Below are 115,343 nucleotides of genomic sequence, written 5' to 3' on the forward strand. Positions count from 1 at the left end.
CTTCAGGTCTTTATTATGGAAATTATAAAGCAAAGCGAAAAATAAGTACCATAGACGAATCCTGGGTGTTGCCTTATTATTTTAATTTTATGAATTTTGAAGGTATAGGCACCCATGAGTATACACTTCCGGGGTATCCCGCCAGTCATGGATGTGTAAGAATGTACCGGGAGGATGCGCAAGCTATCTACCAATGGGCCAATATGTGGAAATTGGAAAGTGATGTGATTGTTCAAAACGGAACTCCCTTTATGGTAATAGGGGAATATAATTTTAAGGGGGAACTGCCCTGGTTAAAACTTGTAGAAGATAATACAGATAACGATTTAAATCTTCAGGAAATAGACACGATTAAAGTCTATGCTCAGCGTTATAAAAACGATCCTTTAAATTTGAAACTGGAAGATATGGGTGAAAAGGAAATAGTGCTTTAAGTTATTTTTCATTTTGTATTTTAGAGAAAAATAAATTTATGAAACTTAGATTAAGCTTTATTGGTTTGTTAAGTGCTTTTTTATGTAGTTTCGGAAGCCTGGTGGCACAAGAAGAAACCACAATTATGGTAAGAGCTTTGGCAAAAGATGCAAAATTTATAGGAAGCTCTATTGGCGGTGCTAAAATTATTGTGAGCAATGCTGAAACGGGCGAAATCCTGGATCAGGGTTTTACCACGGGAAGTACTGGAAATACAGAACTTATTCTTAAAACTCCCCATAAGCGTTACGATAATATTACCGATGAAAAGACCGCAGGCTTTAAAGCGGTGCTTTCTATCGAGGAACCTACATTTATAAACGTAGAAGCCCATGCTCCTTATAATAAAAAGCAGTCCAGGGTAGTTTCCAGTACACAACTTTGGGCAATACCAGGTAAAAATATAACAGGCGATGGGGTAGTACTGGATGTTCCGGGTTTTGTGGTAGATATTCTTGCCCCCCAAACCCACGAGCGAATTAAATCTTCAAGCAAAATAAACCTTAAAGCAAATATTGTAATGATGTGTGGCTGTCCCGTAACCGAAGGTGGTATATGGGATGCCAATCAATATGAAGTGAAAGCTATAATAAAAGGAGAAGGTCAGAAAGCCCAGGAAATCACATTGAAACCAACAGACAAGCCCAGTACTTTTGAAGCAGCAATAAACTTAGACAAAGCTTATTATACCATTACTGTTTATGCATTTGATCCGTTAACAGGCAACAGCGGAGTAGACAAAACCAATATTATTGTGAATTAACTCACTAAGTGAGATTTGATAATGGAGGTTGGGACTTACCGTCATTTAGTGAATAAAATGAGCGCAGCAATCTTTTGTAGTGAAAAGTGGGTATTGATGAGTTAATTGTTAAAAGTGAAGAGTTAATACCTTCCGTCACTTCAATTTCTATGACAAAACAACCCATAACCGATAACTCATAACCGAGAACCGCTAATCGCCACTTCGCAATGACGTCACTAATTACTACACTCAAAACATTTCATTAATCCTGGACTTATTTCAATGTCTTCAGAGCCTTTAAGAGGTTTGTTTAGTAATTCTCTTTCGGTTATAATTCGTTGAAACTCTTTTGCATATTCCACTAAATTATCTCTACGGGATTTTATTTTTTCAGTGATCTCTTTGCTGCTTTGTTTAGCAATATTTTTTGGCCAAACTTTAAATGAATTGGCAATGGCTTCATCGGTTAATAGGTTCTGCAGATTTTTTGCTTCCGTAATAAAGATTTTAACCGGGGTATTGGTAAGGAAATAAATATCATTAGGATAAACCAACCCGGGCATATGCTCGATCTCTTTTTCAAAAGGTCTTACTTTTGGCTCAATATTTTTATTGGAAATGATCCCGGGAATTACACCGCCTAAATTAAAGAAAGCATTATCGCGATCTCCAGCCAAAGGTATAGCTTTAAAGTTTTTGCCTTCCTTTTGAACTACCCAGCCCCATTGCTTGGTATGGCGATCCCAATCGCCAATGAGCATATCGAATAAACGCGCTCTTACAAAGGCATTTTTATCTATGGAAACCTTTTTCGGATTTTCCTCTTTTAATTCTTGCAGGTTTTTGGTGTCTAAGATTTGATATACATTTTTATAGTCTGTCCAGTTCTCTTTGCCTTCGGTTTCATATTCCAGCAGAAATAAACGATTTCCATATTTTTCATTGTATTGTTTTCCTAAAAACTCCTGTTTCGGCACAAAAACTACTTTGGGATGGGTGTGCAAAATTCCTGCTTTTTCAGAAAGAGATGCTGCCAGAATTGCGCCATAGGGATGCGAAGCCGAAATGGCGTCTATTACAATATTTTTAAGACCCAGGTTGCGAGCCCACTCTGGAACGTGGGTAGAGGGATCTTTGTTAACACTGCGTAGGGAATATAAAAATCCGTTTTTATCCTTTAAGCGAAGCGAGTGGGTTTGTGTGCCGCCACCTTCTTTTACGATCTTCATTCCCCCATACAGGCTGTCCAGAAAAAGTACCGGAACTTTTATCGGGCTGATCCAGGCTTCACGGTAATTCGCTCCCTGCATGATATTCTTAAGTTCATTTGCTTTGTATAAGCTACTGGCAGCAACTTCTACCGAATCATATCTTCGAAAATCTATGTTTTCCAGATCATCAAAATCTTGTATAGTGACCGTTTCAAATTCTTTATCTGTGCTGGAAACCGAAAAATATACCAGTGTTATAAACCCAATAATAAGTATAAAAACTAACCAAAGTAGTTTTTTCATTTTCTTTTATTTTAAATAGGTTTAAAAATACAGATTTATGAATTATTCTAATGAAAAAAAGGATTATACCTGTTGAGGTTTTACTCCATAACTGGGATTATATAATCCTGGGCTTGCTTTAAAATTAAAAATTTGATTCCAAAGAGTGCCTTGATGGCCGGTCCCGACGTAGTTTACTATCTCAGGAAATTTCGCCTTTTAAAATTGAAATTTTCCAGTGAATAGCAAAGCCTTACTTTACCGGCAAACAAGCCAGCAAAGAAATTTAGATATACAGATTTGGAATTACATTTACGGAAAAATGTTCCTGTAAACAGAAAAGCGCTTTACTAAGATTTTGTAAAAAGAAACGATAAGCCTAGCCTAAAACAATAGTTTTTAAGGCAAAATCCAGGAAGATAACAAGCATAAGGGCGGTAAAAATAATTCCAACTAATTTTAAGATATTAATACGATCTTTCATATTTTAAATATTGGTTATACATAGGTTTAAATAGAACATTCTGTAACCAAAGTAGGTTCTTTACAGAAATATAAACCTCTTTAAAATTGTTTTTTAATAGAATATTCTATTAAAATTAACTATAAATATAACTAAAATTAATTATTTTATCCAAATTAGATGTGAATCTTGTGGTTTTTCACACTGGGTTGATGTGGTGTTTTTAGATGTTTTTTTCTTGTTCGAGTTTTAGTTCAATTTCTTCTAAAACCTTATTTAGCTTATAAAAAGACTCCTCTTCAATTATATCTTTGTTGATTTTTATCTTCTTGCTTTTTGTTGCCAGGATATAACTTTTATCAAGCTTTACAATAGTCTCAATTTCATTAAGTTTTACACTTTTTGGAAAGATAGAGTTTTTGGTTAGGTTATTCTTGTCTATGCTAAGGTATTGATGCTTCTTTTCATAATACCAAACGGCTAATTGTAGTAGGCCAAAAATAATCCAGCTAAAATAAATTAGCGAAAAATTGTTTAGGGGAACTAGAATAATTCCAATTGCTAAAAAGCTTATTCCAAAATAAAGTTGATAATTAAGCCTTTTCTTTTTATAATATATAATCACGGTTTAGGATATTTTTAAAGGTGAATTATTAAAATTTCTGTGGATAATTTAAACCTTCTCAACCACTAAAGTTTTGGATAGTTTATCATAAAGATTCTGTTTTTTATCATCCCAAAGCAACCAAATAACAGGAATTAACAGGTAGCCCAATACATATTTAAGCATTTCTCTAATGGCACCTTCCTGCCCTTTATTTATATCTTTACCGGTTTCAGCAGAAATAACTTTTAGATCAAAAATACGATGGCCTAGATTTCCTGAGAAAATGGGATAGAAAATGGCACCTACAATTAATCCCGTGACTGCTGAAATCGGGATGTCTATAAGCTCTAAATCCTGCTCCCAGTAATAGCTAAAAGATTTTCCAAATAGTAGGTAAATGCCAATTATGACAATTGTATATAATATCCCTTCTGTAATTGTGGCTGCCAGTCTTTTGCCTCTTGAGGCCAGTTTATAGCCGTGAACTTCTTCTTGTTTCATATATTATTATATAAATTACAAAGTAATTGTTACAGTTTTAAAAAAAACAGCAAGCCAGACTTTGGAATAAAAATAAATTTAGTCCCAGGACGGTAGCTGCCAACTGTATTTTTTCTCAATAATAGAGATTTATACCTATAGCTGTCGCGATTGAGAGGCTTTCACCGCAATCGAAAACAGCTATCGACTTGATATGTTGTTGGCTTGCCACCAGGTCATTTACCTTTTATAGTAAGACTTTAAAAGGAATCGAGTAGGTAAATTATAATCATTATAATTTCGATGCCCCGGTAATTTTAGAAAAATAAATACTTTTTTGCAAGCTATGCCAAAGTTTCCCCAGTTTAAAAGTAAGCTACACTCAAATATTATTTTTTAGAATAAATGCTTTAGAGCAATTTATTGTCTTCATAATTGTTTTTGTAATAAGTGATCAAAAATAATAAAATGTTATACAAATAACTAAAATATAGAAATGGATCAATTAAAATAAATATCGATACAATTTTCCCAAACTTTGCCATTATGTTTTAAAAGGCTAAAGTTTTTAACCGAAAAGGAATCAGTGAATTTACGTGTTTTAAAATCTGCCCAGGCTTTAGGAAATTCTTTATAATGAAGATCGCGAGATGCTAGGCTTATATGGGGGTGGATCTTAGAAAAAGTTTCGTGCTTTTTAAAGCTGAAATTTTTATGAAGAATTGCTTGTAAATCCTTGTGCAGGTTAATAAGTTCTTTATGGTCTTCAATATTTATAAAAATTACTTTTTGACCAAATCTTCCAAAATCTTTTAATTCCACCTGAAAATTGTTTTAGGTTTCAGCAAAACCCTGTAAAGCTTCTATGAGTTTTTCTTCTTCGGTTTCCGGAATCTTAAATGGAATTTGCAGCGTAATATGCGCCGGGAGTTTTAGTGCATGTTTTGCCTCGTATTTTTCGGCAATCTCCAGCTTCAGCGATTTTATTCGCATACTTATTTCTTCCGGGAGCATTATGGCTATAAAATACAGTGGCATTTCAGTTGAAATTGCGATTAAACCTGCTTTAATTTCCGAAGAAAATTTTAGAAAACACTTTAATTACCTGCAAAAACTCACACAGCTTTAAAACCGATTTTTTTCAGTAATAAAAACGCTTGTCTTATTACAATAATAGATAATCAAACCAAAGGTAAACAGCAGTAAATTTTGTACCAGGCTGTTTACCATTATGTTTAAATCGTCTCCAGTGACTACTTTTATAAGTTTTCCAATTATGGAAAGTCCGGGGGGCAGTCATAAATGTGGTGACTTCAAAAGCTTATTGTCAATTAGGATGTAGGAAATCCGGGATTGCTAATAGAAAAATATAAATAGTAAGAGGTTAAAGACCACTTGTTTTAAAATCGATTTATATAGGTTTATTCGGTTATTTTTTCAACTGTTTCCCCCAGGTCTATCACTTTTTGATGTCTTAATAAATCTTCAAAGCTTTCGCGTTCTCTAATTAAATGTGCTTTGCCGTTATACCATAATACTTCGGCAGGACGGTAGCGGGAATTAAAATTACTGGCCATAGAAAAAGAATAGGCGCCGGCATTGCTAAACGCCAAAATATCGCCTTCAGTAATTTCGGCAATCCTACGATTGTTTGCAAAAGTATCGGTTTCACAAATATAACCTACCACCGAGTAAAACCTGAATTTCCCATCGGGATTGGAAATATTGTGAATGTCGTGATGTGAGCCATAAAACATTGGGCGGATTAGATGATTAAAACCTGTGTCTACCCCGGCAAAAACGGTAGAAGTGGTTTGTTTTATCACGTTTACCTTAGTTAAAAACTTTCCTGCTTCACTAACCAAAAATTTTCCGGGTTCAAAAACAAGGGTTAACTCTCGGCCATATTCTTTACAGAAATTCTTAAAACGTTCGCTTAGTTTTTCTCCCAGTTCTTCTATATCGGTCTCAATGTCATTTTCGCGGTAAGGCACTTTAAATCCGCTTCCAAAGTCAAGAAATTCAAGATTTTTAAAGTTTTTAGCCGAATCAAAAAGAATTTCAGAAGCACGCAGAAAAACTTCAATATCAAGAATATCACTTCCCGTGTGCATATGAATCCCATTTATGGTCATTCCTGTATTTTCAACTATGCGCAACAAAAGTGGCATTTGGTGAATAGAAATTCCAAACTTAGAATCTACGTGGCCTACCGAAATTTTAGAATTACCACCCGCTAAAATATGCGGATTTATACGTATACATACGGGAACCTCGGGGTGTTTGGCTCCAAATTGCTCTAAAATAGAAAGGTTGTCTATGTTGATTTGTACACCCAGTCGTACCACCTGTTCAATCTCTTCCAGGGAAACCCCGTTTGGAGTGTAAATAATATCTTTTGGCGTAACCCCCGCTTCCAATGCAAGTCTAACCTCTTGTATAGAAACGGTATCCATACCGCTCCCCAGGGAGTTTAGATATTTTAAGATAGAAATATTAGAAAGAGCCTTCACTGCATAGTGAATACGTAAATCTTTAATTTCTGAAAATGCACTTTTTAGTCGGTTGTACTGAAAAGCAATCTTTTCGGCATCATACACATATACGGGGCTTCCAAATTCCCGGGCAACAGCTAGTAAATCTTGATTAGTCATAACAGCTAAAAAATTAGTTGGCAAAAAAGAGGAGAAATTTCAACTTCCACAAACACAAGCTCCAAAAATAACGAATTCTTTGAAATTGTTAAGATTATAGAAAAACATCTTTTACGGCTCTTAGCTCACTGCAGCTAGTTCAATTTTTCTTTTTCTTCTAATAAGAATAATAACTATAGCAATAAAAACTCCCATTCCTGCCATCACAGCTCCTACTAAAGAAGCAGCGGTGAAACTATATCCAAAAGCAATGGGGAGACCGGCAAAATAAGCTCCCGAAGCGTTTCCCATATTAAAAGCGCTTTGGTTCATAGAAGATCCAAGGCTTTCTGAACCTTTAGCCGAGTTGATCATAACCATTTGTATAGGCGTAGAAAGGCAAAAAGCGATCGTAGCAATAAGGAATGTCATTACTAAAATTGCGATTTGATTTTCGGCTACGTAGGCATTGGTAATTAATGCTAAAGCCATTAGAACCATGCTCATCAATACTGCGTAAATAGGAGAAAATCTTTCGGCGAGTTTGGCGCCAATAAGGTTACCTATTACCATGCCTAATCCTGCTAAAATCATAACATAGCTTACAATTCCTTCTGGATGGCCGGCCACTTTGGTAAGTAATGGCGCAATATAACTATACCAGGCAAAAAAGCCCCCGGTGCCAATAGTAGTAAGTAAAATAACCATCCATAGTTCACCGCGTTTTAGTACTTTAAGGTCTTTTTTTATTCCTTCAGAAGAAGATTTTGGTAATTCGGGCATCCATAATTTTATACTGGTAATAGCCATTAAGCCTACTACACCAACCAACATAAAGGAAAGGTTCCAACTAAAGTTTTGTCCCAAATAAGTGCCCAGGGGGACCCCAATAACATTCGCCATGGTTAAGCCCGTAAACATGGTAGCAATTGCCCTGGCAGCTTTGCCCGGTCTGGCCAGTTGCCCGGCAACTACAGCGCCAATTCCAAAGAATGCACCGTGGGGTAAACCAGATAAAAACCGGGAAACCAATAAAAGCTCATAAGAATTTGCAAAAGCCGAAAGCGAGTTAAATAGGGTAAACCACAGCATAAGAAGAAGTAGGGTTTTATGTGCCGGCCATTTACTTCCAAAAGCGGTTAATAAAGGGGCGCCAATTACGACACCCAAAGCATAGGCTGAAATAAAATGCCCTGCCTGCGGAATACTAATATCTAATGCCGAAGCTACTTCCGGGAGGATTCCCATTATTACAAATTCTGTCATTCCAATACCAAAACCTCCAATGGCCAGGGCAAAAAGTGCTTTATTCATTTCTAGTTTCAGATTTTAACAAGCGGCAAAAGTAATGGGAGTAGTGCTAATAAAATATAAAATCACGCAAAATCTACGATAAGCTTATAGTGCTTACATACCAGTAATAGCTTGCTTTTTTAAAATGACTTCCTTAATAAAAAGCTAAATTTTACAGGATAAATGAAATTCTGTAGCTCGGGTTACCAACTTGAAATTCAAAACTTTCTTCAATTAGATAGCTTGTGAGCTCGTTGCGAGCGAGTTTAGCCGAAAAATAGATTATAGAAGAGTATGGGATATCCTAAAAAAGATTGGTACAATAGCTATACATTTGTTACTTTTGCTAACCATAAAAAATACTGAAGAAATAGCTGATTATGAACATACACGAATATCAAGGAAAGGAAATTTTAAGCAGTTTTGGCGTACGTATTCAACGTGGCCTGGTTGCGCATAATGCAAAAGAGGCTGTAGACGCTGCTAAGGAGTTAACCGAACAAACCGGTACCGGGTGGCACGTTATTAAGGCTCAGGTACACGCAGGTGGCCGTGGAAAAGGTGGAGGTGTAAAACTAGCCAAGAACCTAAAGGAAGTTGAAGAAGTTGCAGGAGACATTATTGGGATGAACCTGGTAACGCCGCAAACTTCTGCCGAGGGTAAAAAAGTACATCAGGTTTTAATTGCCGAAGATGTGTATTATCCAGGAGATAGCGAACCCGAAGAATATTATATGTCTGTATTGCTTAACCGTGCCACGGGACGTAACATGATTATGTATTCTACCGAAGGAGGAGTGGATATTGAAACTGTAGCCGAAGAAACTCCGCATTTGATTTTTACCGAAGAGATAGATCCTGCTACCGGATTAATGCCTTTTCAGGCTAGAAGAATAGCTTTTAACCTTAAGTTAAGCGGTGCTGCTTTTAAAGAAATGACCAAGTTTGTGATGTCGCTTTACAAAGCATTTGAAAAATCTGATTCTTCACTTTTTGAAATCAACCCGGTTTTAAAAACAAGTGATGATAAAATTCTTGCAGTAGATGCAAAAGTAACCCTTGATGATAACGCGCTTTTCCGTCATAAAGACTATGCTGAAATGCGTGACATTCGTGAGGAAAATCAAACTGAAGTTGAAGCCAAAGAAGTTGGACTTAACTATGTGGACCTTGATGGTAATGTGGGCTGTATGGTAAATGGCGCCGGACTTGCCATGGCTACTATGGACCTTATTAAACAAGCGGGAGGAGAGCCGGCAAACTTCCTTGACGTTGGTGGTACAGCTGATGCGAAAAGAGTAGAAGAAGCTTTTCGTTTAATCTTAAAAGATGAGAAAGTAGAAGCTATCCTGGTAAATATATTTGGAGGTATAGTTCGTTGTGACCGTGTGGCACAGGGAATTGTAGATGCCTATAAGAATATGGGAGACGCGGTTAACGTGCCAATTATTGTACGTTTACAGGGTACCAATGCTGATATTGCCAAGAAATTAATTGACGATAGCGGTTTTAAGATCCACTCGGCAGTGCAATTCCAGGAAGCAGCAGATAAAGTACAGGAAGTACTTAAATAATATATTTTTCAGGATTAGTTATCCTGATTAAATAAGGACTGTCTAAAGTTTGATTTTGACTGTCTGAGAAGTTTTACAATTCGTCATTCTGTCCCGAAAGCTTTCGGGACTATTTCAGCATCTAAGTTTATAAGAATTTTAGAGGCTGAAATAAGTTTAGCTTGATGTATAAGAAAGACTTTCCGGATAGTTATAACATATCAAACCTTAGACAGTTTTTTTTATGCCTAATTTTTATTTGTTAAAGTGTGTTAAAAATAATATAAGCCTGTAACATATAGAGTTTTAAGTTGGTCTTTAATATGTATAACCTTAAAATTTTATATTATGAAAACTTTAAAATTCGTATTATGTGCTTTAGCCATTAGCGCCGGAACTTTACTTCACGCTGCTCCTGAAAAATCAACTGAAACTTCTGTAGCTTTTAATAAGGAGATTCAGCAATTATTAAAAAATATTGATCTTGAAGTAAGTGAAGATGTGGAGGCTTATTTAATAGTTAGATTTAACTGTAAAAATGAAATGGAGGTGCTTTATGTAGGATCAAAAAACGCTGAGGCCCGTAAGAAAATCAAAAAATGTTTAAATAATAAAGAGATAAAAACTGTTTTAGATCCATCTGTAGAAAATTATAAGCTTCCTATAAGGCTAAAAGCTTAAAAGTTGCTTCAATCAAAAAATGAAAAAGAATAAAAAAACCCGGCTCATCACCGGGTTTTCGTTTTTTAGAATTTCTATTTTTCTTTGTCTGGATACCAATCCAACATTTCTACTTAAATTTCCGGATTTCCTTTGTTCACCAGGGTTTTAAACTTTTCTATATCAGCAAAACCATCTTTACCTCTAAAATGATAAGGAATTACCTTTTTTGGGGCAAAAGCCAGCACTCCATCGGCGGCAGCTTCTACCGTCATGGTATAAGGTAAATTCATAGGAATTAAAGCCAAATCTATATTTTCCAGGTTTCGCATTTCAGGAATATCTTCGGTATCTCCGGCTATATAAAGCCGCTTACCATTCTTTTCCAGCACATATCCATTACCGCGCCCTTTGGTATGAAAAGCCTCAGGGTCTTCCGGTAAGTTATACATGGGAATGGCTTCAATATTAAAGTCCATCACTTTTGTGTTAGCTCCATTTTCTAAAGTCTCCAAAATTGTATCTAATTCCTTAGGTAGGTTTTCTTTTACAGCCTGTGGTACAATAACGGGAATCTCTTTAAGATTCAGAGCTTGCAAGGTCTCAGCACTCATATGGTCTCCGTGAATATCGGTTATAAGAATGAAATCTGGCTTTTCCATTCCTTTAAATGCCTCAGCACCTCCTAAAGGGTCTATGTAAAAAGTCGCGTCGCCCCAATTTATTACGGCAGTAGCGTGAGAGATGGGGGTAATGCTTATAGATGCTGTTTCCTCTTCATCTTGCTGCTGACTTATTTTAGAGGAATTTTCTGTTTCTGCTAAGGGGTTTTCGTCTTTTTTACCTTCATTTTTACAGCCGGAAAATAAAATTCCAAGGCTAATTAGTGTTAGTAAGTATTTCATATTTAGTTGTTTTCTATTAAAAATAAGGAACGACGACCAAAATAGCTTAAGATTTGTAAAACTTTAAGAAAGGTTCAGGCGCATTTTAATGTCTCCACGAGAATAGGGGTTGTTTTCTCCCATGGGAATTTCTTTAAATCCATATTTCTCATAAATATAGATTGCGTTTTCAAGCTTTCGGTTTGAAAATATAATAAGCTGATCCCAATTTTGTTTGGCTGCAAACTCTAAGGTATGCTCCATTAATTTCTGCCCTATTTTCTTTCCCTGGTGTTCAGGGCTAATTGCCATTTTAGTAAGCTCAAAAATTCCTTCCTCAATTTTCATAAGGGCCACACAGCCAATTGTTTTTTCTTCTTCTTTTACTAAAAAAATTGTACCCCCTGGGTCTATAATGTGTTTTTGTGGATTTCCTAATACTTCTTCATCGTGAGGCTCTACCCAAAAATATTCTTCTAACCAGGCAATATTTAGAGCTTTAAAATCAGTAGCGTAAACTGGACTGTATGTGATTATTTTCATTTTTAAATTAAATTTTTTATTTGGGCAGGGGTTAATTGTTTGTTTTCTCTATAAAGTCGGTAACAAAATATGATAGGGCTTTTCCTACTTGTGCCGGATTATGGGATCCAGGAGCAGCTTCACAAATGTGTAAATACTTGCAATTTTTTTCTTCAGAACTAAGTTGAAGAAAACTTCTAAGCGTATTTAGATCGAAGCCTGAAGGCGATTGCGCACTGCTTGGGAAGTTTATAATTGCATCACAATCTACTTCTATACCAAAGTCTTCTTTACTTATAAACTCCAGCTGAGAACTAAAGGCTCTTAATTTTTCCTGGTGGGATTGCGAAATAAGATCGTCAAAAAGGCAAAATTTAATATGGGAGCTTGCTTTTAACTCGTCAAAAATATATTGAGGTGTATAGTTTTTATGTAAACCAAAAATTGCATATTTCTGCAGGAATCCATCGTGTTTGGCAAAGCTAAAACCGTTGCCACTATGCCTATGCTCTAATTTTCTAAGATCAGTATGGGCGTCTATGTTTAAAACATTAATCGGGTTTTTTAGGGCCCTGGAAGTACCTTTTATATTTCCAAAAGCGTTGTTGTGGCCACCCCCTATAATTATGGGAGTTTTACCTGCAGCAACTATTTTTTCTACAAGCAAGCTTACTTTTTCATCTATTTCTGCTACCAGGTCACCAAGTTTCACAAAATAATTAGGATCACTAGCATCTATATTGGCTGCTTTTTGCATTTCGGGTTTACACTCAATTTCACCAAGGAGTAAAATATTCTTAGCATTGGTGAAAACATTCTCCTGTATATTCAAAAAAGAACTTAAAAAAACTTCCCAGGCTTTGGAAGCACCGGGTTTTCCGTAATTAGCCCTAATTCCAATATCTTCCGGAATCCCAACAAGCACAAACTTAGCCTTGCTGTTTGTAATTTCTTCCAGGTTTTCAATAAAAGCGATTTTTTCACCTAAGCGCGTTTCGCCTTCTCTTCTGGAAATTAACTTTTCTATGGTTTTGTAAGCGTATAATTTTAAAACTTCCATTAGCCTACAATTTTCCCGTTAATAAAAACCGATTCTATAGCATTGGTGCCGAAGGCATAGGGTAAAAAGGTATAAGACGGAATTTCTTTAGTAAGTATAAAATTGGCTTTTTTGCCCCTGGTGATGCTTCCGTGGGTTTTGCTGAGGTCCATTGCGTAAGCCCCGTTTATAGTAGCTGCATTTATGGCCTCTTCGGGGGTCATTTTCATTTTTATGCAGGCCAGGGAAACTACCAGGTTCATATTTCCGCTGGGGGTGCTTCCCGGATTAAAATCGCTTGCAAGTGCTAATGGCAATCCTGCATCCAGCATTTTACGTGCCGGGGTGTAGGGAATACTAAGAAATAATGAGCAGGAGGGAAGCGCAACCGGCATAGTATCAGTTCCTTTTAAACTTTCAATATCTTCTGGTCGCATTACCTCTAAATGGTCTACACTTAAAGCTTCATGCTCAATACCTGCCTGAATACCGCCAATAGCATGAAATTGATTGACATGTATTTTGGGTTTTAAGCTAAATTTTTTCGCTGCTGAAAGTAGTTTATGTGTATCATCAACGCTGAAATATCCTTTTTCACAAAAAATATCTATGTATTCTGCCAGGTTTTCTTTGGCAACTTTTGGTAAGATTTTTTCAATTACCAGGTCCATATAAGCATCTGGGCTTTCTTTGTATTCCCTTGGGATAGCGTGTGCACCCAAAAAAGTTGCTTTAATTGGAAGGTCGTAATTTTCCTGAAGCTTTTTTATTACCCGAAGCATTTTTAGTTCACCTTCTTCGGTCAATCCGTAACCCGATTTAATTTCAACCGCAGCGGTACCCAGTTTTATTACTTCTTCCAGCCTTTTAGCAGATTGCCGGTAGACTTCTTCTTCTGAAGTTTCCTGTAAGGTTTTGGCAGAGTTTAAAATTCCGCCACCGCGATTAGCTATTTCTTCGTATGAAAGTCCGTTAATACGGTCTGCGAATTCCTGCTCCCTGTTGCCGGCATACACGATATGCGTGTGGGAATCGCACCATCCGGGCAGGATTATCTTTCCTTTGGCATCAATAGTTGTATCTACTTCAAGTTTAGGTAGTGAAGACATTTCACCATAATTGGCAATCGTATCATTTTCAATAAGCAACCAGGCATTTTTAATAGTTGGCAACTCTTTCATTTCGGCACCAGATAATTTGGTAATGTTGTTTTCCCTTATTTGAAGAAGTTCTTTAATATTGATAAATAATTGTTTCATTGTGGTTTGTTTTTGTGTAGGTTTTCTGCTGATTTTCGGCCTTGAACAAATATAAAAACTAAGCCGGGAAAACCGACTTTTAACTACAAACAAAAAAGCTTACAGAAAAGTCTTTTCTAATTATAAAAGCGTTTTTAATTTCTTAGTTAACACAAGTAGAAATATTTGTCGAAAAAAAATCGTCACCTTCAATTAATTTCAGGGTGACGAATTATAAAAGTATACTAACTCGGGTTAAGCCCAAGAGGCATTGCTTGGAAACAAATTTTAATTTCGAGCTAAACCTCTGGGTATTATACCCTTTGGCGGTGCCAATAAAGTGATTTTTTAATTCACATCTAATATAGAATTTGTTTTATAGCTTGCCCCGATTTCTATAAGAGATCTAAATATCATATTAGAAGTAGAAACCTGCCGTAGGTTTAGCCGGGCAGGTTTCAGCTTGATGCTACTAAACCTTTTAGGAATTCTAATTTTTTAGGGATTTCATATCTATTACGAAGCGATATTTAACATCAGATTTTACAACCCTGTTAAAAGCTTCATTTATATTTTGCATATCAATCATTTCAATATCTGAAACAATATTATGTTTCCCACAAAAATCCAGCATTTCCTGTGTTTCTTTAATTCCGCCAATTACCGAACCGGCAATACGTTTTCGCCCGGTAATTAATCCGCCTCCATGCACCGGGTCTAGCGGTTCAATGGCTCCTACCAGTACCATGGTGGCATCTCGTTTTAACAAAGCTACATAAGGATTCATATCATGACCAACCGGAACGGTATTCAACAGAAAATCGAAAGTACCGGCCTGTTTTTTCATGTCTTCTTCGTTTTTAGAGATCAGTACTTCGTCGGCACCCAATTTTTTGGCGTCTTCAGATTTTGAAGGAGAAGTAGTAATCATAACTACGTGTGCTCCCATGGCATGGGCAAATTTTACTCCCATATGCCCAAGTCCGCCTAATCCTATTACACCAACTTTATCTCCTTTTTTTACATTCCAATGCCGTAATGGAGAATAAGTAGTAATACCTGCACAAAGTAATGGGGCAGCAGCTTTAGCGTCTATATTTTCCGGTACTTTAAGTACAAATTCTTTATCCACTACAATTTGTTCGGCGTAACCTCCAAAGGTATGTCCTCCCAAATGTTTGTCTTTGCTATTGTAAGTTAAAGTAGCCCCGTTTTCACAAAATTGCTCCAGGTCTTCCTTACAGGAATCGCATTCCTGGCAGGAATCTACCATACAACCAACCCCTACAAGGTCTCCCTCTTTAAAGTTGTTTACGTTTTCTCCAACCTGGGTAACACGGCCTATAATTTCGTGCCCGGGTACTACCGGGTATACAGAATTTTTCCAGTCGTTTCTAACCTGGTGTATATCACTATGGCAAACTCCACAGTAGTCTATTTCAATCTTTACATCGTTGGGGGTTATTTCTCTGCGTTCAATATCTAAGGCTTCTAAATTGGCATCGCTGGCTTGCGCACCAAATGCTTTTACTTTACTCATAATCATTCAATTTTTCTTAAAGATAAAGAATTGATGGCGCAATTATTAATAGGATAATTGCTTTAACTTTATTTAACTTTTGTTTTAAAAAATAATTCTTTCAATACAGGAAACAGCTTTAAAACCCGAAGTATTTAGATTATTTATTTTTACATTAGGGCGAATTTTGAATGTATTATAAATGACAAAGAAAAATCCGGGATTAAATACCATTTGTACCCATATTGGAGAATTGGAAGACAAGCAGTTTAAGGGTGCAGTTTCGCCCTTATATATGGCTACTTCTTATGCTTTTGAAGATGTAGAGGTAAAACGTTACCCGCGTTATTTTAACACGCCAAATCAGGTAGCTTTAGCTCAAAAAATGGCAGCTTTAGAGCACGCTGAAGCCGCTTTGATCTTTGGTAGCGGTATGGCTGCAGTAAGTACCGCTCTTTTGGCTTTTGCACAAAAGGGAGACCACGTGGTGTTTCAAAATACGCTTTACGGGGGAACCAGTAATTTAGTGACAGAAGAGTTTGAGAAATTCGGGATGGAATATTCTTTTACAAAAGACGCTACACCTGAATCTTTTGAAGCTGAAATAAAAGAGAATACCAGGGTGATTTATATTGAGACACCTTCAAATCCCTTACTTACCGTAACCGATATAAAAGCAATTGCCGAAATTGCTAAAAAACATAATCTGGTAAGTATGATAGATAATACTTTTGCTTCGCCGGTAAACCAGAACCCTATAGATTTTGGGATAGATATTGTTTTGCATTCGGCTACAAAATATATGGGTGGCCATAGCGATATTCTTGCGGGAACTGCCATAGGTTCAGAAAAGCATATAGACAGGGTTTTTCAATTAGCTAAGAATTTTGGCGGAAGTTTAAGTGATTTTACGGTTTGGATGTTAGAAAGAAGCTTAAAAACCATGGGCTTGCGCGTGCGTGCGCAAAATGAAAATGCGCTTGAATTAGCTAAGTTTCTTGAAGAGCATAAGGATATTTCCAGGGTTTATTATCCGGGATTAGCATCGCATCCAGATCATAACCTTGCTAAAGCCCAAATGAAAGGTTTTGGAGGGATGATGTCTTTTGAATTACGCGAAGGTTTGGATTATGATCTTTTTCAGAAAAAATTAAAACTTATAAAATCTTCTATGAGCCTTGCGGGTGTAGAATCAACTATACTTTTACCAGCAAAAACATCACACGGGTTGCTTTCTCCTGAAGAACGGGAAGCCCAGGGAATCAAAGACGGCTTAATGCGATTTTCTGTGGGAATAGAGGAGAAGGAAGATTTAATAGAAGACCTGGAACAGGCTTTAAAGGAAATACAAGCTTAGAAATACTAGATGTGAAGTTTGAAAGATTAACTTAAAATTAGATTTCCGCGGCAGCGGAAATGACAAAGTAAATATTATGAAATTAGATATATTGGCTATAGGTGCGCATCCAGATGATGTAGAGCTAAGTTGCGCCGGTACTATAGCAAAAGAAGTAGATAGAGGAAAGAAAGTAGGAATTTTAGATCTTACCCGTGGCGAGTTGGGCACCCGTGGCACAGCTGAGACCAGAGACCAGGAAGCTAAAAATGCGGCTAAAATTTTAGGCGTTTCTGTTCGGGAAAACCTTGAATTTAGTGATGCTTTTTTTATGAATAACGCTGCGCATCAGCTGGAAATAATAAAAATATTAAGAAAATATCGTCCGGAAATTGTGTTGTGTAATGCGATAGATGATAGGCATATAGATCATGGAAAAGGAGCAAAACTAACCAGTGATGCGTGTTTTTTAAGCGGACTTCGTAAAATTGAAACCATATATGAGGGAGAAAGCCAGCAAGAATGGCGGCCAAAGCATGTATATCATTATATTCAATGGAAAAATCTAAAGCCCGATGTAGTAGTTGATATTTCGGGATATATCGATAAAAAGATGGCGTCGGTAAAAGCCTACAGAACCCAGTTTTACGATGAGGATTCCAAGGAGCCGGAAACGCCAATTTCCAGTAGTAACTTTTTAGAAAGTATTACTTACAGGGCAAGAGACCTGGGAAGGCTTATTAATACCGAACACGCCGAAGGCTATACGGTAGAACGCTACCCTGCTGTAGATTCTATTTTCGATTTAATTTAAAAAATACTTTTTAGCTAAATTGTTCGTTTAAAGCTTTTTATAATTGTTGCTCAAAAATAAACTTGAATTTCAATTTAATATTGATTTTTTTTCTTTGGGAAATTGCTAAAATAGCTTACATTTGCAACCGCAATTAAAATGGTGGTTGTAGCTCAGCTGGTTAGAGCGCCGGATTGTGGTTCCGGAGGTCGCCGGTTCGAAACCGGTCTTCCACCCTTTATTCAGCCCTTCGGAAACGAAGGGCTTTTTTATTTTTTAGAGTTGAGGTTTTGAATATTACGTTTGAGAAGCCTGTCCCGATTGGAGTTCCTGGAACGGAATATCGTGAAAACAGGTTTTCCTCCCTTTATTCAAGCTTTCAGGTTGCTGACCAGAAGCTTCGGGATTGTTTCAGCATCTTTTAAGCCTTGAATTCGATGAGCTTATATTCTGAAATTAATCCAGAATGCCAATTTCAAGTATTTATTTCCCGCCTAAGATTCTAAAATCCTATTAGCAATCCTTATTTTTGCCAAAATCAAAATTCTTATTTCATGAACTCCAGAGAAGCACAGCTAAAAGCATTTGATCGTTTATTAACTATTATGGACGAGCTTAGGGAGCAATGCCCCTGGGACAGGAAGCAAACCATGGAGTCGCTAAGGCACCTTACTATTGAGGAGACTTACGAGCTTGGAGATGCGATTTTGGATAAAGATCTGGAAGAAGTTAGAAAAGAATTGGGCGACCTGTTGCTTCACCTGGTTTTTTATGCGAAAATAGGTAGCGAAAGCGAGGACTTTGATATTGCCGATGTAGCTAATGGTATTTGTGACAAACTAATAGACCGTCATCCGCATATTTATGGAGATGTTAAAGTAACCGATGAAGCCGAAGTTAAAAAGAACTGGGAAAACCTAAAGTTAAAGGAAGGTAAAAAAAGTGTATTGGAAGGCGTACCACGTTCCCTGCCGGCTGTAGTAAAAGCCAGTAGAATTCAGGAGAAAGTTGCCGGGGTAGGATTTGATTGGGAAAAGCCCGAGCAGGTTTTTGAAAAACTTCAGGAAGAATTAGGGGAATTACAGCACGAGATAAATACAGCCAATAAGGATAAAATGGAAGCCGAATTTGGCGATGTGATGTTCTCTATGATAAATTATGCCAGGTTTCTTGGAATAAACCCTGAAAATGCCCTGGAACGAACCAATAAAAAGTTTATAAACCGATTTCAATATCTGGAAGAGAAAGCCAAAGAACAAAATAAAGCTTTAAAAGATATGAGCCTGGCTGAAATGGATGTCTTTTGGAACGAGGCCAAGTTGAAGTAATTCTTCTTCAGTTTTATTCTTACTTTGCTCTAAATTTTGAGAAATAACTATCAAGGGCTTTCTTGGTTTATTTACTAAAAACAATAGAATCAGCCCTAATTTCCAGGCCTGAAAAACCTAAATTCTCTTTTATCCACTTCAAACTTTTTTCAGTATAGAAAAAGACGTGCGTGGCGTCGTTTTTATAATACCAGTTATTAAAATCAATTTTATCTGAATAGAGAGCGGTTTTACAGTAGAGTTTTCCTCCCGGTTTTAAAAGAGATGCCAGTGTTTTAAATTCTCCTTTCGGTTTATAGAAATGCTCCATCACTTCACAGCATATTATAAAGTGATATTGTGACTTTAGAGCCTCTTTGTTGGGGTGAAAATACGGGTCGTATAAAGTAGTTTTATAGCCTGCTTTTTCTAATTGAATACTAATTACGGGGCCTGTTCCACAACCATAATCAAGGCCGTTATCCTCTGGAGAAAAATCCTGAAGAATACGGGAAGTTATAGGCTTAACAAAATCCTGGTAACCGGTGTTTTCTACATCATTGTTATGGGTAAGGTAGCGTGCCTCTTCTGCTTTTTTGGAAATATAATATTCAGGTAATAGTTGAATGCTCCCACAATGGGTGCATTCAACAAATTCCCTGTTTTTATCTGACCAAGATTTTTTAGTTGCTCCCTTACAAAGAAGGCAATTCATAGCTGCCGTGCTTAGTAGAGCGATTTGATTTTACGCAGCTTTTCTTTCCAAATCTCAAGCTGTTCTTTTTGGGCGGCTATATTTTTATGAACATCCTGTACCAGCGGGTTATCTTCATCTACATTAGAGAAAAACTGTAAGTTATTCTCCAACTGTCTAATTTCAGCCTTTGTTTCTTCTATTTTCTTAGTTAGGAAATAATGTTCGTTACGAAGTTTTTTATCGTCATCGGCATCGTTTAAAGCCTGTACCTTATTTTCATATTTAAGCATTTCGGCCTTGGTATGATCTACATCAAGCTTATTGAAAAGTTGATCTAAAGCCTTATTGAATTTTCCTTCAATAAAACGCTTGTTATAAGGTACTGATCCTAAATTTTTCCAGTCTTCAATAAACTGTTTTATTTTAGGCAGGTCTTCTTTTTTATCGCCACTAAGTTCAAAAGATTTAACCTGTTCCAGGAGGTCTTTTTTCTTGTCGAAAGCTTCAAATTCTTCTTTGTTCTCTTCTTTGCGCGTTTCGTGCAGGCGTTCAAAATAGTGATTACAGGCTGCTTTAAACTGTTTCCAAACCTTATCGCTATCTTTTCTTGGAACATGGCCTATTTTCTTCCAATCTGCCTGTATTTTTTTCATTAAAGGCGTCACGGTTTTAAAATCCTCACTATCCTTGTTGTCTTCCGCAATTTGAATAAGCTCTTTTTTCTTCTCGAGATTATCGTATTGTTGCTTTTTAAGGTTCTTATAGAAAGCATTTTTATTACGGTTAAATCGGCGAACACTTTGTTTAAAATCAGTCCAGGTTTCTTCATTCTTATTGCGTGGTACCTTACCTGCATTAAAGAATGCTTCCCTTAGTGCTTCAATCTCTTTAATCTTCTGTTGCCATTTGTTATGGCCTTTATATTCTTCAGCTGCAATTGCTTTTATCTTTTCGATAATAGCCTGCTTGGCTTTCCAGTTTTCTTCGTAACGCTCATCTAAGGTATTAAAATACTCCTGGCGTTTATCGTGAATTTGCTTGGTAGCATTGCTAAATCGGTTCCAAATATCTTCCCGAAATTCTTTGGCAACAGGCCCAAGTTCTTCTTTCCACATTTTATGAAGCATTTGCAGCTCCCTAAACGCACGGTTTATGTCATTTTCCTGTGCTAATTCCTCAGCGCGGTCAATAACCTTTAATTTTTGATCTAGATTGTGTTTAAAATCCAGGTCCCTAAACTCACGGTTTAAATGAAGAAAATCATAAAAATTCTCTACATGATGGTGATAAGTGTTCCAAACATCGTTGTATTTTTCTCTTGGAATTGGTCCCGCAACGCGCCAGCTATCCTGAAGATCTTTAAAATGCTTGTAGGTGGTATTTATATTTTCTTCCACATCTATAAGCCCCTTTAACTCTTCAATAATTTCCAGGCGTTTGGAAAGATTTTTATTAAGGTCTTGTTTAAGTTGCTTATAATAATTATTGCGTTTCTCCCTATAATCAAAATAAAGGGAATTGAAACGCTTTTTAAGAGGGGTAGAGTAGTGGAAGTCTATAATATTACCGCCATCGGCAAGAAATTCTTCTTTCTTCTCCTCTTCCTCTTCATTAAACTTGGCATTAAATTCGGCACGAATTTCAATAACGTGATCTTTAATGGCCTGTACCTTTTCGTTTTTAAGCAAAGTTTCAAATTCATCTACCAATTGCTCTTTGCTCATCGCATGGTAATCTTTCTTCGGAATATTGTGCCGTTCTGCCTTAGATTCATCTTCACTATCTTCGGCAACCGAGTTGTCTATATGTTCCTGATGGTGTTTAGAGTCCCTTTCTTCCTCTTCAGAAGTTTTTTCATGATCATCATTATCATCTTCAAGAGTCTTATTTTCTACTTCAGATTCAGACTGATTTTCTTCTTGAGGCCGGGTTTGTTTTCGGCTTTCCTCCAAAAGAGCATCATTATCATCGTCTTCTTCGCTATTGGCTTTATTTTCTTCTGAAGTGTTCTTTTTATCACTGGCTTCTGCAATCATGGCATCTTCCAGCTTATCGTCTTCAGTTTTGATTTCAGAAGCAGTTTCTGCAGGTTCAACCACCGTATTATCTGTGGGCTTGGTTGTTTCGTTTTCAGACTTTTCAGAAAATGATTGTTCTGCTACATTTTCATCCCGGTTTTCTACCTGTTGCTTTTCGTTATTCCGAGTTTTTTCAGAATTTTTGGCAGCTTCATTAGAAAACTCCTCTTTATTTTTATCATCTTCTTGCTGAGACATATCTTTCAATGTTAAGGTTCTTGTAAATTAATTAGGCTGAAAGATAGTAACTCCAACAAAATTGGGCAAACAATTCGCTTTTTTTGTAAGATTTAAAATAAAAAAAAGGGCTTTATTTATTCCAAATACGCCAGGCACTTTCAGCTTGTAATTCAAGCATTTCCAATCCGTTTTTAATTTTGGCTCCCTGTTCTTTTGCCAGGGCCAGGAGTTGGGTGGTTTCGGGGTTGTAAATAAGGTCGTAAACCAGGTGTTTGTTGGTTAAATGCTCAATGGGGAATTTGGGATATTTTTCTACGTTGGGGAAGGTACCTACAGGGGTAGTGTTAATAATAATGTTGTGGTCATTAACTATTTCCTGTGAAAGATCCTGATAGCTTAATTTTAGCTCTCCCGAAGTTCTTGAGACAAATTTATAGGCAATTCCCATTTTTTTAAAGGCATATGCTATGGCTTTTGAAGCTCCACCGGTTCCCAGGATAAGGGCTTTTTTATGATGAGGTTTTAGCAAGGGTTTTATAGATTCAGAAAAGCCTATGTAGTCTGTATTGTAGCCAATAAGTTTATTGCCATTTATTTTTATGGTATTTACTGCGCCAATTTCTTCAGCCTCAGGAGCCAGATCGTCCAAAAAATTAATGATTTCTTCTTTGTAAGGAATGGTGACATTCAGGCCTTGTAGGTTTGGTGTCTCTTTTATAACATCCCGAAATTGGTTTATATTTTGTAAATCGAAATTAAGATACTCGGCATCAATATTTTCTTTTTTAAATTTTTTGCTGAAATAAGTTCGGGAAAATGAGTAACTAATATTTTTACCTAATAAGCCAAAAGTTTTCATTTGATTGCGGGTTTTTGGTTTTTCTTTTCGTACCAGGCGAGTCCTAATACAATGAGTATTCCTATTAAGATAAAGAAAATTGCCAACCAGGTTTCAGCTGAAGAAAAAGTTGGAAAATAGCGGTCGTAATAATCTATTACCCCATTCCCCTGGCTATCCAGAATTATTTCCCCTTCTTTATCTAACTTAAAAATTTTTTCTTTCCATGGCCAAACCACTCCAAGTGATCCTGTAATAAAGCCAATTATGGCGGCAAAAGTATCTTTTTTATAATGTTTTAAAACAAAGCCAAGAACATGCGAAAGTGTTACCAAGCCGGCCAGAGAGCCTGCGCCAAATACCAGGAGTACTTCTAAAAGCCTTATTCTTTCCGGATCTTGTGTAAAGCTAAAATCAAGTAAAATTAGTTCAGACAGGGTGTCGTAAAGGGCATTTACCGAGTCTACCAGTAGTAATACATAATTTCCAAATAGAATAAGAATAAAAGATCCCGAAAGTCCCGGCAGCGTCATTCCCGATACGCCCACCATACCGCAAAAAAATACAAACCAAAGATTGTCGTTTTCTTTTGCAGGTTCAAGGAAACTAATGGCTACCCCGGCCAGTATTCCCAGGAAAACAAATATTAGGGAGCGTTTGCTCCATTCGTCAAAATCTTTACTTATGTAATATATAGAGCCTATAATCATGCCGAAGAATGAAGCCCAAACATATAATTCGTAATGAAGAATTAGGTAATCCAGTAATTTTGAAACACTAAAATAGCTAATAAGCATTCCTAAAATAAGTAAGCTTAGGAATCTCCCGTTAGTATAATGAAACAGACTTCTAAATCGCCCATTTATAAGCAATATAAAAGCCTTATAATTTATTTTTTGAAGTGAATAAATAAATTCTTCGTAAAACCCGGCTACAAAAGCCACAACACCTCCAGAAACACCGGGAACTTTATTAGCAGCTCCCATGGCCAGACCTTTAAGGACTAAAAGTACTTTATCTGTAAAGGTTCTAGTTTGTTGCATGGGTGTTTTCTGAGCTTTTTGCGGCAAAAGTTTCTAAGCCTAGAATTAAGAAAAATCCTGCGAGCATCAAAATAATAGCAACTAATGTTTGTGGTTCTCCATTAAAATTCCATGGTAAAACTGATGCTTCTTTAAGAACAACTTCTTTGTCTCCATACATTTCGGTTTGCAACACATGCTTCCAGGGCCATATTTTATTGAGAGAACCGGCAATAAACCCGGTTAATACGGCAAGTGTAAAACTACTATAATGTACAAAAAGCCATTTAAGGATCTTAGAGAAACTAAGTAACCCAACTACGGCTCCTATAGCAAAAATGCCCAGGGTTTGAAAATCGAAATCGTGTACAGCATCGGTAAGCTTTTTATAGGCCCCCAGTAAAACCAGGATAAATGCACCCGAAATACCGGGAAGTATCATAGCACATATTGCGATAGCTCCAGAGAAAAAGATGTATATGTTACTATCTTTTGCGGCCATAGGGGGCAGGGATACAATATAGAATGCAATGGCTGCACCAATAACCAGGGCCAGTACTATTTTAAAATTCCATTTGGGAATTTGCTTACCTACATACCAAATACTGGCAAATACAAGTCCGAAGAAAAAAGACCATATCATTATGGGATGATTTTCCAGCATATATTTCGCAGCCCTCATAAGAGAGAAAAAACTGATAAGGATTCCAGTAAAAAGTGCTAAAATAAAAGGGCCGTTAAGCTGTTGCCACATGGCTTTAAAACCTTTTTCTTTCCAGGTAGTGACCAATGAAAAGTTTACACCGCTTATGGTAGAAATTAATTCTTCATAAATTCCGGTAATAAAAGCAATAGTTCCTCCAGAGACCCCGGGAACAACGTCTGCCGCACCCATTGCCATACCTTTTAAAGTTACAGGTAGATAATCTTTAAACCTTTTTCGCATGTGAACAAATTAAAATTCCGGCTCAAAGTTAGCAAAATAACTAAGAGAGATTTATAAAGGAATTTATAATTTGCTTTACACTTTTTCGGTTAAAAACATTTGGAAATAATTCTTCGATAACAATATAATACTCGGCATCTAATTTTAATCCTCTATTCAAATGAAAATAAGCTTTTTCGCCTTCATTTTCACTAAAATATAATCCTGCCAAACGAAATTCAATCTCTGCGGTATTCGGATAAAATTCCACTGCCTGGTTTAGGTTTTTAATAGCGGTATCAAATTCTCCAAGATCTATTAAAATATCACAACGTCTAATCCAGGTCTCCAATTCATAGTTCCCCAGGTCTAAACTTTTTTTATAACCTTTTTCTGCTTCTTCAAAAAACTTTAGACGATTATTGATTTTGGCGTAGCGTTTCCAATATAGCACATTGTCTTCGTCAATATTTATGGCTTTGTTGATGTAGTACAGGGCTTTCTGGAAATTTTTCTTTTTTATGTAAAAATCGGTGATGGCAATCCAACCTTTATCCAAAAGCGGATCTTCATGTACGCAATCTTTGTAATGTTTAAGCGCAAGCTCATTTAAGCCCAGTTTTTCGAAGCATTTTCCAATTCGTAAATAAGTAAAAGACGTAGGGTCGTCTAATTCTAAGGTTAATCGGTAATTTTCTATAGCTTCGTGATAGCGGCCTAGCTTCTCCAGTACTTTTCCTTTTTCCAGGTAAGCGCCAATAAAATACTCATCGCTTATTATCGCAAAGTCGAAAGCCGATAATGCTTTTTCATAATTTTTTAAATCAAAATATTGTTTGCCTACCTGGTGCCAGGCTACTTCACAATACGGATTTTTGTCTAAATACATGTTTAGATATGCGATGGCTTCTTTTTTTTGATCCAGAAAATCAAAACAATACATTACATTGTATAAAGCCGAATAATCTTCTTCATCGGCTTCTAAACATTTCATAAAGCTAAACTTGGCATTTTCAAAGTCTTCAAGGAAGAGATATTCCATTCCAATTAAAGAGTAGATCTCTGCCGGGTCCAGGGTTATATCAAGTGCCATCTTTAACACCTGTATAGCTTTAGCGTGAAGGTCGCGTTTAGAGAGAATTTGTGCTTTTTGAATATAAACTTCTTCGTTAGAAGATTCTAGTTGCTGTAATTCGCTTAGCATAGACTCGGCTATATCCAGCTTATCTTCAAAAACAAGAATTTCAATCTTAAAGAGTTTTAAATTGGTAGAAGTTGGATGTTGCGCCAGGCCTAATTTAACAGCTTTTTTGGCCAGGGCAAATTTCCCGTTCTCTAAATAGTAATTAATAATATCTTCAAATTCGGCCGAATCAAAGAATAAAACATCATTTGTTTTAAGCATAGATTCAAAGCGTGAAAGTGAGAATTTGTTTTCGTCGTTATGGCTTAACTGCATACGTGGGTAATTACGGGATTTCTACTTGCTCACTAAGTGAGACTTAAAATATTTCAACACTTAAATTGAAATTGCCTGATCTTTTAAACTTAATATCTTGAGACGAGCCCAAAGACATTTCTTAAAAATAAAAATGATTATGTTTTAAAAAATCAAAAATCAATATTCTTGTTAACAAATTAATGAACAGTTTGTTGCTGTCTCATTATTTCATCCAATACGTCAATAATGATGCCACAGCCTTCTTTTATCTCCTCTTCCGATATGGTAAGCGGCGGTGTTATTCTTACTGCCTTTTTCTCGAATAACAACCAGAAAAGTATAAGTTCTTTTTCCTTGCACTTTAAGATTAAATGATTTGTTATTTCTTCAGAATTAGTAATAATAGCAAGCATTAAGCCTATTCCCCTAACTTCTGAAATAAGTGGATGCACCAGTAATTTTCTAAAAAGTTTTTCTTTTTTTAGACTCTCTGCCATTAAGTCTGAACTGGTAATTTCCTTTAAAGTAGCTAAAGCTGAAGCAGCAATTACAGGATTTCCCCCAAAGGTTGTAATATGTCCCATTTTAGGATTGTCTGAAAGGCTATCCATAATTGGGGCAGATGCGGCAAATGCACCAATGGGCATTCCGCCACCCATTCCTTTTCCTAAAGCAACAATGTCGGGAACCATATCAAAATTTTCAAATCCAAAAAGTTTTCCGGTTCGTCCAAATCCAGGTTGAATTTCATCTAAAATCAATAAAGCACCTACTTGTTCACAGCGTTGTTTTATCTTTTTTAAATAATCGTTCTTTGGAAGAATAAATCCGGCACCTCCCTGTATACTTTCCAGAATTACGGCTGCGGTTTTCCTGGTTATTTTTTTCAGATCTTTTTCCTCATTAAACCGAATAAAAGAAATATCTCCCAAAAGCGGCCTAAATGGCTTTTGGCGTTCTTCGTAATCCATTAAGCTAAGCGATCCCATGGTGTTGCCGTGATAGGCCTGGTGGGCAGCTATAATTTCGGATCTTCCTGTATAACGGCGTGCTAGTTTTAAAGCGCCTTCTATAGCTTCTGTTCCAGAATTTGTGAGATAGGTTTTTTCAAGTGGTTTAGGGTAGTATTTGGCCAGTAAGCTTGCTAATTCTACGGCAGGTTGCTGGGCGTATTCCCCGTAAACCATTACATGTAGGTATTTTTCAGCCTGTGTTTTAATGGCATGAACCACTTTGGGATGGCAGTGGCCTAAACTACAAGCCGAAACACCGGCTACAAAATCCAGGTGTTTTTTTCCGTCAGTAGTAAAAATATAGGAGCCTTTTGCCGATGCTACCTCTAAACCTAAGGGATGTGGAGTAGTTTGCGCCTGGTACTTTAAAAAGTCTTTATTAATTGCCTTCGTCATCTTCAGCTTCGTTCTTGTTGTCTTTTTGTGAGTTTTCTGGCTTTATTAAAGGTGTTGGTACTTTCTTTGAAATGCTATCTTTAACTGTCTTTTTTGCTTCTTCTGCCTTTTCCTTAATTATTTGCGGGCTTTCTTTTAACTGCGGAATACTGTCTTTTACCTTGTTTTGTAAATCTTCCGGCTTTAGCCTGGACTTGTCATTTAGTAGCATCTCATCTCCTTCTTCGCGTTCATCGAAGAACTCCCCTTCTTCTTCAGGTAAAGCTATTCCTTCAATTTTAACCAATTCGGGTTCTGGCTTTCCTTTAAATAAGTCTTCCTTAGAAAGTAACCTTTCGTCACCACGCCAATTAAAACCAATTAGTTCACGAACATTAAGGGGGAAGTCTTCTTCCGGAGTTAAATTTCCGTCTACGTTCTGGTAATAATAGATATCCTGGATTTCCCGATTTTCAAATAGAATTTTAATAGAACTGGACAGGGTTTTATTTATTCCTATAAGTTCCTGGTCGTTATTACGGCTGTAGTATAGGGTTTCGGTATTTTTGTTGATATCTACCTGGTACAATTCATTATCCTCAAATAAACCAACCAAATCCATTCCTTTTACCTGGTTATAGCCTTCTATAGTGTCTTTCTGAATCAAAAATGCATTATTAAATACCCGCATCGAATCCAGTTGTTCTGTTTTGGTATTGCTTTGCAAATGAATAGTGTCCCCCGTCATTTGGCTAAGTCCGCTCCATAGCACCGGACTTCTTTTTTTATCTACAGAAGAAACCGGGCCGCTGTTTAAGTTAATCATTTTGGTAAGGCCGGTTTCCTGGTTAATATGAACCGAATCGCTTTTGCCACTCATATCGCTCTTAAATAGGCGCACGTCATAAAATCCCCGAATAATACGTTTCTCGGGTTTCCCGGTAATCATTATGGTATCACCATGAATAAAAAGCGAATCATTATCCTGAACGCTGGCTGCTACCGCCCTTTTTGTAATAAAAACAGAATCTTTATCTCGAAATACTTCGGCGTAGTGCCCGGTTACAACACTTTTGTTAATGGTATCAATAACCCGAATGTTGTTGGTGGCCGAAGCAAAATTTGTATTCCTATTAAAATATAGGCTATCGCCTTTTACCGTTCTGTTATTGTAATCTATCCTGGAGTTTTTTACAAAATAGCCTGTATCGCCACGGGTATCATAAAAACCGCGTTCACAATATACCGTACTGGTTTCACTCTTAATTGTAGATGGACCATACAGGTATGCGTGCCCGGTTTTTCCATAAAAATCAAGTTGTTCTGAATTTATAACATACTCGGGATTGGTAAGCACTACATCTGAAACAAAAGAATATTTATCCTGCTCCATATAATACCTTCCAATATTACTGGTAATAACCCCACCGGTATCTATTACTTTACCACCACTTCGGTAGTAAGCCTGTTGTTTTAGTCTATCAAAAAAAAGACTGTCAGATTCCAGGGTGGTTTGGGGGCGTTTCATCACTACGTCGCCACTGGCAAATGCAAATTGGGAGTTTCCATTATACTCAGCATAGCTACTGTTTAGTTTTACAGTATCGCCTTGCTGCATTCTTACATTTCCGAAGGCTCTAAAAAAATTCTCTTCTTTATAATGAATGGCAAGATCGCACCACACTTCTATACCTTCGTGTTTAAAATACACCTGGTTTTCTACTTTGCTTAAAACAAAAGCTCCTGGATATTTTTCATCCTGGATATTTCTATCGGCACTATAATCAATCTCTTTGGCTTCCTGGGCCTTAACTAAAGAAGGAATGCACAAAGTTGCCAATACTAAGAAAAGAATGATTTTTTTCAAGTCTATAATTTTTTCAAAAGTAATTAAAATTTGGGGGAATAATCTTTTTAAGATAAGGAGGTGTACAATAAGATGAACCTTGATTTTTTAATGAGTAACATTTTTTTTAGAAAACTTTAACTCTCTTATAAAAACCATCATTGCTAAGCATACGTAAATATGGTAAATGATCTCTTGAACAATTCAATGAGGCATTGGATAGAATTTTTTTGGTTTCGAGATAAATCCCGGAGCACAATAGATTATCGAGTAAACAACTAAAAACTTAAATTATGGAAAAACCACGTATTAAGGTAGAAGCAGTAACTGCAAAACCTTCAAAAAACAGGAGTTCAAGACGAAAGTTTCTTAAAATGGGCGGACTCGCCATGGCAGGTTCAGGCTTACTGCTCTATGGATGTAGTGATGATGATATGACCCCAGATCCAACTCCCCCGGGAGAAGTTTTTGATCTTGGGAGTGGCGATGTAGGGATACTAAATTATGCATATGCGTTAGAGCAACTGGAAGCTGCATTTTATACAAAAGTCTTAGATGGCTCTTATTGGGCAGGAGCTACTGCTGAAGAAAAATTGATTTTAGAAGATTTATATGATCATGAGGTTATACATAGAGAGTTTTTTAAAGCTGCAATTAGTGCTAACGCTGAAGCCAGCCAGGTGCTGCCAGAGTTAGAATTTGATTTTAGCGGTGTAAATTTTGCAGATAGAGATTCTGTATTATCAACAGCCAGGGTATTGGAAGATACCGGTGTTGCCGCGTATAATGGAGCAGGTAAATTATTGCAAACTCCAGATTTTTTAGTGATTGCAGGTAAAATTGTTTCGGTAGAGGCAAGGCATGCTGCTGCTATTCGTTCTATTTATTTAGAAGATAATACGGCTTTTGCCGGAGACGATGTTATTGATGCTAATGGGCTGGATCTGGCTAAAGATCCGGAAACAATTCTTGGGGAAGTTGGCGCAACCGGCTTCGTAGTTACACCATTTACAGCCAATAATTTACCTAAGTAATCATTTTTAACTTTAAAAAACAATATTATGGATATTATAAAATTTTTAGACGAATTTACTTCAGAAAGTCTTACTAAGAAAGCTTCTTCCAGGCGGGAAATGCTGGGTAACCTTGGAAATTTAGGTAAGAAGGCGGCTATGGTAGCTGTTCCTTTTGGACTTGCTTCTACCTCTGGAAAAGCTTTTGCACAAAGTAACGGGAACGATGCCATAGGTGCGTTACAGCTTGCCCTTACCCTGGAATATCTTGAAGCCGAATTTTATATAAAGGCCCTGGATTCTGGAGTATTACCAAGCGGTGGCAGGGCTGAAGCAGTTTATAACCAAATTTCTAAGCACGAAAGTGCCCACGTAGAATTTCTAAAAGCAGGCTTGGGAGATAACGCCGTAGATTCGCCTGAATTCGATTTTACCGCAGGAGGGGCTTTTGATCCTTTTAATAAGAATAATGATATGGCTTACGCCCAGTTATTGGCGTTGGCCCAGGCCTTTGAAGACACCGGTGTAAGAGCTTATAAAGGTCAGGCAGGAAATCTTATGGGAACCGATTTTCTTACTCCGGCATTGCAAATACATTCAGTTGAAGCAAGGCACGCCTCAGAGATTAGAAGGTTGAGAGCCGATGTTTTAAATGAAAACACCAATGAAAATGCACTAGGCTGGATAAACTTAAACAATAGGGGGCCGGGAATGCCGGAAGCTACCCAGGCTGTTTATGACGGGGAAGAAAATATTATGCAGGGAGGCGTAAACCTGGTAGATGCTACCGGCTTTAGTGCCGAAGCAGTATCACAATCTTACGATGAGCCTATGAGTGGACAGGTAGCTCAACAAATAGCCAGCTTATTCATCGTTTCCTAAGGATGAATAAATAACTTAATTCTAAGTTTTTGTTATAGAGGATTTTGTTATGAAAAAAGCCGTTTCAATTTGAAACGGCTTTTTGTTTTTTTATCAAATAAGATTTTTGATTAACGTGTGATAGTTTGGGTTCTGTCTGGCCCAACTGAAACCACTTTAATCGGAATTTCCAGTTCTTTCTCTAAAAATGCAACATAATCATTAAACTCTTTAGGAAGTTCCTCTACTTTTGTCATCCCGGTAAGATCGGCTTCCCAACCTTTAATTTCGGTATAAATGGGAGTGATATTTTCTGCTTCAATATTATAAGGCAAGTGGTCAATTTCCTCGCCTTTGTAATTATAAGCGGTACATACTTTTAAGGTTTTAAAACCACTAAGTACATCGCCTTTCATCATAATTAACTGGGTGATTCCATTTACCTGTACGGCATATTTTAGAGCTACAAGGTCTAACCAACCACATCTACGCGCACGACCGGTTGTAGCACCAAATTCGTTTCCAACACGTCCCATGGTTTCACCGTCCTCATCAAAAAGTTCGGTAGGGAAGGGGCCACTTCCAACTCTTGTGGTATATGCCTTGAAAATCCCATAGGCCTCACCAATTTTATTTGGTGCAACTCCAAGACCTGTACAAGCTCCAGCCGCAGTAGTGGTAGAAGAAGTTACAAACGGATAGGTTCCAAAATCTATGTCTAATAAAGATCCCTGAGCACCTTCGGCTAAAATAGTTTTACCTTCTTTTTGTGCCTGGTGCAAATAAGCTTCACTATCTATAAAAGTTAGTGATTTAAGAGTTTCTACCGCATTAAAAAATTCCTTCTCCAATTCAGCAAGATCGTATTGCACGTCTACATCGTAGAATTTGATCATTTTCTCATGCTTGTCGGCCAGGGTTCTGTATTTTTCTTTCCAGTTTTCCAGTTCCAGGTCACCTACACGAATTCCGTTTCTCCCGGTTTTGTCCATATAAGTTGGTCCAATTCCTTTAAGGGTAGAGCCAATTTTAGCCTTTCCTTTTGAAGCTTCAGAAGCTGCATCCAGAAGTCTGTGAGTAGGTAGGATTAAATGTGCTTTTCTGGAAATAAATAATTTAGACTTATAATCTATATTATTTTTACTAAGATTATCCAGTTCTTTTTTAAAAATTACGGGATCTATCACCACACCATTACCTACAAGGTTAATGGTTTGATCATGAAAAATTCCTGAAGGAATTGTATGTAAAACGTGTTTTTGCCCATCGAATTCGAGGGTGTGTCCTGCGTTTGGTCCTCCCTGAAATCTTGCAATGATATCGTATTTAGAGGTGAGTACATCAACAATTTTTCCTTTGCCTTCGTCACCCCACTGGAGACCGAGTAGTAAATCTACCGCCATTGAAATCTTAAGTTAATTGGTTGTTTTTTTGTTGCCGTAAAAATATAAAGAATGTTTGGTAATTTCTATATCAAACACCTCTTCAATTGTTTTTTTTATGGACTGAATGCGTGGATCGCAAAATTCTATAACCTCACCGGTATCGGTTAAAATAACGTGATCGTGTTGCCGGTCAAAATATGACTTTTCATATTGCGCCTGGTTTTGCCCAAACTGGTGCTTTCTAACCAAGCCGCATTCCAGCAATAATTCTATAGTATTATAGAGGGTTGCACGACTTACCCGGTATTTTTTGTTTTTCATTTTAATGTAGAGTGATTCTATATCAAAATGATCGTCGTTATTATATATTTCCTGAAGTATGGCAAAACGTTCGGGGGTTTTTCTATGCCCTTTTTCCTCCAAATACTTGGTGAACACGTTTTTAACTACTGCCTGATCGTTCTTATTTACAACTTTTTTGCTCATAATTCTTTGTAGCTTACAAAGGTATAGGATTATTCACGGCTAACCTTATCGATGCCGTTAATTTTTTTAAGGCGGTTAATAATAGTGGTGAGTATGGCATTGTTCTTTACTTTGAGCGTTATTTCACCGCTAAAGACGCCATCTACACTTTCAAAACCTACCTTTTGCATATTCACATTGAGGTTGCTCGAAATTTCTTTCGTTACCTCGCTCACCAAACCTAAGTTATCAATTCCGGTTAATTTTATAACAGCTTTAAAGTCTTGCTGAGAAGAATCTATCCATTTTGCCGGAATAATCCTGTAGGCATAATTACTTTGAAGCTGAAGTGCATTGGGACAATTTTTCTTATGTACTTTTATACCATCATTTACGGTTACAAAACCAAAGACCTGGTCTCCGGGTATTGGATTGCAACAATTGGCCAGTTTGTATTCTAAAGTTTCATCTTCGTCCCTTCCAAAAACAAGCTGGTCGAATTTAGAGGTAATTTCATCTTTATTGAGATCTTCAGCAATAACCGGTTTGGTGATTTTACGTTTAATATAACTCACCAATGCGTTGCTCCTGGATGAAGCAAACTCTTTAAGTTTTTGATTGTCTATCTTACCAATTCCAACCCGATAAAATAAATCCAAACTGGTTTTTAAATTAAAATGAACAACCAACTCATTAATTACCTTTTCATTAAAAGGAATTTTTTGCGCGCGCAGTTTTCTGGTGAGAATAGCTTTGCCTTCTTCGGCTATTTCACGTTTTTCATCTTTTAAAGAAGATTTTATTTTAGCCCGTGCTCTGGCTGTGGTTGCATAATCTAACCAGTTTACGTTTGGTTTTGCGTTTTCTGATGTTATTATTTCAACCTGGTCGCCGCTTTTTAACTGATGGCTTAAGGGTACCAACTTATTATTAACCCTTGCACCACGGGTTTTTAAACCAATTTCGGTATGAATGCTAAATGCAAAATCTAAGGGGGTAGCCCCTTTAGGCAGAGATTTTAGATCTCCTTGTGGTGTAAAGATAAATATCTCTTTAGAGTAGAGATTCAGCTTAAATTGCTCTACAAAATCTACTGCATTAACATCTGGGTTTTCAAGAGCCTCCTGAAGCCTGTTTAACCATTCTTCAATTCCGCGGTCTTCTTTCGTGTCTCCTTGCTTATATTTATAATGTGCAGCATAACCTTTTTCGGCAATTTCATTCATTCTATGACTCCTAATTTGCACTTCTACCCAACGGCCTTTTGGTCCCATTACTGTAATATGCAGGGCTTCGTAACCGGTAGATTTTGGAGAAGAGATCCAGTCTCGAAGACGGGTAGGATTAGGCCTAAAATGGTCGGTAACTATAGAGTAAATTTTCCAGGCAAGAAATTTTTCGTTGGCCTGGTCGCTTTTATAAATAATTCGGATGGCAAATTTATCGTAGACCTCATCATAACTCACATTTTGAGCCTTCATTTTACGATGTATAGAATAAATAGATTTAGGCCTTCCTTTTATATCGTAATCCAGCTCTTCCTGATTAAGGGAGTCTTCAATAATTTGTGAGAACTCTTTTATATAGGCATCCTGTTCCTCTTTGCTTTCTTTTATTTTTTTTAGGATGTCCTGGTAAACTTCGGGTTCGGTATATTTTAAGGAGAGGTCTTCCAGTTCGGTTTTAATATTGTAAAGACCAATTCTATGTGCCAACGGAGCATAAATATATAGCGTTTCGGAGGCAATCTTTTCCTGTTTGTCACGTCTCATTGCATCCATGGTTTGCATATTATGCAACCTGTCGGCAATTTTGATAATGATTACCCGAATATCGTCGTTGAGCGTGAGTAGCATTTTCCGAAAATTCTCGGCTTGTAACGAAACATCTTTATCTTTCTTTAAGCTGGATATTTTTGTGAGTCCGTTAACGATGGTCGCCACCGTTTTTCCAAACATTTCTTCTATATCCTCAAGCGTATAAATTGTATCCTCAACAACATCGTGCAGGAGCGCTGCAACAATAGAAGTGGCGTCCAGGCCAATTTCGGAGGCTACAATTTTAGCCACAGTTATGGGATGGAAGATATAGGCTTCGCCAGATTTTCTTCGTTGATCTTTGTGTGCCTCAACAGCGGTATCAAAAGCTTTTCTAATTTGCTTTTTATCCTCGTCGTTTAGACTGCGATAGCTTATACGCAGTAGCTCTTTATACTGTCGGGCAATTTCTTTATTTTCTTTTTCTATAGCAGCTTCTGTCATAATTTAAAAGTACGATTAAGATTATAAAGAAACAACTACAAACTGCGCTTTAGATTTTTAAATCTTTGTAGCAGGGTAGGGTGTGAATAGTGCATAAAAACATAGGCCTTATGTGGCGTAAGATTACTTAAGCTGTTTCGACTAAGTTTTTTTAAACTTGAAATTAAGGGCTGGGCAGCATAGGTTTCTTTTGCAAAATTATCGGCCTGGTATTCAAATTTTCGTGATAAATAATTCATCAATAGACCGGTAATTTCTGAAATAGGACTATACAGTATTCCAAAGGCAATTAACCCAATATGAAAACTTGGTTCTTCTACGCCCAGGGCCTGGGATAGTACAGGGCTTCCTACAAATAAAGAAAGAAGCCATAAGGTAAAACCTGTGGTTACAATAGAAGCAACTAAGTTTACCAGGATATGGTTTTTTTTATAATGTCCAACTTCGTGAGCCAGTACTGATACAATTTCTTCTTCTTCCAGGTCTTTTACCAAAGTATCAAAAAGTGTAATACGCTTTTCGCTGCCAAATCCTGAAAAATAAGCATTGGCTTTGGTACTTCTTTTAGAACCATCTATTATAAAAATATTATCTAATTTAAAACCTACACTTGCTGCATAGGTTTCGATTTTAGTTCGTAAAGATCCTTCCTCCAGGGGGCTTTGCTTATTGAATAAAGGCACAATGAGTTTTGCATAAAACATATTAAGAAATACAGAAAAAACAGCCACAAGTATCCAGGCATACCACCAGAAATCATTTCCGGCAAATTGATAAAACCAAACGATAAGTGCCAGAATTCCACCGCCAAGTACCGCCATCATTAGCCAGCCTTTTATCTTATCTAAAAAGAAGGTGTTTTTAGTTGTTTTATTAAAACCATATTTTTCTTCAATTACAAAAGTGCTGTACCAGGAAAAAGGCGTGGTAAGAATATCACTGCCTATCATTATAATTCCGAAGAAAATCAGGGCTGCCAGGATATCATTATCGGTAAAATTCCGGGCAATCCCATCTACCCAGGCAAATCCATCAAAAACAATAAACCCCAAAGTGAGCAATACCGAAAAACTACCTGTTAAAATACCAAATCGGTAACGTTCTTTCTTATAAGCTTGCGATTTTTCGTACTCTTCCGGATCATAAACATCATCAAGTTCCTTTGGGATGGGATCATCAAAATGTTTTGCGTTAAGTGCATCCAAAATTTTATCGATGATAAAATCGATAATAATAATGCCAATAATAATATAAAATAGGGTTTGCGGATTCAAATGATTTTAGTTTTAATGCTGAATTATACAATACAACCCCGGTTTCTCTTTAAAAACCGCGTTGTCTTTTGGCTTCAAAAATAAGTATTCCTGCAGCAACAGAAACATTCATAGAGTCAATTTCACCACTCATTGGAATAATTATGTTTTGCGTTGAATTTTTACGCCATTCTTCGCTTAAGCCTGTAGCTTCTGTACCAACTACAATGGCTGAAGCCCTGGTAAAGTCTATCGTATGATATGGCTTTGAGGCTTGCAATGCCGCAGCATATATAGAAATGTTATGTTGCTTTAAAAAAGCAATGATCTCTGAAGTGCTTCCGGTAGCAATTTTATTGGTGAATACACAGCCAACACTAGAGCGAATTATATTGGGATTGTATAAATCGGTTTTTGGGTTTGCAATAAAAACAGCATCTACTTTTGCAGCATCGGCAGTTCTTAAAATTGCGCCAATGTTTCCGGGCTTTTCTGGTGCTTCTGCGATAAGGATTAAAGGATTTTTTGTTTTGAATGTAATATCCTGAAGCCTGTTTTCCTTTGTTTTGAAAATAGCTAAAATACCTTCAGTACTACCTCTATATGCTATTTTTTCATAAACTTCAGCAGAAATTTCAGTAATAGGAACCTGGGATGAGTTTAGTTTTTCAACTTCCTTCAATTCAATTAAGCCGGGGCAAAAGTAAATAGCTTTTAAAGATAAGTTTCCTTTTATAGCCAGTGCTATCTCCCGTTGGCCTTCTACTAAAAAAACACCTTCTTTTCGGCGTAGCCTGGATTTTTCCTGCAATTGGAGTAGGTGCTTAACTTCCTTGTTCTGTGTGCTGCTTATTTGCTTAATCATAGGCGTAAAAATAGGGAGTTTAAACCTATTGCAAAGAAAAGAGGTTAACAAAAATACCTTTACTGGTAAAACTGTTAACCTCTTAATAAATTTCGGGAAATGCAGATTACTTACTTGCGCTCTCGTACTTCTTTTTATAACGCTCGTAAAGTTCGGTTTGGTGCGTATCTAAACTTACCTGGCGGCCCTGTATAAAAGCGTGGGTAAGAATATTTCCGCGCATATCTAAAGCGTCTCCTTCACTAATAAATAGGGTTGCTGTTTTTCCTTTTTCTAAAGTCCCAACCATATTATCTATTCCAAGAATTTTGGCGGTATTTGAAGTGATTAATTTAAGGGCTTCTTCTTTTCCCAAACCATAAGCACCGGTGGTTCCGGCATAAAATGGAAGGTTTCGAGTGTTCATTCGTTCCATGCTACCGCTACTTTCGAGGGCAACCAAAACCCCCTGGTTATGCAAAATACCCGCTAATTTATAAGGGAAATCATAATCATGGTCGTCACTGTTTGGAGTATCATGAGGCCGTTGTACCAAAACAGGAATATTATTTTCTTTTAGATCTTCAATAGCCTTATGGGCTTCATAACCCCCAACAATAACTAAATGCTCCAGTTTCTGGTCTTTTTTAAAGTCTATAACATCCAGAATTTCCTTTTTTGCGTTTACGTGAACATATACTCTTTTATCTCCGGTAAAAACATTTTTCATCGCTTCATACGCCAGATTGGTTTTTTGGTTGTTCCCGGCTAAATATGCTTTAGCTGAAGCAAAAAACTCTTCCAGTTTTAAGATTTTTTCCTGGTAGTCTTCGCTTACTTTTATTCCGGAATCTTCACCCGCCCACCAGCGGCCTCTGGTAAAGCTATCTGGCCAGTTAATATGCAAACCATCATCTTCTTTAATAACGGCGTCTTCCCAATTCCAGGCATCAAACTGTACAATAGAAGAAGTTCCCGAGATGCTCCCACCACGCGGAACAATTTGCCCCATTAGCACTCCATTTGGTCGCATGCTTTCCACAATTTTACTTTCGGCATTATAGGCAATTATACTTCTAATGTGCGGAAGCATAGAGCCTATTTCGTCCTCATCGTCTGTAGCGCGTACTGCATCAATTTCTACCAAACCTAAAGTAGCGTTGGGTGCAATAAAACCGGGGTAAACGTGCTTGCCTTCGGCTTCAATAATTCTCCCACGGTATTGCATTTTTGTTTCAGTGGCATCCATTACCTGGGTGATTTTCCCATCTTCAAAAATTATTAAACTATTTTCAATTATTTCTCCATTTCCAAGATGGGCGGTAGCCCCCACAATAGTTACTGCTTCGGTTTGTTTTGAAGCAGGGGTTTGCTGGGCAAAAGAATTTCCTATGCAGGCAAATAATGCTAGTAATATTAAATATTTCATCTTCATTCGTTCTTTTATTAATGTACTTCTTCTAATAAGTTACAGTGGATGTGTTGTTCTTCTTTTTTAGTCACCGGTTGCGTTTTTAAACCTTTGTTTTTGGCCTGCAGCATTTGGGTGATAATTTTGCTTCGTTGTTCCTGAATTTCTTCTCGTAATTCTTTGTCTTTCTCTATATCAAAGAAAACCTTTCCCTGAATAAGGGTTTTTTCAGCTTTAGCATATATAGATAATGGGTTGTCTGACCATAACACAAGATCGGCGTCTTTTCCTGTTTTTACACTTCCAACCCTATCGTCTATATGCAATAATTTTGCCGGGTTTAGGGTAACAAACTTCCAGGCATCTTCTTCAGAAACTCCGCCGTATTTTACAGATTTTGCGGCTTCCTGGTTGAGCCTTCTACTCATTTCGGCATCATCACTATTAATTGCTGTAACAATTCCCTGGCTGTGCATAATTGGTGCATTATACGGTATTGCATCATTCACTTCATATTTATAAGCCCACCAATCTGAAAAAGTAGAACCTCCCGCACCGTGTGCCTTCATTTTATCGGCTACTTTATAACCTTCCAGAATATGGGTGAAAGTATTGATTCTAAAATCAAAATTTTCGGCAACTTTCATCAACATATTAATCTCGCTTTGCACATAAGAGTGGGCTGATACAAAACGTTCGCTATTTAGAATTTCAACCAGCGTTTCCATTTCTAGATCTTTTCTAAAATCTTCGTCGTTATTTCTGGCTTCTTCATATTCTCTTGCCCTGGTAAAATAATCGGTAAAAACCTGTTCTACCCCCATACGGGTTTGCGGAAATCTGGAGCGGCTTCCCCAATTAGATTGCTTTACATTTTCCCCTAATGCGAATTTTATAAATTTAGGAGAATCTTCAAAAATTAAGTCTTCAGCGTTTTCCCCCCATTTTAACCTTAAAATAGCAGAACGCCCCCCAATAGGGTTTGCCGAACCGTGTAAAAGCTGAACGGTAGTTACCCCACCGGCAAGATTTCGGTAAATATTGATATCTGTAGGGTCTACAACGTCTTCCATACTAACTTCGGCAGTAGAATTATGCCCGGCTTCGTTAATGGCAGATGCTGCAATATGGGAATGCTCGTCTATAATTCCGGAGGTTAGGTGTTTTCCCGTGGCATCAATTACACGGGCGTTACCCGCGCGAAGATTTTGACCTATTTTCGAAATTTTCCCGTTTTTTACCAATACATCGGTATTTTCTATAATCCCTTCTTTTTCATTGGTCCAAACCGTGGCATTTTGAAAAAGAATAATTTCTTCTTTTGGCATTTCTGAAAAACCGTATGCTTTATTAGGAAAACTTACCGGCATAATTTCACGAAGTTCTTCTTCTTTAGCTTCTTCGTCGTCATTTTCTTCTACCTCTTCTGCTTCAGCGGTTTTAGTTGAAACTTCCTTAGTTGCGGTAAACCTGGTTTCAGAGCCATCACTTAGGTAAGCGGTTCCGGAAATTTCATTAGCATTTTCTCCAATTTTAGCTACCAAACGGGTAAATGCTGTTTTTGTAGTATCGGGCGAAGAAAGTAATAAATTCATCCAGTTATTGGAAAAACTAAGCTTTGCGCCCAATTTAGTGTCGTTAGACTTTATACTGGCTTTTGGCGCTTCCGGTTTGCCGGTTATGTTAAGTTTATAGTCTTTTCCTTCTAATTTAAGCTGGTAATTACCGGTAATATCGTTGGTTTTTATTTTGTTGATCACTGTTCTTTTTCCCTGGGTCCAGTTTTCGTAGATACTTGTTTCTTTATCAAAATAATCGCCCGAGGTAATGATAAAGTTTGCCCAGGCACCTTCTTTTAGAGTTCCCAAACGATTTTCTTCTCCAAGTATTTTTGCCGGGGTTGTGGTTAAAGCGGCAAGTGCATCTTCCTTATTTAAGCCATATTTAACCGCTTTTAATAAGTTGCTTCTAAAATCTTTTTCAACATTCAGGTCGTGTGTGGTTATAGTAAACGGAATGTCATTTTCGGCAAGCATTTTAAGGTTTGCCGGGGCCTGGTTCCAGGTTTTCATTTCCTCTAAGCTGAGATGTTCTGCCAGGAAAGGATCTTCTATATCGTAGGCATTCGGGAAATTTAAGGGAACAATAAATGTGCTTCCGGTTTCTTTAATTTCCTGCATGCGCTGGTATTCTTTACCATCGCCTAAAATCACATAATTTATGTTAAATTCTTTCCCTATTTTCCCTGCTCTTAAAGCATCAAGAAGATTATCGGTGGCAAAAATTTGGGTAAGATTTTTATTTCTGTTTAAAGCTTCCAAAGCCAAGTCTTTGTTCTCAGACTTTCCCTTTTCGTACCAATTGGCATCCAAATATGCCTGCCTAATTAAAGCCATTGCCCCCATAGTAGAGGTAGGATAAGATTGGTGGGACAATTTACTTTTATCGAAAGAAAGGTATTGCGCCGAACGATCTTTTAAAATTCGTTCTCCTTCGCTGCCGGCAGGGTTTAGGGCTACCAACATTCCTGTTCCCCGAATAATACCATCTGGTACGTGGGTGTTTACTACTCCAAACCCGGCTTTATGCAGGGAAGTAGCAGCTTTATCATCATAACTAAAAACTTCTACGGCCTTAGTTTCTGGTCTAATATGATCGTTCCAATAGTAGCCTTCACGACTAGCTTGGTATTGAGGCTGGCCATTACTTCTTTGAGCTGTTTTAAGCTCTTTTACGCCAAAACTGCTGTAAAGGTCAATAAAGGAAGGATATACTTCGTTTCCTTCCAGGTCTATCACAATACTGTTTGTAGGTTCTTTAACCGATTTACCTATGGCGGTGATTTTGCCATCTTTTACAACAAAACTTCCGTTTTCAATAATTTCCTGCGGACTTACGTGAATCTTTGCATTTTTAAATACGGTGTAATTGGTTTGAGGATTTTTCACCCCATCGTTTTTGGGGAAGTATTCCTGGGCTTTACTTTGCAAACTTGCCAGAAACACCAGACATAGTAAAAGTCTTAATTTCATAAATTTTAGTTGAATTAAATGTGGTTTTGCACTTAAGAGGGGGAAATTAAGAAAATTATAACTAAGCTGAAATTTGTTTTGAAAATTAGTTGAGATTTCATTGGCACCGCCAAAGGGTGTAATATCCCGAGGCTTGCCTCAAAATTAAAAATCTGTTTCCAACGAATGCCCCGTGGCCTTACCCCGAGGTAGTTTATTGATGCCTTTTTTTTCTCAGTAAATCAAAATCATGAATAATTGGTCATGATAAACTTGTTTCAGCATCTAACACGAACAGTCTATGCTTTTAAGCCCACCGAATAAATTTCGGGGTTGAGGTTTAAATTTTAGAATATGACTGTTCGAGGATATTAAATTTATTTTCTCAATCCTAAATAATGAATAGGTTAAAGACTATTTTTTTCTTCTGAAAAATAATTAACCAGCAAGGCGACTACATAACTATAGCTTTTCATCCCGTCTGCCTGGTTATTTACTATTAAAAAACGATTGTAAAAAGCCTGAAACAAAGGTTCAAACGGATTTTGATGGGCAAGCCAAAAATCTTCTACTTCCCGGTAATTTTTTAAAATCCCCACATTCATTTTTGCTTTTAAGATTTCAAATTTATCGGGATCCCTACGGTAAAGTTCACTTAAACAGTAGCGTAAGGCAAAGGTGTAGCCCGAATACCTAAAATAAGCATCGGGGTGATTCATAGTGCTTAAACAGGCTATAAAATTGGCCTCGTTTTCTTTCGCAAAACCTAATTGATGACCAATTTCGTGACTTGCGGTGGTAGGAATTTTATAGGGTACAATTTGCGTGTTTACCTGGGCTTCCCCGGTTAATGGATTCAGATAGCCATTAAAACCCATATACGAAAGCGGAATACTGTATAAGGAGCGTTTTAGGGATTCTCCTTTGTAGGTGAGTTCAGGATAAGTCTTGCTAATATTAGTAAAACCTGTTATTGTTTTTGCAAAGATTTCATCTTTAGAATAGGGAATCACTACACTTACAGAATCATTATCTGCAAGTTGTTGGTGAAGTTTGTTAGATTCGGTAATTAAAATTTCAGAAAGTGAATAAAGCTCTTCGGTAGTATAGTTATTTTCAATTTTTAAAGTTTTGTGAAGGGGTAATCGGTAGTAATTAAATCCCCAAAAAATATGAAAGCAGGCATACACTAAAGATAAAACTGCCATGGTATCTATTACCCAAAATCTAGGGTTTCTAAATTTTTGTTGAAAACGCCTAGTAAGCCAGCGAATTATTAAAATTCCGAAGAAGGTATACAGAAGGTCACCAAGCGAAAAGGGTAAAAAGCCGTGCCCATATCGCATTAATTTAGAGATTTTAGGATAAATAAGGTTGCTGTACCAGTTTTCAACCAACTCGGGATAGCCACCCAGGAAAAAGATAAAAATTACCTGTAGCGGAAGCAAAAATGCTAAAATATAAAGTCCTTTTTTCTTCACGATTTAAAAATACAATAATTACTCAGCCTGGTTTAAAAATCTTAATCAACTCAGCCTGTATTGGTTAAATTAGTTTTAAAAAGCCGGGAAATTTTCCTTCTTTGTTAATAACCAATACCTTTGTGAAAGACCAAAATATAAAACAATGAGCGAAGAAATAAGGGAATTAGAACCAAAAATCTTATGGAATAAATTTGCCGATCTAAACGAAGTGCCACGACCTTCAAAGAAAGAAGAGCGGGTTATTGAGTTTATGAAAAAATTTGGGAACAATCTTAGCCTGGAGACCCTGGTAGATGAAACCGGAAATGTAGTGATTAAAAAACCGGCCACTGCAGGGATGGAAGATAGAAAACCAATTGTTTTGCAGGCGCACTTAGATATGGTGCACCAAAAAAATAACGATACCGACTTTGATTTTGAAAACAACGGTATTAACATGTATGTAGATGGCGATTGGGTGAAAGCAAAGGGCACAACCCTGGGGGCCGATAATGGCCTGGGAGTTGCCAGTATGATGGCTATTTTAGAAAGTAAGGAGATTGAGCACCCGGCCATTGAAGCCTTGTTTACCATAGACGAGGAAACAGGGATGACGGGAGCTAAAGGTTTAGACCCTAATTTACTTGAAGGGGAAATCCTTTTAAACCTGGACACCGAAGAAGATGATGAAATAGGTATTGGATGTGCCGGGGGAGTAGATATTACCGCAGTTAGAGATTATGAAGAAGAGCATACCCCAGACAATTCGGTGGGATACCTTATTAAAGTAAAAGGTTTACAAGGTGGGCACTCCGGAATGGATATTATAAAAGGCCTGGCCAATGCCAATAAAATTATGGCTCGTGTACTTTTTGATTCGAACCGCGATTTTGGTTTACGTGTGGCCGGTATTAGTGGCGGGGGATTAAGAAATGCTATTCCGCGTGAAAGCGAGGCGGTTGTAGTGGTAGATAAATCGAATACCGAAACTTTTCTAACAGAAATTATACAACAGGTGCGGGAGATTAAAGCTGAATTTGCTTCTCTGGAACCTAATATGGATATTGAAATTTCTGAAACTGAAGTTCCTAACAAGGTTATGAAGGTAGAAGACCAGCAAGAAGTGGTTAAGGCGATTTCAGCGGCACATAATGGTGTTTATAGAATGAGCCCCGATATTGAAGGTTTGGTAGAAGCTTCTAATAACATTGCCAGCGTTAAGGTAGAAGACGGAAAGGTGAAAATTAATTGCTTAACAAGATCATCGGTAGAATCTTCTAAAAACGATTTGGCCAATAGTTTGGAGGCTACGTTCGAGTTGGCGAAGTTTAAAGTAAAACTTTCAGGAGAATATCCCGGGTGGGCACCAAACCCTAATTCTGCTATTTTAAAAGTAGTAGACGAGTTATACCAAAAACTGCATAACGAAAAAGCAGATGTGGCAGCCTGTCACGCCGGACTTGAATGCGGAATAATTGGAAACCATTACCCCGGGATGGATATGATTTCCTTTGGGCCTACCATTAGAGGAGCACATTCACCCGATGAAAGGGCAAGTATTTCTTCAGCCCAGAAATATTGGAAATTTTTACTTGAAGTGTTAAAAAATATCCCGAATAAATAATTCGGGATTACAGTAAATTACCTCCGGGGAGGTTTAAGAGATATTAAATCTCGATTACTGAGTAAATAAAAAGGCTGTTTGATTATTAATCTTTCGTCATCCTGAACTGGTTTCAGGATCTAGTTTCAATGAAAATTAGAAGCTGAAATAAATTCAGCTTGACGTTAAGAAATAATATCAAACAGCCTTTTTTATATTCAATAAGGAAATTATTCCTTAATGCTTTCCAGCTTTACCCTAAATACAAGGTTGGTGTTAGGAGGAATTACTCCGCCGGCACCACGCTCACCGTAACCTAAATGGCTGGGGATATAAAGCAAGGCCTGGTCTCCTACACTCATTTGTTGTACTCCTTCTTTAAATCCGGGGATCATAGGTGCATCGGGGCCATAAACGATAGCCATAGGTCCATAACCGCCCTGGGCCTCACGATTAGGATTGAAAAGCCCCATTTCTTTGGCCAATTCTTTTTTACTGGTGTCAAAAATATCACCATCTTCAAAATAGCCCTCGTATGAAACCATTACCATTTGGCCGGTTTCAGGTTTTTCGCCCTCTCCTTTTTCTTCAAAATAAATTTGAAGTCCGCTGTCTAAAGCTTTAGCTTCATCTTTATGGCTTTCAAAGGTTTTGGCCATTTCTTCTTTTGCTTCCTGGCGCTTTTTAGCTTCAGCGTCTTCTTTCTCTTTTATGGCTTGCAACTCATCTTCAAAGACTTTAGGTGCTTCAAAATTTTTGGCATCTTTACCTTTTCTAATGATATTAACCTCTTCCATAGTTACCGTTTTAATAGGTTTGTCCTGTGGGCCGGTTTCAACTTTACCAATAGAATCTACAACATCCTGGCCTTTTACAATTTTACCAAAAACGGTATGTCTTCCATCTAAGTTTTGGGTAGGGGCAAGAGTTACAAAAAACTGACTCCCATTGGTGCCGGGGCCTGCGTTGGCCATAGAAAGTATACCTTTAGAGTCGTGGCTTAAACTGTCTACAATTTCATCTGGAAATTTATAACCTGGGCCTCCGCTACCGGTTCCGGTTGGATCCCCACCCTGAATAACAAAGCCGTCTATAATTCTGTGAAATGTAAGTCCGTTGTAATAGTTTTTTCCTTTGTAGGTACTGTCTACCATTTTGTTGGTACCCTCGGCAAGGGAAACAAAACTCGAAACGGTAATAGGGGTTTCCTCGTAAAAGAGCTCGGCTACAAAGGTTCCGTAATTTGTTTTAAATTCGGCATACATCCCATCTTCTAGTTCGGGATATTCGTCGTTACAGGCAAACATGGTAAATACCATGGCAAAAAGTAGTAAAAATTTACTGGTTCTCATTTAGTGTAAAAATTAAAAAGGCCTCCTATGGCCCTGGGTTTAACTTATCGTTGATTTTGGTTTTCTTCTTTTTCTATAATTTTATTCAAGGTTACTTTAGTTTGTAAGGGCCAATTAGTACCTATCTTGTTTTTATCTCCATAATAACCATATGCTTTATAGGAAGGGAAAAGAAACGTAATTGTTTCTCCTTCCTGCATCAGTTTAAGCCCCTGTCTTAAACCGCTAAATAGTTTTTCCTGATCTATGGCATAGGTTCTGGTAGCTTTTTCCCCTTCGGCATAAATTACCTGTCCGTCTAATGTTTTGATGCTATAATCGAAGCTTACAACATCCCCAAATTCAGGTTTTAGCGTATTGGCAGTATCTTTATTTTTTTTATTGTAGGTATACCAAAAACCATCGGGCGAAGATTGGTATTCCCGGGTAGAATCGGCAGCAATTACAGCCTCAATTTGTGCTACTTCCTTTTCCAGAAGTTCCTGGTTTTTAGCGATAGATTCACTAATGTGCGAGCCAGATTTTTGTATGACCGGATATCTTGCTTCCGGAGACTTACAGGCTGCCAGAGCTATAATAGTTATAAGAATTAAAGTTTTTTTCATCCTTGTAATTCTTTATAATCGGGCAGGATATTATTTAATTTGGTAATGGTGTCTTCCATAGAAAGTTCACTTTTACCACCTGCGGCATTGTTGTGCCCTCCGCCTTCAAAATGTGCGCGGGCAAATTCATTTACATTAAAATCGCCCTTAGACCTAAAGGAAATTTTAATGATGCCCTCTTGTTTATTTTCAATAAAAATAAGGGCAAAAATAACATCTTCTATCGCCAACCCATAATTTACAAAACCTTCTGTATCTCCCTTCTGAAAATTATGTTTATCCAGTTCTTCCTGAGATAAAGTGATATAAGCCGTTTTATAGTTGTGCTTTACACGAAGGTTCTGCAAAGCGGTTCCTAAAAGCTGAAGCCTACTTTCATTAAAAGTATCAAAAATATTATTGTGTATTTCGTGGTTAACGGCCCCTTTGTCTATAAGTTTAGCTATTACACGATGTGTCTCTGAACTGGTGGCACTAAACCTAAACGAACCGGTATCGGTCATAATCCCTGCATAGAGACAGGTGGCAATTTCAGGGGTGATTTTTTCTACAGCGCGTAGTTTATTTATAAAATGGTACACCATTTCGCAGGTAGAACTCATTTCGGCATCGCTGTAGGTATAGTTGGCAAAATCTGATGGTTCCCTATGATGGTCTATCATTATAAAAACCGCTTGTGAAGCAGTTAAAATATCCTGCATATCACCAGAGCGGTTTAAGTGATTAAAATCTAGCGCAAAAACAATATCTGCATCACTTATAAGCTTGTCTGCATTTTCTTTATCTTTTTCATAAATCATTACCTCTTCATTTCCCGGCAACCATTTTAAAAACTTCGGATATTCATTGGGCGCAATCACATCTACCTGGTGCCCTTTGTTTTTTAAAAAATGCATAAGCCCTAAAGACGAGCCTATGGCATCACCATCGGGGCCTTTATGGGGTACAATAACTATATTTCGCGCCTCTGAAAGTTCGGCGGTGATTTCTAAAATTGCTTGTTCTATCATAATTGTAAAATAAAATACCCTGAAACAATTCTACAAGGTATTAAGGAAAAAAAATAATCTTTCTTCAATAATGAAGGTTTAAATACTTTGTGGCTTACCAGGAAATCTAATTTTTTAGTACCTAATACGATTGCCACGAGGTGATTTTTTGTAATAGCCAATAAATATACAATTTATTAATACCGGCTTACTAAAGCAATCTTTATTTTTGCAATTCACAAATCAACAAAAATGAAAGGAATAATCTCAATCTTAATTAGCTTTTTTCTATTGGTTTCTTGCGGAAGCAATTCCAAATCTTCCCAAAATGGAAAGGAAAGCGCCACTGAAAGCTGCGATTATATAATTGCTTTTGGAAGTTGCAACCGGCAGGATAAACCACAGCCACTTTGGAACGCGATACTGCAGGAAAGTCCGGACCTGTTTCTTTGGGGCGGAGATAATATTTATGCTGATACCGAAGACATGACTAAAATGGAAGCCGATTATGAAAAGCAGAAAAATAATGAAGGCTACCAAAACTTAATTGAAACCACGCCGGTTTTAGGCACCTGGGACGATCACGACTATGGTAAAAACGATGGTGGCCGTGAATGGGAATATAAAAAGGAAAGTCAGCAGTTGTTTCTCGATTTCTTTGATGTATCAAAGAGTGATCCTCGTCGTGAAAGAGAAGGGGTGTATCACGCTAAAGATTTTAAGGAAGACGGCAAAACTATAAAAGTAATTGTTTTGGATACCCGGTATTTTAGGTCGCCCTTAGAAGCTAGTGAGAAACCGGGCCAACGCTATAAAATTAACTATGAAGGAACTATTTTGGGTGAAAAGCAATGGAATTGGTTGCAACAGGAATTGAATAACAGTACTGCCAATTATAATTTAATATTAGGATCTATTCAGGTGCTTTCTGGAGAACATGGCTTTGAGACCTGGGCTAATTTCCCGGCAGAAGTAGAAAAATTGGAAAAGCTTATAGAAACTTCTAAAGCTAAAAATGTAATTCTGCTTAGTGGCGACAGGCATATTTCAGAGTTTTCAGAAAAGAAAATAAACGGATTGGATTATCCGCTGGTAGATTTTACCTCTAGCGGGTTAACGCATTCTTATACTGATTTTAGTGGAGAGCCCAACCAATACAGAGTAGGAGAGGTGGTAAGCGATTTAAGTTATGGTTTGCTGAAGTTTAATTTTGCTTCAGGTGAAGTTAAGATGGAAATGCGCGGCGTTGGAAATAAACTTCAGCAAGAATATTTAGTAAAGTATAAAGATTAACAAACAATAACTTTAATGATGCAGCTGCCTGAAAGCTAAAAGCATATAAAATAGAAAGGAACTTGTAAATGCAGCTTATTTATTTATTTTTGCCAAAATTTTAAAAAACCAAACAATGGCAGGAAAAAGAACATTCACCATGATAAAGCCCGATGCAGTTGAAGCCGGGAATGTAGGTGCAATATTAGAACAAATAACCAGTTCAGGCTTTAGAATTGTAGCTTTGAAAATGACTCAAATGACTACCGCTGATGCTCAGGAGTTTTATGCAGTACATAACGAGCGTCCTTTCTTTGGGGAGTTGGTAGAGTTTATGACTCGCGGGCCAATCGTATCGGCTGTGTTAGAAAAAGAAAATGCCGTAGAAGATTTTAGAGCTTTAATAGGAGCGACAAATCCGGAAGATGCTGCTGAGGGAACTATAAGAAAAAAATACGCGAAATCTGTTGGTGAAAACGCTGTTCACGGAAGTGATAGCGACGAAAACGCACAGATTGAAGCTGCTTTCCACTTCTCTGGTAGAGAGATGTTCTAAGCAGAACTTTTTAAGTAACATAAAAAGCCATCAGTTATTCGCTGATGGCTTTTTTGTTAAATCTAAGTGAAAAAGATTTTATTGGCATCACCAATATGGTATAATACTCCGAGGTAGTTTACCAGTAATGCATTAAGTGGTTAAAAAATTATCTCGGTTGGGCATAAATTTGGTTATCTATTACAAAATTATTGCCAGTTTCTACCTCGTCTTTAAATAGCACAATTTTATTTTTTGCTGTCAGCCAAATATGTTGCGGTTTTTTATCTTCTAAAGGAACTGTAAAGTGTTTTTTGTAAATTTGTTTTAAATCTTGTGTCTCAGAATAAGAATATTGAGGGCTGGCGTATAGCTCTACCATGTACTTATATAAGTAGGTCTCCTTTTCGTTTTCTATAAGTTTTTTATTTACAAGATCATAATAATCTATATTTTCCCAGTAGTTATTTAAAACTACAAGCGGGAGAGAATCTTCAAGTTTTTGAAAAATACCTAGAGTGTTGTTGCTTAGTAAATTAATGTAACCCGTATTTGAAACCTGAGAAAAAGAATTCCAATTTACGTTTAAAAAATCCTTCTCATTTTTAACTTCTATAGGTATTGCTTTTTCAGTTATAATGCTTCCTTGCTTGTATCCAATTAGTGTTGCATCATATTGCTTAGGTAAATAGAAGCTATGAGACCACTTATAGGAGAGGCTATTTTTTTCAAAAACTGTAAAGCTGCCATATAATCCTTCAACTTTAAAAATTATGGAGTCATATTTTCTGGAGAAATCCAGTTTAGTAACTTCTTTGCTACTAACAGGAATTATTTCGAATGTAAATAGATCTAAAATATTACCCTTAGTCATATTGGCAGTAAACTTAAAGTCAAATTTATTATTTAAATCATCAGTCTCTTCTTCTTTGGTACACGAAATCACTAAGAGTATTAGGAGTGAAAATGTAATTCTTTTTAATATCATATAAGTTTTTATGAGGATAGACTAAAATTTTCTGTGGTTACTTACTACATTTTTTTAGCCTATTTTATTTAAGCTATTGAAAGCTTATATTAAATATTACGGTATAACAATAGAACATAATACTCCGGGTAACCCGAAGTATTATGTGGGAATATATAAGTTTAATTAGGAACCGGGAAACCACGATCACGCATTAATGCATCAATCTTTGCATCTCTACCTCTAAACTTTCGGTAAGCTTCAGCGGGGTCCATGGCATTTCTTGGGGCAAAAAGATATTTTACCAATTTTTCGGCAAGGGTTGCATCATAAAATCCGCCGGGAGCTTCTGCAAAAGCTTCAGAAGCATCAGAGGTTAATACGTCTGCCCATAAATAGCCGTAATACCCGGTAGCATAACCTTCCCCTGAAAAAACGTGTCCAAAATGTGGAGAACGGTGTCTCATTACTATCTCATCTGGCATTCCCAATGCGTCAAGGGTTTCTTTTTCAAATTGTTTAGGTTCGATTTTTTCGGGATCTGTAGTATGATATTTCATATCCATTAAAGCCGAAGCTAAAAACTCGGTGGTCGCAAAGCCCTGGTTAAAAGTGGCTGCTTTTTTAATTTTAGCTACCAGTTCGTCTGGAATTACCTCTCCGGTTTCGTGATGTTTTAAATAACGATTTATCACTTTATCTGTAGATAACCAACGTTCTAACAACTGCGATTGAAATTCTGTATAATCACGAACGCCGCTGTTTAAGGTTGGATATTTAATATCTGCTGCTAAGAAGTGCAAGGCGTGTCCAAATTCGTGGAAAAACGTTTCGGCATCGTCCCAGGAAACCAAAACGGGTTCACCGGGAGCCGGTTTTATAAAGTTAGAATTGTTAGATGCCAATACGGGTTTTGCACCTTCTAATTCAGAATAGCTTCTATAAGTAGTTGCCCAGGCACCTGAACGTTTTCCCTGGCGGGCAAAAGGATCTAAATACCAAAGTCCAATAAGTTCCCCCGAATCTTTATCGGTCACTTCCCAAACTTTTACATCTTCGTGGAACACAGGAACACTTCCTTCTTCCACAGGTTTAAAATCAAAATTAAAAAGTTCTCCTGCGGTAAAGAATAAAGCCTGGGTAAGGTTACCTAATTCAAGGTATTGTTTTACTTCTTCACTGTCCAGGTCGTATTTCTCTTTCCTTACTTTTTCGGCATAATAGCGATAATCCCAGGGCTTAATGGTAATATTAGCGCCTTCACGATCGGCAACCGCTTGCATATCTTTTACTTCCTCTTCAACACGGGCAAGAGCGGCCGGCCAAACTGCTTCCATAAGCTCCATCGCATTTTCAGGGTTTTTTGCCATGCGGTTTTGTAATCGCCATTGGGCAAAATTATCGTAGCCTAACAACTCTACACGTTCGTCACGAAGTTTCAGGATCTTTTTTATAACTTCATTATTATCAAATTCATCATTATTGTCTCCACGCGAATAATAATTACGCCATACTTGTTCCCTTAATTCACGTTCATCTGAATAGGTTAAAAAAGGATCCATGGAAGAGCGCGTGTTGGTTACGGCATATTTTCCGCTTTCACCATTGGCTTCAGCCGTGCTGGCCGCAGCTTTAATATAAGATTCCGGAAGTCCGCTAAGTTGATCTTCGGTTAAATAAACAATGTAATTTTCCTCTTCGGCAAGAACATTATTAGAGAACTTGGTATAAAGTTCAGACAGCTCTTTGTTTATTTCAGCATAACGCGCTTTGTCTTCTTTATTTAAATTGGCACCTTCCATAGCAAACTCTTCGTAAATAAGGTCAATTACACGTTGCTCGGGAGCCGGTAGCGGATTTTCCTGTGAATTTTCATAAACTGTTTTAATCCTTTCAAATAGGGCGGTGTTTTGAGAAATCTTAGAACTGTATTCAGAAATTTCGGGAGAGAGTTCCCGTTGTACTTCCCTGAATTCGGGACTGGAAATATTGCTGCTAAAAATCCCATAGTAGGTGAATACCCGGCTTAAAAGATCGCCAGAATCTTCAAACGGCACAATGGTATTTGCAAAAGTTGCCGGTTCGGGATTTTGGGTAATTTTATCAATTTCGGCAAGATGTGCGTCCATGGCTTTAAGCATTGCCGGTTTTACCAGCTCTACTTTCATTTTATCGAAAGCCGGAACCCCTGCATAGGGGCCGCTCCACTCAGCAAGTAAAATATTATCCATAGTGTTTGTTGCTTGATTTTGTTCCTGAGAATTAGCCTGAAGTCCTGCAACCAAAGCAAATACTCCCAGGCTTTTTATAATTCTTTTTTTCATGGATTGTGGTTTTAATTTTAATGTATGAAGATAAGTGATTTTGATAAAATAATGACTCCTGTAATCCCGGTATTTCTTATTGATTTCATAAAAAACCTGAATGTTTATATTAGCTACTAAAATTAAATTATCTTTGAAGTAGAACATAAAAACGAAATACAAATATTAAAAAATTAGGAATGAGATTTTTAAGCAAAACTGTTTTGATTTTAGGAGCCGTGGCAATGATTGCATGTGGTGATAAGAAAGAAGAAAAAGAAGATAAAATAACTATTGGAGACGGTGCCAGCCCAAAATCTGAAACTACTACTAAAGAAGCTTCATCAAGCAGTGATGCTGCCGATGCAGATGTAGTAGAGGTAAGTATTGAGGGGAATGACCAAATGCGTTTTAATAAAGACGAAATTAAGGTAAAAGCCGGGCAAACCGTTAGGCTTACTTTAAAGCATGTGGGAGAGATGGAAAAAAGCGTTATGGGGCACAATTGGGTATTGTTAACTCAGGGAACGGTAATTAACGAATTTGGACAGAAAGCGGTTCAGGCCAAGGATAACGATTATATTCCTGAAGGAACAGATGCTGTTATTGCACATACCAAAATGATTGGTGGCGGGGAAGAAGTAACCATTGAGTTTGAAGCTCCCGCTGCCGGAGAATACGACTTTATTTGTAGTTTTCCTGGTCACTATTCTGTGATGAAAGGTAAATTTATTGTAGAGTAACAATACTTCTATAAAGTTCTTGCAATGCCTTTACTATGGAAGAAATTCCTGGGTAAAGGCATTTTTTTGTGTCCTGATTTTTAATTTTTCAGTTTTGTATTAAATCTTTTTGTTTTAAAAATCAATAAAACTTCAATTTTATAAGCTAAAATTCTCTGGATTTTAACAGCTTTTTATTTTATTCTGATGCATATTATGAAATATTAAAATCTATAGATCACCAGGTTTTTCCCTTCGTATTTTTCCTGAAATAAGTATAATAAGATTACTAAAAATAGTAGTTTTAGGGTTCATTTTACAGCACCTTTAATATGAGTGAAAATAAGCACTTTGTAATAGATTTTGATAGTACCTTTACCCAGGTTGAAGCCCTTGATGTTTTAGGCGAGATTTCCCTGGCAAACGATCCCGATAAAAATAAAAACCTTGCCGAGGTTGAAGCCTTAACAGATAAGGGAATGAAAGGCGAGATGTCTTTTAGAGAATCTCTTGTGGAACGCCTGCGTTTACTAAAAGCCAATAAGAGTCATTTACCAGATTTGGTAGAAAATCTAAAAGAAAGGGTATCTTCTTCTTTTGTTAGAAACCGGGAGTTTTTTAATGATTATCACGAAAACATTTATATTCTCTCAAATGGTTTTAAAGAATTTATCGTGCCTATTGTAGCACCTTACGGTGTTAAACCCGAAAATGTATTTGCCAATACTTTTGAATATGATGAACAGGGCAATATTATAAGTTTTGATCACAATAATGTTCTATCTTCTAATAACGGGAAAGTAGAACAACTTAAAAAATTAAACCTAAAAGGTGATGTTTATGTAATTGGAGATGGTTATACCGATTACGAAATTAAAGCTGCAGGTCTTGCTAATAAGTTTTATGCTTTTACCGAAAATGTGGAAAGAGCAAATATTCTTGAAAAAGCAGACCATATCACACCAAGTTTAGACGAATTTTTATTTGTACATAATATGAACAAAGCAATCTCTTATCCTAAAAACAGAATTAATGTCTTACTTCTTGAAAACGTACATCAAGACGCGGTAGATATTATGAAAAAAGAGGGTTACAATGTAACGGTACATCCCGGTGCCATGGATGAAGATGAACTTTGTGAGAAGATAAAAGATGTTTCAATTATAGGAATTAGATCTAAAACCCATTTAACCGAAAAAGTTCTGGCCCATGCAAACCGTTTAATTGCGGTAGGAGCATTTTGTATAGGAACTAACCAAATAGATCTTCAGGCTTGTTTAAAGAAAGGAGTTGCGGTATTTAATGCACCTTACAGTAATACAAGATCGGTTGTAGAGCTGGCTATAGGAGAGATTATTTTGCTAATGCGTAACCTTCCAGATAAGATGAGGTTAATGCATGAAGGTAAATGGGATAAATCGGCTAATAATAGTTTTGAAACCCGCGGAAAGAAACTTGGAATTATAGGTTATGGTAATATTGGGGCACAACTTTCTGTAATGGCAGAATCTGTTGGTTTCGACGTATATTACTATGATGTTGAAGAAAAGTTGCCAATGGGTAATGTTACCAAGTGCAATTCCTTAAAAGAACTTTTAGAGACCGTAGATGTTGTATCGCTTCACGTAGACGGAAGAAAAGAAAATAAAAACTTAATTGGGGAAAAGGAATTTGGTTACATGAAGGATAATGTGACCTTCATAAACCTAAGCCGTGGGCATGTGGTAGATATTAAGGCGCTTAAAAAGAATATAGAGTCCGGTAAAATTATGGGAGCCGGTATCGATGTTTATCCGCAGGAGCCCAAAACCAATAATGAAGAATTTGTTTCAGAATTAAGGAATTTACCTAATGTAATTTTAACGCCACACATTGGAGGTAGTACATTGGAAGCCCAGGAAAATATTGGAAATTTTGTTCCGGGAAAAATTATTGAATATATCAATACCGGAAGTACTACTAACTCTGTGAACTTCCCTAATTTACAGTTGCCTGTACTGCAGAATGCACATAGGCTTATACATATTCACGAAAACAGGCCTGGTATTTTAGCGGAAATCAATAGAATTCTTGCCGGGCATGATATTAATATTGAAGGTCAATATTTAAAAACCAATGAGACCATTGGTTATGTAATTACAGATATTGACAAACGTTACGATAAAGCGGTTATAAAAGACTTAAAAGGTCTTAAAGGAACCATACGTTTTAGAGTTCTATATTAAAAGTCTTTTAAATAGGTTAGATCCCGTGAATTATTTCTCAAACTAAAAGAAATAACTCACGGGATTTCTTTTTGGTCTTCACTCGATGATCCAGATATAAAGTTCCCAGACCTGCCTCGAAATTAAAAATTTATTTCCAACGAATGCCTCTTAGGCTTGCCTTTAGGTAGTTTACTTTGCGCGGTACAATTGCTCTACTTTTTTAAGATTAGTATTGCTGTATATTTCATAGAAATAATCTAATTGCCATTTTTGGGTTTTTTCGGCTTGTTTACTCCTTACAAGATCCCATTTAGGATACACTCTAAAAGCTCTCTTTCCTTCTTTTGTTTTGGTTGAGATGATACCCTTTTTTATCAAAATAGACCTAGGGAATATAAACTGTCCAAACCTTTCACCGGTTCGACTGTTCACTACAAAAAAGTCAATATTGTCATCATGGTTAAATGGCTCAATTGGTCCCTTACCAATTCTTTTCCAAAATGTCACAAATTGCCCCGCTTTTTTAGGGGTAACTTTCGCGTTTCTGCTTAGTATATGTAGATCGTTTAATTTAAATTGACAGGCATCGTATTCTTTGCTTTCTAATTCAGTTTTAAACTCAGAAATTTTAAGATTGCACCTGTCATAAATTTCTTTCTTTATTTGAGTGAGATTTTGGTCCATTTGATTTAAATAGGGGTGTTCACTGTATATTTAAAATAATCAGTTTTATAGAAGAACCAAAAGTAAGTCTATTTTAAAAAAGAAAATATACCCTTATTAGGGTATTGTGTCCAGGCTCTTTTCTGGATAAATTTGGTATAATATTTTGTTTGGGATAAAAAGGTCGTGATCTGGTTTAGGTAGGGATAAATCAGGTTGTTTTTTTTTATTGGCAGCACCAAAAGTATATTACCTCGAGGTCCCCTCTAAATTAAATATTTGTTTCCAACAAATACCTCGTGGGCCTGGTCCGAGGTAGTTTACCCGATGGCTTCAGGTTTAAAAATATTTAATCTTTTAAAATAAATTCGGTAGCCATTTTTGCGTGAAGCCTGGTAGTATCTAAAAGCGGAATTTCAGTATCATTTTCTTTAATAAGCATGGGGAGCTCGGTACAGCCTAAAATTATTGCTTCAGCGCCTCGTTCTTTTAGTAATTGCATTTGCTTTAAATAGAAAATTTTAGCCTTATCGGTAAATTTTCCCTGGGTAAGTTCTTCTGAAATAAACCTGTGGGTTTTATCAATATAACTATCGCCAGGGATTAAAGTTTCTATTTGGTGCTCTTCTCTTAATCTACCCGATAAAAAATTACCAAGCATTGTTGGTTTTGTGCCTAAAATCCCTAGTTTTTTAAACCCTTTTTGTTTAGCCTCTTTGGCTATAGCATCAGCAATATGAAGTATTGGAATATTGAGTTTAGGTTGTACAAAATCAAAAACCATATGGGGGGTATTAGCACAAATAATTACAGCTTTAACCCCTGCCGTTTCAAGTTTTCTAGCAATACCTAAATAAGCGTTTTTAATTTTTTCAGCATCATTTTCACGCATTAATTGAACATTGAGACTGTATAGAAGTAAAGGCGGGTTTTGTTGTGTGCCAATCTTTGCACCAACAAGTTCATTTAAAAGCCTGTAATATTCTATAGTAGAGTGCCAGGAGGTACCCCCAATCATTCCCAATAAATTCATAATGCATGGTTTTTGCTGAATTTAAGCAATTTTTAGGTCTTTGTCACATTGATCTTCATTTTCTGACTTTCGAAAAGAATTTAAAATACCTACAGCCTCCAATGCGGCAAATTCAGTTTTATAAATAAAGGAAACCCTGGCTTCTTTCTCGTTAGCCGAGATATCATAAATATCTTTAATTTTAGACAATCTTTGGGTAATGTATGTTATACAGTTTCTGCAATTGAGTTCTTTTAGTGAGATTGTAGCTTTCATAATAATTCATTTTTTTGCTTTTCCATACTATGGTAAACTTACTGTGTATATAGTAGGTTTTGTATGAGCAATGTCAGTTTACCACATATTTGGAGTATAAAAAGTTTTTTGTTGGGTGTTTTTAAAATGCTCGTGCTAAGCTTACGGGATTTTCTTAAAAAATGAAGGTAGAAAACGGCTACAAAATCATTAATTCTCTTGTATCGAGTAAAATACTTTTAAGAAATGGTTAAAAGCAAATTGAAGTATTAAGTTGGGAGATATTTTTCTTTACTTGCAAGGCTTAAATTTTCAGAAAATTGCGAAAGAAAAAACGACCCATAAAATATACCGAAGGTAAGATTTTTAGCTCTTTGGCTAATTTGGCCTGGCCTATTATATTGGCAAATATATTACAAACCGCATACCAGTTAATAGATACATTTTGGTTGGGGAGATTAGGAGCCGATGCCGTTGCAGCGGTAAGTATAAGTTTTCCTATCCTTTTTTTAATCCTTTCGTTGGGTGCCGGTTTAACATTGGCAGGAACCGTAATTGTTTCGCAACATAAAGGAGCCGAAAACCAGGCTGAGGTAAATTACAGTTCTTCGCAAACTGTTTTTGTAATCTTTTTTATATCGGTTTTGTTGGCTATTGTGGGCTATTTTTCTTCAACACCACTAATGAAACTTATAGGTGCCGGCCCCGAAATACTTAGTGATTCGGTAAGCTACTTTCAGGTTTCTTCTTTGGGTTTCATCTTTCTGTTTATGTTTTATGTGTTCCAATCTTTAATGCGGGGAATTGGAAATGTGCTCTTACCCATGTATGTGGTTTTGGCTACGGTATTTTTAAATTTAGTATTAGATCCGCTATTTATTTTTGGATTCGGCCCTATTCCTGGGTTTGGGGTGGCCGGGGCTGCGGTAGCCAGTGTTGTAACCCAGGGTTTATCGGCATTAGCCGGTTTACTTATTCTTTTTAGGGGTAAAAGAGGGATTAAGATTAATTTTAGCGAGATGAAATTCGATTTCCCCTGGACACGAAGAATGTTCAATATAGGTATTCCTTCCAGTATGGAGATGTCTACCAGGGCAGCTGGAATGACGGTTATGGTGATGTTGGTAACCAGTTTTGGGAGCGAAGTTGTGGCAGCTTACGGTATTGGAAGTAGAATATTAAGTCTTATTGTAGTACCGGCACTTGGTTTTGCCATGGCCACTACCACCTTAGTAGGCCAGAATATAGGAGCTGGAAAAATAAAGCGTGCCGAAAGAATAGGGAACTTAAGTACTAAAATTGCTTTTTTTGGCTTAACCGCCGTTGGCTTGATTCTTTTCTTTTTAGCTGAACCTATTACCGCATTTTTTGTTCCCAATGACCCCGGTGTAATTAGAGACGGATCTTTATTTATTAAAATTATGGCACCCAGTTTTGGTGTGCTTGGCGTTCAGCAGGTGTTAAATGGGGTGTTTAATGGTGCCGGCTTTACAAAAGCCTCTTTGTTAATTTCGGTTTTTGCCCTCTGGATTATTCGTTTCCCTATGGCTTTTGTTTTATCCAATAATACCAGTCTTTCTTTTGAAGGTATTTGGTGGGCATTTCCTATCTCTAATCTTATTGCGGCCATTGCGGCTTTTCTATACTATAAAATGGGGCATTGGAAATTAAGGACTATTCGTTACCGCCACAGGCAACTTTAATTTATTGTGAGCTAAAACAAGTTTTATTTCTTTTGCTGAAATATAATAAACGGCAATTTTTATATCTGAAAATTTTAAAAATGAAAGTCGAAATTCAACAACGAATTGCTTTAAGTACCTATTTTTTCTTATCTGGGTTCTGTTTTTCTACCTGGGCCTCCCGAATTCCTACTATTAAAATGGCATTCGAACTTAATGAAGCAGAATTAGGAAACTTACTAATGGTGATGCCTATAAGTTCTCTTATTGGGCTTCCGGTTTCAGGATGGCTAGTGTCGCGTTTTGAAAGTAGATATCCCTTAATGGTATCCTATATCTTTTTGGCCATTTCGCTTGTTCTTATTGGGTTGGCCCATAAACTTGTTCTGCTTATCGCGGGGATCTTTTTCTTCGCTTTTTCAATGAGGATTTTTAATATTGCCATCAATACTCAATCTATCACCTTACAAAAATCTTTTAAAAGAAAAATTATAGGTTCTTTTCATGGGCTTTGGAGTAGTGGCGGACTTTTAGGAGTTGCGCTTTCTACTTTACTGGTGAAATTGGAGGTTCCTATTTATAAACATTTACCTGCTGTAGCTATTTTTACGCTTCTTCTTGCTTTTGCAGCTTTCTCATTTTTACTGAAAAAAGATAGGTCTAGCCAGGGAAATAAACTCCGACTCGGAAAACCGGATAAGCCTACCATGTATCTTGGCTTTATAGTTTTTCTTGCCGCAATTACCGAAGGTGGAATGTTTGATTGGAGCGGTGTTTACTTTAAAGAAGTGGTAAAAGAAGATGTGTTTACCCTTGGTTATTTAATATTTATGGTTTTTATGGCTCTTTCCCGTTTTTTTTCTGATAGGATTGTGGAAAAAATAGGAATGAAAAAGAATTATTTAATAAGTGCCAGCCTGGTCTGCCTGGGGGTTTTGCTTATGGTAGTATTTCCTTATTTTTGGCCCGCAATAATCGGATTTTGTTTAGTTGGTATAGGAGTTGCCTCAGTAATCCCCATGACCTTTCTCCTAGCCGGCACCTCTAAAAAATATTCGCCGGGAATGGCTATTTCTATTATTAGTACGTATGCTATTGTGGGAATGCTTTTAGGCCCACCACTTGTGGGTTATTTGGCACATATTTTTAACTTAAAAATATCTTTTATCCTATTCTTTACTTCAGCATTAATGCTTATTCCTATTTCGCGGCTCTTTTTTAAATATAAAGAGGCGAATATTCAGGAATAAGTTTTTCAATAGAAATGTCTAATTTTTATCTGCCGGGGTAATCATAATATGAGCGCGGTGGGTTCCTGGGTCCATAAGCCATGGCATTCCGGGAGTGTGTGGCTTATCTGGTAGCCCTGTTTCTTCTGTGGTAGCATAAGGCATATAAATTACATAGCGTAATTTTGCATCTTTAAGTTCCCCGGTTTCGCGATTTAAATTCGCCTCCTTTCCGGTAAGTATATAAGTCATACTTGGCGCATCGGGCATTTTTAGTTTGCCGCTCTCTACTTCTTTTTGTCGTATAGCACGACGCTCCATCATATCTTTTCCTTCAGTCTTTAATTCTCTGCCGCGAGACATAAACGGCTCAAGTTTTTTATTATAACAACTTACTGAAATACCATTCATGCCAGGGTCGTCTGCAATGCAAACCAGGTTGTTGCTTCCTTCTTTTAGTAAAACTACTTTTCCTTCTTTATCATATCCGTAAACAGTAATGTTAGCCCTATCTTCTTCGGGCGCAGCCAAACCTGCCATTTTTATTTGAATTTCTTTAGAAAGATATTTTTCCTGGGCTATTCCCTGAAAACCGAAAGCCAGACCTAGTAGGGCAAAAAGTAGATTCTTCATAGTAAACAGATTTTAATTTATATTTTTTATGGTGTTATGCCGAATTTTTTTCAGCGTCTAAGGTGTAAAATATTCACTTGTAGACTATTTATAATTCCCTTCTTTATATTCCATTCAGCTAAAGATATAAATTTTACTCGATAATTTTAATGTAATGCTTCCAGGTAGCTTAGGTTACTTCTTTTCTTAAAACTTCTAAAGGTGGTTTTCTAATTACGCTCAAACTATTACTTAAACCAATAATTAATACCAATAAAACAATTCCCGGAAATAAGACTAAAAATGGAAATAACGACGGCGTAAATGCTGATTCAAAGACCAACCACGCCAGTAGCTGACTGCCAAGTAGCGACAAGAGTACTCCGGAAAGCCCCCCAAGCACGCCCAAATAAATATATTCTAAAGCATTAATATTCAGGATTTGTTTGCCTTTTGCACCTAGCGTACGCAACAGCACACTTTCCCGAATACGCTGATATTTACTGGTCCTTATCGCACCCAAAAGCACAATAACACCTGTGAGAATACTAAAAAATGCCATAAAATTAATGATCCATGAAATTCTGCCTAAAATATCTTCTATAACACTTAGCACCTGCCGAAGATCTATAATGGAAACATTGGGGAACTTTTTAACCAATTCCTGCTGTAATTGAGCCGATTCTTCTTCTCCGGGGACTTTGGTGGTTAGCACGTGAAATTGTGGGGCATCTTCTAATACACCTTCTGGAAATACCAGGGAGAAATTCAATTGCATTCGTGACCAGTCAACTGTTCTAACGCTTCCTACAACCGTATTTAGCAAAACACCCTGCACATTAAAGACCAGCTCATCTCCAACGCCAACTTTAGCATCTTCGGCAAAATTATTGCTTATGGAAATCGGCACAGGATTAATATCACCTGCTTCTGTCGTCCATTTTCCACTTTCAATACTTTCAGAAGTAATTAGAGAATCACGGTAGGTAACGCGGAATTCGTGGTTTAAAACCCATCTGTTAATTTGAGAACTAGTGTCTTTCCTTATCTCATTAACCGGTTTCCCTGCGATGTTCTGTACACGCATAGTCACAATAGGAATATTGTTTAAAACCGGTAATTCCTGAGCCTTTATTGTTTGGGCTACTGCTTCCTGCTGATCACTTTGTACATCTAAAAGAATCATATTAGGACTGTTGGCCTGGGATTCTATAGAAGCCTGGGCCAGTAAAAGATCTTTAGTAAAATATAAGGTACTTATTAAAAAAGTACCTACTCCAATGGCCAGTACGAGGGTTAGGGTTTGGTTTTGGGGTCTAAAGAGGTTTAGCAAACTTTGTCTTGCTACAAACCCCCATTTATGTGGGAAATATTTGCGTAGTGCTTGCATAAATAAGTAAGCTACCCCGGCAAGTATAGAAAAGGTGATTAAAATACCACCTACAAAACTCAGGGAATATTTCCAGTCTTCTAATAACCAAAGCGAAAACAAAAAGATGAATAAAAAGATGCCTAAAGAAACAAGGATAATTGCCCTACGCGATTTTTTGGTCTCCTCTTTTACCACACGTAATGCCTGTAAGGGCGAGATATAAAGCGTCCCGATTAAAGGGTAAAGAGCAAATAAAACCGACATAAAGACGCCAAGTAAAATCCCCATGATAATCACCGGAAAAGAAAAGTTAATCGCTACATCTATTGGAAGTAATCCTTCTAAAAGCCAAGGGAATAATTGCTGGAGTACAAGGCCTAGTATTGTTCCTAAAACCCCACCAATGAAGCCTATAAAAGCTACTTGTAAAAGATAAATTAGAAAAGTTTGCTTTTTACTGGCTCCCAAACATTTTAAGACGGCTACAGCGCGTAATTTTTCTTTTATATAAATATGTATAGCGCTTGCAATTCCTACACACCCCAGTAACAATGCTATAAAAGCCACCAGGTTAAGGAATTTTCCAAAGTTTGCGTATCGTCTTCCCAGCCTGTCACTTGTTGAGGTATGTGTATCTAAATCGGCGTCCTGGGCATCGAGCATGGGGTCCAGGGTTTCATCCAATTTTTCCATATCGGTAGTGGGAGGCGCTGTAAAATAGAATTCATAATCTATACGGCTACCGGTTTGTACCAGGCCCGATGCTTCAATAAATTTATAGGGAATAAGCACCGGTGGCGCTACCGAGCTAAAAATAGCCGCACTTCCGGGTACTTTATTTAAAGCCCCGGCAATAGGTAGAGTTATTTTACCAATCTTTATACTATCGCCCGGTTTTATGCCTAATTGAAGCATTACGGTAGCATCAACCAAAGCAGCTTCTTTTTCCTGATAAGTTTTTGCGGCATCTACGGGCCGGGTTTCCAGTTCGCCATAAAAAGGAAAACCGCCTTCAATGCCTCTAACCTGCATTAATTTTGTGGCTTCGCTTTGCGGAAAAGCGGCCATAGAAGCAAATTTGATCTCACGGGCTTTGGGGCCTCCCAGAGAATCCATAATTTGTATAACTCGTTCATTGGGTAGTTTATCGCTATCTATTTTATAATCGGCACCCATTAGCGCTTTAGACTGTAGGGCGATATTGTCTTTTAAGTTTTCACCAAAAGATTGAATTGAAACTACCGCAGCGATTCCCAGGACGATAGAAGCCATAAAAAGAGATAACTTTCTGGCACTGGCTTTACCATCGCGCCAAGCCATTTTTATGAGCCAGGGAAAACCCGGTTTATAAGTTTTGTTGTTGCTCATTACACGTGTTTTTCCCGGTTTTCAATAATTCTGCCTCCTTTAAGTCTAATAATATGCTGGGTTTTCTCTGCCAGCTCAAGATCGTGGGTAACTATAATTAGCGTAGTTCCTGCTTCCTTGTTGAGGTCAAAAAGTAATTGCTCTACTTTTTCACCTGTTTCAGCATCAAGGTTTCCGGTAGGTTCATCTGCAAATAAAATAGAAGGTCGTGTAGAAAAAGCGCGTGCCAAAGCCACTCTTTGTTGTTCTCCGCCCGAGAGTTGGGAGGGATAGTGGTGTATGCGATCGCCCAGACCTACTTTTCTCAATAATTCCTTTCCTGTTTTAGAAGCATTTTTGTTGCCTTGCAGTTCTAGTGGCACGGCCACATTCTCTAATGCCGTAAGCGTAGGAAGTAATTGAAAATCCTGAAATACAAATCCAATATGTTGGTTGCGCAAAAGCGCTCTTTTATCTTCACCCAGGGTGCTAAGTTCGCTTCCGCATAAATTAATAGAACCAGCATCGGGACTGTCTAAGCCGGCACAAAGCCCAAGAAGGGTGGTTTTGCCGCTTCCAGAAGGTCCAACAATAGCAAAGGTTTTTTGTTCTTCAACTTCAAAGTTGATATCCTGTAATACTTTTAGTTTTTTAGATCCGCTGGAATAGCTTTTCTCCAGGTTGCGAACGTTTAATATCTTTGCCATCTTAGAACTTATTATTGTCTTTTTTGAATTAAGGCAAAATAAGGAAATCATTTGATTATAAAGACTGTTGCTATGAGAAAATTGGTTCGTTACTACTTGATTTTATCGGTATTTATTCTGTCTTCATGCGGAGAAAATACCGATAAAAAATCAGGTGAAAATACTGCTGAAGAAGTTCAAACTGAAACTGAAGTTCAGACAAGTGAAAAAAACGTGATTCTTTTCTTCGGAAATAGCCTAACAGCAGGAATGGGTTTAGAGCCTTCTGAGGCTTTTCCGGCCCTTATTCAAAACAGGTTGGATTCGCTGGATTATGATTTTGAGGTGATAAACGCAGGATTAAGTGGGGAAACTACTGCTAGTGGGAAAAACAGGATCAATTGGGTTTTAAATCAGGATGTAGATGTTTTTGTTTTAGAACTTGGAGCCAATGATGGTTTACGCGGAATTCCTTTAGAAGAAACCCGTAAGAATCTTCAGGATATTATAAACACCGTAAAAGAGAAAAATCCTGATACTAAAATTGTGTTGGCCGGAATGCAAATTCCGCCAAATATGGGAGAAGAGTATACTTCAGAATTTAGAAACATTTTCCCCGAACTGGCCCAAAAAAACAATGTAGCACTTATTCCGTTTCTTCTTGAAGGGGTGGCCGGAGACCCAAAGTTAAACCAGCAAGATGGGATTCACCCAACGGCCCGGGGCTATAAAATAGTGGCCAATAATGTTTGGGATGTTTTGGAAAATGTAATAGATAAAAAAGGGTAATAATAAGTGAGCGGCATTTTGGCATTGTCCCTAAACTTAATTTAGTACTTGTTCTCAAGATCACTTTAAAAAACTTTAATAAATATTAAAGCAACTAAATCTTCAACATATTTATTATAGGTTTTTGTGCTTCATTTTAAATTTAACACTATTTCGGGTGTTTTGTTGTGAAGTATTTATAAAAAATGTTATTTTAGGCTTTTATTAAGAATAATCGCTCTAAAAATTAGTCTTGTTTCATTTTTAAATAATTTACGATCTCGTTAAATTATAAATATTTAGTGGTTCTTTTCTTAATAATTGAAAAGTGATTCATTCAATCTAAAAACAGAAGATTTTTTATGAAAAGAAGAAAATTCGTTCAATTAGCCGGTATGGGCACAGGGGCTTTGATGCTTCCTTCCTATCTAATGGGAAGCAACGTTTCTGCTGAGGCACTTTTACATCCCGGTATGGATATTCTTACCAAAAGAAGGCTTGCCGATGTAGCATTAAACACAGCCAAATCTCTTGGTTCTACTTATGCAGATGCTAGAATAGGCCGCTATCTAAATCAATACGTTTTTACTCGTGAAGATAAAGTTCAAAACGTTGTAAATACTGAGTCTTTTGGAATTGGGATTCGAGTAATAGCCAATGGTACCTGGGGTTTTGCCTCTACCAATAATGTTACCGAAGATGGTATTATGAAAGCTACTCAGCAAGCTGTTGCCATTGCTAAGGCAAATTCCAGGATTCAGAAAGAGCCGGTAAAGCTTGCTCCTGTAGAATCACATGGTGAAGTTTCCTGGAAAACTCCAATTAAAAAGGACTTTAAAGAAGTTCCGGTTTCAGAAAAAGTAGACTTATTGCTTAGCGCGAATGCTGCGGCTCTTGATAATGGGGCAAACTTTGTTAATTCAGCACTTTTTATGGTAAATGAGCAGAAATATTTTGCTTCAACCGAAGACTCTTATATAGACCAGGACATACATAGAATCTGGCCAACATTTGGTGTTACTGCTATAGATCGGGAGGCCGGAAAATTTAAATCCCGCTCGGCGATGAGTGCTCCAATGGGCATGGGCTACGAGTATATGGATGGTCTGGAATCTGAAAAACTGGAAGGTCCCGGCGGATTAAAGTTGTATCGCAACAGTTACGATATGGTAGAAGATGCCACTTTAGCGGCAAAGCAGGCCAAAGAAATGCTTTCAGCTAAATCTGTAGAGCCTGGAAAGTACGACTTGGTTTTAGAACCAAATCATTTGGGGCTAACTATTCATGAATCTGTAGGTCATCCATTAGAGCTAGATAGGGTACTTGGTTATGAGGCGAATTATGCCGGTACCAGTTTTGCAACCTTAGATAAATGGAAATCGGGTGATTTTAAATACGGAAGTGATATTGTAAATCTTGTGGCCGATAAAACACAACCGGGTTCCCTTGGGGCGGTAGGTTTTGATGACGAAGGGGTGAAGACCAAGAAATGGGACCTGGTAAGAAATGGAATCTTAACCAATTATCAGGCTATTCGCGATCAGGTGCATATGATAGACCAAAACGAATCTCATGGTTGTTGTTATGCACAAAGCTGGAATGATGTTCAATTTCAGCGTATGCCTAATGTTTCATTAGAGCCGGGGAAAGAAAAGTACTCTATAAACGATATGATCAAAAACGTAGAAAAAGGTATTTATATCGCCGGGCGCGGTTCATATTCCATAGATCAGCAGCGTTATAACTTTCAGTTTGGCGGTACCGTATTTTTCGAAATTAAGGATGGAGAGATTGTGGGGATGCTAGACGATGTAGCTTACCAGTCTAACACCCAGGAATTCTGGAATTCCTGTTCTAAAATTTGTGACGAAAGCGATTATCGTATGTTCGGATCATTCTTCGATGGCAAAGGCCAACCTTCGCAGGTTAGTGCCGTTTCTCACGGAAGTTCAACTTCCAGGTTTGACGGGGTAAACGTGATCAATACCGGTAGAAGTGTATAACCCCTCGTTGGGAGTTTAATTTTCCGAGGTTTTCCTCGAAACTGTGAAAATATTTTTCGAACTCATAACTCTTGGGCCTGCCCCGGAGGTACTCATTAACTTGGACTAAAAAAGAAATATAGAAATGGCAATATATACAAAAGAAGAAGCCAGGCAAATTATGGAAAAGGCTTTAAGTTTTTCTACTGCAGATGCCTGTGTAATTAATATGGGGGGTAGCGAAAGTGGAAATATACGTTATGCCCGTAATACGGTTTCCACTTCAGGACACCGCTCTAATCAAACACTGGCAGTTGAAGCCAGTTTTGGAAAAAAATCTGGAACGGCCACCATAGATGAATTTGATGATGAATCATTAAAAAGCGTGGTGAAAAGAGCTGAAGAATTAGCAAAACTTGCTCCCGAAAATCCGGAATTTATGACGCCACTTGGCCCACAAACCTACGATGAGTCTATAAGCTTTGTTGAGTCTACGGCCAATATTACTCCAGAATACCGTGCTGAGGTTGCTGCGAAAAGTATTAACCCTGCTTCTGAAAAAGACGTAACCGCCGCCGGTTTTCTTAACGATTCTGCCGGATTTAGCGCGATGATGAATTCTAGCGGGCTTTTCGCTTATAATAAATCTACAAATGTGGATTTTACCGTGACTATGAGAACTAATGACGGTACAGGCTCAGGCTGGGTAACACGTGATTACAATGATATTAATAAGTTTAAGCCTGAAGAAGCAGCAAAAGTAGCGATAGATAAAGCAGTGATGTCTCGGGAGGCAAGGGCCATAGAACCGGGAAAATATACCGTAATTTTAGAACCGGCTGCGGCCGTAGATTTGCTACGTAATATGTCTGGTGCTTTTAACGCCCGTACTGCCGATGAAGGTCGAAGCTTTATGTCTAAAGACGACGGGACTAAAATGGGCGAAAAGATTGTAGATGAACGTGTAAATATTTGGAGCGACCCTTTACATCCCGATGTGCCAACCTCAACCTGGAACGGTGAGGGCATGCCGCTTAAAAAGATGAAATGGATTGAAAATGGAGTGGTGAAAAACCTGGCTTATAGTAGATACTGGGCAAACCAGAAGGGCGTAGAGCCTGTTCCTTATCCGTCTAATTTTATTATGGAAGGGGGCAATGCTTCTCGTGAAGAACTTATAAAAAGCACGAAAAGGGGAATTCTAATAACCAGGTTGTGGTACATAAGAAGTGTAGACCCGCAAACTTTGCTGTATACCGGACTTACCCGTGACGGAACCTTTTATATAGAAAATGGGGAAATAAGATACCCGGTTAAAAACTTCAGGTTTAATGAAAGCCCAATTATTATGCTGAATAACCTGGAAACCTTAGGGGAACAGGTTAGGGTTAATGGAAATTTAGTTCCATATATGAAAGTAAGGGACTTTACTTTTACCAGTCTTTCAGACGCGGTTTAAAATCTATAGATCTTTAAAAACTGGTTGTAGTGGAGTTTTCATTACAACCAGTTTTATTTTGATGAATTTGTCAATTTTGAATCTCTGATTTTTTGCAGACTAACAAGGTTTCTAAGACCTTGCGGGAGAAAAAAGTCGAATTGCTAAATAAATTGAAGTCTATTTTTTTACTTTTTGAGAGATGCGGAGTCTAACTATTAATTAGGTGAGGTTTAAAAACATTATTCGTGAATTCACGGCAATAAACATTACACAATATTCAAGATACATTATACATTAAAAATGAATAGCTTTTTTTTTACCAGGCTTCAATATGAATCGGGAGATTGGGATGTGGACCAAAGGATGCCTTCCAATTTGCTGAATTCCCTGGTGGAGTATACCACCCTCGAGGTAGATACCCGTGAGAATATTGTTCCGTTAAGTAGTAACGAAATTTTCAAATGTCCGTTTTGTTATATTTCAGGGCATAAACTGGTACAATTTACAGCAAAGGAGAAAGAGAATTTTGAAAAATATGTAAAAAATGGAGGTTTTATTTTTGCCGATGATTGTAATCACGATATAGATGGGCTTTTCGCCAAATCTTTTGAAAGACAAATGGAAGAGATTTTTGGCCCGGGAGAATTGAAAAAAATTCCTAATGATCACGAAATTTACAATGTGTTTTTTGAGTTTGAAGATGGTCCGCCAACTACTTCCCAAGAACTGAATGGCTGGGGAGACGATTTGGTACACGAATATTTAAAGGCCATTGTAATAAACGGAAGGATTGGCGTGCTTTACAGCAACAAAGATTACGGTTGCGAATGGGATTATGATTTTAGAAATAAACGATTTTATAAAATAGACAATACCCGTTTTGGGGTGAATATTGTGATGTATGCACTTACATCTTAACCAGCCAGCAGGCTGCTGGACGCAATATTAGCAATAAAATTGGAAACCTATTTTAAGTTCATTCTTTTGAGTAAACTATCGATGCAAGCTTGAGAGACATAAATTGAAAAAAAATGATTTCGAGATATCGCGATGGCTCGGGACGGAATATTTAAATCTCGATTATCGAGTAAATTTATAATAAGATGAAAATATGGATCAGCAATTAGCCGATTTAGACCGGGAAGTAAAAATGCTTACCGGCAAACTTAAAGACTTAAAAACTGAGATTGCTAAGGTTATTATTGGGCAGGAGGATACCGTGGACCAGTTACTTATTACATTTTTGGCGGGTGGGCACGCACTTTTAGAAGGTGTTCCCGGTTTGGCGAAAACCTTAATGATAAGAACACTTTCCCAGGCGATAGACTTAAAGTTTAAGAGGATTCAATTCACTCCCGATTTGATGCCATCAGATATTATTGGCACTGAAATTTTGGAAGAAGACCATACTACGGGAAAGAAATTCTTTGAATTCAACAAAGGGCCAATTTTCGCAAATATTATTCTTGCCGATGAGATTAATAGAACGCCACCAAAAACTCAGGCCGCACTTTTGGAGGCCATGCAGGAGTTTGAAGTCACTTATTCCGGGAAGACTTATAAGTTGGAGCGTCCGTTTTTTATTTTGGCAACTCAAAACCCAATAGAACAATCGGGAACCTTTCCTTTACCCGAAGCGCAGCAGGACAGGTTTCTTTTCTATATTAAAATTGGCTACCCGACAGAAATTCAGGAAAATCAAATTTTAAAGCATACCACAGGAATTAACAAGAAAACAGTTACCCCAATTCTCAATGGTGAGGAAATCTTAAAACTCCAAAAATGGGTACGGGAAGTACCTATAAGTGATGAGCTAATTTCTTATGTAAGCAAGATTATTAGAGCCACTCGTCCTGAAAACAGTAGTAGCGATTTTGTTAAAGAGTGGGTTAATTGGGGAGCAGGGCCAAGAGCAGGGCAGGCAATGATTCTTACTGCGAAAGCCAGAGCTTTACAACAGGGAAGATTGGCAGTAACGATGGAGGATTTGGAGCATTGTGCTTACCCGGTTTTGCGTCATAGAGTAATCGTTAATTTTAAGGCAGAGGCCGAAGGAATAACTTCAGATGATGTAACCCGGGAATTGCTAAAATCAATAATACCAGCTGAAAAGTAAAAAATAAGTAAACTGTCTCACGGCAAGCTCAAGAGGCATTTATAGTAAAGGATTGTTTAATTTTTGGGGCAAGCCCCTAAGTCCCGATAATTATCGGGATAAATCTCGATTAACGAGTGAAGCAGGATCATCGCCAGTTATTAAAATCCGAGATCATCAATAGCGTAAGTGGTTTGGCACTTATCGCCAGGGTGATTGTAGATGGTTATCTTTCAGGCTTAAACCATAGCCAAAGGTTGGGGGGCGGAATGGAATTTAGTCAGTATCGGGGTTATGAGCCGGGAGACGACATGCGCCTACTAGACTGGAAAATGCTTGCTCGCTCCGGTAGATATTACATTAAACAATCTGAAGTAGAGACCAATGTTTCGGTGAAATTTATTCTGGACTCCAGCAGGTCTATGGAACACGAGGAAGCCGGAATTACTAAAATGGATTATGTTCGGGTTTTAGTCGCTTCTTTAGCCTGGCTGGCCCGTGAACAGGGGGATGCCATTGGACTTTTTTCTGTAAATGACCACCAATTGCAGGCACTTTACCCCCAAGTTCAGAAAAGGCATTTTAATAGGTTATTGCGGGAGTTGATTAATATTAAGACTGAAGGAAAGTGGCCAAAAAATGCAAATGCCGTTGAAAAACTACATGACAGGAGATATAAAGAACTTATATTTTTTATTTCAGATTTACATGAGAAAACTTCTGAATTAACCAATGTAATTACCAAATTGAAAACTCCGCGCAATGAAGTGGTGGTTTTGCACCTTTTGGGCAAAAATGAATTAGAATTTAATTACAAGGGCTCGCTTACTTTTGAAGATCTGGAAACTGGTACCCGAATGAAAATAGATGCTAAAGAAGCTCGGGAAAATTACCTGGACAGCCTGGAGAAATCCATTAAAAGAACTAAAGAAATTTTCCTGACCAATGCTATTACCTATCAACTTTTAAGGCTTGACGAACCAATTGGCAAGGCGCTTCAATTACTATTGAAAAAGCGAAATAATTTAATGTAATATGTTTTTTCTTAATCCTTCATTTTTATGGGCTTTATTGGGAGTTTTTGTTCCGCTGGCAATTCATTTATGGAACAAAAAAGAAGGAAAAACCATTAAAGTTGGGAGCATAAAACTCCTGCAGGAATCTGCTTCCCGAAAAAGCAGTAGCATTAAATTAAATGAATTTTGGTTGTTATTACTAAGAATGTTACTCATCGCTATTTTGGTGTTTATCATGGCCAAACCACGTTTACATTATAAAACTAGAAATTCACCAATCACTTATTTGGTTGAAAAGTCTTTGCTTTCTTCTTTGGAAGTAAAAATGCTAACAGATAGTTTAGATAATAAGGCTGAGGTTCGTTTTTTAGAAACTGATTTTCCGGAATATGAACCTGAAGATGTAAAGAATACTTTTTCTGAAACCCCGAATTACTGGAAATTGGCCAGGCAAATGGAAAACTTAAAAACCGATAGTATTGTAGTTTTTACCAATGCCTTTGTGAGTGGAGTTAAAGGGAAACGTCCAGAAATTTGCAAAAATATTCATTGGATTAATCTGAATCATGAACTCACAAAAACCAATTTGGTTGGTGCTTTTAAAAGAGATAATGAACTTGAAAGAATTTCGGTTACAAGTGATGCTGAACATTTTAGGTTTCAGCGGGAAAAACAAAATTTGGATATTTCAGGATTAGCAACCGAATTTGTAAACCTTCCGTTGGCACAATTAGATACTTTACAGGTGCAAATATATTCTGAGGATGATTTCCAGGCTGAAAGTAAGTATATAAAACTTTCTTTTTCTGCCCTGGGAAAATACCTGGAAAGGCCCATTGAAATTATAAAGTTTGAAGAAGAAAATTTCAATTTAATGGCCAAAGATATATTGATATGGTTGAGTGAAAAAAAAGCTCCTGAAACTGCAGGAAAAATAGTGATATTCCGAAGAGATTCTTTAGCTAATTCACTTATCGTTTCTGGAAACTCACTGAACGAATATTATTTAACCCGCGAATTAAATTCAGAAAATATTGTAGAAGAACATCTCGCTGAACAGCTTTTGGAGATATTGAATCTTTACCCTGAAATTAATAAGGAAGCTGAAAAGTACGATCTTCGAATGATGGATTTAACGCTTTTAAAACCAAACTTGGGAGAAATCTCAAAATCATCTAAAAACAGAGAGGGTAGAGATATTTCTAAATATGTATGGATAGTATTAATTATACTAATCTTATCAGAACGCGCTTTGGCAAGAGTTAGAAAACAATGAACAAAAACGGAAAAGGCATATTAATCAGTTTTCAAAAGCGCTGGCAACTTTTACTTTGGCTGGAGGTATTCCTATATGCTATTGGTGCTGCGGTTTTTACCTGGTTCTTTTCTTTCAATTTACTCATTAGTAGTTGTGTTTTTGTAATTGTTTTTATTGCCGTTACTGTACTAAAAAGACCCTGGAAAATTGATTTACAGAAAGTAACTGGTTTTATTGACCGCAAATGCAATAAACTGGAATACAGCAGCGGATTATTATTAAAATCCACCGAAGAACTTTCTGGTTTGGCAAAACTTCAGCAGCAAAAAATTGCCAAAGAAGTTGAAGTTGAAAGCAAACAAATTCGTCCTGAGCATAAACTGGAAACAGCGGGAATTACTTTGGTAGTAATGATGATAATTGGTTTTTTGGGGTACTATTTCGGGTTAACCAATCATTATTTTTCAAAAGAAATTACAATTCCAAAAGAAGAAATTTTAGTTTTTCGACCTACAGACTCCACTGCAGAAAAATATAAAGTACCGGTTTTAAAAGATCAGAAATTAACAATCAATTATCCACTGTATACCAGATTAGCAAATTTTACGTCGTCAAAAATGGATATCAAAGCAGTTGAAGGTTCTCGCATAACCTGGGAGCTAAGTTTTGATGGAGAGGTAGATAGTGTGAGCCTGGAAAGTGTGGGGAGCCATAGGTCCCTATATAAAAATGAAGGCTCTTACACCGGGACTTTGGTTTTGGAAAGTTCAGGCTTCTATAATTTTAGGTTTGTCGATACGGCCGGGGTTAGCTATGTTTCTGATCTTTATGCGATAGAAGTTACTAAAGACAAGGCACCAAACATTACTTTGGAGGGTTTGAAACAGTTCAACTCGTTTAATTATGATGATCAAAAACAAATTGATTTTAGTGCCTTCATAACAGACGATTTTGGACTTGCAAATGCTTACATTATTGCAACGGTTAGTAGAGGATCAGGAGAGTCGGTGAAATTTAGGGAAGAAAAACTGTTTTTTGATAATGCTTTTAAGACTGGGGAAAGTAACCTTAACTTAACCAAACATATAGATTTAAATGAAATGGGAATGAAGCCCGGTGATGAGCTCTATTTTTATGTGGAGGCCCTTGACCTTAAACAACCTCAGACCAATATTTCCCGTAGTGAAACATATTTTGCGGTAATAAAAGATACAGTAGATTACGGTGCCGGGGTAGAAAGTGGGTTGGGTGTAGATTTAATGCCCGATTATTTCAGGAGTCAGCGGCAATTGATTATTGATACTGAAAAACTTATTAGCGAGCGTGATGAAATTTCAACAGAAAAATTTAATAAAAACAGTAATGATCTTGCTTTTGATCAAAAAGCACTTCGGTTAAAATATGGGCAGTTTATGGGCGATGAAGCCGAGGGTGGTAATGGTGCCGGGAGTGAAAAAGCAACTGAAGATGTTCACGAAGAAGATCTATTAGCTGATTATACCCATGATCACGATGGGAATAATGAGCATAATCTTGTAAAAGAAGATGATGGTCACCACCACGATCAAGAAAGTGAAGCAGAAGACCCACTTGCCGATTATTTGCACAATCATGGCGATCCTGAATCTTCAACTTTGTTTACCGATAACTTAAAAAGAAAGCTACGAAAGGCGCTAAATATTATGTGGGATGCCGAACTGCATTTACGACTTTACGAACCCGAAAAATCCTTGTCGTTTCAATATGAAGCCTTGTCACTTATTCAGGAAATTAAAAACAGCGCTAGAATCTATGTACATCGTATAGGTTTTGAACCACCACCAATTAAGGAAGGTGCCAGGCTTTCGGGAGATATAGGCGAAATAGACAATTACAGGAAAAAAGAGGCGCTTGAAAGAACTGATAAGTATTTTTTTATGCGAAAAAGTATTCTCAGGTTAGAGGAATTAAAAAATTCTAATTTTGAGATTTCAAAAACCGATAGGGAGCTATTTGAAAAGGCAGGTAATGAGTTGGCAGAAAAAGCAGTAAATGAACCTGGGAGGTATTTAAACACACTTCAGCAATTGAAGCAGCTTGCCGATATCCAAAAGAATGGAAATAAGTTTATAAACGAAGTTCAGAAAGGTTTATTACAGGCACTTCCAAATACGAGTATGAAGCCTGGTAAGCAGAGTGGATCTGGCGGTAAATTAAACAGTTTGGTGCTAAAAGAGTTAGAGTTAGATGGACAATAGTTTAACATTCTTAAATTCCGCCTGGTTCTGGCCGGTGTTTGTTTGCTGGTTACTTTTGTTATTGGTGTTTATGTGGAAGGAATTATCTCAATTTGGAAAAAAACACTTGTATCTAAAAGTTGTGTGTGTATTTTTTGCAGTTTCATCTTTAGCTCTAATAGCACTAAAACCTGCAGTTTTTGAAGAAGTTAAGCTGGAAAAGCTATTAATTCTTACCGAAAATTTTAAAGAAAAACAGCTGGATAGCCTAAAAAGAGAATACCATGAGATTGAAGTTTTTGATTATCGTAAGCAAGAAAGCTTACCCGATGTGGAAAATGTACAGGAAATCTTTATTCTGGGCAATGGAATTAGGGATTACGATTTGTGGTACTTCAAAGACTTATCGGTTGTTTATTTACCCGGAGAAATTAATTCGGGAATAATAAAGTTGCATTATAGACAAGAAAGTAAGCCGGGGGATAGGCTGGAAATTAAAGCTGAATTTTTAGATCCAGGTATCGGGGGGAGTCTTTGGCTTGAAGATGCGGGTGGAAATAAACTGGACTCAGTTATATTTGCTTCAGGGGAGCACACTAGATTTAAACTTTTAACCGATTTAAAAACTTCCGGAAATTATGTTTTCAATATTACAGAGAAGGATTCTTTAGGGAATATTTTAAATCGAAATCCTTTACCGGTAAAAGTTGGAAAAGAAGAAAATTTGAGAGTTTTGATCCTGAACTCTTATCCTACTTTTGAAATTAAATACCTTAAGAATTTTTTAGCCGAAGTGGGGCATAAACTCGTGGTAAAAAATAGAATCACTACCGGTAAATTTAAATTTGAGTTTTTTAATACCGAGAACACGCTTTTAGGAAATTTAAATAAAGAAGTTTTAGAAGGGTTTGATTTAATTATTTCAGATTCGGGAGCTATTCGTAACCTTTCTTCAAAAGAAAAGAATGCATTGCAAAATGCTGTAAGAAAAGATGGCTTAGGAATTTTAGTATTAGGAAATCCTAATTCTTTAAGTACCCTGGGAGATTTCTCTGTTTTTGAGCTCCAAACTGTTGCTACAACCCAAACGGTATTAAATGGCTTCCCCGGCACTACTCTAGAAAGGCAGGCTTTTCAACTTAAGCCAGAGGTTGGTCTGGAAGAAATTCATACTTCAAACTCCTCGGTTTTAAGCGCCTATAAACGCCTGGAGCAAGGCAGGATTGGTACTACTTTACTAGAAAATACCTGGCAATTACAATTGGGAGGAAAGCATAAAACTTATCAACAAATTTGGACTGAAATTGTGGAGCAATTAAGTAAAAGAAAATTACCAATAGCCTCCTGGAACCCAGAAAGCACATTGATTTTTAAAGATGAACCATTTCAGTTTCAATTGAGAACCTTGATAGAAAAACCAAGAGTGCTTGATGAAAATAATAACTTAATTCCGTTAAAGCAGGACTTAAATAATTCAGAGTTATGGACTGGTAAGACGTATCCGCGCGCTGAAGGCTGGAAACAATTAAAAGTAGAACAGGACTCTGTTTCGGTTTTTAATTATTTTGTGTATAAAACCCGAGATTGGAAGACGTTAAAGGCCTTCCATACTTTGCAGAAGAATAATAGATTTTTTTCCCGGAAATTGGTAAAAGATGTGAAAGAAAGGATGCCGGTAGCCATAAACCCCTTATGGTTTTTTGGTCTTTTTCTAATAGGGATGGGCGGTTTATGGTTAGTGCCTAAACTCTAAATATCTATTTTCTTTTTCGGGAATTCCTATAGTTTCTAATCTTCTTTATTTTCTCACTTCTTGAAACCACTGCCAGGCTTAAAGAAACCAATACAGAAATAGATGCGGTAGTGCCCAATGCACCTCCATATCCTTTAAAAAACGGACTTGCATTTAAATAGATTATTGAAAAAATAAAACCAGAAAATCCTACCAATAAATAACTGGACAGTATTTTAGAAGAAACCATTCCTATAAAAGTGGCGCCAATAAAAACAATAGGGATATTTTTAGTTAAATATGGACTGAAAATTTCAGGAAAGAAATAGAAAAATAACCCCACAAGTAGTGATAATCCTGCAGAAGCTCTTACTGCACCCTGCCTGTGTTTATTATTTACAATATATGTAAGAAGGGCAGAGATAATACCGGTGATAAAGAGAATGAGTATTTCCATCTAAAATAAGAGATATAAAATAACAGAGGTAATGGCAATACTACCAAAAGCGATGGTCCCTAATTTACCTCCCAAACCGTTAAAAATGTTTTTAGAAAGAATAAGAATACTACCCGCAATAATCCCTGCCAGTAAAATAAATTTTAGATTAGGGGCTACACTTGTAGAAGTCATTCCCACAAAAGCACCACAATAAACGGCTGCAGGAGCCTCTTTTAAGAGATTTGACTTACGGTTTATTACTGGTATAAAAGAAGCTATGGTTCCTATAAATCCGGCGGCGATCACCGGCCCAAACTTAAGTCCGGTGTTTATGAAAAATGTACTTACAGCACCAGATACGGCAAAAATGATAAGGTAAAGATCTTTTGTTAAATACCTTTCTTCTTCGCGTGGTGCTTTAAAATAAGCAAGACTTATTAACACCGAAATTATCCCAAGAAAAAGGAGTATCAAGGGCGCATTCATCTTATCAAAAAATATAGCAGACAAAAATGCAAACTGCATCAAGATTAGAATAAAGAAAGATAATCTTCGGAATATTCTCGTCATACCTCAGACTTTAGCTTAAATTTTTAAGTTGCCAAACTTAGTAAATATGTAAGATTTAGTTTGTTAGATTTTGATAATAAAAGTGCTTTTGTTTTGATTTATTTAGAATTATAAGGGCTAAAAATTCTTTTTTAAAATTTAACGTAAGCTAGTTATTTTGAGTCTAAATATTTTATAATTTTGGAAAATATCCTATTAAAAGGAAATAATCCAAATATGAAAAATAAGTCTATTTTACATCTGGACCTTGATACATTTTTTGTTTCGGTAGAGCGTTTACAACATTCTGAACTAAAAAACAAACCTCTTATTGTTGGTGGAATGGGAGACCGTGGGGTAGTGGCCGCGTGTAGTTATGAAACCCGAAAATTTGGAGTACATTCCGGGATGGCTATGAAGGTAGCCCGACAACTTTGCCCACAGGCTACAGTAATTAAGGGAAATGCAAGTACCTATACCAAATACTCTAAAGAAGTAACGGAAATTATTAAAAGTAAAGTGCCCAGTTTTGAAAAAGCCAGCGTAGATGAATTTTATGCCGATTTAAGTGGGATGGATAAGTTTTTCGGTATTAATCAATTTGCTCACGAATTAAGACAAACTATTATAAAGGAAAGTGGACTGCCAATTTCGTTTGGGCTTTCACAAAACAAAGTGGTTTCCAAGATTGCCACGGGAGAAGCCAAACCCAATGCAGAAATTGTTATTCCGCATGGAAATGAAAAGACCTTTCTTGCACCATTAAGCGTAAATAAAATTCCCATGGTTGGTAATAAAACCTTTCAAAAACTATTGAATTTAGGGGTTAGGGAGATAAAAACCATACAGGAAATGCCGGTACAAATGCTAGAAAGTGTTCTGGGGAAAGCCGGGCGAACTATTTGGAAACGTGCTAATGGCCTTGACAATACACCTATTATTCCATATCACGAAAGAAAATCTATTTCTACCGAGCGCACTTTTGGGCGGGACACTATAGATATGGTACGCCTACATGCAACTTTGGTGGCAATGGCAGAGAGTTTGGCGTACCAATTAAGACGCGGTAATAAGCTTACCAGTTTAATAAGTGTAAAGATTAGGTATTCAGATTATCAAACACATTCCAAACAGGCAAAAATAGCTTATACCAGTGCCGACCATATTCTTATTCCTAAAGTCGAAATGCTTTTTAAACAACTCTATTCGCGTAGGTTATTGATTAGGTTAATAGGTGTAAAATTTAGCGGTCTCGCGGGTGGGAATTACCAAATTAACCTGTTTGATGATTCGGAAGAGATGCTGAATTTATATAATTCTCTAGATAAAATTAGAGAGCGCTTTGGCGAACACAGCGTGATGCGAGCAGTTACCATGGGTACAAAAACCATTGGGCGTATGGGAAATCCGTTTAACGGCGAGCCGCCAATTGTGCTGGCCCACAGAAAACAATAATGATTTATCTAAATTGCCATACCTGGTATTCGTTACGCTACGGGACTTTTTCGGTAGAAAAGCTCTGTGAGTTGGGTTGTAAATTTAAAGTTGAAGCTATAGCCCTTACCGATATCAACAATACTTCAGCCTGCCTTAATTTTATAAAAATTGCTTCAGGATATGGCATAAAGCCAATATTGGGAATAGATTTTAGAAATGCAGCCCAACAACAATATATAGGCCTTGCCAAAAACAATGAAGGTTTCAGGCAGTTAAACGAGCATTTGTCGAAGCAACTTCATTCAAAAAAAGAGTTTAAACCTGAAGCCCCTAAACTGCCTGATTGTTTTATTATTTATCCTTTCGAAAAAGTAGTGGCAAACAAAAAGACAAGTTTCAGAAATAATGAGTTTATAGGTATTTCTGTAGAAAGCCTGCGGAAGCTAAAATTCTCAAAATACCTGGAATATCAGGATAAACTTGTCTTACAACAAAGTGTGAGTTTTAGAAATAAGCAAGATTATAACGCGCATAGATTGTTGCGTGCCATAGATAATAATATATTGCTTAGCCGGCTTCCCAAAAGCGAACAGGGTTCTTTTTCTCACCAAATGATGCCTTCGGAAGTTATCGCTTCAGAATTTGAAGATTTTCAGCATATTTTAGAGAACACACGAGAATTGGTGAATGCCTGCCGGGTAGATTTTAAATTCGGAAAAACCCAAAATCGAAATTTACGGGTTTCAGGAGAAAGCCTTGAAGCTGATGTGGCCAGACTAAGAGAATTATGTGATAAAAATTTACCAAAACGATATCCCGCTGCCAATGAAAAGGTCTTACAACGAATAGAAAAGGAGCTGAGTGCTATTATTAAATTAGGTTTTGTTTCTTATTTCTTAATTAATTATGACATTGTAGGTTACGCCCGGTCACAGAATTTTCCGTTTATAGGGCGGGGGAGTGGTGCCAATTCTATTATAGCCTACATTATTGGAATCACCAATGTAGATCCTATTGAGCTGGATCTTTATTTTGAACGCTTTATTAATGAAAACAGGAGTTCGCCGCCCGACTTTGATATAGATTTCTCCTGGAAAGACCGCAATGAAATTACCCGGTTTATCTTTAAGAAATATGAATTCACTGCTCTTATGGGAACTTACGTGACCTTTAAGCGTAAGGCCGTAGCCCGGGAACTGGGGAAGGTTTTTGGTTTGCCTAAAGAAAATATCGATAAACTTTCGACAGGTTTTTTTAGTCTACGTGAGTTAGATGAATTAGAGAAATTGGTACTTCGCTATAGTACTTTAATTGAGGGTTTTCCTAATTACTTAAGTGTGCATTCCGGTGGAATTTTAATCTTGAATGACAGTGTTTATAATTATGCCGCCACTTTTTTACCACCCAAAGGTTTTGAAACCATTCAGATAGATATGAATATCGCAGAAGAAGTGGGGATTCATAAATTTGATATTCTTGCCCAACGCGGTCTCTCGAAGATTACTGATGCTATTGAAATTATAAAGGAGAATCAACCAAATGCTGAAATTGAGGATATTGAGAATGTTGATGTTTTTAAAGAAGATCCTGAAATTAATAGACTATTAAAAACCGGGGATTGTATGGGGGTTTTTTATGTTGAATCCCCTGCAATGCGTGGCTTACTTACCAAACTGCAAACCGACAATTATCTGAATCTGGTGGCTGCCAGTTCTATTATCAGGCCCGGGATTTCCAGTGGTGGTATGAAAGAAGAATATATAAAACGGCATCGCGATCCTAAACGTAGAAAACAGGGACACCCCGTAATGTTGGAAATTATGGAAGATACTTATGGGATTATGGTCTACCAGGAAGATGTGATGAAAGTAGCGCATAAATTCGCCGGACTTAGTTTTGAAGATGCCGATGTTTTGCGCCGGGGAATGAGCGGGAAGAAAACTTCTAAAGGCCAGATGCAGCGAATAGAAGCAAAATTTAGGAATAACTGCAAGCAAAAGGGCTACGATAAAAAAATTATTGATGAGGTTTGGGAACAAATCTCCTCCTTTGCCGGTTATGCATTTCCCAAGGGACATTCGGCTTCTTATGCGGTAGAAAGCTACCAAAGTTTATATTTAAAAAAGTATTTTCCGCTGGAATTTATGGTGGCTGCACTTAATAATGGCGGTGGATTTTATGATGTAGAAACGTATATCCAGGAAATTAGAAAATGCGGTGGGAGAGTGCATCCCCCTTGTATCAATAAAAGCGATCACCCCAACAGTATTTTTGGAAAAGATATTTATTTAGGATTAGGCTATATCAAAGAGTTGGAGACTAAAACCGTACAGCAAATCCTGGAGAACCGTCAGTTTTTTGGTGTTTTTAAATCGTTTGATGATTTTATAGACCGGATTTCTATTTCTATAGAACAGCTTAGTATTTTGTTAAAAATAGATGCATTTAGGTTTACAAAAACAGATAAGCATCATTTACTGTGGAAAGCTCATTTTAAGTTGAATGCTTCTAAACCAGTGACTAAACAAGAAAAGTTGTTTAATATTTCCCATCGGGATTTTGAGCTTCCGAAGTTTGAATATTCAGCATTAATAGAAGCTTTTGACCAGATGGAATTATTGGGTTTTCCGCTTTGTTCTCATTTTAAATTGCTTAAAAACCCTATAGAAAAATCGGTAAGGGCAAAAGACTTAAAGCATTGTGTAGGTAAAGAAATATTGATTTATGGTGCGCTAATCACTGCTAAAAAAACCGGGACTTCTAACGGAAAATATATGTATTTCGGGACTTTTTTTGATATTGAGGGGAATGTTTTTGATACGGTTCAATTTCCGGCTACTGCAGAAAAATATCCATTGCGAAGCAAAGGAATTTATAAATGCTACGGCAGGGTAAATAACGACCTTGACTATATTTCTATTAGCATACAGTGGCTGCAACGACAGGACACCTTAACCGATCCCAGGTTGGTGGGGTATCAGTTTTCTTAGAGATTAACCTAAACGTCATCCTGAAATAAGTTCAGGTTGACAAATACCACCTCATGCTTTTCAGAAAGCTTTCGGGACAGGATGACTAGAATTACGTCATGCCGAATTTATTTCAGCATCTAATATGAATAGAAAGTTTAAGAACTTCCTTTTAATGTAGACCCCGAAATAAATTCGGGGTGACGTAAAAAACCAAAAACCTTTATTGGCACCGCCAAAGGGTGTAATGCCCCGAGGCTTGCCTCGAAATTAAAAATTTGTTTCCAACGAATGCCTCGTGGGCTTGCCACGAGGTAGTTTACTTCAAATACTCCAGAACATTATCTTTAATACGCGTTTCAATATTACTGATGTCGCTTTTTACAAAAGCTTCCCCGGTAATTTTTTCATAGAGCTCTATATAACGTTCAGAAACAGACTCGATATACTCATCGCTCATCTCCGGAAGAACCTGGCCTTCCTTTCCCTGGAAGTTATTTTCTATAAGCCATTGTCTTACAAACTCTTTAGATAATTGTTTTTGTGGTTCATTTTTATCCTGGCGTTCTTTATAGCCATCGGCATAAAAATAGCGGGAAGAATCCGGGGTATGAATTTCATCTATTAGTACAATTTTTCCCTCAGCATTTTTTCCGAATTCATATTTGGTGTCCACCAATATCAATCCTCTTTTGGCAGCGATTTCGCTTCCACGTTTAAAAAGGTTTAAGGTGTATTCTTCTAAAATTTTATAATCTTCGGGAGAAACAATTCCCTGTTTTAAAATTTCTTCTTTCGAAATATCTTCATCGTGATCGCCCTGTTCGGCTTTGGTGGCGGGCGTAATTATTGGCTCGGGGAATTTATCGTTTTCCTTCATTCCGTTAGGCATTTCTACCCCGCAAAGCATACGTTTTCCTGCTTTATACTCTCTGGCAGCATGGCCGGCCAGGTAGCCGCGAATAACCATCTCAACTTTAAAAGGTTCACAAGCCTGCCCAATAGCCACGTTAGGGTCTGGGGTTGCTTCCAGCCAATTAGGTACAAGGTCTTGTGTTGCCTGCATCATTTTTGTGGCAATTTGGTTAAGGATTTGGCCTTTGTATGGGATGCCCTTTGGCATCACTACATCAAAAGCCGAAAGCCTATCTGTAGCTACAATTACGAGCTTGTTATCTTTTAAGGTGTAAACATCCCTTACTTTACCTTTGTAAACATCGGTTTGCCCCGGAAAATTAAAATCGGTTTTTATAATGGTGTTATTCATTAGAATTTATTCTGAATTTTTGGAATTGAATTAAATATAAATTGAAGCATTACTTTAATCGGTATGTTCAATTTCTTTGTAAGCAGAGATGATTTTTTTAACCAGTTTATGGCGAATTACATCTTTATCGTCCAGGTAGATCATTCCTACTCCTTTAACTTCTTTAAGTACAAGAAGAGCTTCTTTTAGACCTGAAATTACCCTGCGTGGCAAATCTATTTGTCCCGGGTCTCCGGTAATCATAAACTTGGCGCTTTTCCCCATACGGGTAAGAAACATTTTCATTTGCGCGTGGGTGGTATTTTGGGCTTCATCTAAAATAACAAAAGCATTATCCAGGGTGCGGCCACGCATAAAGGCGAGCGGTGCAATTTGAATGATGCCTTTTTCTATAAATGAATCTAGTTTTTCATGCGGAATCATATCCCGAAGGGCATCGTATAAGGGCTGCATATACGGATCTAATTTTTCTTTAAGATCTCCGGGAAGAAAACCCAGGTTCTCACCGGCCTCTACGGCGGGACGGGTTAGGATAATTCTTTTTACCTGTTTTTCTTTTAAAGCTTTCACGGCAAGTGCCACCCCGGTGTAGGTTTTCCCGGTACCGGCCGGGCCAATGGCAAAGACCATATCGTTTTTACGCATTAGTTCTACCAACTTTCTCTGGTTGGCAGTTTGTGCTTTTACCAATCGGCCGCCAACTCCATGAACCAAAACTTCACCACTTTCTTCTGAAGTTTGATAATCTGAACTTTTCTCACTGGTAAGCACTCTTTCAATTACATTTTCATCCAGTTTATTATACTTTCCAAAATGATCCATAAGCATCGTAATGCGTTCATCAAATTCTTCCAGCATTTCTTCGTCCCCAAAAACTTTAATCCTATTTCCCCGTGCTACAATTTTTAATTTTGGAAAATATTTTTTTAAAAGTTCTATATGTTCATTTCCCTGCCCAAAAAATTCGCGGGGGTTAATCTCTGAAAGTTCAATCACAATTTCGTTCAAAAGCTTATGGTTTTAGTTGAAAAGAGATGTTCAAAACATTTTTATTTATACTGGCTCTTTATTTGTTGCTACTAAGTTTTAATGCTAATTTTGACTACCTAATTTTAAGTTTATTCTCATTGATTTTTTGAATGAAAATTTAATTAAAATTATCTTTGCTTACTATACAAACTTACATAAAATAAGCGCTTACAAGCTAAAAAAATATTAACAATTACCTATGGCAATTATTACTTTAACTACCGATTTTGGAGAGAAAGATTACTTTGTGGGCGCGGTTAAAGGAGCTATTTATAATGAGTTGCCCGATGTGAGGATTGTTGATATTTCACATTCGGTTTCGCCATTTCATATTAGCGAGGCTGCCTATATTATTAAAAACGCCTACAATAGTTTTCCAAAAGGTAGTATTCATATTATTGGGATAGACTCAGAATTTACTCCAGAGAATAAGCATTTGGCGGTATTGTTGGACGATCATTATTTTATTTGTGCCAATAATGGAATTTTATCTTTATTGGCATCAGAAATTAAGCCGGCAAAAATTGTTGAAATCAACATTCATGGGGCTATTCAAACAAATTTCCCGGTTTTAGATGTCTTTGTGAGAGTGGCCTGCCATTTGGCCCGTGGTGGAACGTTGGAAGTAATTGGCAAGAATATTAATGATATAAAATATTTAAAGCAGTTTGAACCCATTATAAATTCAGAAAGAAACCAAATTGTTGGTCACGTTTTATATATTGATAACTATGGAAACGTGGTAACCAATATTAATCGTAAGCTTTTTGAAAGCGTTGGAAAAGGAAGAAAGTACCTAATAAGTGCGAGAATGGTTACCTTTCCAAAAATATATGAAACCTATTCAGACTGGATAAACTTTGAAGTTGAAAAGGAAAAAAGGGGAGAAGAAGATGGTAAAAAACTTGCACTCTTTAATTCGGCCGGTTATATAGAATTGGCTATTTATAAAAGTAATCCCTCTACGGTAGGTAGTGCATCTACACTTTTTGGGTTGCAACACCGGGATACGGTAACCATTAATTTTGAAGAGAAATGATACACAGAATAGTGAAAATGGAGTTCGATCCTTCAAAATTACAGGAATTTCTGACTAATTTTGAAGAGAATAAGTCTAAAATAAGAGCATTTGAAGGCTGTAAGAAATTAGAACTATTACAAGATAAACACAATACAAATATCTTTTTTACGTATAGTTATTGGGTAGATGAGCCTTCTTTAGAACATTACCGAAATTCAGAATTATTTAAAGGCGTTTGGGCAAAAACTAAAGTGCTTTTTAATGCAAAACCGGTGGCCTGGAGTACGGTGGTGATGAGTAGTGAGTAATAAGTATTTAGAAAAAAATAAAACAAAAATCTAGCTAATGCCTTGTGAGTCTGCCCCGAGGCATTTTACTGGGACATCCAAAAAGCAAAATAACCCATAACCGACAACCGACAACCGATAATGCTGGCCATACTACATAAGGAAATAAATTCTTTTTTTTCATCTCCCACAGGTTACCTGGTAATAGGGATCTTTTTAGTAGTATGTAGTTTGTTCTTATTTGTTTTTACGGGCGATTATAATATTCTGGATAATGGCTTTGCCGATGTAAAACCTTTTTTTGACCTTGCCCCCTGGATCTTTATTTTTCTTATCCCGGCCATAAGCATGAAAAGCTTTTCTGAAGAAAAACGCCAGGGTACTATGGAGCTGCTTCTAACCCGGCCTATTGGTTTCACACAGCTTATATTAGGGAAATATTTTGGGGCTTTAATATTAGTTATTTTAGCAATTTTACCCAGTATTTTATATGTAATTACCATTCATCAATTAGGTAAACCGGTAGGGAATTTTGACTTTGGGGCCACGCTTGGTTCTTATCTGGGGTTAATTTTTCTTGGCGGCTGTTATACCGCCATTGGGATTTTTGCTTCTTCGCTTTCCCAAAACCAGATCATTGCATTTATTATCTCGGTTTTCTTATGCTTTCTAAGTTATTTTGCCTTTGAAGGGCTGGGTAACTTAGATCTATTTGGTAGTACCAGCTATGGTGCAGAATATCTGGGTATAAGTTTTCACTACCAAAGTATAAGTAGGGGAGTAATAGACACCAGGGACGTGATCTATTTTTTAAGTTTTATAGTTTTCTTTTTAAAACTTACGCATTTAAGATTAATTGCAATTCAGAATAAATCTTAGGCTGTGAAAAACTATACTATTTATAAAACCTTATTTCTGTGGCTTATTGGCATTGTGGCCATAAATTTTATTGCTGCCAACTTTTTTGAACGTATAGATTTAACTCAAGACCAGCGATACACACTTTCTCCGGCAGCGATGGAAATTGTTTCAGATGCCGATTCTCCTGTTGTTATAGAAGTTTTCCTGGAAGGGAATTTCCCCTCAGAATTTAGGCGACTTCGGAATGAAACCAGGCAAATGCTGGAAGAGTTTTCGGCTTACAATTCAAATATTAAATTCACTTTCACCAATCCTTTAGAAGAAAGCAACGATGCCGAAGCTGTTGCCCAGAAATTTTACCAGCAGGGAATGGCGCCGGCAAGAGTGAGCGTTCAGGAAAATGGTAAAAGCTCTGAAGCTCTGGTTTTTCCCTGGGCGGTGGCCAGGATGGGAGATCAAAAAGTGCAAATTCCATTATTAAAAAATAAACTGGGTGCTACAGAGGAAGAGCGTGTATCCAGCTCGGTACAACAACTGGAATATGCCTTCGCTAATGCGCTTAACAAATTGGTATATCCGCGTAAAAAGAAAATAGCGGTAATGCGAGGCAATGGGGAATTACCAGATGCCCAAATAGCAAGCTTTATAAAAATCTTGCAAGAATATTATTTTATGGCGCCGTTTACTTTAGATTCGGTGGCGATAAACCCTCAAAAAACACTGCAACAATTAAGCGAATTCGATTTAATTATTGAAGCAAAACCTACCCAGGCTTTTACCGAGAAAGAAAAATATGTGTTAGATCAATATATGATGCAGGGAGGGAAGTCCCTTTGGTTAACTGAAGCCGTTGCTATGGAAACCGATAGCTTGTTAAACCCTTCGGGCAGGGCATTTGCCTTACCGCGCGACCTTAATTTAGGCGATTTTTTCTTTTCTTACGGCATTAGGATAAACCCTGTTTTGATCAACGATATTTATTCGGCACCAATTATTTTGGCTTCGGGGCAGGGAAACAATACACGGTTTAATCCGTACCCATGGTTTTACAGTCCGTTAACCACTTCGCCAAACAACCACCCAATTATCAATAATATTGAAGCGGTTAAATTTGAATATGCCAATCAAATTGATACGCTCCAAAATACTCTTGAAAAAACGGTTTTACTAAGCAGTTCTCCCCAAACCAAAGTAGAGGGTACACCTCGTGAAATTAGTCTTGATATGGTGAGTAGGGAGCCTAATCTAGCTGCCTATAAAGATGGTGAGCAGCCATTGGCGGTTTTACTGGAAGGTAATTTTACTTCGGTTTATAAAAACAGGATTAAACCTTTTGAAATTGAAAACCCTTTGCAGGAAAGTAAAGGCACAAAAATGCTGGTGATATCAGACGGTGATGTTATTAAAAACCAGGTTCAGCGTGGTAAACCCCTGGAGCTTGGTTTTGAGCCTTATACGGGAAACACCTATGGCAATAAAGAATTTTTGCTGAATGCCGTTAATTATATGCTTGATGATAATGGGCTTATAGATATACGAAGTAAAGAAATAAGTATTGCCTTTCTGGACGATCAAAAAACTTTAGCAGAACGCGAAAAGTGGCAGGTAATCAATATTGTTCTTCCCTTAATTGTTTTGGGGCTATTCGCCTTTGGCTTTAATTACTTCCGAAAAAAGAAATATCTGAAATAGCATTTCTGTACTTTACATTTATAGAAACGAAATCGACATATTAACAATTTCAAACCTATTATTTGGTTTAAGTGTTTGTTTTCTAATGTTTTGTATAATATTTTGTTGTTTTTGATGTTAATAAAAACTCCCCGTCGCAAGCTTAACTTTTAATCAATTAAAATATATTTGTATTGATTTCTAATTAATCACAAAGCCGATGAAATTTATTGTATCCAGCAGTTATTTGCTGAAACAGCTTCAGATATTGGGTGGGGTTATAAACAACACCAACACCCTTCCAATTTTAGACAATTTTTTATTCGATCTTAAGCAAGATGAGCTTACGGTTTCTGCTTCAGATCTTGAAACTACCATGTCTGCAAAACTTAAGGTAGAATCAGATTCCGAAGGAAAAATAGCGGTTCCGGCTAAATTGCTTTTAGACACGCTAAAAACCTTCCCGGAACAGCCATTAACCTTTGTAGCCGAAGATAATAATACCATTGAGTTAAGCTCTAACCACGGAAAATACGCACTTGCTTATGCCGATGGCGAGGAGTTTCCTAACCCTGTGGAATTGGAAGACCCGAGCAGTACTGTATTAGAAGGAGATATTTTAGCAACCGCTATTAGTAAAACTATTTTTGCTTCAGGTAACGACGATCTTCGTCCGGTAATGAGTGGGGTTTTCTTTCAGTTTACGGGAGAAGGCTTAACTTTTGTAGCTACCGATGCACATAAATTGGTAAAATATCAGCGCGAAGATGTTACTGCTTCGCAGGCTTCAGAATTTATAATGCCTAAAAAACCGCTAAATCTTTTAAAAGGAATTTTGGCCGGTAGTGAAAGTGAAGTTCTAATAGAATATAACGATGCCAATGCGAAATTCACTTTTGATGATACGCAACTGGTCTGCCGTTTAATAGACGGGAAATATCCAAATTACGAAGCGGTAATTCCAAAAGAAAACCCGAATAAACTAAGCATAGAGCGCAACCAGTTTTTGAGTTCGGTGAGAAGGGTTTCTATTTTCTCTAATAAAACCACACACCAGGTAAGATTAAAAATTGCCGGTGCCGAATTAAATATTTCTGCTGAAGATGTAGATTACAGCAACAAGGCAGAAGAGCGTTTAACCTGTTCTTACCAGGGAGACGATATGCAAATTGGCTTCAACTCTCGTTTCCTTACCGAAATGTTGAACAATTTAACTTCAGATGAAGTACAACTGGAAATGAGTTTGCCAAATCGCGCGGGAATTCTAACGCCTGTAGATGGTTTAGATCCGGGAGAAAAAATTACAATGCTGGTAATGCCGGTAATGCTTAATAATTAGTATTGAGTATATACTATTGATTATTTATTAGAAAGCAGCCAATTGGCTGCTTTTTTATTGGTATTTTAGAAGGTAAACTGCCCCGAGGTAGTTTACTGAATAGAGATTCTAGCGTATTTTGAAACCTGTAAGGTTTTTTACCTTAAGTGTGTGCAATAAAAATATAGTAAAAAGGCAGCCAAATGGGCTGCCTTTCTGGTTTTCGAAATTATTTAAGATGAAGATTTAAATAACGAATCTTTTACTTTATTATTTGAATGCTTAAAGGATAATTGGGAGTTTCTCCATTCCCCACTTTTATGGCATTTAAAATAGGGAGGATAAGCATGATAAGGGCAATGCCAATAAGCCCAATAATGCCAAGCCCGAACAAAAAGATTAGCGGAATACATATTAGGCTGTATATAAACATACTTATTTGAAAGTTAAGAATCATTTTTCCGTGAAAATCCATTCCGGCAACTTTGTCTTTTTGTGTAAGCCATAAAATTAAGGGAACAATAAAACCACCAATTCCTGTAATAAGGTCCAGTAACTGACTTAAATGGGTAATAACAAGCATTTGGTTGTCTTCTCTCATAGCGTTCTCTCGGCTTCCCTCAATAGTGGATGAGGCTGTATTTTGATTCATAACGTATTAATTCAATAAAAATATTTTACAGTAAAGATATCCTATTTTCTTCTAACCTGGGATAGGTTTTAGATTGATTATAATGTACCTTTTATTAATAGACGAGTTCTTAAGTACTTTGTTACATTTTTAAACGATTCAATTTTCCTCCCCCCTTTTTGAAGAATTTTGATTTTATGTTACGATTTTATTGGCACCGCCAAAGGCTGTAATACCCCGAGGTAGTTTATTTTAGACAACTGCTGACTAAAACCTGCATACTGCAAACTGATTTTTTATCTTTGCAGTATGAAATTAAACGATACCATTGTAGCCCTTGCCACACCTTCAGGTGCCGGGGCTATTGCTATTATTAGGGTTTCCGGTCCCGAAGCATTGAACATTGTTTCTCCACTTTTTAAGGCTAAGAGTAAAAAAAAGCTAAGTGATCAGGCCAGTCATACCTTACATTTGGGAAATTTGATGGATGAGGATCGTACCCTGGATGAAGTGCTGATTTCGGTGTTTCGAGCCCCTAAATCTTATACAGGGGAAGAAACTGTAGAGATTTCCTGTCATGGAAGTCCTTATATTCAGCAGGAAATTATTCAGTTAATGATAAGAAAAGGATGTAGATCGGCCGAAGCCGGTGAATTTACCATGCGTGCTTTTTTAAACGGAAAAATGGATTTAAGCCAGGCTGAAGCGGTAGCCGATTTAATTTCTTCTGAAAACCAGGCTTCTCACCAAATGGCCATGCAACAAATGCGAGGCGGATTTTCGAATGAAATTCATAGGTTACGACAGGAATTACTGGATTTTGCTTCTTTAATCGAGTTAGAATTAGACTTCTCGGAAGAAGATGTGGAGTTTGCAAATAGAGATCAGTTTAAAGAATTGGTTGCCAGAATTCAACAGGTTTTAAAACGTTTAATAGATTCTTTTGCCACCGGGAATGTACTTAAAAATGGAATTCCTGTAGCGATTGTTGGCGAACCAAATGTTGGAAAATCTACATTATTAAATTCCCTCTTAAATGAAGAACGAGCTATCGTTTCTGAAGTAGCCGGGACCACAAGAGATTCTATTGAAGACGAAATGAGTATTGGCGGTGTTGGATTTAGGTTTATTGATACTGCCGGAATACGTGAAACTGAAGATATTGTAGAAAGTATTGGTATTAAGCGAACTTTTGAGAAAATTGGGCAGGCGCAGGTAGTAATGTATTTGTTTGATACGTCCAGATTAGAAGAAATTTCTCAGGAAAAATCTTCTCAGGATAACATTAGTTTATCGAAATTAATTGTTGAAATAGAAAAAATAAAAAATCAATTTCCTCAGAAACCTTTAATCATTGTTCCTAACAAAATAGACCAGCTTTCTGAAGATGCTTTGTTACGGTTAAAAGAAAGCCTGGGCACTATTTCCGGAACCAGTTTACAGTTATTATCGGCTAAAACCGGAGTTGGAGTAGAGGAGCTAAAGGAAAAATTACTTGAGTTTGTAAACACAGGTGCTTTGAGAAATAATAATACCATTGTAACCAATAGTCGTCATTACAATGCACTTTTAAAAGCTTTGGAAGAAATCAACAAAGTAGAAGAAGGTCTAAACACCGGTTTATCAGGAGATTTATTGGCCATAGATATTCGCGAAGCTTTGGAATATTTTGGAGAAATCACCGGCCAGGTCACCAATGATGAATTATTGGGGAATATATTTTCTAATTTCTGTATTGGAAAGTAAATAAGCGATTGTTTTATCTGGTATTTCAAATGTTATTAAAGATTAGTTTACAATACTGAGAAAATGTGTCCAACATCAAATGATTTAATAGGTTGGAGGGATGGTAATGAAATATTTATTTCAAGGATACTTTTATGCAATAAGGATGGAATATCCCTGACTCAAGAAGAAATTAAAGTACTTCGGGTTATTTCATCCCAAGAAATATTAGATCCACAAGTTCTTAAAAGGAAATTGTAACCTGCGATCTAACCAAGGAAATAAAGAATCCTGAGTAGAATAGCTTAACGCAACAAACCAATTCTAATTAAAGGTGATTACAGTTTAATATGAGTCTATCCATAAATGTCAAAAATCTTTTAGTTAGTAAACCTTATTGCTATTTTAAAAACTTAGATTGAATTAAAAACATCATGAAGATATTTACACTGTTAGTATTTTTAACCTGTTCCCAATTTTGTTTTTCACAAGCTAAACTTTCTGAAGAAACAAAAACTGAAAAGCTTATTCAGGTATGGGGATTATTAAAATATCATCATCCTGAAGTAAGTAGGGGTGAATTCAATATCAATGCTGAGTTCCTTACGCAGTTAGAAAAAATGAAGAGGATAGATAGTCGCAAGGAATTTAATGCAAAACTCCTGGACTGGGTAGAAGGCTTTGATTCAAAAAAACTAAAGCCGAAAAAGAATTGGAAAAAGAGAGATAGACTCTTTAGTGAAAATGCTGACTTTGATTGGATAGCAAAGTCATATTTTAGTAAAAATTTACAGGCACTTCTGGAGAATATTCAATTCAATAAAAACTATAAAGATCATTATGCATCGGTCCATAGTTTAGCCAGTTTTGTTGAATTTGAGAATGATAAACCACTGGAGGATTTTGATGCAACCAACAAAGCTCACCGGCTACTATTTTTGGCGCACTTCTGGAATGCCATGAAATACTGGAACGTTAATATTTATCTTACTGAAACACCCTGGAATCAAGTGTTACCTGAAATGATCAAGGAATTTAGCAAGGACGGTTCAGGGACCTTTGAGTTGGCTAAAGAGAAACTTTTCAGTAAACTAAACGATTCCCACGCAAATTACTACTCAAGTCATACACTAAACTCGCTTACTCATTTTCCAAACTTTGGAGGGAGAATAATCAATGATTCCCTTCTAGTCACAAGGATCTTTAATAAAGATTCAATAAAGAGGAATAAAATTTCTGTTGGAGATATTATCTATTCCGTAGAAGGTGTGAAACTCGGGAAGTATTACACTGATAAATTTTCATCAGTTATTAGTGTTTCCAATGAAAACTACCTTAAAAATGAAATTCAAAATAATTATTTACTGGCATCTGATAGAGACTCCATTAAGGTAGGTCTCTTAAAAAAGAATGGAGATAGGGTGAAGCAATATATTCATTTATATACATTGAAGAATTCGTATGAAAAGTATCGACGGAAGCACCCTGAAAGAACTGAAAACTGGAAAATGTTGAGTGAACAAATTGGTTATATGAATTTGTATGAGATTACCAAAGATGAAGTAGATGTTGCATTTGAGAAATTTGAAGGAACAAAGGGAATTGTTATAGATCTTCGTAATTATCCACAAAATATTTCTACAGGTACTCTTCCGAAGCATTTGTATCCACGTCGAAAGAAATTCGTAAAGGCACTTGCTCCTAATTTGCCGGCGTATGGGAAGCCTGATTATAAATCACCTCTAAGGTGGGTTATGAACCCTTTTGCTGCCGGAAAGCGGAATAAAAGTTATTATAAAGGAACAGTTGTTCTGCTTGTAGACAGATCTACTTTAAGTAAAGCAGAATGGATAGGAATGGCAATACAAGCCGCTCCGAATGTTATTACGCTTGGAGAACAAACCGGAGGTGCTGTTCTCAACAGAAATGAACTAATTTTAATGGATGGTACATCCATAGATTTTACTAAAATGACCGCATTTTATCCAGAGGGAATGGAGGTGCAACGTAATGGCTTACAATTGGATCATGAAATTCAAGAAAGTGCCAAAAATTATAATAAAAATCTTTATCTGGAAAAGGCAATAGATGTAATCGAGCAGTCCTGGAATTGAAAGAAATTGGAGCTTAAAAAAAGCACTTTGAGAGGTTTAAAAAATATACCTTCAGAAAGATAGATAGTACTAGATTTTATGAGATACATAATTTTATATATTTCAGATTTTAATATATGAATAATGTTCAAAATTAATCAGCATTAAATACCTGATAATATTTTTCTAAATGTTAAAAATAACATTTGTACCCATTAAACCTCATCATTCCATAGCCCCAATTTTTTAGGGAATAGGGGACTTATCCTTAGTAATATTTAAAACAGACTTTGTTGATTATAATTAATCGAAAACTTAAAAAGGGATTTAAATACCCTTACTTAATAAATGATTTAATGAGTTTGCACTAATATTTGGTTTTGAAACTGCGAAATAAACTAAAGCGAATAAAAGCTTTTATTTCCCCAAAAAAATCCTTTACATTTGAAAACGTAAACTTTAGGGGTGCTAATTGTTAGCAATTGGCTGAGATAAAACCCTTTGAACCTGATCCGGTTAATACCCGCGAAGGGAAAAGTGTTATCTACATATTTTCTATCATGATTCCATTCTGGAGGAATCGTGGTTTGTATTTACTTTTTCTTTGGGGAACCTCCCTACAGTTTACAGCTATAAAATATTAAACAAATGATAACTGTAAACGTAAACAACACCGCCCACACCTTTAAATCACCATACAGCCTTCAGGACCTCCTGATAAAGCTTGCTATTTCTGAAAAAGGGATTGCTGTAGCCGTTAATAACCAGATTATTTCTAAGAGCAATTGGAAGCAGCACGAATTAGCCGAAGGTGAAAACATACTTATTATTAGGGCCACTCAGGGAGGATAAATATACTTCGGAAGAGTTTTCGAAAGTTAAAATATATAACCACTAAACAGAAGTAATTATGAAAAAGGAGCAAACTCCAAAGCAGCAAACCATTAGCCGGGAACCTTTTCCCAATTCCGAAAAGATTTATGTAAACGGAAAAATTCACTCTGATGTTAAAGTTCCAATGCGAAAGATCTCCCTTAGTGATACCGTAGATAAATTTAATGGAACAGTAGAAAAAAACGATCCTGTTTTAATCTATGACACCAGTGGTCCATACACCGATACCTCTATAGAGATAGATGTACGAAAAGGACTGCGGCCTATTCGCAATAGTTGGATTGCCGGCCGGGAAGATGTAGAGCAACTCCAGGGACCTTCTTCGGCCTATGGGCGAGAAAGAGGGAATAATGAAAAGTTGGAGGAATTTCGTTTTAAAAGGAATCGAAAGCCGCTTAAAGCAAAACCCGGACAAAATGTAACCCAGATGCACTATGCCAGGAAAGGCATTATCACTCCAGAAATGGAATTTATAGCCATTCGTGAAAACCAAAAGATGGAGGAGATAAATCATATTTCAAAACAACATCCGGGTAATAGTTTTGGTGCCAGTATCCCTAAAGTAATTACTCCTGAATTTGTACGAGATGAGGTTGCCCGCGGAAGAGCAATTATTCCTTCCAATATTAATCATCCAGAAAATGAACCTATGATCATTGGCAGAAACTTTCTGGTAAAAATCAATGCCAACATTGGAAATTCAGCAGTGTCTTCTTCCATTGAAGAAGAAGTTGAAAAAGCGGTTTGGGCCTGCCGTTGGGGAGCAGACACTATTATGGATCTTTCCACCGGAAAAAATATTCATGAAACCCGGGAGTGGATACTTAGGAATTCTCCGGTGCCCATAGGAACAGTACCAATTTACCAGGCCCTGGAAAAAGTAAACGGCAAAGCCGAAGATCTTACCTGGGAAATCTTCAGGGATACACTTATCGAGCAGGCTGAGCAGGGAGTGGATTATTTTACTATTCATGCCGGAGTGCGGTTAGCTTACATCCCACATACTGCTAAAAGAGTAACAGGTCTTGTTTCTCGTGGAGGATCTATTATGGCAAAATGGTGCTTGGCACATCATAAAGAGAGCTTCCTGTACACCCATTTTGAGGATATCTGTGAGATTATGAAAGCTTACGATGTTTCTTTCTCTCTTGGAGATGGCCTACGCCCTGGAAGTATTGCTGATGCTAACGATTATGCACAATTCGCCGAACTTGAAACTTTGGGTGAACTTACAAAAATTGCCTGGAAGCATGATGTGCAATGCATTATTGAGGGACCCGGACATATACCCATGCACATGATAAAGGAGAATATGGATAAACAATTGGAAGTTTGTGGGGAAGCACCTTTTTATACTTTAGGACCATTAACCACAGATATTGCTCCCGGTTACGACCACATTACCAGTGGAATTGGTGCCGCAATGATCGGTTGGTTCGGCTGTGCCATGCTCTGTTACGTGACTCCAAAAGAACATCTGGGATTGCCTAACAGGGATGATGTAAAGGAAGGAGTAATAACCTACAAAATAGCAGCCCATGCTGCCGATCTGGCAAAAGGACATCCCGGAGCACAGCACAGGGATGATGCTTTGAGTAAAGCACGATTCGAGTTCCGTTGGGAAGATCAGTTTAACCTTGCTCTTGATCCAGATACCGCCAGGTCTTATCATGATGAGACCCTACCTTCTGAAAATGCCAAAGTAGCTCACTTCTGTTCTATGTGTGGCCCGAATTTCTGTTCAATGAAAATAACTCAGGACGTTCGAAAATTCGCTAATGAAAACGGAATGGATACAGAAGAAGCGATCGAGGAAGGGATGAAGAAAAAATCGGAAGAGTTTAAAGCTAAAGGAAGTCAGGTTTATCTCTAAAAGCGATTTTAATGTTAATTCTTTTTACGCCGGAAGAAAACAAAAGTATAGAAAAGGAGCAGCTCATTTATTTTTTGGAGAATGAGCTGTCAGTTTTGCACGTTCGCAAACCTAAAATAACAGAATTAGAATTGAGATCCTGGTTGTCTCAATTTGAAGAAAAATATCTTCGGAAAATGGTACTCCATCAGCATCACGGTTTAGCTGAAGCTTTCCCTGTGAAGGGGATTCATTTAAAAGAAAATATCAGGAGAAAACAAGAGAACCTGGAGCTATATATAGAGCATTACAAATTAAATGGCTTTACTATTAGTTCCTCATTTCACGATTTTGAAAATATGAAAACCGAAGCTCTGTTATTTGACTACGTTATTCTGAGTCCTGTTTTTACTTCTGTTTCAAAAGAAGGGTATCAAGGAAAAGAATTTAATGTAGAAAAATTTCCTCACAAAGTGGTCGCGTTAGGGGGAATTGAAGCCGATAAAATACCTAGAGTAAAATATCTCGGATACGAGGGAGTAGCAGTAATGGGGGCCATATGGCTGGCTGAAAACAAGCAACAGGCTTTTAATGAAATCTATAATAAATACAGAAATGTTTATAAATAGCAAGCCCTTTGTATTGAGTATAGCCGGATTCGACCCCTCAGGGGGAGCCGGATTACTGGCAGATGTCAAGACCTTTGAAAGTCTGGGGTGTTATGGACTTGGGGTAAACACAGCAAATACTATCCAGAATGATGTCAAATTTGAAGCTTGTTACTGGACTTCTGAAGCTATTATTCTTCAGCAACTCGAACTCTTATTGGAAAGATTCCCGGTGGAAGTTGTAAAGATAGGAATCATTCAAAACCTTCAGACCCTAGACCTAGTCATCAATAAATTACTGTTGAAAAATAAAGACATTAGGATTATTTGGGATCCGGTTTTAAAATCCAGTAGCGGATTTTCTTTTCAAAATTCACGAGAATTCCAGGAAGATGAAGATATTGACTCAATTCTGGAGAAAATATTTGTTGTTACTCCCAATTTCTATGAATTAAAAATGTTCTACCCTGAATTAGATATAGAAGAAACTATCGGTAGAATTACTGGCAAAAGCAATTTATATCTTAAAGGGGGGCACAGAATTGCAAATACCGGGCGCGACGAACTATTTACCACAAAAGGTGGGTATCTTGGTTTAGAACCCCTTAGAACAGATTGTTCAGAAAAACACGGTAGCGGATGTGTTTTTGCATCGGCATTGGCAGCGCATTTAGTTTTGGGTGAATCTCTTCCGGGAGCTGCCCGAAAAGCAAAAATATATATTGAAAAAATATTAGGATCAAATAACACATTACTAGCATACCATAACCTATGATTTCGAACTTACATTATATATCGCAGGGAAAAACTCCTGAAGAACATTTGAAAAATATACATAAGATGTGTGTGGCTGGAGCCAACTGGGTTCAATTACGGCTTAAAGATGAAACTTTTGAAACAGTTTTGAAAACAGCAAAAGCAGGAAAGGACATTTGTGATGAATTCCAGGTGAAATTAATAATTAATGATTTTCCGGAAATAGCACACAAAGTTGATGCCCATGGTGTTCATTTGGGAAAAGAAGATGAGTGTCCTTTGGAAGCCAGAAAATTACTGGGGCCAGATAAAATTATTGGAGGAACCGCTAATACATTGAAGGATTGTGAAGGCTTGTGTGAAAAGCAGGTAGATTATATTGGCCTTGGTCCATTTCGTTTTACAACTACCAAAAAGAAGCTCAGCCCTATATTGGGGGCAGAAGGATATCAAAAACTGTTGAGTAACCTTCGTGCCGGTGGAAAATTCATTCCAGTGATTGCTATTGGAGGGATAACTCTGGAAGATATTCCGATTTTAGCAAAAAGTGGAGTACAGGGAGTAGCTATTTCGGGCCACCTAAATGCACAGGCAGAACCTGAAAAAATACTTCAGAAAATCAAACAACAATTTTCAGAAAAACAATTATGAGTAAAATAGATCAATTAAACATTGCAGATAGAACCTTTTCTTCCCGGTTATTCACGGGGACAGGAAAATTTAGCTCTTCCCAAGTGATGCAGCAAGCAATATTAGCTTCAGAAAGTGAACTGGTCACGGTGGCTTTGAAACGAGTAGAGCCTGGGAATGATGACGATGAAATGATCTCATCTTTGAAAAATCCTGGCATCAGTCTACTTCCTAACACATCAGGAGTGCGCAATGCAAAGGAAGCGGTATTTGCCGCGCAAATGGCCAGAGAAGCACTTGAAACGAATTGGGTGAAAGTAGAGATCCATCCCGACCCTAAATATTTACTGCCCGACCCCGTAGAAACTTTAAAAGCTTGTGAGGAGCTTGTAAAATTGGGGTTTGTTGTGATGCCATACATTCATGCAGATCCTGTTTTGTGCAAACGGTTGGAAGAAGTTGGGGTACAATGTGTAATGCCTCTGGGCGCGCCCATTGGTAGCAATAAAGGACTCAAAACACTTGACTTTCTGGAAATTATAATCGACCAAAGCAATGTGCCGGTAATTATAGACGCGGGAATTGGAAGCCCATCTCACGCTGCGTACGCGATGGAAATTGGAGCCGATGCTGTTCTGGTGAATACTGCCATTGCGGTTTCGCAAAATCCGGTAGCTATAGCAAAAGCATTTAAAATGGCCGTAGAAGCCGGTAGGATAGCTTATACCTCAAAACTAGCTCCACAAAGATCACAAGCCCAGGCAAGCAGCCCATTAACACAATTTCTATATGAGTAGTTTTAAACATACTTTGAATAAGTATTCCTGGGATGATGTGCAGCAAAGTATTTCTGCCAAAACAGAAGCAGATGTGCATACTGCCCTGCAGAATGGGAAAAGGAACCTTGAGGATTTTAAAGCCCTTATTTCTCCTGCCGCAAAGCCTTTTCTCGAACAAATGGCTCAGCAAAGCAGAATTATTACCAAAAAGCGCTTTGGGAATATCATGCAAATGTACGCCCCTATGTATTTAAGCAATGAATGCCAAAATATTTGTACCTATTGTGGGTTTAGTATGACGAACAAAATCCCCAGAAAGACCTTAAGCGATTCAGAGATAATTAAAGAAGCCGAATTTTTAAAATCTAAAGGTTATGATCATATTTTACTGGTAACGGGAGAAGCGAACAAAACTGTGGGAGTTGATTATATGTGCAATGCTGTAAAGGTGTTAAGACCATATTTCTCCAATATTTCGATTGAAATACAGCCTTTAGATCAGGATGAATATAAAACACTGATTGAAAACGGACTTTATGCAACATTGGTTTACCAGGAGACTTACCATCGGGAGACTTATAAGATTCATCACCCAAAAGGAAAAAAATCAAATTTTGATTATCGCCTGGAAACTGCAGACAGGTTGGGAAAAGCAGGTATCCATAAGATAGGTATAGGGGCTTTACTGGGGCTGGAAGACTGGAGAGTCGACAGTTTTTTTACCGCTTTACACCTTAAATATTTACAAAAAACCTACTGGAAAACGAGATATTCTATTTCCTTTCCGCGATTGCGTCCCTTCAGCGGCGGGCTGGAACCTAAAGTGGAAATGACAGACTCTGATCTACTTCAGGTAATTTGCGCATATAGGCTACTGGATGAAGAGGTAGAATTATCTATTTCTACTCGGGAAAATGAAGTTTTCAGGAATAATATAGTCCACCTTGGCATTACTTCAATGAGTGCTGAATCTAAAACAAATCCAGGTGGTTATGTGGTAGAATCACAGTCTTTGGAGCAATTCGAAATTTCTGATGAAAGAAGTACAGAGGTTATTGCACAAATGCTTTCCGGATCGGGTATAGAGCCTGTCTGGAAAGATTGGGAGAAAAGCTGGTAAATTATGTTGACAAGAAAAGAAAAACAGCGGTACAATCGGCATACCTTGTTGGATGAAATAGGAGAAGCTGGGCAGTCAAAATTAAAAGATGCTAAAGTACTGGTAATTGGAGCAGGTGGTTTGGGTTGCCCTGTTTTACAGTATTTAGCTGCTGCCGGAGTTGGGAAAATAGGGATCATAGATGATGACGTGGTAGATATTTCTAATTTACAGAGGCAGATTCTTTATGTTGAAAAAAATGTAGGTGAACCAAAAGTGATTGCTGCCAAAAATAGGCTTCAGAAGATGAATTCTGCTATAGATATCGTGGTTTATAATGAGAGGCTAACGGCAAATAATGCACAGGAGCTTTTCTTAATGTATGATATCGTCGTGGAAGGAAGTGATAATTTCACCACTAAATATCTGGCAAATGATGCTGCAGTTTTAACAAATAAACCATTGGTGTTCGGTTCTATTTATAAATTTGATGGGCAGGTTTCGGTATTTAATTATAAAAATGGACCTACTTACCGTTGCCTGTTTCCAGCAGTAGGTTCTGCAGAAGAAATGCCTTCCTGCAGCCAAGTTGGCGTTTTAGGAATACTTCCGGGAATTATCGGAAACCTGCAGGCGAACGAAGTGCTAAAAATAATTTTAGGGATAGGCGAGGTTTTATCAGGAAAACTTCTGCTTTTTGATGCCCTTCAAATGCAAACCCAATTAATACCTTTCTCCAGAGATCCCGAAGCGAAAATAACGGAATTGAAAGAAGTTAATTCTTTATGTGCAACTGCTATTTCAGACTCAGTCACCTACGATGAGTACCTTAAGTCTCCCGAATGTTTCAATTTGCTGGATGTAAGGAGTGCTGAAGAGCGAATAGCATTTAGCATCGGAGGATTACACATTCCACTTTCACAGTTAGAAAGCAGGTATAGCGAATTAACTTCCAAAGATAATCTGCTGGTTTATTGTGCCTCTGGTATAAGAAGTTTGAAAGCAATTACTGTACTTAAAAAGATATTTAATAGGAAGAAGATATTTAACCTTGAAGGTGGGATACAAAAGTTAAAATTTGATTCTGAAAGATAAAGTTTAAAGGAATAGGACAAAAAACTGTATAATGAAATTGTATGAAAGGCACTTTTATTGAATTGCTTATCTTTCATTTGTAAAGGTACTATAATATTGAAATTACGTTCTTTAAATTGTCTCTGGCTTGTTAAATAAAGCTAACGGGCTTGTAACAAAAAAATTAAACTTTAAGCTGAATAACTAAACGTAAAAGCGAGGAAGGTAAAAGTATTTATTGTGATGGTGGAGCTGAGCTAATTAACGAACTAACTAAAAATGATCTCATAAATGAACCTGACATTTCGGTTATACCATTTTTGCTGAAAATGATACAAGGTTATGACTTTCATCTACATTTTCACCTCTTCTCAAAAACTAATCATGAATAATTTTCTTATTTTTAAACAAACTCTAAAATAATGGAAGACTCCTTTTTTAAAAAAATATACAACCATACCAATATTAAAAAGGACGACTACAATACCATTATTAATGCCCATACCAAAGTTGATTTTTCAAAAAATGATATTGTACTAAATGAAAACCAAATCAATAATGCTTACTATTTAGTAAAAAGCGGATTGTTCCGATCGTATGTTGTTGATTATAAAGGCAACGAAATTACAACCGGATTTTTTGGCCCTTATGATATTTTAATTGAAGTCGCTTCATTGTTTCTCCGCATTCCTTCAAAAGAAACTATCCAGGCGCTAACAGACTGTGAAGTTTATAAAATTAAGTTTAACGATTTCCAGAATCTTTACAGCAACATAGAAGGTTTCACAGAATGGGGCCGTAATTGGATGTCTCACCAACTTTTTATGGCAAAAAAAAGAGCGGTTACTATGCATACGCAAAGTGCTTCCCAAAGGTATTTAAGTTTAGTTAAGGAAAAACCGCAAATCATTAAAGAAGTGCCGTTAAAATATATTGCTACTTATTTAGGGGTTACCGATACTTCTTTGAGTAGGATTAGAAAAGAAGTGCTTTCTCAAACAGAGAAGTTGCCATAGGACAAGATTTTATTGAGTTCTTTTTTTGAAGTTTGTAAGTATCTTATTTAGAAATAGAAATGACAGGGATAGAAGAAAATACATTCAATGAATTTCATAAAATAACGTTGAGATTATTGAAAATTCTTGCTGCTTTATCTGAGGAGCAAATAAATTCTTCTCCCAATAAAGGCTGGTCTCCAGGGCAATTAGGAGAACATCTATTAAAATCTTATGCATCTGTTGATACATTGAACGGCAAAACGAAAAGAACAAATCGGCCTATGGGCCAAAAATTGGGGCCAGTCAAAACCTTATTTTTGGATATTTCGATTAAAATGGATTCTCCGGAGGCTATTCTCCCAACCCAGGAAAGAATAATCAAAAAAGACTTAATAGAGGCCTTAAAAGATAGGGTTGAGCAAATAAAAGAAGTGATAAAAAACAAAGATTTGTCTTTAACCTGTACGGATTTTTCAATTCCCGAGTATGGCGAATTCACAAGGTATGAATGGATATGGTTCAATATTTATCATACCCACAGGCATATTCTTCAACTGGAAAATATGAGGGTATTGGGTAGTAATAAAGATGTTGAATCAAAATGAAAATTTTAAAGGTAATTCAGGCTTATTTTCTTGGTTTTAAATAAGTGGTAATGCAATTTTTGGATATCTTCTCGATGATAGGTTTAAATTCAGTCGTCCCCAAATCTTCAGCACAAAAAATAGAAGGGATATCCTATTTCAAAAAGGTATTAGTAGAAGAGTGTAAGAGTATCAAATTCTATAAGTTCATCGAGTATAAAACTGTTTTTTAAAATTATAAAGCAATAATATGTTGTCCTAAATAGAGAACTTGCCATATGGAAAGTTCTTTTTTGTTTTCTTTTTTAACTTTTGTAATAATAACTGTTTAAAATATTCAAAATATGAAAAGAATTAATCCCGTGGTATGGTTCGAAATTTATGTAAGTGATATAAGTAGGGCTACAAAATTTTACGAAAAAGTACTTCAAGTAGTTATGGAAGATATGAGCGACCCAACAAATCCATCCATCCAAATGAAATGTTTTCCCAGTGATATGGAAATTTATGGGGCTGCTGGCGCTTTGGTGAAAATGGAATCAGTAAAGCCCTCCACCAATGGAAGCCTTGTTTATTTTGGTTGTGAGGATTGTAAAATTTTAGAAAATCGGGCGGCAGAAAATGGAGCTGAAATTATTCAACCCAAAATGGCTATTGGTGAGCATGGTTTTATTTCTATAATTAAAGATACTGAAGGTAACTCTATTGGATTCCATTCTATAAATTAAGTGTGTGTTATGGAAAGCATTGAACATGTTAATTATATAAAAGCACCAATCGCAAAGGTCTATAAAACACTAACCACTAAAGAAGGTTTAGGGAACGTTTGGACGAAGAAACTCAAAGTGAAACCTGAAATTGGCTTTGTCAATGAGTTTGATTTTGATGAAGGTTATATCACGAAGTTTAAGGTTATTGAACTTATAGAGAACAATAAAATCGTTTGGGAATGTATCGCTTCTGATGAAGAGTGGATAGGCACGAAAGTTTCTTTTGGACTATCGGAAAAAGATAATGTCACAACCGTAACCCTTATACATTACTATTGGAGGAAGCGCACAGACTTTTATCGTTGGTGCAATTACAATTGGGCTATGTTTCTCTATCGATTGAAGACTTATATTGAAAACTAAAACTGCTTATGATAGAAGGTATAAAGTGTGATTTAATAAATACAACACTGGTTTATTTAAAAGATTAATAGATGAAACAACAGATAACATCCTTTTTGACATTCCAAAAAAGCAATGCAGAACAGGCTATGAACTTTTACGTGGATGTATTCAATAATTCGAAAGTGATTGAGGTACAACGTTACGGAAATGATGGGGCAGGTAAAGAGGGAACGCTTATGAGAGGTGTTTTTGAGTTAAACGGTAAACAGTTTATATGTAGCGACAGTTTTATTCAACATAAATGGGACTTTACACCTGCAGTATCTAATTGGGTAGAATGCGAAACGAAAGAAGAGCTTAATCGACTCTATAAAACCCTCTCGGAGAGCGGTGATGTTAAGATGCCCTTAGATAATTACGGTTTTAGTAAGCTATTTGCTTTTGTAGAAGATAAATTTGGGCTTTCGTGGCAATTAAATTTGGAATAAGTATCATTCGGTTGGGAATAAATTAAAGTTTAATAAACAATGAAAGTAAATCAAATTTGGGCAAATCTTGGCGTAGAAAATATTGAGCGAACTAAATCTTTTTATAAGTCGTTGGGGTTTCAGTTAAATGGAGAGCCTTCAGAAGACTTGGTCAGTTTCTTTTTTGGTCCTGAAGATTTTGTGATTCATTTCTTCAAAAAAGAAAAGTTGGAAGCAAGTTTAGAAGGAAGTTGTACCGATTTAAGTAGTGGTAACGAAGTACTGTTTTCTTTAGCTGTTGAAACCAAAGGAGAATATGACCAATTCGTAACAGACATAAAGAATGCAGGAGGCAGAATTTTATTCGACTCAAACAAGAATAAAAAAGAATTATATGATAAAAATGGATTTATCGTCTGTGTCTTTTCAGATCTTGATGGTCATAAATTTAACTTGCTCTACACTGCAAATATGTAAACTTAAAAGCTTTAAATAATGACCAAAATGATATCCAGGACAGATTGCGGCAACTCCCCTAAAATGGAGTTTTTAAAACAATTTAATATTGCCTTTGCCGAAGGGAACGTCATATTCTTAAAAGAGGGTGTTACAGATGATATTATATGGAACATAATTGGGGATAGGAAAATTGAGGGCAGAGCAAATTTTGTGAAAGCATTAGAAGAACTACAATCCTTGAAAGCATCGGAATTGATGATAGACCAAATCCTGTCCCATGGAAAAGAAGGGGCAGTTAATGGATGGATGATAATGGAAAACGGAAAAAAATATGCCTTTTCAGATTTTTATTTCTTTCAAGATGCCAAAGGTGAAAAAATTAAAGCTATAACATCTTACTGTATAGAAGTATAAATCCTTTACATAATTATTTGAAAAAGTGTGATTTTAAAACAATGCTATTATGAAATATTGTAGATTTTTATTGATTTATGCCATAGTAACAATATCATTTCAAACTTCATATTCCCAAACGAACAATAAATCAGTTTTTGTGCTTGTTCATGGAACTTGGGGTGGTGGATGGGCTTTTAAGCAAGTGGACTCATTACTTACTGAAAATGGTAACGTAGTTTATAGGCCAACACTTACCGGGCAAGGTGAGAGAGTTCATTTATCTTCACCTGAAATTGGATTAAAAACACATATTACAGATATTGTAAATACAATTCTTTATGAAGACCTTCATGATGTTATTTTGGTTGGTCATAGCTATGGCGGAATGATTATTACCGGAGTAGCTGATACTATTCCAGAGAGAATAAAGAAACTTATATGTTGATGCAGTAGTTCCTGAGAATGGCGAGAATATGCTATCCATTTTAAAAATAAACAATGAAGTTCTTTTTAGAAATGTAAATGGATATCTAATTCCATCTTGGGTTCAAGGCGGACAAAAACCACCAAAAGATGTACCTCATCCGTATAAAACTTATACAGATACTATCTTTCTAAAAAATCCCTTGAGGATAAAACTTCCAACAACCTATATTCTTACGGTAGACAAAGGGAAAGAACCTAAAAATGATGATTTTGTCTTTCATGCTGAACGTGCTAAAGAAAAGGGATGGAATATTTTACGTTTAGAAGCAGACCACAACCCTCAATGGTCTTCTCCAGAGCAATTCGTTAAATTACTTCAGGAAGACATCAAAAACTAATAAGACGCACCCACAGCACTGTGTGTTTAATGCGCTGGCTTTTATGTTTTGGATTATTTGTTCGGTTTTTATTTGCTGAATAAAGAATATTAATCATTCAACCTGGCATCAAGTTTAGTTTAGTAATTCTACCAGGTTTTTTAATTTATTTATAACAATTTGTTGTTATCTTTCAGCTTCTGTATCATTCATAGTATTTTTAATGACAATTACCGGTTCTAGTTTATCTTTTCATATTAACAGTAAGAATAAAAAGGATGAAAATAAATTAAGAAGTAGATTCCATAACATTCAAAGCCTTTTTAAAAAGAAGCTTATTTTATATTGTGTATTAATGGTATCGGGTATTATCTCTGGCCAGGATACCATAAACAATATTCAGCTTGAAAAAAAATTACAGCTTGTTGAGGGTAATTCTAAAAAATTACAGGTATTAGATAAAATATTAAAGAATAATACTGTAATTAAAGATAGTCTATCGGCGAATCTCGTAGCACATTATAGGGAGATAGCTATCCGGGAACAAAATTGGGACAGTGCTTTATTATATACCAATAAACTTGCCGATTATTTTATTCTAACTCAGTTGAAGTCTAAAAAAGCATTTTCAGTATGTAAGACTTTTATGCCATATATAAGTGAATGTAAGAGCACAAAAGATATAGGGGAATATTATATTTTGTATGCACAAGCGGCTACTTTCTTACAAGAATTTGATGAATCGCTAAAGATAATTGATGAGGGGATTGCCTATTTAGAAAAGCATAATGAGATGGATAGCCCTGTTTATGCAAGAATACATCTTATTGCAGGAGAAAATAGCTCTAAAACAAACAACCTTATTAAAAGTGTGACTTATTTTGAAAAAGCTTCGGCACTTTTTTTACAGCAACAAGATACGGTTTCTTTTTTATGGTCTCAGAATGGATTAAGTCGTTTGTTAGGAAATAATGGCTTGTACGAAGAAGCTGAGGAAGCTCGAGAATCTATTTTTTTATGGCAAGACAAAATAGAGACAAAAGATGTTGTTGTTATGGCACACGTTACCGCTTCTATTGAAGGAGCAATGCAAGGCAATCGTGTAAAAGAATTGTATCATGCAAAACAGGCACTTTTGCTAAAAGACGAAATGTCTTCAAATATTAAACATGTTATAGAGATACTCACAAGGGCTTGTGCTACCTATGTCTTTGCTCGGTACGATTACTTAGAAGAGTCTGATGAAAATTTAAATCACTTAAAAACCTTAATGCAAGACCTAAAAGGCAATGCATTTTTGAATACTTATTACACTCTGGCGGTCGGTCAAAATGCCTATGCGCATGGGAATTATAATACAGCTAAAAATATACTATTAAAAGGCCTCGAGGCTGTTAAGGATTCTGAAGAGCCTGAAAATATTTTAGATTATGAGCGTTTGTTAGCGCAGACTTATCATAAAATGGGTGATGCAGAACAATCGCTCGGGCATTATATAAATTATTCTGACCTAAAAGATTCTATTCAAAGAAGTACGGCCAGAAAACGATTTGCCTATGTTCAAAACCAGTTTGAAGTTGAAAAGAAAGACTTACAAATTTCTAAACAGAAAAATGACATAGAATTATTAGCAGCTCAAAATAGGGTAAAAAAGCAGGGGCTGATTTTTGGAGGTATAGGTTTGGTAAGCTTGTTTGTGCTTATTTATTTATATCGCTCAAGGGAATTCGTAAGGCGAAAACAGAAATTACAAAAAGTCTTTTCTCAAAAGTTATTGTTGAAACAGGAAAATGAACGTACCAGGCTGGCACGTGAGCTCCACGACGGCGTAGGGCAACAACTTACCCTTATTAAAAAGAAAACCCAACAGAATAAACAAGCACAGCTTACCGAACTAACCCATCAGGTATTGGAAGAAGTAAGGGCTATCTCGCGAGGGCTTTACCCACCAATGCTGGATAAGTTAGGGCTTACATCGGCGATTAATCAATTAATATATGACCTTGATAGCGATACAAATCTTTTTGTAACACAAGAAATAGCGAATATAGATGAATGCCTTCAAAGAGAGCAAAACTTAAATTTATATAGGTTTGTTCAGGAGTCATTAACCAATATCATAAAACATTCTGAAGCTACTTCGGTATTTATTACTGTAAAATTAAAAGAAAGCACTATTTTTATCATCATAGAAGATAATGGGAAAGGATTTAATTCTGCTGATTTAAAAACATCAAAAAGTTTAGGATTAAAAACATTGAGGGAAAGAGTTAAAATTCTAAGAGGAAACATTCAGATAGAAAGTAAAGAAAATAAAGGAACGCTTATAAAAGCCATTATACCGTGTGCCCAGTAAAAAAAAGTCCTACTATTCTTGTTGCAGATGATCATCCATTACTTTTAAAAGGGCTTGTAGAAGAGTTGGAAACCAAAGCCTATCAAGTAATTGGTCAGGCCAAAAATGGTTCCAATGCGCTTAGTATGATTATTGAAAATGAGCCCGATATTGCTATTCTAGATGTAGAAATGCCTTTGTTGTCAGGAATAGAAGTGATTCAAAAGGTCAAAGAAAATCAAGAAGTAACAAAGTTTATTATTCTAACATCTCACAAAGAGAACGGTATTATTATACAGGCCAAAAATCTTCATATTAGCGGATATTTACTAAAAGATGAGCCTTTTGAAGAACTTGAAAATTGTATACAGGCCGTGATTAGAGGAGAAATGTATTTTAGCAAGACTTTTTCTGAAGTTTTGGAAGAGAAGGTTAATCCACAATTAAAAAAGATAAAATACCTAACACCTTCAGAACGCACCATTCTAAGAATGATAGCACAAGATAATTCATCAAAGAAAATTGCCCTAAAACTTAGTATCTCAATAAGAACGGTAGAAAAACACCGAAGTAATATTATAAATAAATTAGACCTTTCTTTCTCTGAAGCTTCCCTCTCTTCCTGGGTAAGGGATAATAAAGAGCTTATTTTAAGTTTGTGAAACAGGAAGCCTTTAAGTTGCATGGAATAAGTATTTGAGTTATAGAATTAAAATACGGTAGCTCTTTATCGAATAATCAAGATTTGAATATTCCGAGGTATGCTTCAAATTGTGAATTATTTCAAATCGGATATCTAGTGTGTATCGAGGGTTATTTACTCGGTAATTCTTGTTTTTTAGAATGAATCGAAAGTTTCCATTTCTGGAACGAAATTAAAAATATCTTCGTTTAAAGCACCTGGTATTCTTTTCCCAATATATTTTTCGAGATATATAGTAAGTTAAACTTGCACAGGCTCTCGCGATTTTTTTTCGAAATTCCCGCAGTATGTAGGTTTGTAAGCCTATTGCTAATTAATTCTTAGGGAATGTTGCAAGCATCCATTATATATAAAAAGCAATAGATAACAGGAGATTTTCACATTAGTTTTCTGTTTTTGCTAAATGCTAACAAAACTCCTCTACGTACCCCTACGTAAAATATGTAGACAGGTACGTATTTTATTTAGGCATATGCCGATTTAATTTGCACTTCCTAAATGCCACCTGAATATTTATCAAATACATATACCATGTTTAACCTAAAAATTGTGAATAAATTCCGGTATTCCGGAACTCTACGGAAAACCGACGAAAGCGGAGAGTGGGTTATAAACCATAACCATACCGCTGAAGTAAAAGATTTAAAATCTGCTTTGCTTCAAATTTATACAATCGGTGATGTTGCCTTTCTCGATCTGGGAGAAAAGAAAATAGAAGGCTTCCCTTACCCGACAGAAAAATACGGAGTTCTGGTTCGTTGTCATAGCACAGAAGTATACTATCGCTACCAGGAAAAAGGAGATATTATTCTTACCATAGATGAATTGGGCTATTATAGTCTGGAAGTCAATAATGGTGCTGTAATTCAAATTAAATTACCCGAATTATCAATTAAAAACTAAAATTATGGATGCTTATATAGGAGAAATCAGGTTTTTTGGCGGCAATTTCGCCCCAAGAGGATGGGCTTTTTGTCATGGACAAGAGATATCAATATCACAATGTCAGTCCTTATACTCTTTGTTAGGGACTATGTATGGAGGCGATGGCCGTTCCTTCTTTAAATTACCCGATCTAAGAGGCAGAATGCCGATTGGAGCAGGAACCGGTTCAGGACTGTCTGCTTATAGGGAAGGGGAACAGGGGGGAATAGAAACAGTTCCATTAACAGTCAACCAAATGCCTAAGCACTCTCATACTACTATTATCAATGCATCGGACGCTGATGGTATTGGCGGGACTACCCAGGAGGTGACAAAAAACTACTGGGCCAAAGGAGGTACGTATGCTGCCTCAAAAAGTACCACTATGGCAGAAGATGCTGTTGTTATTGAAAACGCCGGAGAAGGACAGCCCCATGAAAATAGGCCCCCTTATACAGCCTTGAATTTTATAATATGTATGCAGGGAATTTATCCTCAAAGGAATTAATAAGAATAATATAAAATGCAGCATCCTGAGAGCTAAGTCAATTATGGGTTTCAGGTTGCTTTGTTAATAGAGCATAATCAATCTAAAAACGGTAGCCAGAATGGAATGTGATACGACTTTAAGGAATAAAAGACCATGGTTCTTTTTTTTAAGTATAATTCTTACAGGTGGTATATATGGTCAAACCCTTAATTTTGATATGGACGATGCTATCTTATATGATAGTAACGATGCTATTATCTCGGGTGAAAATGACCCTGGAGAATACATCTATCAATCAGTAACTTCCGGGGCCGACACTTATACCGTTCAGGTACGGCATGCCAACTATACAGACAGAACCCTCTTAACCGATTTAGGAGGGGGGAACGAGGTTTTCTATTTCCAGGCTGGAGGCGACACTAACCCATGGGTTATTAGTTTTACCAAAAATGGGAACCCTACCGACTTTACGTTAAACAGCATACGTTATTATGCTTATAACAACGATAAAATAAGCCTGGTAAACCAGGATAACAATATTATTTCAGCTGCTAATGCCTATGGGGCAGGAGCTAATGGCACTGTGAATATTACCAATACCGCTAATGCAACCGATATTAGCAGTTTTAAAATTCTTCCTGAAACTAGTATTACGCTCAATAATTATGGTTTCGACAATATTAACGTTAGCTTTCCGTCTACGGGTTTAACACCCTATACACCAGATGTCAACAACATTCTTTATGTAGATAAAAACGTAAGCGGTGGGAATGGTAACGGCTCAAACTGGACCAATGCAGTACCCGAGTTAGCCGATGCTCTGTTGTGGGCCGCCAACGATTGGGACGGTTCCGGTGCACCCCTGCAAATTTGGGTGGCTGAAGGGGTCTATTACCCTGATGAAGGAGATAGACAGACCAATAACGATCGTAACGCCACGTTTCAGCTTATAACCGGCGTAGAAATTTATGGCGGATTTGAAGGAAACGAGAGCAATTCTAACGATCGAAACCTGGAAGAACATATCACCATACTTAGTGGTGATATTGATGGGAATGATACTACTAATAGTAGTGGGATAGTGACAGATCCATCTAATATTTCAGGAGCTAATAGTTATTCAGTGGTTACTGGTTCGGGTACTAATAACACCGCTAGATTAGATGGCTTTATAATTACAGCTGGTAGTGCCGACGTTGATGGAGGTGGTGCTCATAGGGACAAGGGAGGAGGAATGTATAACTTGAATGGTGATCCCACATTAACAAATATTGCTTTTTCTGGTAACAGTGCTTTAAACACAGGTGGAGGCATGTACAACTACGATAGCTTTCCCGTACTGTTAAACGTAAGCTTCTCCCATAATAACGCCGGTGATGGCGGTGGTGGTGGAATGTTCAACCGATATAGTTCTCCTACACTAACTGATGTCATCTTTAGAGGAAACAGCACAAGTTTTCCCGGCGGTGGCGGCGGGATGCACAATTCTTATGAAAGCTCTCCTGTTCTTAAAAATACAACCTTTACCGGTAACACAGCTACAAGTGGCGGAGGTATGTACAACTTCGTCGATAGTTCCCCTGTTCTTACAAATGCTATCTTCACAGACAACAATGCAAGCAATTATGGCGGTGGGATGATGAATGATAATGAAAGCGATCCCATGCTAACAGGTGTAACTTTTACCGGAAATAACGCTACCCACGACGGCGGTGCAATATACAGTAGTAGCCAAAGCAATCTCACATTAACAAACGTGATAATTTGGCAAAACCAAGCAGATGGGAATAGTTCAACGACATCCGCCTCTATCTACAATACCAATTTGGCGAGCGCGAATATTTCCTTCAGCCTAATTGCCAACTCCGGGGGTAGTGGGTTAGACTGGGATAATGCTATCGGTACAGATAACAATAATAATATTGATGCCGATCCACAGTTTGTAAATCGATCAGACCCTAACGGATTGGATAATATTTTTGGCACGAACGATGACGGGCTCACTTTGAAAGCCACCAGCCCGGCAATTAATGCAGGGGATAACAGTGCTATTCCATCTGGTTTAACCACCGATTTGGCCGGTAATAACCGAATATTTAATCTTGATGTTGTAGACATGGGCGCTTACGAATACCAGGGTGAAAAAGAAGAACCAATCTCTCCAGATGAAAATAAAATTCTCTATGTAAAAAAAGGTGGAGCAGGTAATCGAAGTGGAGACTCCTGGAGCAACGCCATTCCCGAGTTACGGGAAGCATTAAATTGGGCAGTGGGAAATTGGAGTACTGAAGATGGTAATCTTCAGGTTTGGGTGGCTGAAGGGACTTACCTTCCCACTTCTGAAACGACGCCCTTTCGCCTGATAGAAAACCTGAGCCTCATTGGTGGGTTTGAAGGTACTGAAGAGGATCCTTCCGAGCGGGACATATCCGGTCATCCAAGCATTTTGAGCGGTGATGTGAATGAGTCAGGAACAGCCGATGCAGGAGATGCCCACATTATCGTTTTAATTCCCGGAATAACGAATGGTGTTACCATCGACGGGTTTATTTTTGAGTCCGGTTATGCAGATGGTGGAAGTACTGGTGATCGAACGGGTGCTGCAATAGACAATAATGGAAGCAACACTATCTTGAATACCATCTTCAGGGATAATCATGCAGTGGGAAATGCTTCCAATGGAATAGGTGGGGCAGTTATAAGTTTTGGGGGCGAGTTAAGCTTTATTAATACACTTTTTTATAACAATACTTCTACTAGTGGTGGCGGAGCTATTTCTGCTGAGAATGGAACTGTGCGATTTATAAATTCTACTTTAGCTAATAATGAAAGCCCTAAAGGAGGAGCTATTAATATTTGGGCAGGAAATGTAATAGCCATCAACTCCATTTTTTATAATAACTCCGGAACAAACGGAAATATGAATGATGACGGTGGACCTGGAACGGGAAGTGCTGAACACAGCCTGTTTTTTAATGAAACAGACGGTAATACCGGAGATATCCCTGACGGAATTACAGACGGCGGCAACAACCTGTTTAACACTAATCCGGTGTTTACAAACGAAGAAAATGGAAATTACTCCTTGTTGAATACAAGTTCGGCTATCAATGCAGGCTCTAATAGCCCTTTTGGGACGGGAGAACCTGCTGAAGGTATTATTATAGATTTGGCCGGCAACGACCGGATCTACAACTCCGGCACAGTGGATATGGGCGTCTATGAATTCCAAGGAGAACCTATAATAGTTCCCACACCGGATGAGGACAATATCCTTTATGTAAATAAAAACGTAAGTAGTGGGAATGGCTCTGGAGATTCCTGGGAGAATGCTATTCCACAACTGGAAGATGCCCTATTTTGGGCAAGTCAAACCAATGGTCCTGCCTGGGCAACAACTCCTTTACAAATTTGGGTGGCCGAAGGCATCTATTATCCAGACGAAGGAAGAAATTCGATGGATAATGACCGAAATACAGCCTTCCAGCTGATTACAGGTGTACAAATTTATGGCGGATTTCAAGGAAACGAAGATAAGCTTTCCGATCGTGACTGGCAGGGCAATGAAACCATATTAAGCGGTAATATTGATGGTGACAATACCATTACAGGTAACAGCTATCATGTTGTGAATGGTACCGGTGCCGATAATACTGCCATACTCGACGGGTTTACGATAACCGGTGGAAATGCTGATAGCTCTTATCCAGACAATGGAGGAGGTGGGGTTTTTATTAA

Annotated in this window: 100 protein-coding genes, 1 tRNA gene and 1 riboswitch (2 of these 102 cut by a window edge); of the genes, 57 read left to right on the forward strand and 44 right to left on the reverse strand. The window is 37.1% G+C overall.

Going from position 1 to position 115,343, the window contains the following annotated elements:
* Together I6U49_RS06905 and I6U49_RS06910 are read left to right on the forward strand one after the other, a co-directional pair.
* On the forward strand, positions 1 to 434 hold the end of the coding sequence (locus I6U49_RS06905) for a L,D-transpeptidase (protein WP_198628104.1). 475 nt of this gene lie to the left of the window's left edge; the window shows 434 of its 909 coding nt (coding positions 476–909); its start codon lies off the left edge, out of view; the stop codon is at positions 432 to 434.
* Positions 435 to 472: 38 nt separating this feature from the next.
* Positions 473 to 1,237, forward strand: a complete 765-nt coding sequence (locus I6U49_RS06910; RefSeq protein ID WP_198628105.1) for a hypothetical protein — start codon at positions 473 to 475, stop codon at positions 1,235 to 1,237.
* A 218-nt stretch (positions 1,238 to 1,455) separates the two neighbouring features.
* Here I6U49_RS06910 and I6U49_RS06915 read toward each other — a convergent pair whose 3' ends face one another.
* The 7 genes from I6U49_RS06915 to I6U49_RS06945 all read right to left on the reverse strand — a co-directional run bounded on the left by I6U49_RS06915 (position 1,456) and on the right by I6U49_RS06945 (position 8,209).
* Positions 1,456 to 2,733: a hypothetical protein gene (locus tag I6U49_RS06915; RefSeq protein WP_198628106.1), complete on the reverse strand. Its 1,278-nt coding sequence runs from the start codon at positions 2,731 to 2,733 to the stop codon at positions 1,456 to 1,458.
* Positions 2,734 to 3,398: 665 nt separating this feature from the next.
* Positions 3,399 to 3,800 (reverse strand): hypothetical protein, encoded by a 402-nt coding sequence (locus tag I6U49_RS06920; protein ID WP_198628107.1) that lies wholly within the window; start codon positions 3,798 to 3,800, stop codon positions 3,399 to 3,401.
* Between the two features lie 48 nt (positions 3,801 to 3,848).
* Positions 3,849 to 4,283 carry an RDD family protein gene (locus tag I6U49_RS06925; RefSeq protein ID WP_198628108.1) on the reverse strand — a complete coding sequence of 145 codons (435 nt, stop codon included), beginning with the start codon at positions 4,281 to 4,283 and terminating at the stop codon, positions 3,849 to 3,851.
* A gap of 480 nt (positions 4,284 to 4,763) precedes the next feature.
* Positions 4,764 to 5,084, reverse strand: a complete 321-nt coding sequence (locus I6U49_RS06930) for a 2'-5' RNA ligase family protein (protein ID WP_198628109.1) — start codon at positions 5,082 to 5,084, stop codon at positions 4,764 to 4,766.
* Positions 5,085 to 5,096: 12 nt separating this feature from the next.
* On the reverse strand, positions 5,097 to 5,300 hold the full coding sequence (locus tag I6U49_RS06935) for a 2'-5' RNA ligase family protein (protein ID WP_198628110.1): 204 nt from the start codon (positions 5,298 to 5,300) through the stop codon (positions 5,097 to 5,099).
* A 383-nt stretch (positions 5,301 to 5,683) separates the two neighbouring features.
* On the reverse strand, positions 5,684 to 6,916 hold the full coding sequence (gene lysA / locus I6U49_RS06940; protein ID WP_198628111.1) for a diaminopimelate decarboxylase: 1,233 nt from the start codon (positions 6,914 to 6,916) through the stop codon (positions 5,684 to 5,686).
* Positions 6,917 to 7,036: 120 nt separating this feature from the next.
* Entirely contained in the window at positions 7,037 to 8,209 is a 1,173-nt protein-coding gene (locus I6U49_RS06945; RefSeq protein WP_193711822.1) for an MFS transporter, read from the reverse strand.
* 359 nt (positions 8,210 to 8,568) lie between these two features.
* Here I6U49_RS06945 and sucC point away from each other — a divergent pair, with 359 nt between their 5' ends.
* Both sucC and I6U49_RS06955 read left to right on the forward strand, forming a co-directional pair.
* Positions 8,569 to 9,762, forward strand: coding sequence for an ADP-forming succinate--CoA ligase subunit beta (sucC, locus tag I6U49_RS06950; RefSeq protein ID WP_193711821.1), 1,194 nt, complete (start codon positions 8,569 to 8,571; stop codon positions 9,760 to 9,762).
* 327 nt (positions 9,763 to 10,089) lie between these two features.
* Positions 10,090 to 10,422 carry a hypothetical protein gene (locus I6U49_RS06955; protein WP_198628112.1) on the forward strand — a complete coding sequence of 111 codons (333 nt, stop codon included), beginning with the start codon at positions 10,090 to 10,092 and terminating at the stop codon, positions 10,420 to 10,422.
* A gap of 113 nt (positions 10,423 to 10,535) precedes the next feature.
* On the opposite strand, the gene I6U49_RS06960 is transcribed toward I6U49_RS06955, so the two are convergent.
* The 5 genes from I6U49_RS06960 to I6U49_RS06980 all read right to left on the reverse strand — a co-directional run bounded on the left by I6U49_RS06960 (position 10,536) and on the right by I6U49_RS06980 (position 15,624).
* On the reverse strand, positions 10,536 to 11,306 hold the full coding sequence (locus I6U49_RS06960; RefSeq protein ID WP_198628113.1) for an MBL fold metallo-hydrolase: 771 nt from the start codon (positions 11,304 to 11,306) through the stop codon (positions 10,536 to 10,538).
* Positions 11,307 to 11,369: 63 nt separating this feature from the next.
* Positions 11,370 to 11,828, reverse strand: a complete 459-nt coding sequence (locus tag I6U49_RS06965) for a GNAT family N-acetyltransferase (protein ID WP_193711818.1) — start codon at positions 11,826 to 11,828, stop codon at positions 11,370 to 11,372.
* A gap of 31 nt (positions 11,829 to 11,859) precedes the next feature.
* Positions 11,860 to 12,867: a formimidoylglutamase gene (locus I6U49_RS06970; RefSeq protein WP_198628114.1), complete on the reverse strand. Its 1,008-nt coding sequence runs from the start codon at positions 12,865 to 12,867 to the stop codon at positions 11,860 to 11,862.
* Positions 12,867 to 14,105: an imidazolonepropionase gene (hutI, locus tag I6U49_RS06975; protein ID WP_198628115.1), complete on the reverse strand. Its 1,239-nt coding sequence runs from the start codon at positions 14,103 to 14,105 to the stop codon at positions 12,867 to 12,869. Before hutI ends, I6U49_RS06970 begins: the two co-directional genes overlap by 1 nt.
* Before the next feature lie 469 nt (positions 14,106 to 14,574).
* Positions 14,575 to 15,624: an NAD(P)-dependent alcohol dehydrogenase gene (locus I6U49_RS06980; RefSeq protein WP_198628116.1), complete on the reverse strand. Its 1,050-nt coding sequence runs from the start codon at positions 15,622 to 15,624 to the stop codon at positions 14,575 to 14,577.
* A 181-nt stretch (positions 15,625 to 15,805) separates the two neighbouring features.
* Between I6U49_RS06980 and I6U49_RS06985 the strand changes: the two genes are divergently transcribed.
* From I6U49_RS06985 to mazG, 4 genes are all read left to right on the forward strand, one after another.
* Positions 15,806 to 16,960: a trans-sulfuration enzyme family protein gene (locus I6U49_RS06985; RefSeq protein ID WP_198628117.1), complete on the forward strand. Its 1,155-nt coding sequence runs from the start codon at positions 15,806 to 15,808 to the stop codon at positions 16,958 to 16,960.
* Between the two features lie 76 nt (positions 16,961 to 17,036).
* Complete coding sequence (gene bshB1, locus I6U49_RS06990; RefSeq protein WP_193711813.1) at positions 17,037 to 17,753, forward strand: bacillithiol biosynthesis deacetylase BshB1; 717 nt, start codon at positions 17,037 to 17,039, stop codon at positions 17,751 to 17,753.
* A 140-nt stretch (positions 17,754 to 17,893) separates the two neighbouring features.
* Positions 17,894 to 17,969: transfer RNA gene (locus tag I6U49_RS06995), tRNA-His, on the forward strand.
* 317 nt (positions 17,970 to 18,286) lie between these two features.
* Positions 18,287 to 19,060 (forward strand): nucleoside triphosphate pyrophosphohydrolase, encoded by a 774-nt coding sequence (mazG, locus tag I6U49_RS07000; protein ID WP_193711812.1) that lies wholly within the window; start codon positions 18,287 to 18,289, stop codon positions 19,058 to 19,060.
* 67 nt (positions 19,061 to 19,127) lie between these two features.
* On the opposite strand, the gene I6U49_RS07005 is transcribed toward mazG, so the two are convergent.
* The 8 genes from I6U49_RS07005 to I6U49_RS07040 all read right to left on the reverse strand — a co-directional run bounded on the left by I6U49_RS07005 (position 19,128) and on the right by I6U49_RS07040 (position 29,475).
* The gene (locus tag I6U49_RS07005) at positions 19,128 to 19,754 is read right to left on the reverse strand and encodes a class I SAM-dependent methyltransferase (protein ID WP_193711811.1); all 627 of its coding nucleotides are present in this window, start codon (positions 19,752 to 19,754) and stop codon (positions 19,128 to 19,130) included.
* Between the two features lie 11 nt (positions 19,755 to 19,765).
* On the reverse strand, positions 19,766 to 22,012 hold the full coding sequence (locus tag I6U49_RS07010; RefSeq protein WP_198628118.1) for a DUF349 domain-containing protein: 2,247 nt from the start codon (positions 22,010 to 22,012) through the stop codon (positions 19,766 to 19,768).
* 112 nt (positions 22,013 to 22,124) lie between these two features.
* The gene (locus tag I6U49_RS07015; RefSeq protein ID WP_198628119.1) at positions 22,125 to 22,853 is read right to left on the reverse strand and encodes a shikimate dehydrogenase family protein; all 729 of its coding nucleotides are present in this window, start codon (positions 22,851 to 22,853) and stop codon (positions 22,125 to 22,127) included.
* Complete coding sequence (locus I6U49_RS07020; RefSeq protein WP_193711808.1) at positions 22,850 to 23,875, reverse strand: DUF368 domain-containing protein; 1,026 nt, start codon at positions 23,873 to 23,875, stop codon at positions 22,850 to 22,852. The genes I6U49_RS07015 and I6U49_RS07020 overlap by 4 nt, the downstream gene beginning before the upstream one ends.
* Positions 23,862 to 24,800, reverse strand: coding sequence for a DUF368 domain-containing protein (locus I6U49_RS07025; RefSeq protein WP_198628120.1), 939 nt, complete (start codon positions 24,798 to 24,800; stop codon positions 23,862 to 23,864). The genes I6U49_RS07020 and I6U49_RS07025 overlap by 14 nt, the downstream gene beginning before the upstream one ends.
* A 40-nt stretch (positions 24,801 to 24,840) precedes the next feature.
* Positions 24,841 to 26,238, reverse strand: a complete 1,398-nt coding sequence (locus tag I6U49_RS07030) for a tetratricopeptide repeat protein (RefSeq protein WP_193711806.1) — start codon at positions 26,236 to 26,238, stop codon at positions 24,841 to 24,843.
* Positions 26,239 to 26,417: 179 nt separating this feature from the next.
* On the reverse strand, positions 26,418 to 27,617 hold the full coding sequence (locus tag I6U49_RS07035) for an aspartate aminotransferase family protein (protein ID WP_198628175.1): 1,200 nt from the start codon (positions 27,615 to 27,617) through the stop codon (positions 26,418 to 26,420).
* Positions 27,613 to 29,475, reverse strand: a complete 1,863-nt coding sequence (locus tag I6U49_RS07040; protein ID WP_198628121.1) for an OstA-like protein — start codon at positions 29,473 to 29,475, stop codon at positions 27,613 to 27,615. The genes I6U49_RS07035 and I6U49_RS07040 overlap by 5 nt, the downstream gene beginning before the upstream one ends.
* A 272-nt stretch (positions 29,476 to 29,747) precedes the next feature.
* On the opposite strand from I6U49_RS07040, the gene I6U49_RS07045 reads away from it, so the two are divergent.
* Together I6U49_RS07045 and I6U49_RS07050 are read left to right on the forward strand one after the other, a co-directional pair.
* The gene (locus I6U49_RS07045) at positions 29,748 to 30,488 is read left to right on the forward strand and encodes a ferritin-like domain-containing protein (RefSeq protein WP_193711805.1); all 741 of its coding nucleotides are present in this window, start codon (positions 29,748 to 29,750) and stop codon (positions 30,486 to 30,488) included.
* Between the two features lie 27 nt (positions 30,489 to 30,515).
* Complete coding sequence (locus tag I6U49_RS07050) at positions 30,516 to 31,349, forward strand: ferritin-like domain-containing protein (RefSeq protein ID WP_198628122.1); 834 nt, start codon at positions 30,516 to 30,518, stop codon at positions 31,347 to 31,349.
* Positions 31,350 to 31,459: 110 nt separating this feature from the next.
* Here I6U49_RS07050 and I6U49_RS07055 read toward each other — a convergent pair whose 3' ends face one another.
* From I6U49_RS07055 to I6U49_RS07090, 8 genes are all read right to left on the reverse strand, one after another.
* Positions 31,460 to 32,731, reverse strand: a complete 1,272-nt coding sequence (locus I6U49_RS07055; protein ID WP_193711803.1) for an adenylosuccinate synthase — start codon at positions 32,729 to 32,731, stop codon at positions 31,460 to 31,462.
* Positions 32,732 to 32,743: 12 nt separating this feature from the next.
* Complete coding sequence (locus I6U49_RS07060) at positions 32,744 to 33,199, reverse strand: Fur family transcriptional regulator (RefSeq protein ID WP_057481434.1); 456 nt, start codon at positions 33,197 to 33,199, stop codon at positions 32,744 to 32,746.
* A gap of 29 nt (positions 33,200 to 33,228) precedes the next feature.
* Positions 33,229 to 35,439: a RelA/SpoT family protein gene (locus tag I6U49_RS07065; RefSeq protein WP_198628123.1), complete on the reverse strand. Its 2,211-nt coding sequence runs from the start codon at positions 35,437 to 35,439 to the stop codon at positions 33,229 to 33,231.
* Positions 35,440 to 35,474: 35 nt separating this feature from the next.
* Positions 35,475 to 36,713 carry a M48 family metallopeptidase gene (locus tag I6U49_RS07070; RefSeq protein WP_198628124.1) on the reverse strand — a complete coding sequence of 413 codons (1,239 nt, stop codon included), beginning with the start codon at positions 36,711 to 36,713 and terminating at the stop codon, positions 35,475 to 35,477.
* A gap of 49 nt (positions 36,714 to 36,762) precedes the next feature.
* Positions 36,763 to 37,557: a TrmH family RNA methyltransferase gene (locus I6U49_RS07075; protein WP_198628125.1), complete on the reverse strand. Its 795-nt coding sequence runs from the start codon at positions 37,555 to 37,557 to the stop codon at positions 36,763 to 36,765.
* A gap of 106 nt (positions 37,558 to 37,663) precedes the next feature.
* Complete coding sequence (locus I6U49_RS07080; RefSeq protein ID WP_198628126.1) at positions 37,664 to 38,971, reverse strand: amidohydrolase family protein; 1,308 nt, start codon at positions 38,969 to 38,971, stop codon at positions 37,664 to 37,666.
* 11 nt (positions 38,972 to 38,982) lie between these two features.
* Positions 38,983 to 41,979, reverse strand: coding sequence for an amidohydrolase family protein (locus I6U49_RS07085; RefSeq protein ID WP_198628127.1), 2,997 nt, complete (start codon positions 41,977 to 41,979; stop codon positions 38,983 to 38,985).
* 386 nt (positions 41,980 to 42,365) lie between these two features.
* Positions 42,366 to 43,439 (reverse strand): DUF3810 domain-containing protein, encoded by a 1,074-nt coding sequence (locus tag I6U49_RS07090; RefSeq protein ID WP_198628128.1) that lies wholly within the window; start codon positions 43,437 to 43,439, stop codon positions 42,366 to 42,368.
* A gap of 145 nt (positions 43,440 to 43,584) precedes the next feature.
* Here I6U49_RS07090 and I6U49_RS07095 point away from each other — a divergent pair, with 145 nt between their 5' ends.
* Positions 43,585 to 45,045 (forward strand): aminoacyl-histidine dipeptidase, encoded by a 1,461-nt coding sequence (locus tag I6U49_RS07095; RefSeq protein WP_198628129.1) that lies wholly within the window; start codon positions 43,585 to 43,587, stop codon positions 45,043 to 45,045.
* Positions 45,046 to 45,254: 209 nt separating this feature from the next.
* On the opposite strand, the gene I6U49_RS07100 is transcribed toward I6U49_RS07095, so the two are convergent.
* From I6U49_RS07100 to I6U49_RS07110, 3 genes are read right to left on the reverse strand one after another with little or no spacing between them, the layout of a single operon-like run.
* Positions 45,255 to 46,376, reverse strand: coding sequence for a peptidylprolyl isomerase (locus I6U49_RS07100; protein ID WP_198628130.1), 1,122 nt, complete (start codon positions 46,374 to 46,376; stop codon positions 45,255 to 45,257).
* A 44-nt stretch (positions 46,377 to 46,420) separates the two neighbouring features.
* Entirely contained in the window at positions 46,421 to 46,981 is a 561-nt protein-coding gene (gene gldI / locus I6U49_RS07105) for a gliding motility-associated peptidyl-prolyl isomerase GldI (RefSeq protein WP_198628131.1), read from the reverse strand.
* On the reverse strand, positions 46,978 to 47,991 hold the full coding sequence (locus I6U49_RS07110; RefSeq protein ID WP_198628132.1) for a DHH family phosphoesterase: 1,014 nt from the start codon (positions 47,989 to 47,991) through the stop codon (positions 46,978 to 46,980). The genes gldI and I6U49_RS07110 overlap by 4 nt, the downstream gene beginning before the upstream one ends.
* 231 nt (positions 47,992 to 48,222) lie before the next feature.
* On the opposite strand from I6U49_RS07110, the gene I6U49_RS07115 reads away from it, so the two are divergent.
* Both I6U49_RS07115 and I6U49_RS07120 read left to right on the forward strand, forming a co-directional pair.
* Complete coding sequence (locus tag I6U49_RS07115) at positions 48,223 to 49,263, forward strand: alkaline phosphatase D family protein (RefSeq protein ID WP_198628133.1); 1,041 nt, start codon at positions 48,223 to 48,225, stop codon at positions 49,261 to 49,263.
* Positions 49,264 to 49,378: 115 nt separating this feature from the next.
* Complete coding sequence (locus I6U49_RS07120; RefSeq protein WP_193711791.1) at positions 49,379 to 49,798, forward strand: nucleoside-diphosphate kinase; 420 nt, start codon at positions 49,379 to 49,381, stop codon at positions 49,796 to 49,798.
* A 148-nt stretch (positions 49,799 to 49,946) separates the two neighbouring features.
* Here the strand turns inward: I6U49_RS07120 and I6U49_RS07125 are convergent, their stop codons facing one another.
* Positions 49,947 to 50,765: a hypothetical protein gene (locus tag I6U49_RS07125; protein WP_198628134.1), complete on the reverse strand. Its 819-nt coding sequence runs from the start codon at positions 50,763 to 50,765 to the stop codon at positions 49,947 to 49,949.
* A gap of 161 nt (positions 50,766 to 50,926) precedes the next feature.
* The gene (locus I6U49_RS07130) at positions 50,927 to 53,068 is read right to left on the reverse strand and encodes a M3 family metallopeptidase (protein ID WP_198628135.1); all 2,142 of its coding nucleotides are present in this window, start codon (positions 53,066 to 53,068) and stop codon (positions 50,927 to 50,929) included.
* A gap of 179 nt (positions 53,069 to 53,247) precedes the next feature.
* Here I6U49_RS07130 and azu point away from each other — a divergent pair, with 179 nt between their 5' ends.
* Positions 53,248 to 53,790 carry an azurin gene (gene azu, locus I6U49_RS07135; RefSeq protein ID WP_198628136.1) on the forward strand — a complete coding sequence of 181 codons (543 nt, stop codon included), beginning with the start codon at positions 53,248 to 53,250 and terminating at the stop codon, positions 53,788 to 53,790.
* Between the two features lie 311 nt (positions 53,791 to 54,101).
* Positions 54,102 to 55,994: a phosphoglycerate dehydrogenase gene (gene serA, locus I6U49_RS07140; RefSeq protein ID WP_198628137.1), complete on the forward strand. Its 1,893-nt coding sequence runs from the start codon at positions 54,102 to 54,104 to the stop codon at positions 55,992 to 55,994.
* Positions 55,995 to 56,165: 171 nt separating this feature from the next.
* Here the strand turns inward: serA and I6U49_RS07145 are convergent, their stop codons facing one another.
* The 3 genes from I6U49_RS07145 to I6U49_RS07155 form a co-directional block, all read right to left on the reverse strand.
* Complete coding sequence (locus I6U49_RS07145) at positions 56,166 to 56,660, reverse strand: MepB family protein (RefSeq protein ID WP_198628138.1); 495 nt, start codon at positions 56,658 to 56,660, stop codon at positions 56,166 to 56,168.
* 328 nt (positions 56,661 to 56,988) lie between these two features.
* A complete protein-coding gene (locus I6U49_RS07150; protein WP_198628139.1) occupies positions 56,989 to 57,672 on the reverse strand; it encodes an aspartate/glutamate racemase family protein in 684 nt (227 codons plus the stop codon).
* 21 nt (positions 57,673 to 57,693) lie between these two features.
* The gene (locus I6U49_RS07155; protein WP_193711784.1) at positions 57,694 to 57,927 is read right to left on the reverse strand and encodes a cation transporter; all 234 of its coding nucleotides are present in this window, start codon (positions 57,925 to 57,927) and stop codon (positions 57,694 to 57,696) included.
* Positions 57,928 to 58,226: 299 nt separating this feature from the next.
* Between I6U49_RS07155 and I6U49_RS07160 the strand changes: the two genes are divergently transcribed.
* Positions 58,227 to 59,609, forward strand: a complete 1,383-nt coding sequence (locus I6U49_RS07160) for an MATE family efflux transporter (protein WP_198628140.1) — start codon at positions 58,227 to 58,229, stop codon at positions 59,607 to 59,609.
* 80 nt (positions 59,610 to 59,689) lie between these two features.
* Positions 59,690 to 60,838, forward strand: a complete 1,149-nt coding sequence (locus I6U49_RS07165; RefSeq protein ID WP_198628141.1) for an MFS transporter — start codon at positions 59,690 to 59,692, stop codon at positions 60,836 to 60,838.
* A gap of 18 nt (positions 60,839 to 60,856) precedes the next feature.
* On the opposite strand, the gene I6U49_RS07170 is transcribed toward I6U49_RS07165, so the two are convergent.
* The 3 genes from I6U49_RS07170 to I6U49_RS07180 all read right to left on the reverse strand — a co-directional run bounded on the left by I6U49_RS07170 (position 60,857) and on the right by I6U49_RS07180 (position 64,855).
* Positions 60,857 to 61,450 carry a hypothetical protein gene (locus I6U49_RS07170; protein ID WP_198628142.1) on the reverse strand — a complete coding sequence of 198 codons (594 nt, stop codon included), beginning with the start codon at positions 61,448 to 61,450 and terminating at the stop codon, positions 60,857 to 60,859.
* Between the two features lie 169 nt (positions 61,451 to 61,619).
* A complete protein-coding gene (locus I6U49_RS07175) occupies positions 61,620 to 64,169 on the reverse strand; it encodes an ABC transporter permease (protein ID WP_232804653.1) in 2,550 nt (849 codons plus the stop codon).
* Entirely contained in the window at positions 64,169 to 64,855 is a 687-nt protein-coding gene (locus I6U49_RS07180) for an ABC transporter ATP-binding protein (protein WP_198628143.1), read from the reverse strand. The genes I6U49_RS07175 and I6U49_RS07180 overlap by 1 nt, the downstream gene beginning before the upstream one ends.
* Before the next feature lie 72 nt (positions 64,856 to 64,927).
* Between I6U49_RS07180 and I6U49_RS07185 the strand changes: the two genes are divergently transcribed.
* The 9 genes from I6U49_RS07185 to I6U49_RS07225 all read left to right on the forward strand — a co-directional run bounded on the left by I6U49_RS07185 (position 64,928) and on the right by I6U49_RS07225 (position 77,363).
* Positions 64,928 to 65,623, forward strand: a complete 696-nt coding sequence (locus tag I6U49_RS07185; protein ID WP_198628144.1) for an arylesterase — start codon at positions 64,928 to 64,930, stop codon at positions 65,621 to 65,623.
* A gap of 341 nt (positions 65,624 to 65,964) precedes the next feature.
* The gene (locus I6U49_RS07190) at positions 65,965 to 67,605 is read left to right on the forward strand and encodes a TldD/PmbA family protein (RefSeq protein WP_198628145.1); all 1,641 of its coding nucleotides are present in this window, start codon (positions 65,965 to 65,967) and stop codon (positions 67,603 to 67,605) included.
* Between the two features lie 124 nt (positions 67,606 to 67,729).
* On the forward strand, positions 67,730 to 69,043 hold the full coding sequence (locus I6U49_RS07195) for a TldD/PmbA family protein (RefSeq protein ID WP_198628146.1): 1,314 nt from the start codon (positions 67,730 to 67,732) through the stop codon (positions 69,041 to 69,043).
* Between the two features lie 282 nt (positions 69,044 to 69,325).
* Positions 69,326 to 69,943, forward strand: a complete 618-nt coding sequence (locus I6U49_RS07200) for a DUF4159 domain-containing protein (RefSeq protein ID WP_198628147.1) — start codon at positions 69,326 to 69,328, stop codon at positions 69,941 to 69,943.
* Positions 69,944 to 70,136: 193 nt separating this feature from the next.
* Complete coding sequence (locus I6U49_RS07205) at positions 70,137 to 71,141, forward strand: AAA family ATPase (RefSeq protein WP_198628148.1); 1,005 nt, start codon at positions 70,137 to 70,139, stop codon at positions 71,139 to 71,141.
* Between the two features lie 116 nt (positions 71,142 to 71,257).
* Positions 71,258 to 72,154 carry a DUF58 domain-containing protein gene (locus tag I6U49_RS07210; protein WP_198628149.1) on the forward strand — a complete coding sequence of 299 codons (897 nt, stop codon included), beginning with the start codon at positions 71,258 to 71,260 and terminating at the stop codon, positions 72,152 to 72,154.
* A 1-nt stretch (position 72,155) separates the two neighbouring features.
* On the forward strand, positions 72,156 to 73,412 hold the full coding sequence (locus I6U49_RS07215) for a BatA domain-containing protein (protein WP_198628150.1): 1,257 nt from the start codon (positions 72,156 to 72,158) through the stop codon (positions 73,410 to 73,412).
* Positions 73,409 to 75,631, forward strand: a complete 2,223-nt coding sequence (locus I6U49_RS07220) for a tryptophan-rich sensory protein (protein ID WP_198628151.1) — start codon at positions 73,409 to 73,411, stop codon at positions 75,629 to 75,631. The genes I6U49_RS07215 and I6U49_RS07220 overlap by 4 nt, the downstream gene beginning before the upstream one ends.
* A gap of 70 nt (positions 75,632 to 75,701) precedes the next feature.
* Entirely contained in the window at positions 75,702 to 77,363 is a 1,662-nt protein-coding gene (locus tag I6U49_RS07225; RefSeq protein ID WP_198628152.1) for a hypothetical protein, read from the forward strand.
* Between the two features lie 4 nt (positions 77,364 to 77,367).
* Here I6U49_RS07225 and I6U49_RS07230 read toward each other — a convergent pair whose 3' ends face one another.
* Both I6U49_RS07230 and I6U49_RS07235 read right to left on the reverse strand, forming a co-directional pair.
* On the reverse strand, positions 77,368 to 77,799 hold the full coding sequence (locus I6U49_RS07230) for a hypothetical protein (RefSeq protein WP_198628153.1): 432 nt from the start codon (positions 77,797 to 77,799) through the stop codon (positions 77,368 to 77,370).
* Positions 77,800 to 78,351: a hypothetical protein gene (locus tag I6U49_RS07235; RefSeq protein WP_193711777.1), complete on the reverse strand. Its 552-nt coding sequence runs from the start codon at positions 78,349 to 78,351 to the stop codon at positions 77,800 to 77,802.
* Positions 78,352 to 78,567: 216 nt separating this feature from the next.
* Here I6U49_RS07235 and dinB point away from each other — a divergent pair, with 216 nt between their 5' ends.
* Together dinB and I6U49_RS07245 are read left to right on the forward strand one after the other, a co-directional pair.
* A complete protein-coding gene (gene dinB / locus I6U49_RS07240) occupies positions 78,568 to 79,785 on the forward strand; it encodes a DNA polymerase IV (protein WP_193711881.1) in 1,218 nt (405 codons plus the stop codon).
* Entirely contained in the window at positions 79,785 to 82,757 is a 2,973-nt protein-coding gene (locus tag I6U49_RS07245) for a DNA polymerase III subunit alpha (RefSeq protein ID WP_232804654.1), read from the forward strand. Before dinB ends, I6U49_RS07245 begins: the two co-directional genes overlap by 1 nt.
* A 298-nt stretch (positions 82,758 to 83,055) precedes the next feature.
* On the opposite strand, the gene I6U49_RS07250 is transcribed toward I6U49_RS07245, so the two are convergent.
* Together I6U49_RS07250 and I6U49_RS07255 are read right to left on the reverse strand one after the other, a co-directional pair.
* Positions 83,056 to 84,003: a phosphoribosylaminoimidazolesuccinocarboxamide synthase gene (locus tag I6U49_RS07250; protein WP_198628154.1), complete on the reverse strand. Its 948-nt coding sequence runs from the start codon at positions 84,001 to 84,003 to the stop codon at positions 83,056 to 83,058.
* Positions 84,004 to 84,057: 54 nt separating this feature from the next.
* Complete coding sequence (locus I6U49_RS07255) at positions 84,058 to 85,011, reverse strand: PhoH family protein (protein ID WP_198628155.1); 954 nt, start codon at positions 85,009 to 85,011, stop codon at positions 84,058 to 84,060.
* 220 nt (positions 85,012 to 85,231) lie between these two features.
* On the opposite strand from I6U49_RS07255, the gene I6U49_RS07260 reads away from it, so the two are divergent.
* The 5 genes from I6U49_RS07260 (at position 85,232) to dnaN (ending at position 90,211) form a co-directional block, all read left to right on the forward strand.
* On the forward strand, positions 85,232 to 86,071 hold the full coding sequence (locus I6U49_RS07260; RefSeq protein ID WP_198628156.1) for an SAM hydrolase/SAM-dependent halogenase family protein: 840 nt from the start codon (positions 85,232 to 85,234) through the stop codon (positions 86,069 to 86,071).
* On the forward strand, positions 86,068 to 86,361 hold the full coding sequence (locus I6U49_RS07265; protein WP_193711771.1) for a putative quinol monooxygenase: 294 nt from the start codon (positions 86,068 to 86,070) through the stop codon (positions 86,359 to 86,361). The genes I6U49_RS07260 and I6U49_RS07265 overlap by 4 nt, the downstream gene beginning before the upstream one ends.
* Before the next feature lie 120 nt (positions 86,362 to 86,481).
* Positions 86,482 to 87,219, forward strand: a complete 738-nt coding sequence (gene gldF, locus I6U49_RS07270; protein ID WP_198628157.1) for a gliding motility-associated ABC transporter permease subunit GldF — start codon at positions 86,482 to 86,484, stop codon at positions 87,217 to 87,219.
* 3 nt (positions 87,220 to 87,222) lie between these two features.
* The gene (gene gldG, locus I6U49_RS07275) at positions 87,223 to 88,893 is read left to right on the forward strand and encodes a gliding motility-associated ABC transporter substrate-binding protein GldG (RefSeq protein ID WP_198628158.1); all 1,671 of its coding nucleotides are present in this window, start codon (positions 87,223 to 87,225) and stop codon (positions 88,891 to 88,893) included.
* A 199-nt stretch (positions 88,894 to 89,092) separates the two neighbouring features.
* Positions 89,093 to 90,211: a DNA polymerase III subunit beta gene (gene dnaN, locus I6U49_RS07280; protein WP_198628159.1), complete on the forward strand. Its 1,119-nt coding sequence runs from the start codon at positions 89,093 to 89,095 to the stop codon at positions 90,209 to 90,211.
* A 241-nt stretch (positions 90,212 to 90,452) separates the two neighbouring features.
* On the opposite strand, the gene I6U49_RS07285 is transcribed toward dnaN, so the two are convergent.
* Entirely contained in the window at positions 90,453 to 90,791 is a 339-nt protein-coding gene (locus I6U49_RS07285; RefSeq protein WP_193711879.1) for a DUF4870 domain-containing protein, read from the reverse strand.
* Between the two features lie 339 nt (positions 90,792 to 91,130).
* Here I6U49_RS07285 and mnmE point away from each other — a divergent pair, with 339 nt between their 5' ends.
* The 24 genes from mnmE to I6U49_RS07410 all read left to right on the forward strand — a co-directional run.
* Positions 91,131 to 92,567 (forward strand): tRNA uridine-5-carboxymethylaminomethyl(34) synthesis GTPase MnmE, encoded by a 1,437-nt coding sequence (mnmE, locus tag I6U49_RS07290; protein WP_198628160.1) that lies wholly within the window; start codon positions 91,131 to 91,133, stop codon positions 92,565 to 92,567.
* A gap of 413 nt (positions 92,568 to 92,980) precedes the next feature.
* Complete coding sequence (locus I6U49_RS07295) at positions 92,981 to 94,660, forward strand: S41 family peptidase (RefSeq protein ID WP_198628161.1); 1,680 nt, start codon at positions 92,981 to 92,983, stop codon at positions 94,658 to 94,660.
* A 430-nt stretch (positions 94,661 to 95,090) separates the two neighbouring features.
* A riboswitch (TPP riboswitch) is annotated at positions 95,091 to 95,190 on the forward strand.
* 97 nt (positions 95,191 to 95,287) lie between these two features.
* Positions 95,288 to 95,491 (forward strand): sulfur carrier protein ThiS, encoded by a 204-nt coding sequence (thiS, locus tag I6U49_RS07300; protein WP_198628162.1) that lies wholly within the window; start codon positions 95,288 to 95,290, stop codon positions 95,489 to 95,491.
* Positions 95,492 to 95,549: 58 nt separating this feature from the next.
* Positions 95,550 to 97,406, forward strand: coding sequence for a phosphomethylpyrimidine synthase ThiC (gene thiC / locus I6U49_RS07305; RefSeq protein WP_198628163.1), 1,857 nt, complete (start codon positions 95,550 to 95,552; stop codon positions 97,404 to 97,406).
* An 11-nt stretch (positions 97,407 to 97,417) separates the two neighbouring features.
* Positions 97,418 to 98,014, forward strand: a complete 597-nt coding sequence (locus tag I6U49_RS07310) for a thiamine phosphate synthase (RefSeq protein ID WP_198628164.1) — start codon at positions 97,418 to 97,420, stop codon at positions 98,012 to 98,014.
* Complete coding sequence (locus tag I6U49_RS07315) at positions 97,977 to 98,768, forward strand: hydroxymethylpyrimidine/phosphomethylpyrimidine kinase (protein WP_232804655.1); 792 nt, start codon at positions 97,977 to 97,979, stop codon at positions 98,766 to 98,768. The genes I6U49_RS07310 and I6U49_RS07315 overlap by 38 nt, the downstream gene beginning before the upstream one ends.
* A complete protein-coding gene (gene thiE / locus I6U49_RS07320) occupies positions 98,765 to 99,400 on the forward strand; it encodes a thiamine phosphate synthase (protein ID WP_198628165.1) in 636 nt (211 codons plus the stop codon). The genes I6U49_RS07315 and thiE overlap by 4 nt, the downstream gene beginning before the upstream one ends.
* Positions 99,397 to 100,176: a thiazole synthase gene (locus tag I6U49_RS07325; protein WP_198628166.1), complete on the forward strand. Its 780-nt coding sequence runs from the start codon at positions 99,397 to 99,399 to the stop codon at positions 100,174 to 100,176. The genes thiE and I6U49_RS07325 overlap by 4 nt, the downstream gene beginning before the upstream one ends.
* Complete coding sequence (gene thiH, locus I6U49_RS07330) at positions 100,169 to 101,278, forward strand: 2-iminoacetate synthase ThiH (protein WP_198628167.1); 1,110 nt, start codon at positions 100,169 to 100,171, stop codon at positions 101,276 to 101,278. Before I6U49_RS07325 ends, thiH begins: the two co-directional genes overlap by 8 nt.
* 3 nt (positions 101,279 to 101,281) lie before the next feature.
* On the forward strand, positions 101,282 to 102,352 hold the full coding sequence (gene moeB, locus I6U49_RS07335; RefSeq protein ID WP_232804656.1) for a HesA/MoeB/ThiF family protein: 1,071 nt from the start codon (positions 101,282 to 101,284) through the stop codon (positions 102,350 to 102,352).
* 401 nt (positions 102,353 to 102,753) lie between these two features.
* The gene (locus I6U49_RS07345) at positions 102,754 to 103,347 is read left to right on the forward strand and encodes a Crp/Fnr family transcriptional regulator (RefSeq protein ID WP_193711755.1); all 594 of its coding nucleotides are present in this window, start codon (positions 102,754 to 102,756) and stop codon (positions 103,345 to 103,347) included.
* Between the two features lie 59 nt (positions 103,348 to 103,406).
* Positions 103,407 to 103,934, forward strand: a complete 528-nt coding sequence (locus I6U49_RS07350) for a DinB family protein (RefSeq protein WP_193711754.1) — start codon at positions 103,407 to 103,409, stop codon at positions 103,932 to 103,934.
* Positions 103,935 to 104,257: 323 nt separating this feature from the next.
* Positions 104,258 to 104,641 carry a VOC family protein gene (locus tag I6U49_RS07355; RefSeq protein WP_193711753.1) on the forward strand — a complete coding sequence of 128 codons (384 nt, stop codon included), beginning with the start codon at positions 104,258 to 104,260 and terminating at the stop codon, positions 104,639 to 104,641.
* 9 nt (positions 104,642 to 104,650) lie between these two features.
* On the forward strand, positions 104,651 to 105,046 hold the full coding sequence (locus I6U49_RS07360) for an SRPBCC family protein (RefSeq protein WP_198628168.1): 396 nt from the start codon (positions 104,651 to 104,653) through the stop codon (positions 105,044 to 105,046).
* A 71-nt stretch (positions 105,047 to 105,117) separates the two neighbouring features.
* Positions 105,118 to 105,516: a VOC family protein gene (locus I6U49_RS07365; RefSeq protein ID WP_198628169.1), complete on the forward strand. Its 399-nt coding sequence runs from the start codon at positions 105,118 to 105,120 to the stop codon at positions 105,514 to 105,516.
* 39 nt (positions 105,517 to 105,555) lie between these two features.
* Complete coding sequence (locus tag I6U49_RS07370; RefSeq protein WP_193711750.1) at positions 105,556 to 105,972, forward strand: VOC family protein; 417 nt, start codon at positions 105,556 to 105,558, stop codon at positions 105,970 to 105,972.
* An 18-nt stretch (positions 105,973 to 105,990) separates the two neighbouring features.
* Entirely contained in the window at positions 105,991 to 106,368 is a 378-nt protein-coding gene (locus tag I6U49_RS07375) for a nuclear transport factor 2 family protein (protein ID WP_193711749.1), read from the forward strand.
* Between the two features lie 49 nt (positions 106,369 to 106,417).
* A complete protein-coding gene (locus tag I6U49_RS07380) occupies positions 106,418 to 106,795 on the forward strand; it encodes an alpha/beta fold hydrolase (protein WP_198628170.1) in 378 nt (125 codons plus the stop codon).
* A 28-nt stretch (positions 106,796 to 106,823) separates the two neighbouring features.
* The gene (locus tag I6U49_RS07385; RefSeq protein ID WP_198628171.1) at positions 106,824 to 107,174 is read left to right on the forward strand and encodes a hypothetical protein; all 351 of its coding nucleotides are present in this window, start codon (positions 106,824 to 106,826) and stop codon (positions 107,172 to 107,174) included.
* 202 nt (positions 107,175 to 107,376) lie between these two features.
* On the forward strand, positions 107,377 to 109,509 hold the full coding sequence (locus I6U49_RS07390; RefSeq protein ID WP_198628172.1) for a sensor histidine kinase: 2,133 nt from the start codon (positions 107,377 to 107,379) through the stop codon (positions 109,507 to 109,509).
* Complete coding sequence (locus I6U49_RS17185; RefSeq protein WP_198628173.1) at positions 109,497 to 110,150, forward strand: response regulator; 654 nt, start codon at positions 109,497 to 109,499, stop codon at positions 110,148 to 110,150. Before I6U49_RS07390 ends, I6U49_RS17185 begins: the two co-directional genes overlap by 13 nt.
* A 572-nt stretch (positions 110,151 to 110,722) precedes the next feature.
* Positions 110,723 to 111,094: a hypothetical protein gene (locus I6U49_RS07400; RefSeq protein WP_193711745.1), complete on the forward strand. Its 372-nt coding sequence runs from the start codon at positions 110,723 to 110,725 to the stop codon at positions 111,092 to 111,094.
* A 4-nt stretch (positions 111,095 to 111,098) separates the two neighbouring features.
* Positions 111,099 to 111,623, forward strand: coding sequence for a phage tail protein (locus I6U49_RS07405; RefSeq protein ID WP_193711744.1), 525 nt, complete (start codon positions 111,099 to 111,101; stop codon positions 111,621 to 111,623).
* A gap of 100 nt (positions 111,624 to 111,723) precedes the next feature.
* The coding region annotated (locus I6U49_RS07410) for an HYR-like domain-containing protein (RefSeq protein ID WP_317191851.1) crosses the window boundary (this coding region is incomplete at its 3' end): on the forward strand, positions 111,724 to 115,343 show 3,620 of its 7,403 nt. Its footprint extends 3,783 nt past the window's final position.

It is taken from the genome of Salegentibacter maritimus, from assembly GCF_016236915.1.
Taxonomy (GTDB): domain Bacteria; phylum Bacteroidota; class Bacteroidia; order Flavobacteriales; family Flavobacteriaceae; genus Salegentibacter; species Salegentibacter maritimus.

What these genes read in the sequence shown, in the direction of transcription:
- I6U49_RS07350 (WP_193711754.1), top strand. Translation starts at nt 103,407, where the DNA reads ATGACAGGGATAGAAGAAAATACATTCAATGAATTTCATAAAATAACG.
- I6U49_RS07180 (WP_198628143.1), bottom strand. Translation starts at nt 64,855, where the DNA reads ATGGCAAAGATATTAAACGTTCGCAACCTGGAGAAAAGCTATTCCAGC.
- I6U49_RS07065 (WP_198628123.1), bottom strand. Translation starts at nt 35,439, where the DNA reads ATGACAGAAGCTGCTATAGAAAAAGAAAATAAAGAAATTGCCCGACAG.
- I6U49_RS07375 (WP_193711749.1), top strand. Translation starts at nt 105,991, where the DNA reads ATGACCAAAATGATATCCAGGACAGATTGCGGCAACTCCCCTAAAATG.
- I6U49_RS06915 (WP_198628106.1), bottom strand. Translation starts at nt 2,733, where the DNA reads ATGAAAAAACTACTTTGGTTAGTTTTTATACTTATTATTGGGTTTATA.
- I6U49_RS07365 (WP_198628169.1), top strand. Translation starts at nt 105,118, where the DNA reads ATGAAACAACAGATAACATCCTTTTTGACATTCCAAAAAAGCAATGCA.
- I6U49_RS07215 (WP_198628150.1), top strand. Translation starts at nt 72,156, where the DNA reads ATGTTTTTTCTTAATCCTTCATTTTTATGGGCTTTATTGGGAGTTTTT.
- azu (WP_198628136.1), top strand. Translation starts at nt 53,248, where the DNA reads ATGAGATTTTTAAGCAAAACTGTTTTGATTTTAGGAGCCGTGGCAATG.
- I6U49_RS07150 (WP_198628139.1), bottom strand. Translation starts at nt 57,672, where the DNA reads ATGAATTTATTGGGAATGATTGGGGGTACCTCCTGGCACTCTACTATA.
- I6U49_RS07010 (WP_198628118.1), bottom strand. Translation starts at nt 22,012, where the DNA reads ATGTCTCAGCAAGAAGATGATAAAAATAAAGAGGAGTTTTCTAATGAA.
- I6U49_RS07250 (WP_198628154.1), bottom strand. Translation starts at nt 84,003, where the DNA reads ATGAATAACACCATTATAAAAACCGATTTTAATTTTCCGGGGCAAACC.
- I6U49_RS07020 (WP_193711808.1), bottom strand. Translation starts at nt 23,875, where the DNA reads ATGCAACAAACTAGAACCTTTACAGATAAAGTACTTTTAGTCCTTAAA.
- I6U49_RS06980 (WP_198628116.1), bottom strand. Translation starts at nt 15,624, where the DNA reads ATGAGTAAAGTAAAAGCATTTGGTGCGCAAGCCAGCGATGCCAATTTA.
- I6U49_RS06945 (WP_193711822.1), bottom strand. Translation starts at nt 8,209, where the DNA reads ATGAATAAAGCACTTTTTGCCCTGGCCATTGGAGGTTTTGGTATTGGA.
- I6U49_RS07385 (WP_198628171.1), top strand. Translation starts at nt 106,824, where the DNA reads ATGCTATCCATTTTAAAAATAAACAATGAAGTTCTTTTTAGAAATGTA.
- I6U49_RS07285 (WP_193711879.1), bottom strand. Translation starts at nt 90,791, where the DNA reads ATGAGAGAAGACAACCAAATGCTTGTTATTACCCATTTAAGTCAGTTA.
- sucC (WP_193711821.1), top strand. Translation starts at nt 8,569, where the DNA reads ATGAACATACACGAATATCAAGGAAAGGAAATTTTAAGCAGTTTTGGC.
- thiE (WP_198628165.1), top strand. Translation starts at nt 98,765, where the DNA reads ATGATTTCGAACTTACATTATATATCGCAGGGAAAAACTCCTGAAGAA.
- lysA (WP_198628111.1), bottom strand. Translation starts at nt 6,916, where the DNA reads ATGACTAATCAAGATTTACTAGCTGTTGCCCGGGAATTTGGAAGCCCC.
- I6U49_RS07235 (WP_193711777.1), bottom strand. Translation starts at nt 78,351, where the DNA reads ATGACGAGAATATTCCGAAGATTATCTTTCTTTATTCTAATCTTGATG.
- I6U49_RS07205 (WP_198628148.1), top strand. Translation starts at nt 70,137, where the DNA reads ATGGATCAGCAATTAGCCGATTTAGACCGGGAAGTAAAAATGCTTACC.
- I6U49_RS06910 (WP_198628105.1), top strand. Translation starts at nt 473, where the DNA reads ATGAAACTTAGATTAAGCTTTATTGGTTTGTTAAGTGCTTTTTTATGT.
- I6U49_RS07360 (WP_198628168.1), top strand. Translation starts at nt 104,651, where the DNA reads ATGGAAAGCATTGAACATGTTAATTATATAAAAGCACCAATCGCAAAG.
- I6U49_RS07405 (WP_193711744.1), top strand. Translation starts at nt 111,099, where the DNA reads ATGGATGCTTATATAGGAGAAATCAGGTTTTTTGGCGGCAATTTCGCC.
- mazG (WP_193711812.1), top strand. Translation starts at nt 18,287, where the DNA reads ATGAACTCCAGAGAAGCACAGCTAAAAGCATTTGATCGTTTATTAACT.
- I6U49_RS07310 (WP_198628164.1), top strand. Translation starts at nt 97,418, where the DNA reads ATGTTAATTCTTTTTACGCCGGAAGAAAACAAAAGTATAGAAAAGGAG.
- I6U49_RS07005 (WP_193711811.1), bottom strand. Translation starts at nt 19,754, where the DNA reads ATGAATTGCCTTCTTTGTAAGGGAGCAACTAAAAAATCTTGGTCAGAT.
- I6U49_RS07265 (WP_193711771.1), top strand. Translation starts at nt 86,068, where the DNA reads ATGATACACAGAATAGTGAAAATGGAGTTCGATCCTTCAAAATTACAG.
- I6U49_RS07220 (WP_198628151.1), top strand. Translation starts at nt 73,409, where the DNA reads ATGAACAAAAACGGAAAAGGCATATTAATCAGTTTTCAAAAGCGCTGG.
- bshB1 (WP_193711813.1), top strand. Translation starts at nt 17,037, where the DNA reads ATGAAATTAGATATATTGGCTATAGGTGCGCATCCAGATGATGTAGAG.
- I6U49_RS07145 (WP_198628138.1), bottom strand. Translation starts at nt 56,660, where the DNA reads ATGGACCAAAATCTCACTCAAATAAAGAAAGAAATTTATGACAGGTGC.
- I6U49_RS07155 (WP_193711784.1), bottom strand. Translation starts at nt 57,927, where the DNA reads ATGAAAGCTACAATCTCACTAAAAGAACTCAATTGCAGAAACTGTATA.
- I6U49_RS07345 (WP_193711755.1), top strand. Translation starts at nt 102,754, where the DNA reads ATGGAAGACTCCTTTTTTAAAAAAATATACAACCATACCAATATTAAA.
- I6U49_RS07225 (WP_198628152.1), top strand. Translation starts at nt 75,702, where the DNA reads ATGTGGAAGGAATTATCTCAATTTGGAAAAAAACACTTGTATCTAAAA.
- I6U49_RS07120 (WP_193711791.1), top strand. Translation starts at nt 49,379, where the DNA reads ATGGCAGGAAAAAGAACATTCACCATGATAAAGCCCGATGCAGTTGAA.
- I6U49_RS07390 (WP_198628172.1), top strand. Translation starts at nt 107,377, where the DNA reads ATGACAATTACCGGTTCTAGTTTATCTTTTCATATTAACAGTAAGAAT.
- I6U49_RS07025 (WP_198628120.1), bottom strand. Translation starts at nt 24,800, where the DNA reads ATGCGAAAAAGGTTTAAAGATTATCTACCTGTAACTTTAAAAGGTATG.
- I6U49_RS07110 (WP_198628132.1), bottom strand. Translation starts at nt 47,991, where the DNA reads ATGATAGAACAAGCAATTTTAGAAATCACCGCCGAACTTTCAGAGGCG.
- I6U49_RS06955 (WP_198628112.1), top strand. Translation starts at nt 10,090, where the DNA reads ATGAAAACTTTAAAATTCGTATTATGTGCTTTAGCCATTAGCGCCGGA.
- I6U49_RS07080 (WP_198628126.1), bottom strand. Translation starts at nt 38,971, where the DNA reads ATGAAGATGAAATATTTAATATTACTAGCATTATTTGCCTGCATAGGA.
- I6U49_RS07015 (WP_198628119.1), bottom strand. Translation starts at nt 22,853, where the DNA reads ATGAAAACTTTTGGCTTATTAGGTAAAAATATTAGTTACTCATTTTCC.
- I6U49_RS06925 (WP_198628108.1), bottom strand. Translation starts at nt 4,283, where the DNA reads ATGAAACAAGAAGAAGTTCACGGCTATAAACTGGCCTCAAGAGGCAAA.
- thiC (WP_198628163.1), top strand. Translation starts at nt 95,550, where the DNA reads ATGAAAAAGGAGCAAACTCCAAAGCAGCAAACCATTAGCCGGGAACCT.
- mnmE (WP_198628160.1), top strand. Translation starts at nt 91,131, where the DNA reads ATGAAATTAAACGATACCATTGTAGCCCTTGCCACACCTTCAGGTGCC.
- I6U49_RS07260 (WP_198628156.1), top strand. Translation starts at nt 85,232, where the DNA reads ATGGCAATTATTACTTTAACTACCGATTTTGGAGAGAAAGATTACTTT.
- I6U49_RS07060 (WP_057481434.1), bottom strand. Translation starts at nt 33,199, where the DNA reads ATGAGCAAAAAAGTTGTAAATAAGAACGATCAGGCAGTAGTTAAAAAC.
- I6U49_RS07130 (WP_198628135.1), bottom strand. Translation starts at nt 53,068, where the DNA reads ATGAAAAAAAGAATTATAAAAAGCCTGGGAGTATTTGCTTTGGTTGCA.
- I6U49_RS07170 (WP_198628142.1), bottom strand. Translation starts at nt 61,450, where the DNA reads ATGAAGAATCTACTTTTTGCCCTACTAGGTCTGGCTTTCGGTTTTCAG.
- I6U49_RS07295 (WP_198628161.1), top strand. Translation starts at nt 92,981, where the DNA reads ATGAAGATATTTACACTGTTAGTATTTTTAACCTGTTCCCAATTTTGT.
- I6U49_RS07325 (WP_198628166.1), top strand. Translation starts at nt 99,397, where the DNA reads ATGAGTAAAATAGATCAATTAAACATTGCAGATAGAACCTTTTCTTCC.
- I6U49_RS07190 (WP_198628145.1), top strand. Translation starts at nt 65,965, where the DNA reads ATGAAAAGAAGAAAATTCGTTCAATTAGCCGGTATGGGCACAGGGGCT.
- I6U49_RS07055 (WP_193711803.1), bottom strand. Translation starts at nt 32,731, where the DNA reads ATGGCGGTAGATTTACTACTCGGTCTCCAGTGGGGTGACGAAGGCAAA.
- I6U49_RS06960 (WP_198628113.1), bottom strand. Translation starts at nt 11,306, where the DNA reads ATGAAATACTTACTAACACTAATTAGCCTTGGAATTTTATTTTCCGGC.
- hutI (WP_198628115.1), bottom strand. Translation starts at nt 14,105, where the DNA reads ATGAAACAATTATTTATCAATATTAAAGAACTTCTTCAAATAAGGGAA.
- I6U49_RS07245 (WP_232804654.1), top strand. Translation starts at nt 79,785, where the DNA reads ATGATTTATCTAAATTGCCATACCTGGTATTCGTTACGCTACGGGACT.
- I6U49_RS07045 (WP_193711805.1), top strand. Translation starts at nt 29,748, where the DNA reads ATGGAAAAACCACGTATTAAGGTAGAAGCAGTAACTGCAAAACCTTCA.
- I6U49_RS07115 (WP_198628133.1), top strand. Translation starts at nt 48,223, where the DNA reads ATGAAAGGAATAATCTCAATCTTAATTAGCTTTTTTCTATTGGTTTCT.
- I6U49_RS07370 (WP_193711750.1), top strand. Translation starts at nt 105,556, where the DNA reads ATGAAAGTAAATCAAATTTGGGCAAATCTTGGCGTAGAAAATATTGAG.
- serA (WP_198628137.1), top strand. Translation starts at nt 54,102, where the DNA reads ATGAGTGAAAATAAGCACTTTGTAATAGATTTTGATAGTACCTTTACC.
- I6U49_RS07050 (WP_198628122.1), top strand. Translation starts at nt 30,516, where the DNA reads ATGGATATTATAAAATTTTTAGACGAATTTACTTCAGAAAGTCTTACT.
- gldI (WP_198628131.1), bottom strand. Translation starts at nt 46,981, where the DNA reads ATGAAAAAAACTTTAATTCTTATAACTATTATAGCTCTGGCAGCCTGT.
- I6U49_RS07075 (WP_198628125.1), bottom strand. Translation starts at nt 37,557, where the DNA reads ATGATTAAGCAAATAAGCAGCACACAGAACAAGGAAGTTAAGCACCTA.
- thiH (WP_198628167.1), top strand. Translation starts at nt 100,169, where the DNA reads ATGAGTAGTTTTAAACATACTTTGAATAAGTATTCCTGGGATGATGTG.
- I6U49_RS06985 (WP_198628117.1), top strand. Translation starts at nt 15,806, where the DNA reads ATGACAAAGAAAAATCCGGGATTAAATACCATTTGTACCCATATTGGA.
- dinB (WP_193711881.1), top strand. Translation starts at nt 78,568, where the DNA reads ATGAAAAATAAGTCTATTTTACATCTGGACCTTGATACATTTTTTGTT.
- I6U49_RS07165 (WP_198628141.1), top strand. Translation starts at nt 59,690, where the DNA reads ATGAAAGTCGAAATTCAACAACGAATTGCTTTAAGTACCTATTTTTTC.
- I6U49_RS06970 (WP_198628114.1), bottom strand. Translation starts at nt 12,867, where the DNA reads ATGGAAGTTTTAAAATTATACGCTTACAAAACCATAGAAAAGTTAATT.
- dnaN (WP_198628159.1), top strand. Translation starts at nt 89,093, where the DNA reads ATGAAATTTATTGTATCCAGCAGTTATTTGCTGAAACAGCTTCAGATA.
- I6U49_RS06935 (WP_198628110.1), bottom strand. Translation starts at nt 5,300, where the DNA reads ATGCCACTGTATTTTATAGCCATAATGCTCCCGGAAGAAATAAGTATG.
- I6U49_RS07125 (WP_198628134.1), bottom strand. Translation starts at nt 50,765, where the DNA reads ATGATATTAAAAAGAATTACATTTTCACTCCTAATACTCTTAGTGATT.
- I6U49_RS07355 (WP_193711753.1), top strand. Translation starts at nt 104,258, where the DNA reads ATGAAAAGAATTAATCCCGTGGTATGGTTCGAAATTTATGTAAGTGAT.
- moeB (WP_232804656.1), top strand. Translation starts at nt 101,282, where the DNA reads ATGTTGACAAGAAAAGAAAAACAGCGGTACAATCGGCATACCTTGTTG.
- I6U49_RS07030 (WP_193711806.1), bottom strand. Translation starts at nt 26,238, where the DNA reads ATGCAGTTAAGCCATAACGACGAAAACAAATTCTCACTTTCACGCTTT.
- gldF (WP_198628157.1), top strand. Translation starts at nt 86,482, where the DNA reads ATGCTGGCCATACTACATAAGGAAATAAATTCTTTTTTTTCATCTCCC.
- I6U49_RS07195 (WP_198628146.1), top strand. Translation starts at nt 67,730, where the DNA reads ATGGCAATATATACAAAAGAAGAAGCCAGGCAAATTATGGAAAAGGCT.
- I6U49_RS06965 (WP_193711818.1), bottom strand. Translation starts at nt 11,828, where the DNA reads ATGAAAATAATCACATACAGTCCAGTTTACGCTACTGATTTTAAAGCT.
- I6U49_RS07175 (WP_232804653.1), bottom strand. Translation starts at nt 64,169, where the DNA reads ATGAGCAACAACAAAACTTATAAACCGGGTTTTCCCTGGCTCATAAAA.
- thiS (WP_198628162.1), top strand. Translation starts at nt 95,288, where the DNA reads ATGATAACTGTAAACGTAAACAACACCGCCCACACCTTTAAATCACCA.
- I6U49_RS07400 (WP_193711745.1), top strand. Translation starts at nt 110,723, where the DNA reads ATGTTTAACCTAAAAATTGTGAATAAATTCCGGTATTCCGGAACTCTA.
- I6U49_RS07095 (WP_198628129.1), top strand. Translation starts at nt 43,585, where the DNA reads ATGAGCGAAGAAATAAGGGAATTAGAACCAAAAATCTTATGGAATAAA.
- I6U49_RS07100 (WP_198628130.1), bottom strand. Translation starts at nt 46,376, where the DNA reads ATGAGAACCAGTAAATTTTTACTACTTTTTGCCATGGTATTTACCATG.
- I6U49_RS07315 (WP_232804655.1), top strand. Translation starts at nt 97,977, where the DNA reads ATGAAATCTATAATAAATACAGAAATGTTTATAAATAGCAAGCCCTTT.
- I6U49_RS07200 (WP_198628147.1), top strand. Translation starts at nt 69,326, where the DNA reads ATGAATAGCTTTTTTTTTACCAGGCTTCAATATGAATCGGGAGATTGG.
- I6U49_RS07380 (WP_198628170.1), top strand. Translation starts at nt 106,418, where the DNA reads ATGAAATATTGTAGATTTTTATTGATTTATGCCATAGTAACAATATCA.
- I6U49_RS07085 (WP_198628127.1), bottom strand. Translation starts at nt 41,979, where the DNA reads ATGAAATTAAGACTTTTACTATGTCTGGTGTTTCTGGCAAGTTTGCAA.
- I6U49_RS07185 (WP_198628144.1), top strand. Translation starts at nt 64,928, where the DNA reads ATGAGAAAATTGGTTCGTTACTACTTGATTTTATCGGTATTTATTCTG.
- I6U49_RS07230 (WP_198628153.1), bottom strand. Translation starts at nt 77,799, where the DNA reads ATGGAAATACTCATTCTCTTTATCACCGGTATTATCTCTGCCCTTCTT.